The sequence below is a fragment of the Flavobacterium suzhouense genome, assembly GCF_042684765.1.
Lineage (GTDB): Bacteria > Bacteroidota > Bacteroidia > Flavobacteriales > Flavobacteriaceae > Flavobacterium > Flavobacterium suzhouense.
In genome coordinates this window covers 1-115,343 of the sequence record NZ_JBHUMD010000030.1, presented here as the reverse complement: position 1 = coordinate 115,343, position 115,343 = coordinate 1, and the positions used below count along the sequence as shown (strand labels likewise).

At 37.6% G+C, this 115,343-nt stretch carries 97 protein-coding genes, 3 tRNA genes and 1 pseudogene (1 of these 101 running past the window's edge); 52 read left to right on the top strand and 49 right to left on the bottom strand.

Annotation, left to right across the window (positions count from 1 at the left end):
• Positions 1-407: the final stretch of a molecular chaperone DnaK gene (gene dnaK / locus ACFSR3_RS16350; protein ID WP_379822519.1), read on the top strand. It extends 1,480 nt beyond the left edge of the window; only the last 407 of its 1,887 coding nucleotides appear in the window; the start codon falls outside the window, past its left edge; it ends in the stop codon at positions 405-407.
• A 236-nt stretch (positions 408-643) separates the two neighbouring features.
• On the opposite strand, the gene ACFSR3_RS16345 is transcribed toward dnaK, so the two are convergent.
• From ACFSR3_RS16345 to ACFSR3_RS16305, 9 genes are all read right to left on the bottom strand, one after another.
• A complete protein-coding gene (locus ACFSR3_RS16345; protein ID WP_379822517.1) occupies positions 644-1,891 on the bottom strand; it encodes a glycoside hydrolase family 5 protein in 1,248 nt (415 codons plus the stop codon).
• A gap of 101 nt (positions 1,892-1,992) precedes the next feature.
• Positions 1,993-2,577, bottom strand: a complete 585-nt coding sequence (locus tag ACFSR3_RS16340) for a carboxypeptidase-like regulatory domain-containing protein (protein ID WP_379822515.1) — start codon at positions 2,575-2,577, stop codon at positions 1,993-1,995.
• Positions 2,577-3,266, bottom strand: a complete 690-nt coding sequence (locus ACFSR3_RS16335) for a carboxypeptidase-like regulatory domain-containing protein (RefSeq protein ID WP_379822512.1) — start codon at positions 3,264-3,266, stop codon at positions 2,577-2,579. Before ACFSR3_RS16335 ends, ACFSR3_RS16340 begins: the two co-directional genes overlap by 1 nt.
• Positions 3,267-3,268: 2 nt before the next feature.
• Complete coding sequence (locus ACFSR3_RS16330; protein ID WP_379822511.1) at positions 3,269-3,901, bottom strand: carboxypeptidase-like regulatory domain-containing protein; 633 nt, start codon at positions 3,899-3,901, stop codon at positions 3,269-3,271.
• Positions 3,902-4,022: 121 nt separating this feature from the next.
• The gene (locus ACFSR3_RS16325) at positions 4,023-4,784 is read right to left on the bottom strand and encodes a C40 family peptidase (RefSeq protein WP_379822508.1); all 762 of its coding nucleotides are present in this window, start codon (positions 4,782-4,784) and stop codon (positions 4,023-4,025) included.
• A gap of 203 nt (positions 4,785-4,987) precedes the next feature.
• The gene (locus ACFSR3_RS16320; RefSeq protein ID WP_379822506.1) at positions 4,988-6,166 is read right to left on the bottom strand and encodes an acetyl-CoA C-acyltransferase; all 1,179 of its coding nucleotides are present in this window, start codon (positions 6,164-6,166) and stop codon (positions 4,988-4,990) included.
• A gap of 160 nt (positions 6,167-6,326) precedes the next feature.
• Positions 6,327-7,319: a UDP-3-O-(3-hydroxymyristoyl)glucosamine N-acyltransferase gene (gene lpxD / locus ACFSR3_RS16315; protein ID WP_379822504.1), complete on the bottom strand. Its 993-nt coding sequence runs from the start codon at positions 7,317-7,319 to the stop codon at positions 6,327-6,329.
• A gap of 263 nt (positions 7,320-7,582) precedes the next feature.
• Positions 7,583-8,002 (bottom strand): OsmC family protein, encoded by a 420-nt coding sequence (locus tag ACFSR3_RS16310; RefSeq protein WP_114757217.1) that lies wholly within the window; start codon positions 8,000-8,002, stop codon positions 7,583-7,585.
• A gap of 50 nt (positions 8,003-8,052) precedes the next feature.
• On the bottom strand, positions 8,053-9,078 hold the full coding sequence (locus ACFSR3_RS16305) for an alpha/beta hydrolase (RefSeq protein WP_379822501.1): 1,026 nt from the start codon (positions 9,076-9,078) through the stop codon (positions 8,053-8,055).
• 110 nt (positions 9,079-9,188) lie between these two features.
• On the opposite strand from ACFSR3_RS16305, the gene ACFSR3_RS16300 reads away from it, so the two are divergent.
• Positions 9,189-10,163 carry a hydrogen peroxide-inducible genes activator gene (locus ACFSR3_RS16300; RefSeq protein ID WP_379822500.1) on the top strand — a complete coding sequence of 325 codons (975 nt, stop codon included), beginning with the start codon at positions 9,189-9,191 and terminating at the stop codon, positions 10,161-10,163.
• Here the strand turns inward: ACFSR3_RS16300 and ACFSR3_RS16295 are convergent.
• The 7 genes from ACFSR3_RS16295 to ACFSR3_RS16265 all read right to left on the bottom strand — a co-directional run bounded on the left by ACFSR3_RS16295 (position 10,158) and on the right by ACFSR3_RS16265 (position 13,439).
• A complete protein-coding gene (locus tag ACFSR3_RS16295) occupies positions 10,158-11,108 on the bottom strand; it encodes an alpha/beta hydrolase (RefSeq protein ID WP_379822498.1) in 951 nt (316 codons plus the stop codon). The genes ACFSR3_RS16300 and ACFSR3_RS16295 overlap by 6 nt on opposite strands.
• Before the next feature lie 111 nt (positions 11,109-11,219).
• Positions 11,220-11,681 carry a MarR family winged helix-turn-helix transcriptional regulator gene (locus tag ACFSR3_RS16290; protein ID WP_379822496.1) on the bottom strand — a complete coding sequence of 154 codons (462 nt, stop codon included), beginning with the start codon at positions 11,679-11,681 and terminating at the stop codon, positions 11,220-11,222.
• Between the two features lie 136 nt (positions 11,682-11,817).
• Positions 11,818-12,177, bottom strand: coding sequence for a VOC family protein (locus tag ACFSR3_RS16285; RefSeq protein ID WP_379822494.1), 360 nt, complete (start codon positions 12,175-12,177; stop codon positions 11,818-11,820).
• A 255-nt stretch (positions 12,178-12,432) separates the two neighbouring features.
• Positions 12,433-12,506: transfer RNA gene (locus tag ACFSR3_RS16280), tRNA-Arg, on the bottom strand.
• Between the two features lie 31 nt (positions 12,507-12,537).
• Positions 12,538-12,612, bottom strand: a tRNA-Pro gene (locus ACFSR3_RS16275).
• Positions 12,613-12,619: 7 nt separating this feature from the next.
• Positions 12,620-12,703, bottom strand: a tRNA-Ser gene (locus tag ACFSR3_RS16270).
• Positions 12,704-12,866: 163 nt separating this feature from the next.
• Positions 12,867-13,439, bottom strand: coding sequence for a hypothetical protein (locus ACFSR3_RS16265; RefSeq protein ID WP_114757220.1), 573 nt, complete (start codon positions 13,437-13,439; stop codon positions 12,867-12,869).
• 134 nt (positions 13,440-13,573) lie between these two features.
• Between ACFSR3_RS16265 and ACFSR3_RS16260 the strand changes: the two genes are divergently transcribed.
• Positions 13,574-14,986, top strand: a complete 1,413-nt coding sequence (locus tag ACFSR3_RS16260) for a PQQ-dependent sugar dehydrogenase (RefSeq protein WP_379822492.1) — start codon at positions 13,574-13,576, stop codon at positions 14,984-14,986.
• Here the strand turns inward: ACFSR3_RS16260 and ACFSR3_RS16255 are convergent.
• The 6 genes from ACFSR3_RS16255 to tsaD all read right to left on the bottom strand — a co-directional run bounded on the left by ACFSR3_RS16255 (position 14,983) and on the right by tsaD (position 20,559).
• The gene (locus ACFSR3_RS16255) at positions 14,983-16,158 is read right to left on the bottom strand and encodes a THUMP-like domain-containing protein (protein WP_379822490.1); all 1,176 of its coding nucleotides are present in this window, start codon (positions 16,156-16,158) and stop codon (positions 14,983-14,985) included. The genes ACFSR3_RS16260 and ACFSR3_RS16255 overlap by 4 nt on opposite strands.
• A 2-nt stretch (positions 16,159-16,160) precedes the next feature.
• Positions 16,161-17,252, bottom strand: coding sequence for an AI-2E family transporter (locus ACFSR3_RS16250; protein ID WP_379822488.1), 1,092 nt, complete (start codon positions 17,250-17,252; stop codon positions 16,161-16,163).
• An 84-nt stretch (positions 17,253-17,336) separates the two neighbouring features.
• The gene (locus tag ACFSR3_RS16245; protein ID WP_114757224.1) at positions 17,337-17,975 is read right to left on the bottom strand and encodes a DUF4159 domain-containing protein; all 639 of its coding nucleotides are present in this window, start codon (positions 17,973-17,975) and stop codon (positions 17,337-17,339) included.
• A 255-nt stretch (positions 17,976-18,230) separates the two neighbouring features.
• Positions 18,231-18,590: a DUF2200 domain-containing protein gene (locus tag ACFSR3_RS16240; RefSeq protein WP_379822486.1), complete on the bottom strand. Its 360-nt coding sequence runs from the start codon at positions 18,588-18,590 to the stop codon at positions 18,231-18,233.
• A gap of 237 nt (positions 18,591-18,827) precedes the next feature.
• Positions 18,828-19,535, bottom strand: a complete 708-nt coding sequence (locus ACFSR3_RS16235; RefSeq protein WP_379822484.1) for a 16S rRNA (uracil(1498)-N(3))-methyltransferase — start codon at positions 19,533-19,535, stop codon at positions 18,828-18,830.
• A gap of 1 nt (position 19,536) precedes the next feature.
• Complete coding sequence (gene tsaD, locus ACFSR3_RS16230; protein WP_379822482.1) at positions 19,537-20,559, bottom strand: tRNA (adenosine(37)-N6)-threonylcarbamoyltransferase complex transferase subunit TsaD; 1,023 nt, start codon at positions 20,557-20,559, stop codon at positions 19,537-19,539.
• Positions 20,560-20,756: 197 nt separating this feature from the next.
• Here tsaD and ACFSR3_RS16225 point away from each other — a divergent pair, with 197 nt between their 5' ends.
• From ACFSR3_RS16225 to ACFSR3_RS16205, 5 genes are all read left to right on the top strand, one after another.
• Positions 20,757-25,196: a translocation/assembly module TamB domain-containing protein gene (locus tag ACFSR3_RS16225; protein WP_379822480.1), complete on the top strand. Its 4,440-nt coding sequence runs from the start codon at positions 20,757-20,759 to the stop codon at positions 25,194-25,196.
• Positions 25,197-25,404: 208 nt separating this feature from the next.
• Positions 25,405-26,391 carry a 6-phosphofructokinase gene (gene pfkA / locus ACFSR3_RS16220; RefSeq protein ID WP_114757229.1) on the top strand — a complete coding sequence of 329 codons (987 nt, stop codon included), beginning with the start codon at positions 25,405-25,407 and terminating at the stop codon, positions 26,389-26,391.
• Between the two features lie 47 nt (positions 26,392-26,438).
• Positions 26,439-27,440, top strand: a complete 1,002-nt coding sequence (gene gap / locus ACFSR3_RS16215) for a type I glyceraldehyde-3-phosphate dehydrogenase (RefSeq protein WP_379822478.1) — start codon at positions 26,439-26,441, stop codon at positions 27,438-27,440.
• 150 nt (positions 27,441-27,590) lie between these two features.
• A complete protein-coding gene (locus ACFSR3_RS16210; protein WP_379822476.1) occupies positions 27,591-28,442 on the top strand; it encodes an N-acetylglucosamine kinase in 852 nt (283 codons plus the stop codon).
• A 13-nt stretch (positions 28,443-28,455) separates the two neighbouring features.
• Positions 28,456-28,830, top strand: a complete 375-nt coding sequence (locus ACFSR3_RS16205; protein ID WP_114757232.1) for a methylglyoxal synthase — start codon at positions 28,456-28,458, stop codon at positions 28,828-28,830.
• Here the strand turns inward: ACFSR3_RS16205 and ACFSR3_RS16200 are convergent.
• Both ACFSR3_RS16200 and ACFSR3_RS16195 read right to left on the bottom strand, forming a co-directional pair.
• Positions 28,811-29,191, bottom strand: a complete 381-nt coding sequence (locus ACFSR3_RS16200; protein ID WP_379822474.1) for a RidA family protein — start codon at positions 29,189-29,191, stop codon at positions 28,811-28,813. The two genes, ACFSR3_RS16205 and ACFSR3_RS16200, sit on opposite strands and share 20 nt — an antisense overlap.
• A gap of 17 nt (positions 29,192-29,208) precedes the next feature.
• Positions 29,209-31,914, bottom strand: coding sequence for a putative LPS assembly protein LptD (locus ACFSR3_RS16195; protein ID WP_379822473.1), 2,706 nt, complete (start codon positions 31,912-31,914; stop codon positions 29,209-29,211).
• A 116-nt stretch (positions 31,915-32,030) separates the two neighbouring features.
• Between ACFSR3_RS16195 and ACFSR3_RS16190 the strand changes: the two genes are divergently transcribed.
• The 10 genes from ACFSR3_RS16190 (at position 32,031) to ACFSR3_RS16145 (ending at position 42,521) form a co-directional block, all read left to right on the top strand.
• On the top strand, positions 32,031-33,182 hold the full coding sequence (locus ACFSR3_RS16190) for an N-acetylmuramoyl-L-alanine amidase family protein (protein WP_379822471.1): 1,152 nt from the start codon (positions 32,031-32,033) through the stop codon (positions 33,180-33,182).
• 73 nt (positions 33,183-33,255) lie between these two features.
• Positions 33,256-34,215: an MlaD family protein gene (locus ACFSR3_RS16185; RefSeq protein WP_379822470.1), complete on the top strand. Its 960-nt coding sequence runs from the start codon at positions 33,256-33,258 to the stop codon at positions 34,213-34,215.
• A 32-nt stretch (positions 34,216-34,247) separates the two neighbouring features.
• Positions 34,248-35,579 (top strand): 4Fe-4S dicluster domain-containing protein, encoded by a 1,332-nt coding sequence (locus ACFSR3_RS16180; protein WP_379822468.1) that lies wholly within the window; start codon positions 34,248-34,250, stop codon positions 35,577-35,579.
• Positions 35,579-36,025: an LNS2 domain-containing protein gene (locus ACFSR3_RS16175; protein ID WP_379822467.1), complete on the top strand. Its 447-nt coding sequence runs from the start codon at positions 35,579-35,581 to the stop codon at positions 36,023-36,025. The genes ACFSR3_RS16180 and ACFSR3_RS16175 overlap by 1 nt, the downstream gene beginning before the upstream one ends.
• An 8-nt stretch (positions 36,026-36,033) precedes the next feature.
• Entirely contained in the window at positions 36,034-36,828 is a 795-nt protein-coding gene (locus ACFSR3_RS16170; RefSeq protein ID WP_379822465.1) for a (Fe-S)-binding protein, read from the top strand.
• 11 nt (positions 36,829-36,839) lie between these two features.
• Positions 36,840-37,322, top strand: a complete 483-nt coding sequence (locus ACFSR3_RS16165; protein ID WP_114757240.1) for an ABC transporter ATPase — start codon at positions 36,840-36,842, stop codon at positions 37,320-37,322.
• Between the two features lie 85 nt (positions 37,323-37,407).
• Positions 37,408-40,311, top strand: a complete 2,904-nt coding sequence (locus ACFSR3_RS16160) for a glycoside hydrolase family 3 N-terminal domain-containing protein (RefSeq protein WP_379822462.1) — start codon at positions 37,408-37,410, stop codon at positions 40,309-40,311.
• 28 nt (positions 40,312-40,339) lie between these two features.
• Entirely contained in the window at positions 40,340-40,795 is a 456-nt protein-coding gene (locus ACFSR3_RS16155; protein WP_379822460.1) for a DUF1801 domain-containing protein, read from the top strand.
• 92 nt (positions 40,796-40,887) lie between these two features.
• Positions 40,888-42,024: an N-acetyl-alpha-D-glucosaminyl L-malate synthase BshA gene (gene bshA / locus ACFSR3_RS16150; protein ID WP_114757243.1), complete on the top strand. Its 1,137-nt coding sequence runs from the start codon at positions 40,888-40,890 to the stop codon at positions 42,022-42,024.
• A gap of 68 nt (positions 42,025-42,092) precedes the next feature.
• Positions 42,093-42,521 carry a protease complex subunit PrcB family protein gene (locus ACFSR3_RS16145; protein ID WP_379822458.1) on the top strand — a complete coding sequence of 143 codons (429 nt, stop codon included), beginning with the start codon at positions 42,093-42,095 and terminating at the stop codon, positions 42,519-42,521.
• Between the two features lie 50 nt (positions 42,522-42,571).
• Here the strand turns inward: ACFSR3_RS16145 and ACFSR3_RS16140 are convergent, their stop codons facing one another.
• The 5 genes from ACFSR3_RS16140 to ACFSR3_RS16120 form a co-directional block, all read right to left on the bottom strand.
• Positions 42,572-43,183 carry a hypothetical protein gene (locus ACFSR3_RS16140; protein WP_379822457.1) on the bottom strand — a complete coding sequence of 204 codons (612 nt, stop codon included), beginning with the start codon at positions 43,181-43,183 and terminating at the stop codon, positions 42,572-42,574.
• 2 nt (positions 43,184-43,185) lie between these two features.
• Complete coding sequence (locus ACFSR3_RS16135) at positions 43,186-44,016, bottom strand: endonuclease/exonuclease/phosphatase family protein (protein WP_379822456.1); 831 nt, start codon at positions 44,014-44,016, stop codon at positions 43,186-43,188.
• A gap of 3 nt (positions 44,017-44,019) precedes the next feature.
• Positions 44,020-44,691 (bottom strand): ATP-binding cassette domain-containing protein, encoded by a 672-nt coding sequence (locus ACFSR3_RS16130; protein ID WP_379822454.1) that lies wholly within the window; start codon positions 44,689-44,691, stop codon positions 44,020-44,022.
• A 384-nt stretch (positions 44,692-45,075) separates the two neighbouring features.
• Positions 45,076-45,630, bottom strand: a complete 555-nt coding sequence (locus tag ACFSR3_RS16125) for a hypothetical protein (RefSeq protein ID WP_379822452.1) — start codon at positions 45,628-45,630, stop codon at positions 45,076-45,078.
• Positions 45,631-45,687: 57 nt separating this feature from the next.
• The gene (locus tag ACFSR3_RS16120; protein WP_379822449.1) at positions 45,688-46,947 is read right to left on the bottom strand and encodes a DEAD/DEAH box helicase; all 1,260 of its coding nucleotides are present in this window, start codon (positions 46,945-46,947) and stop codon (positions 45,688-45,690) included.
• 143 nt (positions 46,948-47,090) lie between these two features.
• On the opposite strand from ACFSR3_RS16120, the gene ACFSR3_RS16115 reads away from it, so the two are divergent.
• On the top strand, positions 47,091-47,972 hold the full coding sequence (locus ACFSR3_RS16115) for a cation diffusion facilitator family transporter (RefSeq protein ID WP_379822447.1): 882 nt from the start codon (positions 47,091-47,093) through the stop codon (positions 47,970-47,972).
• Positions 47,973-47,980: 8 nt separating this feature from the next.
• On the opposite strand, the gene ACFSR3_RS16110 is transcribed toward ACFSR3_RS16115, so the two are convergent.
• The gene (locus tag ACFSR3_RS16110) at positions 47,981-49,834 is read right to left on the bottom strand and encodes a WG repeat-containing protein (RefSeq protein WP_379822445.1); all 1,854 of its coding nucleotides are present in this window, start codon (positions 49,832-49,834) and stop codon (positions 47,981-47,983) included.
• 21 nt (positions 49,835-49,855) lie between these two features.
• Positions 49,856-50,890, bottom strand: coding sequence for a formimidoylglutamase (locus tag ACFSR3_RS16105; protein ID WP_379822443.1), 1,035 nt, complete (start codon positions 50,888-50,890; stop codon positions 49,856-49,858).
• 102 nt (positions 50,891-50,992) lie between these two features.
• Between ACFSR3_RS16105 and ACFSR3_RS16100 the strand changes: the two genes are divergently transcribed.
• Entirely contained in the window at positions 50,993-51,868 is an 876-nt protein-coding gene (locus tag ACFSR3_RS16100; RefSeq protein ID WP_379822442.1) for a hypothetical protein, read from the top strand.
• A gap of 357 nt (positions 51,869-52,225) precedes the next feature.
• Positions 52,226-53,590, top strand: coding sequence for a glycosyltransferase (locus ACFSR3_RS16095; protein WP_379822820.1), 1,365 nt, complete (start codon positions 52,226-52,228; stop codon positions 53,588-53,590).
• Positions 53,591-53,681: 91 nt separating this feature from the next.
• Here ACFSR3_RS16095 and hutI read toward each other — a convergent pair whose 3' ends face one another.
• Complete coding sequence (hutI, locus tag ACFSR3_RS16090) at positions 53,682-54,917, bottom strand: imidazolonepropionase (protein ID WP_379822440.1); 1,236 nt, start codon at positions 54,915-54,917, stop codon at positions 53,682-53,684.
• 71 nt (positions 54,918-54,988) lie between these two features.
• On the opposite strand from hutI, the gene corA reads away from it, so the two are divergent.
• Both corA and ACFSR3_RS16080 read left to right on the top strand, forming a co-directional pair.
• A complete protein-coding gene (corA, locus tag ACFSR3_RS16085; protein ID WP_379822438.1) occupies positions 54,989-56,071 on the top strand; it encodes a magnesium/cobalt transporter CorA in 1,083 nt (360 codons plus the stop codon).
• A gap of 1 nt (position 56,072) precedes the next feature.
• A complete protein-coding gene (locus tag ACFSR3_RS16080; RefSeq protein ID WP_379822436.1) occupies positions 56,073-56,765 on the top strand; it encodes a DUF1003 domain-containing protein in 693 nt (230 codons plus the stop codon).
• 1 nt (position 56,766) lies between these two features.
• Here ACFSR3_RS16080 and ACFSR3_RS16075 read toward each other — a convergent pair whose 3' ends face one another.
• The 3 genes from ACFSR3_RS16075 to fumC form a co-directional block, all read right to left on the bottom strand.
• Entirely contained in the window at positions 56,767-57,264 is a 498-nt protein-coding gene (locus ACFSR3_RS16075) for a GNAT family N-acetyltransferase (protein ID WP_379822435.1), read from the bottom strand.
• Positions 57,254-57,883, bottom strand: coding sequence for a hypothetical protein (locus tag ACFSR3_RS16070; protein WP_379822433.1), 630 nt, complete (start codon positions 57,881-57,883; stop codon positions 57,254-57,256). Before ACFSR3_RS16070 ends, ACFSR3_RS16075 begins: the two co-directional genes overlap by 11 nt.
• Before the next feature lie 81 nt (positions 57,884-57,964).
• A complete protein-coding gene (gene fumC, locus ACFSR3_RS16065) occupies positions 57,965-59,362 on the bottom strand; it encodes a class II fumarate hydratase (protein WP_379822431.1) in 1,398 nt (465 codons plus the stop codon).
• 218 nt (positions 59,363-59,580) lie between these two features.
• Between fumC and ACFSR3_RS16060 the strand changes: the two genes are divergently transcribed.
• On the top strand, positions 59,581-59,742 hold the full coding sequence (locus ACFSR3_RS16060; protein WP_199509052.1) for a hypothetical protein: 162 nt from the start codon (positions 59,581-59,583) through the stop codon (positions 59,740-59,742).
• 70 nt (positions 59,743-59,812) lie between these two features.
• Here ACFSR3_RS16060 and ACFSR3_RS16055 read toward each other — a convergent pair whose 3' ends face one another.
• The 7 genes from ACFSR3_RS16055 to ACFSR3_RS16025 all read right to left on the bottom strand — a co-directional run bounded on the left by ACFSR3_RS16055 (position 59,813) and on the right by ACFSR3_RS16025 (position 65,744).
• Positions 59,813-62,080 carry an ATP-binding protein gene (locus ACFSR3_RS16055; RefSeq protein WP_379822429.1) on the bottom strand — a complete coding sequence of 756 codons (2,268 nt, stop codon included), beginning with the start codon at positions 62,078-62,080 and terminating at the stop codon, positions 59,813-59,815.
• 7 nt (positions 62,081-62,087) lie between these two features.
• Positions 62,088-62,684 carry a biliverdin-producing heme oxygenase gene (locus tag ACFSR3_RS16050; protein WP_379822427.1) on the bottom strand — a complete coding sequence of 199 codons (597 nt, stop codon included), beginning with the start codon at positions 62,682-62,684 and terminating at the stop codon, positions 62,088-62,090.
• Positions 62,685-62,689: 5 nt separating this feature from the next.
• A complete protein-coding gene (locus tag ACFSR3_RS16045) occupies positions 62,690-63,121 on the bottom strand; it encodes a response regulator (protein WP_379822425.1) in 432 nt (143 codons plus the stop codon).
• A gap of 322 nt (positions 63,122-63,443) precedes the next feature.
• Positions 63,444-63,890, bottom strand: coding sequence for a response regulator (locus ACFSR3_RS16040; protein ID WP_379822423.1), 447 nt, complete (start codon positions 63,888-63,890; stop codon positions 63,444-63,446).
• A gap of 18 nt (positions 63,891-63,908) precedes the next feature.
• Positions 63,909-64,463 carry a helix-turn-helix domain-containing protein gene (locus ACFSR3_RS16035; protein ID WP_114757262.1) on the bottom strand — a complete coding sequence of 185 codons (555 nt, stop codon included), beginning with the start codon at positions 64,461-64,463 and terminating at the stop codon, positions 63,909-63,911.
• A 125-nt stretch (positions 64,464-64,588) separates the two neighbouring features.
• Entirely contained in the window at positions 64,589-64,972 is a 384-nt protein-coding gene (locus ACFSR3_RS16030; RefSeq protein ID WP_379822421.1) for a DUF3037 domain-containing protein, read from the bottom strand.
• Entirely contained in the window at positions 64,950-65,744 is a 795-nt protein-coding gene (locus ACFSR3_RS16025) for a HipA family kinase (protein WP_379822419.1), read from the bottom strand. The genes ACFSR3_RS16030 and ACFSR3_RS16025 overlap by 23 nt, the downstream gene beginning before the upstream one ends.
• 282 nt (positions 65,745-66,026) lie before the next feature.
• Here ACFSR3_RS16025 and ACFSR3_RS16020 point away from each other — a divergent pair, with 282 nt between their 5' ends.
• The 4 genes from ACFSR3_RS16020 to ACFSR3_RS16005 all read left to right on the top strand — a co-directional run bounded on the left by ACFSR3_RS16020 (position 66,027) and on the right by ACFSR3_RS16005 (position 70,995).
• Positions 66,027-68,003, top strand: coding sequence for an LTA synthase family protein (locus tag ACFSR3_RS16020; RefSeq protein WP_379822417.1), 1,977 nt, complete (start codon positions 66,027-66,029; stop codon positions 68,001-68,003).
• A 104-nt stretch (positions 68,004-68,107) separates the two neighbouring features.
• Positions 68,108-68,878 carry a phosphatase PAP2 family protein gene (locus tag ACFSR3_RS16015; RefSeq protein ID WP_379822416.1) on the top strand — a complete coding sequence of 257 codons (771 nt, stop codon included), beginning with the start codon at positions 68,108-68,110 and terminating at the stop codon, positions 68,876-68,878.
• Between the two features lie 61 nt (positions 68,879-68,939).
• Complete coding sequence (locus tag ACFSR3_RS16010) at positions 68,940-69,611, top strand: response regulator transcription factor (RefSeq protein ID WP_379822415.1); 672 nt, start codon at positions 68,940-68,942, stop codon at positions 69,609-69,611.
• The gene (locus tag ACFSR3_RS16005) at positions 69,598-70,995 is read left to right on the top strand and encodes a sensor histidine kinase (protein ID WP_379822413.1); all 1,398 of its coding nucleotides are present in this window, start codon (positions 69,598-69,600) and stop codon (positions 70,993-70,995) included. Before ACFSR3_RS16010 ends, ACFSR3_RS16005 begins: the two co-directional genes overlap by 14 nt.
• On the opposite strand, the gene ACFSR3_RS16000 is transcribed toward ACFSR3_RS16005, so the two are convergent.
• Positions 70,992-71,912 carry a LysR family transcriptional regulator gene (locus ACFSR3_RS16000; protein ID WP_379822411.1) on the bottom strand — a complete coding sequence of 307 codons (921 nt, stop codon included), beginning with the start codon at positions 71,910-71,912 and terminating at the stop codon, positions 70,992-70,994. The two genes, ACFSR3_RS16005 and ACFSR3_RS16000, sit on opposite strands and share 4 nt — an antisense overlap.
• Before the next feature lie 101 nt (positions 71,913-72,013).
• Here ACFSR3_RS16000 and ACFSR3_RS15995 point away from each other — a divergent pair, with 101 nt between their 5' ends.
• From ACFSR3_RS15995 to ACFSR3_RS15985, 3 genes are all read left to right on the top strand, one after another.
• On the top strand, positions 72,014-72,619 hold the full coding sequence (locus ACFSR3_RS15995; RefSeq protein WP_379822409.1) for an NAD(P)H-dependent oxidoreductase: 606 nt from the start codon (positions 72,014-72,016) through the stop codon (positions 72,617-72,619).
• Complete coding sequence (locus ACFSR3_RS15990; protein WP_379822408.1) at positions 72,609-72,896, top strand: putative quinol monooxygenase; 288 nt, start codon at positions 72,609-72,611, stop codon at positions 72,894-72,896. Before ACFSR3_RS15995 ends, ACFSR3_RS15990 begins: the two co-directional genes overlap by 11 nt.
• Positions 72,897-73,022: 126 nt before the next feature.
• Positions 73,023-73,547 (top strand): C40 family peptidase, encoded by a 525-nt coding sequence (locus ACFSR3_RS15985; protein ID WP_379822406.1) that lies wholly within the window; start codon positions 73,023-73,025, stop codon positions 73,545-73,547.
• Positions 73,548-73,621: 74 nt separating this feature from the next.
• Here ACFSR3_RS15985 and ACFSR3_RS15980 read toward each other — a convergent pair whose 3' ends face one another.
• Positions 73,622-75,202, bottom strand: a complete 1,581-nt coding sequence (locus ACFSR3_RS15980) for a L,D-transpeptidase family protein (protein WP_114757272.1) — start codon at positions 75,200-75,202, stop codon at positions 73,622-73,624.
• A gap of 193 nt (positions 75,203-75,395) precedes the next feature.
• On the opposite strand from ACFSR3_RS15980, the gene ACFSR3_RS15975 reads away from it, so the two are divergent.
• Both ACFSR3_RS15975 and trxA read left to right on the top strand, forming a co-directional pair.
• Entirely contained in the window at positions 75,396-76,808 is a 1,413-nt protein-coding gene (locus tag ACFSR3_RS15975) for an MBL fold metallo-hydrolase (RefSeq protein ID WP_379822405.1), read from the top strand.
• An 86-nt stretch (positions 76,809-76,894) separates the two neighbouring features.
• Positions 76,895-77,200, top strand: a complete 306-nt coding sequence (trxA, locus tag ACFSR3_RS15970) for a thioredoxin (RefSeq protein WP_379822404.1) — start codon at positions 76,895-76,897, stop codon at positions 77,198-77,200.
• An 82-nt stretch (positions 77,201-77,282) separates the two neighbouring features.
• On the opposite strand, the gene ACFSR3_RS15965 is transcribed toward trxA, so the two are convergent.
• Positions 77,283-78,347 carry an agmatine deiminase family protein gene (locus ACFSR3_RS15965; RefSeq protein ID WP_169520605.1) on the bottom strand — a complete coding sequence of 355 codons (1,065 nt, stop codon included), beginning with the start codon at positions 78,345-78,347 and terminating at the stop codon, positions 77,283-77,285.
• An 86-nt stretch (positions 78,348-78,433) separates the two neighbouring features.
• Complete coding sequence (locus ACFSR3_RS15960) at positions 78,434-79,309, bottom strand: carbon-nitrogen hydrolase (protein ID WP_379822403.1); 876 nt, start codon at positions 79,307-79,309, stop codon at positions 78,434-78,436.
• A gap of 284 nt (positions 79,310-79,593) precedes the next feature.
• Here ACFSR3_RS15960 and ACFSR3_RS15955 point away from each other — a divergent pair, with 284 nt between their 5' ends.
• The 3 genes from ACFSR3_RS15955 (at position 79,594) to ACFSR3_RS15945 (ending at position 82,282) form a co-directional block, all read left to right on the top strand.
• Positions 79,594-80,208 (top strand): hypothetical protein, encoded by a 615-nt coding sequence (locus tag ACFSR3_RS15955; protein WP_379822401.1) that lies wholly within the window; start codon positions 79,594-79,596, stop codon positions 80,206-80,208.
• Positions 80,209-80,841: 633 nt separating this feature from the next.
• Positions 80,842-81,612, top strand: a complete 771-nt coding sequence (locus ACFSR3_RS15950; RefSeq protein ID WP_379822400.1) for a sensor histidine kinase — start codon at positions 80,842-80,844, stop codon at positions 81,610-81,612.
• Between the two features lie 4 nt (positions 81,613-81,616).
• Positions 81,617-82,282, top strand: coding sequence for a response regulator transcription factor (locus ACFSR3_RS15945; protein WP_379822399.1), 666 nt, complete (start codon positions 81,617-81,619; stop codon positions 82,280-82,282).
• Between the two features lie 2 nt (positions 82,283-82,284).
• Here the strand turns inward: ACFSR3_RS15945 and trhA are convergent, their stop codons facing one another.
• The gene (trhA, locus tag ACFSR3_RS15940; protein ID WP_379822397.1) at positions 82,285-82,920 is read right to left on the bottom strand and encodes a PAQR family membrane homeostasis protein TrhA; all 636 of its coding nucleotides are present in this window, start codon (positions 82,918-82,920) and stop codon (positions 82,285-82,287) included.
• Between the two features lie 158 nt (positions 82,921-83,078).
• On the opposite strand from trhA, the gene ACFSR3_RS15935 reads away from it, so the two are divergent.
• From ACFSR3_RS15935 to ACFSR3_RS15920, 4 genes are read left to right on the top strand one after another with little or no spacing between them, the layout of a single operon-like run.
• Entirely contained in the window at positions 83,079-84,281 is a 1,203-nt protein-coding gene (locus ACFSR3_RS15935) for a glycoside hydrolase family 88 protein (protein WP_379822395.1), read from the top strand.
• Positions 84,281-85,180, top strand: a complete 900-nt coding sequence (locus tag ACFSR3_RS15930; protein WP_379822394.1) for an aldo/keto reductase — start codon at positions 84,281-84,283, stop codon at positions 85,178-85,180. The genes ACFSR3_RS15935 and ACFSR3_RS15930 overlap by 1 nt, the downstream gene beginning before the upstream one ends.
• 26 nt (positions 85,181-85,206) lie before the next feature.
• A complete protein-coding gene (locus tag ACFSR3_RS15925) occupies positions 85,207-86,808 on the top strand; it encodes a Na+/H+ antiporter (protein ID WP_379822392.1) in 1,602 nt (533 codons plus the stop codon).
• Between the two features lie 19 nt (positions 86,809-86,827).
• The gene (locus ACFSR3_RS15920; protein ID WP_379822390.1) at positions 86,828-87,295 is read left to right on the top strand and encodes a hypothetical protein; all 468 of its coding nucleotides are present in this window, start codon (positions 86,828-86,830) and stop codon (positions 87,293-87,295) included.
• On the opposite strand, the gene ACFSR3_RS15915 is transcribed toward ACFSR3_RS15920, so the two are convergent.
• On the bottom strand, positions 87,292-87,720 hold the full coding sequence (locus ACFSR3_RS15915) for a DoxX family membrane protein (RefSeq protein ID WP_379822389.1): 429 nt from the start codon (positions 87,718-87,720) through the stop codon (positions 87,292-87,294). The genes ACFSR3_RS15920 and ACFSR3_RS15915 overlap by 4 nt on opposite strands.
• A gap of 157 nt (positions 87,721-87,877) precedes the next feature.
• Here ACFSR3_RS15915 and ACFSR3_RS15910 point away from each other — a divergent pair, with 157 nt between their 5' ends.
• Entirely contained in the window at positions 87,878-88,996 is a 1,119-nt protein-coding gene (locus ACFSR3_RS15910) for a vWA domain-containing protein (RefSeq protein ID WP_379822388.1), read from the top strand.
• 20 nt (positions 88,997-89,016) lie between these two features.
• Entirely contained in the window at positions 89,017-90,483 is a 1,467-nt protein-coding gene (locus ACFSR3_RS15905) for a magnesium chelatase (protein WP_379822387.1), read from the top strand.
• A gap of 30 nt (positions 90,484-90,513) precedes the next feature.
• Here the strand turns inward: ACFSR3_RS15905 and ACFSR3_RS15900 are convergent, their stop codons facing one another.
• Positions 90,514-92,115: a DUF6377 domain-containing protein gene (locus ACFSR3_RS15900; protein WP_379822385.1), complete on the bottom strand. Its 1,602-nt coding sequence runs from the start codon at positions 92,113-92,115 to the stop codon at positions 90,514-90,516.
• Between the two features lie 459 nt (positions 92,116-92,574).
• Here ACFSR3_RS15900 and ACFSR3_RS15895 point away from each other — a divergent pair, with 459 nt between their 5' ends.
• The 10 genes and pseudogenes from ACFSR3_RS15895 to ACFSR3_RS15850 form a co-directional block, all read left to right on the top strand.
• On the top strand, positions 92,575-93,093 hold the full coding sequence (locus ACFSR3_RS15895) for a DUF5004 domain-containing protein (RefSeq protein WP_379822384.1): 519 nt from the start codon (positions 92,575-92,577) through the stop codon (positions 93,091-93,093).
• A 9-nt stretch (positions 93,094-93,102) separates the two neighbouring features.
• The gene (locus ACFSR3_RS15890) at positions 93,103-94,179 is read left to right on the top strand and encodes a hypothetical protein (protein ID WP_379822382.1); all 1,077 of its coding nucleotides are present in this window, start codon (positions 93,103-93,105) and stop codon (positions 94,177-94,179) included.
• Between the two features lie 24 nt (positions 94,180-94,203).
• Positions 94,204-97,131: a SusC/RagA family TonB-linked outer membrane protein gene (locus ACFSR3_RS15885; RefSeq protein WP_379822380.1), complete on the top strand. Its 2,928-nt coding sequence runs from the start codon at positions 94,204-94,206 to the stop codon at positions 97,129-97,131.
• Positions 97,132-97,160: 29 nt separating this feature from the next.
• Positions 97,161-98,663, top strand: coding sequence for a RagB/SusD family nutrient uptake outer membrane protein (locus tag ACFSR3_RS15880; RefSeq protein ID WP_379822378.1), 1,503 nt, complete (start codon positions 97,161-97,163; stop codon positions 98,661-98,663).
• Between the two features lie 74 nt (positions 98,664-98,737).
• Positions 98,738-99,979, top strand: coding sequence for a glycoside hydrolase family 71/99-like protein (locus ACFSR3_RS15875; protein WP_379822376.1), 1,242 nt, complete (start codon positions 98,738-98,740; stop codon positions 99,977-99,979).
• Positions 99,980-100,002: 23 nt separating this feature from the next.
• A complete protein-coding gene (locus ACFSR3_RS15870) occupies positions 100,003-102,018 on the top strand; it encodes a glycoside hydrolase family 97 protein (protein WP_379822374.1) in 2,016 nt (671 codons plus the stop codon).
• A gap of 238 nt (positions 102,019-102,256) precedes the next feature.
• Entirely contained in the window at positions 102,257-103,837 is a 1,581-nt protein-coding gene (locus tag ACFSR3_RS15865; RefSeq protein WP_379822372.1) for a helix-turn-helix domain-containing protein, read from the top strand.
• A 2-nt stretch (positions 103,838-103,839) separates the two neighbouring features.
• Complete coding sequence (locus ACFSR3_RS15860) at positions 103,840-105,000, top strand: tetratricopeptide repeat protein (protein WP_379822371.1); 1,161 nt, start codon at positions 103,840-103,842, stop codon at positions 104,998-105,000.
• A gap of 273 nt (positions 105,001-105,273) precedes the next feature.
• Entirely contained in the window at positions 105,274-113,118 is a 7,845-nt protein-coding gene (locus ACFSR3_RS15855; RefSeq protein ID WP_379822370.1) for a choice-of-anchor J domain-containing protein, read from the top strand.
• Positions 113,119-113,251: 133 nt separating this feature from the next.
• Positions 113,252-115,343, top strand: a pseudogene (locus ACFSR3_RS15850) (hypothetical protein); the annotation flags it as partial.

Below are 115,343 nucleotides of genomic sequence, written 5' to 3'. Positions count from 1 at the left end.
GTATCGAGGCTTCTTCAGGATTAACTCAGGAAGAAATCGACAGAATGCGTAAAGAAGCTGAAGCTAATGCAGATGCTGACAAAATCGCAAAAGAACGTGTTGAGAAACTGAACGAGGCTGACGCTATGATCTTCCAGACTGAGAAACAACTTACTGAGTTTGGTGATAAACTTTCTGATAGTAACAAACAAAACATCGAAGGTGCTCTTAACGAACTTAAGGTAGCTTACGAAAGCAAAGATGTTGATACTATCCAGCCGGCTCTTGACAAAATCAACGAAGCATGGAAAAATGCTTCTGAAGAGATGTACAAAGCTCAGGAAGGTGGTGCTGCACAAGGACAACCGGAAGCTGCACAAGCTGAAGGCGACAACGTTCAGGATGTAGACTTCGAAGAAGTGAAATAATTATTTAATACTGAGTTTTCAGTATTGAGTATTGAGAATAGAAAACGCCGCACAATGTGCGGCGTTTTTTGTTTATATCGGCATACTCTGTCATTCTGAGCGAAGTGAAACGGAGTCGAAGAATCTCAGTATTAAAAAGATGAACACTCCGCCCTTCGGACAACCCTCTGAAAAGGGGAAGTCGTTATAGATAAATTAGCAGATTTTGTGTAATTCGTGACTAACAAATCAACAAATCAGCGAATCGACGAATCAACCGTAAACCCTAATCCCTGTATATACCCTTTGTTCTGGAAATTGTTTTTATAGAGACAGTTTTTCAGGTAGCCGTTAAGTGCTTTCTGAACTTTAACCCTGTCCGGCATATTTTCTCTGATCTTTTCAAAAGAACTACGGTCACTTTCAGCATATTTGGTGATAAGTGCGTAGTCTTCCGGCTGCTCAAAATTCATGATACCTTTGGTGTTATCCATTTTTTTGTATGGCCAAAATGCCCAGTTGATTTTGTTAGCATCAAGAAGCTTGCGAAATTCCATAACCCATTCGTCGGTGTTCTCTCCGGTTTCGCCAATGTAGATAGGAACATTGTGTTTAGTACTAAAATCAAGGTATTTCTGTACCGATTCCTGATTGATGTCAAACCAATATTTATGGAATTCATATACCACGTTATCGTCCAGTATGCGCTCAAATACACCAAAGTCTCCGGCCCACATAGAACCATTCAGGTAAATGGAGTGCTTTTTGTCAACGGAACGGATATCCTTAACCATACGCTCATAAACCATAAAAAGCCTGTGGTTATAATCAGGTATCTCTTTAGCAAAATAATGCGCAAAAGGTTCGTTAATTACGTCATAGCCTAAGATGATAGGGTCGTCTTTGTAGCGTTTGGCAATCTTCATCCAGATAGCACTCATTTCGTCTTGAGCTGTTTTACTAAAATATAACCACGGATAACCATTACTATCGTCGATATTGTCGCCTGTTTGTCCGCCAGGAGCACAGTGCATATCAAGGAGAACATAAAGACCTTCAGCACGGCACCATTCGATCACACGGTCAAAGTATTCAAAGCCGGCATTCCGTTTACCCATGTACAGGTCATTGGTAAATAATTTATAATGAAACGGTAGGCGAACGTGGTTTGATCCGGTGCGTTTCAGGTATTTGATATCGTCTTGTGTGATGTAGTTGTCAAGATATTTGTCCCAGAATGCAGCCGTGCTGTCAGGGCCTATCATTTCCTGAAATAGCTGGTCAATTTGCCTTGGAGCTGCCACTTTACCGGTTTTGAACATATAGCCTTCGGGAACCAGCCAGTTGCCCAGGTTAGTACCTTTAAGGAGGATAGGTTTTCCGTTGGAATCAAGGATATCTTTTCCCTGTGTTTTTACAATTTTACCCTTTTTTTGGGCAGATGCATTTGTTCCTGCAAGGCACAAAGTAAGTACCAGCAGGAGAGAAGTGAGTTTGGTTCTCATTTAGCGTTGAATTTTGAATGTTTGTTGTTTTGGAACGCTAAAGATAACAAATAAGGGTAGAAATTTTTTTCAATACTTATTGGGAACAATATTTTAGGAACCTATATCCATATACGTGATTCGTCTTCAAGTATAATTTTGTAAAAACGTGGCATGGGTGCCTTTATATTTATAATGACACCTTTAAGTCCTACAAAACTGAATGAAATTTTATCCCTTTTGTCTATTGTTATGGTAAACTTTCCATCAAAATCAGTAATAAAACTTTGTTTATTTTTCTTCGCATGTATACTAACTCCAGGTATGGGCAAACCGATTTCATCACAAACAATACCAGTAATTGTTATGGGAAAATGTTTGATTTTTTTTTGTTGTTGTTTGTGTCTGACCTTATCAAACAAATAAAAGATTCTATTGTTTTGATATGGCTTTGTATAGTATTTTGTGTCAAATCCTTCGGCAGATATTTCAATGTAGTTGCCTGCGGCTTCAATAGAAAAGCCTCCCAGGCTGTCGGTAAATGTTTCTTTACCCGTAATCATATCTTTAATTTTTGCACCACTAATAATGGTGTTACTATAATCATTTATAACAATACCGGTTATGGTTGTGCTGTTTGATGATGATTGAGCCTGATTGTTTACTGCAAACAATATAAAAAGCAATATGAGTATAAATCTTTTCATTATCGGAATATATTACCTATTGAATGAAATACACGACCGAAGAAGGAGCGATCTTTTACATACACAACTTCGCCCAGAAGTTCAATATCATCAATGTCCATTGTGACGTTTATGATTTTACTATTCGTTACATTAATAGTTATAGGATTATATCCTATATAAGAGAAAGTAAGTCTGTCACCAAATTTTGAATAAATCGTATAGTGACCCTCCAAGTCCGTTTGAACACCCGTAGTAGTTCCTTCAATCAGAATGTTTACCCCTCCAAATGGTTTCTTATTTTCATCGAGTACAACACCTGTTATTGTTATAGTTTGAGGAGCTGCCACTTTTCCAACTTTTATATCGTCAGTTTCAGAAACATGCTGCTCAGTATTTACAGGTGTTTGTGCAGAAATGGTATGATTTCCTATCGTCAGGAAACTAACAACAGCAGCACTGGCCGCCATCCATATCGTAGATTTTTCTTTTGGTACTACCAAATCCCTGTCCAGTTGTGTTGCCCTGAACCTTCCGCATGCATTGTTGGTGTTTTTCAATACAGAAGCAATTTCCCTGTCCGATGAATTTGTGAAGTCAAATACTGTCTTTTGGCACGAAGTACAAAAACGATCGTTATCGGCAGGTGTCATGGCATCCCAATTTTCATGGCATGGGGTAGGTATCGATATTTGGATTGGCTTCTTCATAATTATCCCATTCCTCCCAATATCATTAGTAAAGGTTCAATTTTCTCAAGGGTAATGACTTCCATTTTTCCATCAAAAACAACTACCTGATTTATGTAACCTTCCTTTCTTATTCCGATTACATCACCAATATTCGCAATGATATTATAATAGCCTTTTTTATCGGTATATACATTAGTTTTCGTAGTTGTATTTACAACTTCGGCATTTTCCAAAGGTTTACCTTGTTGATCGGTAACTTTACCTTTTATCTTTTTAGGAGCAGATGTTTTTGGAACAGTTTGGTTATGATCAGGGCTTACTGTATGTGTAGTTGCTTTTTCAGATGTGGTCTGAGCTGAAACGGCATGTGTTCCCAAGCCTAAAAAGCTGATTACAGCTGCGCTTGCAGCAATCCATAGTGAACTTTTTTCCTGAGGGACTATAAGGTCACGATTCAACTGGTCAGCACGGAATCTCCCGCAGGCATTGGCATCCTTTTTATAGGCAGCGGCAATTTCCCTGTCGGATGCTTTACTAAAATCAATAACCGTCTTTTGGCAGGAAGCACAAAAACGGCCTTTATCGACAGGAATCATGGCATCCCAGTTTTCATGGCATGGCGTAGGGATGGATATCTGGATAGGTTTCTTCATATACTATAAGATGCAATAATTGATGTAAAGGTTGGAAACGTAACAAAAATATTTTTAAATATAAGAAAAATCCCCTCCTATATGAGTAGGAAGGGATTGATATATTTTACTATTATAATTCTTATATGATTTTCTTGATAACGCGCAGTTTGTGCGAATGCCTTTTAGTGTCGGTGTTGTAGATACCCAAATGGTCAAGACGGTCAATACGTACTTTACCGTGTGCGTGGATGATGTGATTGTCTTCCATAATGATACCTACGTGAATGATACGCCCTTCCTCATTATCAAAGAATGCCAGGTCGCCCGGTTCACTTTCTTCAATAAAGCTAAGGGCTTCGCCCTGAGTAGCCTGTTGAGAGGCATCACGTAATAATGAGTATCCATTCAGTTTGTATACCATCTGAGTAAAACCGGAACAATCTAAACCGAAAGGCGTTTTTCCTCCCCATAAATACGGAGCATTTAGGTACATAAATGCGGTTTGCAGCAAATGTTGTTTGCTTGTCACTCCCGATACTTTAAGCCCTTCAAACATATAGTTTTCGGTATTTATAGATGGGTGTTCAAGAAAAGTCAGCGACGCACCCATAGGTATCGATAGCAGTTGATTGTCGGGAGTAGTAAGATATTCAATCAGGTCACCGTTTAGTACTGCCGGGCTATTGCTCAGGGCTTCATAATCGGCCTGGCTTATTAGTCGGTACTGCTTATTATCAATCCAGCCGTTATAGCCGTCGTATGCAAGTTCAATGCGTGACCATTTTTCAGTCTGTTCCAGTATTTTAAAATGTTCGCCAAACAACACTTGTGTTGTTAATTCGCTTCTGTCGCTTGGTTCTAAACGTAGGGGCACAATGGCAAGGTTACATATACCGAACATCCTTCTTATTTGACTGTTTTTTAATTATTATTGATTATTGCTAATCGGGGTCTTACTTGAGTTTACAAATATAGTAGTTAATTCTGAAGCTTTTTTACAGAGTTTTGAACATTCTCTTTATAGGTGTATTTTTCTTTTGTTTCAAGACAACAGAACAATAAAAAAGGCAGCCTAAGCTGCCTTTTTATATGATAAATTAATGATTATGCTCTTTCGATTACGATAGCAGAAGCACCACCACCACCATTACATATAGCCGCAGCTCCTGTTTTAGCGTTGTTTTGCTCCAGTACATTTATAAGTGTAACAATAATTCTCGCACCTGAACATCCTAGAGGGTGACCCAATGATACAGCACCACCGTTTACGTTTACTTTATCAGCATCAAGACCAAGGATTTTTGAGTTTGCGATACCTACTACAGAGAATGCTTCGTTGAATTCGAAGAAGTCAACCTGATCTTTAGAGATACCCGCTTTGTCAAGTGCTTTAGGAAGCGCTTTGGCCGGAGCAGTAGTAAACCATTTTGGTTCCTGTTCAGCATCTGCATAACCTTTAATGTAGGCAAGAGGTTTAAGTCCAAGCTCGTTAGCTTTGTCTTCGCTCATAATAACAAGTGCAGCAGCACCGTCGTTAATTGTAGAAGCATTAGCAGCAGTAACAGTACCTTCTTTAGTGAAAGCAGCGTTAAGCGTAGGGATCCTGTCAAGTTTCACATTAGAGTACTCCTCATCTTTAGTAACCATGATAGGGTCACCTTTACGCTGAGGTACAGCTACAGGAACAATTTCGTTGTCAAATTTACCTGCGTTCCATGCATTAGCAGAACGTGTATATGATTCAATAGCGAAAGCATCCTGCTCTTCACGTGTAATTTTATATTCAGTAGCAGTAGCATCGGCGCAAACACCCATTGCAACATTGTCATAAACATCAGTAAGACCGTCTTTCTGCATTCCGTCAATCATTGTAGCAGGACCAAATTTAGCACCTGTTCTCATCTGAACATAATGAGGTATAAGGCTCATGTTTTCCATACCACCTGCAACAATTACATCTGCATCCCCAAGCTGAATTGCCTGAGCAGCCTGCATAACGGCTTTCATACCCGATGCACAAACTTTATTTACTGTAGTAGCGATAACTGAGTCTGGAAGACCTGCAAAACGTGAGGCTTGTCTTGCCGGAGCCTGTCCGACACCTGCCTGAACTACGTTACCCATTATTACTTCGTCTACGTGTTTAGGGTCTAAATTAATCTTATCAAGAGCTCCTTTAATGGCAGCAGCTCCAAGCTGAGAAGCCGTAACGGTTGATAATGCTCCCATGAAGCTACCTATTGGTGTACGTACAGCCGAAACGATTACTACTTTTTTATTCATGATGTATACTCTTTTGTTTGTTGAAGTTGCGAATTTAATGAATTATTGCTCAGATAAAAACAAAGTGTTTAAAAAATGTTGTAAAAAAGAGGTGTTTGTTGAATATACTTGATTCAATAATAAAACCCTGCACTTGGCAGGGTTTCGTTATTTAAAATTTTTATTTAGCTTCAGCCATACGCTTTAGTATTGCCCATTGTTTTAAGGCTGTTCTTGCTTCAACTGCGGGGTAACCAAGCATTACTTTGCCAGGATCCACATCGCCGGTTACACCGGATCCAGCTCCAATGGTAGCTCCGCTGCCAATTGTTGAGTGGTCTTTAATAGATGCGCTTCCGCCAATGATTACCCCATCACCAAGCGTTACAGATCCGGCAAGGCCGCTGTTTCCGGCCATGATACAGAATTTTCCAAGTACGCTGTTGTGCCCTATTTGTACAAGATTATCAATTTTGCAACCATCACCTACAATAGTAGAGCTGAATTTACCACGGTCAACACAAGCATTGGCGCCAATCTCTACGGCGTTACCAATAATTACATTGCCTATCTGAGGAATTTTGGCCAGTCCCTGCTGTGGACACGGTCTGAAACCGAATCCATCTGCTCCAATGGTCGCATTAGGGTGAATAATGGAATGTGAACCTATGTGGCAACGCTCTCTTACAACAGCTCCCGACCACAATACGGTTTTATTGCCAATGGTACATTCATCCAGTACTGTAACATTAGGATAAAGTATAGTATGGTTTCCGATTTTTACATTTGGACCTACATAACATCCGGCACCAATTTTTGTACCTTCTCCTATAACTGCTGTTTCGTGTACCACGGCAGTAGGATGTATCTCTACTTCAAAAGCTGGATGTGCAGGTGCAAAAAGTTCTAAAACTTTAGACATCGCTAAGTCTGCGTTATTAACTTTTATAAAAGCCCTGTTCTCTCCGGGTTCTATAGCTATATCTGAGTTTACTACGGCAACCGATGCTTTAGAATCGGTCCATAGTTTTTCATATTTTTTGTTTCCAATGAAGGAAATCTGATGTTCTTGTGCCAGCTCAAGCTGTTCGGGCGACAAAATCAGGTTGCTGGTAGAGCCCACTAATTCTCCATTCAGCAATTCGCTAATTTCTTTAACAGAATACGATTTCATAATGTATAGATATAATTGTTTGTTTGAAGATTGTTTAAAAATACATATTCTAAAATGTTAATTTTTTAACAACCGGTGTAAATATATAAATAAAATACTATGCAGTACTATAATCGTATCTTTTATATCATTATTATGGCTTTTTGTTATTAACTATAATACAAATGGTGTGCCAATAGATTTTTATTAGTTGATTTTGTGATTGTTAAAAATGAATAAGTCCTGCGAAAGGCAGGACTTATCTAAGTTGTGTTTGTTTGTGATTAACCTACTAAAGCGGCTGATAGTGTAATTTCGGCTTTTAATAATTTTGAGACAGGACAAATTTCTTTCGCTTTTTGAGCTGCTGTCTGAAAATCCTGTTCTGTTATGCCCGGAACACTTGCTTCCAGTTTCAGGTGTATTTTAGTTATAGTTCCATCTTCAAAAGTAACCTGCGCTTCGGTATCAAGGTTATCGGCTGTAAAACCGGCTTCGTTTAAAAGGAAGCTTAACTGCATGGTGTAGCAACCGGAGTGTGCTGCTGCGATAAGTTCTTCAGGGTTTGTACCTACACCGTCTGCAAAGCGGGTTTTGAATGATAATTGTGCGTTATTAAGAGTTGTACTTTCGGTAGAGATTTTACCTGTACCTTCCATTCCTGTACCTTTCCAGTTTGCGTTTGCTTTTCTTGTAAATTTCATGATATTAGTTTTTAAAAGTTGTTTAAATTATTTTCTTAATTGTGATAAAGTTATTTCAATTTTTCGGTTAAAGCATTAGTAGCCTGTTTAATTGCAGCTCTTGGTGCCGGAGTTTTTGTAATAGGGTTAAGCATTACAAAATCGTGTATTGTACCTATGTATCGTGTAGCGGTAACTTTAACGCCTGCTGCATTTAGTTTTTTTGCATATGCTTCGCCCTCATCACGAAGTACATCATTTTCAGCAGTGATTACCAAAGCTTCAGGAAGTCCTTTCAGTTGTTCGATGTCGGCACGGAGAGGAGACGCTGTTATTTGAGCGCGGTCTGCTTTGTTTGGAGCATACTGGTTCCAGAACCAAACCATAGCATTAAGGGTTAAAAAGTGTCCGTTGGCAAATTGCTGGTAAGATGCGGTATCGAATCCTGCATCTGTAACAGGATAGAACAGTAACTGAAAGTCAATTTGAGGGCCTTTGCGCTCTTTTGCCATCAGGGTTACTGCAATTGCCATGTTTCCACCTACGCTGTCACCACCTACGGCAAGTTTATTTGTGTTCAGGCCTATTGATGCACCGTTTTCTTTTATCCATTTGGTTGCTGCATAAGCTTCCTCGTTAGCCTGAGGATAACGGGCTTCGGGAGTAGGTGTGTAGTTAACGAATACTACTGCAATTTTAGCTCCTACTGCAAGTTCTCTTACTAATCTGTCATGAGTAAAAGAATCTCCAAGTATCCATCCGCCACCGTGAAAGTATACAAGAGCAGGTAATTTTTCTTTTACCCCTTTTGGTTTTGTGATTCGAATTGAAACTGTTCTGCCGTCCTGAGTAATTGTGCGGTCTTCAATATCTGCCGGTAGTTTTTCATAGTTTCCGGTTTGTGCATTTATAAGTACGTTTCTTGCGTCCTGAATAGAAAGTTCATATAGTTGCGGACCTGTACCGCTATGAACTGCTTTAAGAAATTCTCTTGTGTTTTTTTCGATGCTATAGCTTCCTGTTATAGATGGATCTGTTTGTGCTGTAGCGGCAGTTACTCCAAGTAATGCTATTGCTGATACGATTAAATTTTTCATTGTATAATAATTTAGGGTTATTGTTTCATTTTGATTGGACAAAGATATTTCAGGTATCGTATATAAAACAAATTAATAATTTTGTACTTTTATAAAATAAATTTATAATAATGACTATACAACAGCTACGCTATATTATTGCCCTTGACGAACATCGTCATTTTGCCAAAGCAGCAGAGGAATGCATGGTAACGCAACCCGGACTTACAATACAGCTAAAGAATCTGGAAGAGGAAATAGGTATAAAAATCTTTGACAGGACCAAGGTACCTTTAAAACCAACATTGCTTGGTAATGAGATTATAAACAGGGCTAAGCGTGTGCTGAATGAGGCTGAGGCAATCCGGAATTTTGTTGTGAACCAAAAGAATGATCTGGAAGGGGCAGTAACACTTGGAGTGATCAGTACGCTATCGCCTTATCTTATTCCGCAGTTTATTAAAGCAATGAAAGCGATAGTGCCTGATATGTATTTTAATATAAAAGAGGCGGGTACAGGTCAGTTGATTCATGGACTTCAGAATGGTGAGATCGATATTGCTTTGATGGCTACACCTACAGGAATGACGGGTTTAAAAGAGTATCCGGTTTTTGATGAACCCTTTGTAGCTTTTTTAAATGCAGGGCATCCATTAGCAGGACAGGAATACTATGAGCTGAATATGACGGATAAGCCAAATCTTCTTTTGCTGGAACATGAATATTGTTACAATGCCCAGATGCTTGATATTTGTGACATGACCGATGATAAGAGGAAAATAGACGGTCAATTTAATTATGATATAAATTCTATTGAAACACTTAAGAATCTTGTGCGCGCCGAACTGGGTTTTGCAATTATACCGCAGCTCTCTGTTGTGAACGAGAGGGAGGATACTTTGTTTAAACCATTTAAAGAGCCTGTTCCGGCAAGGGAAATTAGCCTTGTGACTTCTGATATTTTTTCACGTAAGTTATTGCTTGAAAAAATGAGTCATGCTATTTGGGATTGTCTGCCTGAATCAATAAAGGAAAATCACGGGTACAGGAAAATACGCTGGAATGACTCTCCTTATTTTATCAATAAAACAGCAGGTTTTTTATAATTTTTCCAAAAAGCTGCTTACAGCTGTTGTCCACTGCTGGTTGTAGTGGGTAAGATAATTTTCATGTCCTGCTAAAGGGAAAGTAACTAATTGTTTTTTACCTTTTATGTTTCCGAAAATGATATCTGTTTCTTCACTGCTAACGCGATTGTCTTTTTCACCATACATCAGTAATGCAGGGCAAGAGACCTTTTTAGCATACTCTTCGGGATTGAGATTAAAAGCCAAGAAACCGTTTTGGAGTCCGCCCCAAAATACCAGCATCCCTGCCATTGGGAATGTAGGTGCCTTCATAACTTTAAAACGGGCGCAAACTGTTTTATACATCGAGCCAAAAGGACATTCAATGAGTATTGATGCAGGAGAAATAGTATAGTCATTTAATGCTTTTAAAATAGCAACAGCTCCCATTGAAGTGCCAAAGAGGTGGATGTTCTTTTCGCCTGTTTTAAGAATATAATCGTAACATGATTTTACCTGCTGTGCTTCAAAATAGCCAATGGTGGTGGTATTTCCTTCAGATCCTCCTGATCCCATAAAGTCTACAAGAAGTGTGTTGTAGCCCATTGCAATAAATTTATCAGATTTATCGATCAGTTGCGATTTGTTGCCGCCATAACCATGAAAAAGTATTACGGTTCCTTTTGTATTTGGCTTAGTTATGCTCCAGCATTCTATTTCCTTGTTGCTTTTTATTCTTATGGTTTTGTAGGGTTGCGAAGGTTTTTTGGTATTGACAGGGCGGGGATTGTCTATTCCTAAAAATAAGACTCCTGCCTTTTGTGCAGCAGTAAGCGAGTTTGCATCTGTCTTTTTAGTGACTTTATTAGAGAAATGGGTGAGCTTATAAGAGTGGAAGAATGCAATTACATTCATTAAAATGAAAATAATGGCAATAAATCTTAAAAGTCTTTTGGTGAATTTTGAACTACTGTTTGTGGTCATAACATTTAAAAAAGTTTTGATTTAAGCTAAAATTCCCCCTTTTGTAAATGTAAAGAAAATATTGAATGTGTCTATAGAATAAAAAACCACTCTTAGTGAGTGGTCTTGCTTTTATTCGTTCTTATTTTTATCTATAAGTTTTGCCATATTAGCGTTGAATGTGGTCTGGGCTGTGCCTAATTCAGCGAAAAACTCATTATCGGCATTCACTGCTGCGGCTAAAGCTTTCTGTAACACTTTTTCACCCTCATTTGTAAGTCTGATAATCTTTGCACGGGTATCGGTAGGATGCTCGTGGCGTGTTATAAATTTTTTATCCTGGAGCGTACGCAGCACTTTAGATACCATCATTCTGTCGGCATTGCTTTGTCGGGCTATGTCAATCTGGGTGACTGAGTCGCTTTTTTTAGAAAGCCAGCCTAAAGCGGCCAGTAATGCAAGTTGTGTCTGTGTAAGGTCTAGCGGATCCAGTGCTTTTTTTTGCTTACGCTGCCAAAGCATGGCTAATTGCCCGAGCAGATACCCGGGACTGTCATTTGGGCTACTAAAATGAAAATTAATTTCTTCAGGCATAATCGTATTGCGGCATTTAGATAGATAATAACCAAAATCCGGTATCGGTTTTCAAAGTAAGTAAATCGGAATGGATAACCCAACTATGTTTAAGTAAAGATTTTGATTTTGTTTTACTGTAAAAAAACAGACTTTTTTATATAGCATTCAGAAAGGTAAGCTTGTAGCCGTCAAGATCTTTTACGTGGAATGCTCTGCCAAAAGGGGTATCGATTAAAGGTCCGGCAGTAGTTATGCCTTCAGCAATATATTTTTCTCTTAATTCGTCTACAGTTTCGTCAACAGCAAACCAGATGGCAACGCCAATACCAAGCTCTTTTTCTTCAAGAGGCTCAAGAGGTGTGCGGATAGCAAAACTTGCTTCTCCCTGATTGTATTTAAATACGCAGGCCTGAGGGTTGGTTGTTCCGATTTCAAAGCCTAATTTTTTCTCATAGAACTCTTTTGAAGCTTCCAGATTTTTTACTTGTAGCGATGCAAATGTTAATTGTCTCATCTTTTAAAATTTAATTGTTGTTGCAAATATAGTATATTCGACAACAATACTTGTGTGAGTTGATTTATTTTTTTAGTTTGAATTTTTTAAGTTGATTGAAATGTTGTTTAGAAATAGAAGGAGAGAAGAGAATAAGTTTTTAATCTTATTGAGGAAGACTTGTAAATGCTGTCTTGATATAATATTAACAATAGTTTTGATAATGGTTAAGGATATAAAACAAAAAAACCACTCGATTGAGTGGTTTTCTGTTTGTGATTGCGACAGGATTCGAACCTGTGACCGCCTGCTTAGAAGGCAGGTGCTCTATCCAGCTGAGCTACGCAACCCGAATCCTTCTGAATTCTCATTGTTTTTTTGTCGGGGTGGCAGGATTCGAACCTGCGACCTCCTGGTCCCAAACCAGGCGCGATGACCGGGCTACGCTACACCCCGAAAGAAGCGGAGAGACAGGGATTCGAACCCTGGCGACGTTTGCACGCCGACAGATTAGCAATCTGCTCCGTTACCACTCCGGCACCTCTCCTCTTTCAAAAAAGCTCAAAAGTTTTACCCTTTTTGCGGTTGCAAATGTAGTAGATGATTCTATTATCTGCAACTATTTTTAAAGGTTTTTTTGATTTTTTTGTAACGTTTACTTAAAGTCTTTAACAGTCAGTACTATAGTGAAAGTATTTTTTTTGAAAAAATTATCGGATACACTTCAGGTTATTGATAAAATAGGTGTCCGGACTATATTTTTCTTTCATGTTTTCACTGTTCAATTCTGATTTCACCGGGTAGTCTACGGTTTCAGTTGCATATTTTACCCTGATAAATGAGATTGAATTTTTTTCAAGTTCTTCAAGAGAACCTTTTGTAAAAAGGAAACTTCCTGTCAGTACTCTTATATTATTCTTTTCGTTATTGTCATAAATAAGGCCTGAGCACTGCTCTTCGGTAGCACTGATAAGTGTTATTATCTTCCCGTTGGTAAGCTGAATATATATTTTTGATGTCTTGTCTATGCAAAATACTTTTGGGAACTCCTTACTTTTTGCCAGTAACTGAAAGTTTAGTACCGGTACGCCTTCATTGTTTGACATTGAAAAGAACATAAACTGAGATGTACCTGCAAATACTTTTTCGTACATAAGGTAATCTTTTGTTGATTTTAGTTCTTTACCATCGCCATTACTAATAATAGTAAATTCGCAGTCTTTGTTTTGTGCCGTTGCAGCTAGGCCAAAACCCAATAAAGCCATTAATAAGAGTTTCTTCATTTTGATTTGAATGTAATTGGAGGCCAAATATAATCAAAATGAGAGTGGTTGTTACTTTTTGCTTAAAGGATTGTCATCTCATTTAAAAATGTAATAGCTTTGATATTCCATCATCTAAATCTAAAAATTGCCTTATGACCAAAACATTATTTGTGTTTCCGGTATTGCTTCTTTCGGGAGCGCTTTATTTCTGTACCAAAGAGAAAAAAGAATATACTCCTGTTAATGCAATTACTACTGAAAGAACACCTCAGGAAAATTACCAGAACTATTGCAGCGGTTGCCATGGCGAAAAAATGGATGCTTTTGTAGACCGTGGATGGAAACATGGTAATACACTTAATGATCTTGTAAAGGGGATTACAAAAGGCTATGAAGATGAGGGTATGCCTGCTTTTGAAAAAACATTCAGCAGGGCGGAGATAGAAGAGCTAGCCGATTATATACTGAACGGTATTAAAAACAGGGCTGCTTATGATTTTGAAACAGTTCCTAAAACAGGAATTTTTGAAAGCGAAAAACTAACAGTTAAACTCGATACGGTGGCTACAGGCCTTGCTGTTCCCTGGGGGATGGCTTTCCTGCCAGACGGCAGTCTGCTGGTTACTGAAAGAAGTGGCAAGCTTTATCAGGTAGAAGACAGAAAGAATTTAGAAATCAAAGGTGTTCCCGAAGTTCTTGCCAAGGGGCAGGGAGGATTACTCGATATTGTACTCGATCCTGAGTTTGTAAAAAACCGATTGGTATATTTTTCATATTCAAAACCAAAAGGTAATCTTGCAACTACTGCCGTAATGCAGGCGAAGCTTGAAGGGAACAGGCTTACTGGTCAAAAGGTGATTTTTGAAGCACTGCCTTATGCCTCAACTCATCATCATTATGGAAGCCGTCTGGTTTTTGATAGTAAAGGCTACCTGTTCATATCAGTAGGGGAAAGAGGAAATGAAAAGGAAAATCCTCAAAGTCTTGAAAATTCACTTGGCAAGATTCACAGAATAAAAACTGACGGTTCAATTCCTACAGATAATCCTTTTAAGGATAAGTCAGGCAAACCTACGTCGCTGTATTGTTATGGTAACCGTAATCCGCAGGGAATGGCGCTAAATCCGTTTACAGGCGAATTATGGGAAACAGAACACGGTCCGAGAGGAGGAGATGAGATAAATATAATAAAACCGTCTGCTAACTATGGTTGGCCGGTTACAAGTTATGGTATAAATTATAACGGAACTACAATTACCGATAAGACTACCGCACCTGGTATAGAGGAACCATTATTATACTGGCTGCCTTCGATAGCGCCTTCAGGTACAGCTTTTGTTACGGGAGACCGTTATAAACCATGGAAAGGAGCCTTACTGGTGGGATCTTTACGTTTTAAATACCTTAACCTTTGTTATCTTGACGGGTACAAAATCACAGGACAGGAAAAACTACTTAAAAACATTGGGCGCCTTCGTGATGTCCGCATGGGGCCCGATGGTTATATTTATGTAGCTGTCGAAGATAAAAAGGGTTCAGTATTCAGGCTGGTGCCTGTAAATTAAGCTTTAGAACACACTAAAACCACTTTTTCATTCTGATTGTTTGTGGTGAAGAAAGCATAAGTATCACCGCCGTCTTTGATTTTCCATTTTTTTCGGATGTCTTCAACCGAAAGAGGGAAGTTGCGTGTGGTAATATTCATTTTTTTACCTTCTAAAGGCTTCATTTCTGCTTTTTGGTACGCAATGATCTCGTCAATAACAAATCGTCTGCCTTCAAAGCTAATGAGTTGGTCGGAAGTATATAGTTGGGTGTGCCTGTGCAATTTGGTAATGTTGTAATGATGTGCCACGGCATCAAACGCTCCGGATTTCATTATGGCGGCATTAGGCTCGTAAAGGTATTTTTTAGGTGAAGAATATGGAGCTTCATCTGCAGGTTCATACGACGTCCTGAAAATATCTTCGCCATCTTTTACCAGATTGACGGCTATTAGTGTCGGAGTGCTTCTGAATCCTTTTTCAAGAACCCACAACAGTTCTTTTACTTCGTTGTTCAATGCGACAATGTGTATTTCTTTTACCGAATGCAATTCGCTTAAACCCGCACTTATATCTAATATTGGTGCAGTTTTAATAAGTATGTTGTGAGTGCGCTTAAGATATTTTTCGAGCAGATCAGGTACATTAGGCAGGCAATCTTTCAGCATAAAAACTTTCCCTTTAGCATCATTGCGTCGGGAAGGGTCAATGTATATCCAGTCCCAGTGTTTGTGTTCTATATCTAATGTTTGGGTACTGTCGCCCGGCATACATTCAATATTATCAGCCTTAAGGATTTCAAAATTATGTTTTGCGATTGACGAAAGGTGGATGTCCTGCTCGCAGTGCATAACTTGTTTTACTCTTTTAGAAAAGTAGTAATCGTCAACTCCAAAACCACCGGTCAGGTCAATAAGGCTTTCGCCTGAAACGAGCCCCGACTTATATCTGGCAGTAGCTTCTGATGAGGTTTGTTCCACCGATATTTTTGAAGGATAAATGATGTTGCCAGCTTCAAACCAGGTAGGAAGTTTGTCTTTTGCTTTTTCACGGGCAGCAACCTGTCCAATTATTTCGGTCCAGTCTGTATCCGGAAACGGATTTTTTTGCAGGGCAAGTGCAGTAACAGGTTTGCCGGTATTGTCTTTTATAAACTGCTGAATGTCTTGTTGTAATAATTTGTGTAAAAGCAAAACTATAAGTCTTTGGTAAGTATTTTAACAACCTGATTCTCGGGAAAAAACTCTTTGGCAACGACTTTAATAGTAGTGTATACAGGAATTGCTATAATCATCCCAAGTATGCCAAACAGAAATCCGCTGGCCAAAATTACTATAAATATTTCAAGCGGATGCGAATTTACACTGTTCGAAAATATAAGCGGTGACGTAATGTTGTTATCTATAAACTGGGCAACGCAATAGCCAATGAAAACATATAATGTTGTTGAAAGCATTTCTCCTTGAGATTCAGGCCCGATGTTGCCTAATAATGTAAGTATAATAACAAGAATTGATGAAATAAGCGGTCCAATGTAGGGGATGATGTTAAGTAATGCGGTAATAAAGGCAATTATAAAAGCATTTTCTACACCAAAAATAAGCAACACTATCAGGTAACATATAAACAGGCAGGCCATCTGAACTATAAGTCCGATGAAATAACGGCTAAGCATTTCGTTTGTTTTTCGAAAAGAGTTGATAATCTTTTCCTCGTGGGCATCAGGAAGCAGTTTTTTTACTGATTTCTTGAACAATTCCTTATCCTTAAGGAAAAAGAAAGTAATGAAGGTTACCGAAGCAAGTCCGATACCAAATCCGCTAACAATATTGATCAGGATATTGATAAAGTTAGGGATGAAATTAAGGTTTATATTTGACGCTAAGTCGGAGTGTTTAATTAGTTTATCGGTGTCTATATTAAAACCTGCAAGGTAATTTTTTATATGCAGGAACATATCGTTAAAATCCTTTTCCATCTGTTGGGTATCTAACAACGAAAGGTTTTGACCCTGCGATATAATAAGCGGAACGAATAGCATAATAAAACCGGCAAGTAACGCAATCATAAAAACTAAAACTGTAGCAACAGCAGGGGTATGACTGAATTTACATCTCTTTTTAAGAAAATCGACCATTGGAGAAGCGATAGTGCTTACTATCAGTGCGATAAACAGGTAAAGAAGTACTGTTTGTATTTTAAATAAAAAATATAATAAAAGGCAGCAGCCTAAAATAACAGCCAGTGCGCGCAATATTCCGTTAGCAATAGTTTTAGATGTCAGCATGTTGGTTTGTTTTATGCTACCGAATTTAAGAAAAAAATCAAAGCAATATTGTTTAAATAAGACTTTACGGTATAAAAAATGCCTTTAGTTATTAAAGGCATAGTTTACTATGTTGGCCCCCATTCTAAGGGCTTTTTCGCGCACATCTTTTGGGTCGTTATGTACTTCAGGATCTTCCCAACCATCACCAAGATCGGTTTCAACGGTATAGAGCACTACCAGTCTCCCTTCAACAAAAATTCCCCAGGCTTGTGGTGGCTTGTTATCGTGCTCATGTATCTTGGGGATACCCTGCGGAAAAGAGAAAGGGCCTTTGAAGATTTCGTGGCTCGCAGGTACAGCTACCAGTTCTTTGTCCGGAAATACCTTTACCAGTTCCTTTCGGATATACTTATCCATACCGTAGTTATCGTCAATGTGGAGGAAACCGCCCGAAGTAAGATAGTTTCTTAGGTTGATGACATCACTATCACTAAAAACCACGTTTCCGTGCCCTGTCATGTGGATGAAAGGATAAGAGAATATATCGGCACTTGATGGGTCTACTGTCGCAGTCTTGGGATTTATTTTGGTGCGGATGTTCTGGTTGCAGAATTTAGCAAGGTTAGGCAATGAAGTAGGGTTACCATACCAGTCGCCACCACCGGAGTATTTAAGTACTGCGATTTCCTGAGCACTAAGCAGGGCAGGAGCAAGCAGTAATGTATAAAGTAATTTTTTCATGAGTAATGATTGTGGTGTAAATATAGTTTTTCTTTTGTCTTGAAACAAAAGAAACAATCCCGATAGCTATCGGGACAAGGCTGAACTCCTTAGGCTAAAAATTATTTCATTAGGCTAAACCATCCGAACTCGCCTTTGGCTCAAACAGCGGATGCTTCTTGACGCCTCACTCATAATTTTCTTAACGCCACGGAGCCTAATACCTAAGCTTCACTCGGAAGTAATAGTAACTGAAAACTGAGACTGAACACTGATTTACTCCCTTAAAATCTTCTCCATCGCTTTTCCTTTGGCAAGCTCGTCAATCAATTTATCTAAATAGCGAATTTGCTGCATTAGTGGGTCTTGAATATCTTCAACGCGATAGCCGCAAATTACCCCGGTAATTTTTGAGGCATTTGGGTTTATTTTTGGGGCACTAGTGTAGAAATCCTCGAAATTGGTTTTCTTGTCAAGAATTTCCTGTAATGCATTTGCATCATAGCCTGTCAGCCAAAAGATAATTTCGTCTACTTCAGCTTTGGTGCGGCCTTTTTTCTCTGCTTTGGTAATGTAATGAGGATATACATTGGCAAATGACATTTTCAGGATTCTTTCGTAATTTTTATCTGTCATAATTTTTCCGTTTAATTTTTCTTTTGTCTTGAAACAAAAGAAACAAAAATTCAAGGCTCTGACTCCTTAGGCTAAAAATTATTGCGTTCGGCTAAACCATCCGAACTCGCCTTCGGCTCAAACAGCGGATGCTTCTTAACGCCTCACTTATAATTTTCATAACGCCACGGAGCCTAATGCCATAGCTTCCCTCGGATGTCTACGCAGTATACTGCAAACTGTGACTGCGACTAAAAACTATCCCTCGTTCACAAAAGCTACACTGTGTGTTGCTACAACAGCAGCAGTTTCGGTGCGTAAGCGAGTGTTACCCAAAGATACAGGAATATAATTACTTTGTAAAGCAAGGTTTATTTCTTTGGTTGAGAAATCGCCTTCAGGCCCTATGAGTATGGTTACTTCTTTTTTAGGCTCAAGCGCATTTTTCAGAAGGCGTTTTTCGGTTTCCTCGCAATGGGCTATAAACAGCTGTCCTTCCTGATGGGTATTCACAAATGCATTAAAGGCTACCGGCTCATTAAGGACTGGCATATAATACTGCAGGGATTGTTTCATGGCGCTCTGAATTATCTTCTCAAAACGGTCGCCTTTAAACACCGTTCTCTCACTATGTTCGCAAATGATAGGAGTTATTTTGGTAATACCTATTTCGGTTGCTTTTTCCAGAAACCATTCATAACGATCGTTCATTTTGGTGGGCGCAACAGCCAGATGTAGCGAGTAGGGTGCAGGTTCGTGGAATTCTTCAGCAATGATCTTTACCTCACATTTTTTCTCATTGGCAAAAATAACCTCTGAAGTAAAAAGATAACCTTTACCATTTGAGATGTGGATTTTATCGCCTTCTTTTTTACGAAGCACTTTTACAATATGCCTGCTTTCTTCCTTATCGAAAGTAAAGCTTGCGGTTCCGGGTTGTATGTCGGGATTGAAGAATAGCTGCATATTATAATTCAATTCTTGCTTTAGAAGTGACTGAAGCATCATTGAACTGATGTTCCAGGTATTTATGATATCCCACAATGCCTATCATTGCTGCATTGTCGGTAGTGTATTCAAACTTAGGGATAAAGGTTTTCCATCCGTATTTTTTCTCGGCTTCCTTAAGTGTGCCACGAATGCCGCTGTTAGCCGAAACCCCTCCGCCAATAGCAACCTGTTTTATACCTGTTTCCTTAACGGCCAGTTTTAGCTTATCCATTAGTATATTGATTATAGTATACTGGATTGAAGCGCAAATATCATTCATATTATCCTTTATGAAATCAGGATTTTCCGCTACATTTTTTTGAACAAAATAAAGTATCTGGGTTTTTAGTCCGCTAAAACTAAAATCGAGTCCCGGAACTTTTGGTTTTGTAAATGCATAGGCTTTTGGATTACCCTGCTGGGCATATTTATCAACCAATGGTCCGCCAGGATAGGGTAGTCCTAATATCTTCGCACTTTTGTCATAAGCTTCGCCCACAGCATCATCAGTGGTTTCGCCAATGACTTCCATGTCGAAAAAGCTGTTCACCTTTACAATTTGTGTATGTCCGCCACTAATAGTCATTGCCAGAAATGGGAAGTCGGGTTTGTCAAAGCCTTCTTCATCAATAAAATGTGCCAGTATATGCGCCTGCATATGGTTTACAGCAATAAGCGGAATGTCAAGTGCCAGTGCCATAGATTTTGCAAACGATGTGCCTACAAGTAGTGACCCCATAAGTCCAGGACCTTGTGTAAAGGCTACAGCGCTAAGTTGATCGCGGCTAATGTTAGCTTTTTTCAGGGCAACATCAATTACAGGTACAATATTTTGCTGGTGGGCACGTGAGGCAAGCTCCGGAACAACACCTCCATATTCCTCATGAATTGCCTGACGTGCAACAACATTAGAGAGTACTTTTGCGTTTTCAAGAACAGCAGCAGCCGTGTCGTCACACGAACTTTCTATCGATAAAATATATGTAGGTTTTTGCGGCATAATTTGAGGCACAAAATTTGGTATTATAAAAAAGGCTTAAAGCGAATTTAACAACGTTAAAAATTTCTATTTTTGTTGCTTATTAGCCATGGTAGCCAGCGTACAAATTTAAAACAAATAGCAGTATCAAAAAATTTAAAAAAATACTTATCAGAACGATAATCGGGATTATCGTATTTATACTGCTGTTAGGTATCATGCTTTCTTTACCATTCGTTCAAACAGCTATTGGTCATTATGCGACTGATAAGCTAAATAAAGACTTTGGTACAAACATAAGCGTCGAAAAGATTGCCATTTCTGTTTTTGGTGGCGTTAAGCTAAAAGGCGTACTTATTCTCGATCACCACAATGATACACTTGTTTCAGCTAACAGGGTCCAGACAAATATATTAAATGTAAGAGGGGTTCTGGACAGTAAGCTGCGATTTGGTGTTATCAGATCGGACAGGTTAAACTTTCACATGAAGACTTACAAAGGTGAGAAGACATCAAACCTTGATGTGTTTGTAAAATCCTTTGATAATGGTAAGCCGGGTAGCGGTAAATTCAGGCTGAGGACAGATGAACTTTATGTGACTAACGGAAGGTTCAGGCTGACTAATGAAAATGCTATTACACCCCGTGTGCTTGACTTTAAAAAGCTTAATGGTGAACTTGGCGATTTTTATATTAAAGGGAGCGATGTGTCTGCGGATATAAAAAAACTATCACTGCTTGACCACAGAAAGCTTTTTGTTGAAAATCTTAAGGCAAAATTCAGCTATACCAAAACAAATATAAAACTTGATAATCTGGAACTGGCTACATCAGAGTCAGCGCTAAAGGGGGCGGTTAAGCTTACTTATACCAGAGAAGACATGAAAGATTTTATCAATCGTGTCGATTTTGATTTTTTGATTGATAGGGCTACAGTGTCTTCCAATGAGCTGAATTATTTTTATAATGAGTTTGGCAAGAATCAAAAATTTTATCTTTCAACAAGACTTACGGGGCCATTAAACAATTTTGTACTTCATGATCTTAAATTATTAGATAAAAATAATTCAGAAATTATCGGTTCGGTAAATTTCAGGCATCTTTTTGATAAGGAAGGTCCCGGATTTTACATGAATGGTAATTTTGACAGGGTTTCTTCTAATTATAATAACCTTAAAAACATAATGCCGAGGATACTGGGTAAAAGCTTACCTGTTATTCTTGAAAAATTTGGCCGAATTGATTTGGTCGGTGATGTTGTGCTTACTAAAAAGGATCTTTCTACGAATATGTATGTTATGTCGGAACTTGGAGAGGCCACAGCAAATGTTTCGGTTAAGGATTATAATAAGCCTGATATAGCCACTTACCTGGGGACTATAGATCTTGAAGGTTTTAATGTAGGAGGTGTTATTGATAATAAAATGTTTGGCCTGGCTACACTTCATTTGGATGTAGATGGTCAGGGATTCAATAAACAATCATTAAATACTGCTGTTAAGGGCGATATTACCCAGTTTGTTATCAATAAATATAATTACAGGGATATTGATATTGATGGTAAATTTAAGTGGCCGTATTTTAATGGAACTGTAAATAGTAATGATCCTAATCTGAGGATGTCTTTTGACGGCTTGGTGGATATGAGTAAAAATCGTAACAATTACGATTTTGATATGCAGGTGGACTATGCCGATCTTCACTTGCTGAACTTCATGAAAAAAGACACATTATCTATCTTTAAAGGTAATGTTGTGGCTAATGCCAGTGGTAATAGCCTTAACACACTTGCGGGTAGGCTTCATGTTAATAATCTTTCTTACCAAAACAGCAAAGACAGCTATTTCTTTGAAGATTTTACCATTGATGCTTCTTATGATGAGAATAATGTGAGAACGGTTACCCTTGATTCAAAGGATATTATTGAAGGAAAGGTTTCGGGGCTTTATGATATTAAAGAAGTACCCAAACTGGTTGAGAATGCTTTAGGAAGCCTTTATACTAATTATTCTCCTTATAAAGTCAGGAAGGGGCAGTACCTGGATTTTAATTTTACGATTTATAATAAGATTGTTGAAGTTATTAATCCTGATATAATAGTAGGTGATAATACGGTACTGAAGGGACGTATTAATGCTGATAAGGGAGAATTTATAATGTCTTTCGATTCTCCGATAATTACGGCCTTTAACAACCAGTTTGAAAAAATAGAGATAGATGTAAACAACAGAAATCCGTTGTATAATGCTTATGTGAGTATGGATACCGTACGGATGAAGAATTACAAAATATCCGATTTTAAAGTAGTTAACGTAACCAAGAACGATACTCTTTACCTGCGCTCTGAGTTTAAGGGAGGAAGCAAAGCCAAAGATTATTTTAATCTTAACCTGTACCATACTATTGATGAGGACAATAAATCGGTTGTTGGATTTAAAAAATCAGAGATTGGGGTTAAGGATTATGTATGGTATATAAATGAAAATGACACTGAACAGAATAAAATTATTTTCAATAAAAAGCTTACTGATTTTACCATAGACAAATTGACGCTATCCCATAATGACCAAAAGGTTGAACTGGAAGGTATGCTGAAAGGGAAAGACTATAAGGATCTTAAGCTTGTTTTTAATGATGTAGACCTTAATAAGATAACCCCTTCGCTGGATAGCCTTAGTTTTGGAGGGAGGCTTAACGGTGAGGTTAGCCTGAAACAAAACAAACAGGAATTCCAGCCTGCGGCATCGGTTACTATTGATACACTTAAAGTTAATAAGTTTGATCTAGGAGATATGAAGCTTCAGGTAACAGGTGATAAATCGTTCAGGAAGTTTAATGTCAACTCTAACATAAGCAGGAACGGAGACGAAAACTTTAATGTACATGGTGCTGTTGAGATAGTAGACAAACAAACCCTTTTGTCGCTCGATGCTAATTTCGTTGATTTTGATATAAGTCCGTTACAGGTTTTCCTTAAATCGGTATTTAAAGAGATTAGAGGTAAGGCATCGGGTAGGGCTGCTATAGTTGGTAATGTAAAAAATCCCGAGATAAACGGAATACTTTACCTTAAAAAGGCAGGACTTAATGTAGGTTACCTAAATACCGATTACAACTTTGCGGATGGTGCGATGGTAACACTTTCCGAGAAGAAAATATCTCTTGCAAATATCGAACTTACTGATACTAAATACGGTACTAGAGGTATCCTGAGAGGTGATATTAAGCATAAGATGTTTAAAGACTGGGAGTTAGATGATGTCAGTGTAGAATCTCAAAGGATACTGGTGTTGGATACTCAGGATTCTGACGATGCCTTATATTATGGTACAGCATTCATTAAAGGAAAAGCAAGTATTGATGGCCCCATAAATGCTCTATATATTAAAGTTGATGCAAAATCGGAAGAAGGGACAGATATCAAGATTCCAATAAATAATGCGGGAGCTACAGGCAATAGCGCAGCATTTATTGATTTCCTCAGTCCTAAGGAGGAGCAAAACCGCAAAAAGGGTATAGTTGTAGAAGATAAAACTAAAACCTTTAAGGGGCTGGAGATGAAATTTGATCTGGATATCACTCCAGAGGCAAAACTGGAAGTTATTATTGATAAAAATACGGGACACAGTCTGACCTCGACAGGTGATGGTGGTTTACTGTTGGAGATTAATACACTTGGTAAGTTTAATATGACAGGTGACTATATTGTACGTAAAGGAACCTATAATTTTAAATACGGCGGCGTATTAGATAAGAAGTTTGATGTTAAACGTGGAGGAACCATTAACTGGGAAGGAGATCCGATGCGTGCCCGCCTGAACCTTGAAGCGGTATACGCCACCCGTGCAAATCCTGCGGTGTTGTTGGAGTCTTCTTCTTTCAACAGGAATATTCCTGTTGAGGTTGTAATTATACTTACGGGTAACCTTACAAATCCGGAGCCTGATTTCTTAATCAATTTCCCGGGTGTTAGTTCGGTGCTTAAATCAGATTTGGAGTATAAGCTAAGTGATATGACCGCAAGGCAGAACCAGGCGCTGTCATTACTTTCTACCGGAAGTTTTGTGAGTCCAAACAGCATGGATGCCGGTTCGGCAGTAGCAGGGAACTTATTTGAACGTGCAAGTAGTCTTTTGACTGATGTTTTCTCTGAAGATGGAGCCGATGATAAACTTAAGATAGGCTTTAACTATACCAATGGAGGAAAGAATCCGTATGTAGAGACTAACTCACAGGTTGGATTAACGCTTTCATCACAGATCAATGACAGGATTAGCGTAAACGGTCAGGTGGGGGTACCAATTGGAGGAGTGAATGAATCTCAGATTGTTGGTAATGTTGAGGCGCAAATCAGGCTGAATGATGATAATACATTTAAAGGAAGGGTATTCAATCGTGAGAACGATATAAATTTCCTTGGGGAAGGAATTAACTACACGCAGGGTATCGGACTTACTTATGAGCTTGATTTTGATACATTGCAGGAGCTATGGAGAAAGATTTTTGCGGGCGAACAGGATAAAGATCAGAATGTAAATAGCGATCAGCTTCCTGATTCCGATTTATCTCCTGAGTTCATGAAATTCATGGAGACTAGAAATAAGAAAAAAAAGAATACCGATGAAAAGGAACCCGAAAGGATTCCGGAAACCGAATAATTGATAATTTTAACGGTATAAAATTTTACTTTATAAAAAAAAGCAGGTATTTCAACGAGAAATTACCTGCTTTTTAAGTTTATTTAAGAGATATTTAAGAAAAACTTATTAACGAAAACGTTTGAAATCTTGCAGATTTAATAATGGAATGTAAAATCAAATAAATTATCCATATAAAATTATTAATTTTACAATCAAATACTAAAAAATGTCAGTTAATATAAAAAAAATAGGTGTGCTAACATCGGGAGGAGATTCTCCGGGAATGAATGCCGCCATCAGGGCCGTGGTTCGTACATGTGCCTTTCATAATATAGAATGTGCAGGTATTTACAGAGGTTACCAGGGAATGATTGAAGGAGACTTCAAAGAAATGGGTGCCCGTAGTGTTAATAATATAATCAACAAAGGAGGAACTATCCTTAAATCGGCAAGATCAATGGAGTTTATGACTCCGGAAGGCCGTAAAAAAGCTCACGAAAACTTAAAGAATAACGGAATTGATGCACTTGTTGTAATAGGTGGTAACGGTAGTTTTACCGGAGCGCTTTTATTCAATAGTGAGTTCAATTTCCCTGTAATAGGAATCCCGGGAACTATTGATAATGATATTTATGGTACTAGCCATACGTTAGGTTATGATACTGCTCTTAATACAGTGGTAGAAGTTATCGATAAGATCAGGGATACTGCGAGTTCGCATAACCGTCTTTTCTTCATAGAGGTTATGGGACGTGATGCCGGCCATATTGCTCTTAATGCAGGTATAGGTGCCGGTGCTGAAGAGATACTTATTCCTGAAGAGGATATGGGTCTTGACAGGCTTATCGATTCGTTACGTAAGAGTAAAGCTTCAGGTAAATCATCAAGTATTGTGGTTATCGCTGAAGGGGACAGGATTGGTAAAAATGCATTTGAGCTTAAAGAATATGTAGATGAGAACATGCCGGAATATGACGTGCGTGTATCTATATTAGGTCACATGCAACGTGGAGGTTCACCTTCATGTTTTGACAGGGTTCTTGCCAGCAGGCTTGGTGTTAAAGCGGTAGAAACATTGCTTGAAGGCCAGTCTAACTACATGGTAGGGCTTATTAAAGATGAGGTTACTCTTACGCCGCTAGAGCAGGCTGTTAAAGGGAAATCTCAAATTGACAAGGAATTAATACGTGTGTCTGACATCGTATCTATATAATTCACAACAACAAAAAACTATTCACAACAAAAAACATCTATTCACAAATGACAAAAGTTAAATTAGGAATTAACGGTTTCGGTCGTATAGGCCGTATCGTATTCCGTGAAACCTTCAACAGGGATAATGTTGAAGTAGTTGCAATCAATGACCTTCTTGATGTAGACCACCTGGCCTACCTTTTAAAATATGATTCAGTACACGGACGTTTTGCAGGAACTGTTGAGGTTAAAGACAATCAGCTTTATGTAAACGGAAAACACATCAGGGTAACTGCTGAAAAAGATCCTAAAACCCTTAAATGGGATGAGGTTGGTGTTGATGTAGTTGCAGAGTGTACAGGTATATTTACTACAGTTGAAACGGCTCAGCAACATATTACAGGTGGTGCTAAAAAAGTAATCATTTCTGCGCCATCAGCAGATGCTCCTATGTTTGTAATGGGGGTTAACCATGAAACAGCTACAGCTGCTGACAATGTGGTTTCTAATGCATCTTGTACTACTAACTGTCTTGCACCACTTGCTAAAGTGATCAACGACAACTTTGGTATCGTAGAAGGATTAATGACTACAGTTCACGCTACAACATCTACACAGATGACTGCTGATGGTCCTTCAAGAAAAGACTGGAGAGGCGGACGTGCTGCAAGCGTAAACATTATCCCGTCATCAACAGGTGCAGCAAAAGCAGTAGGAAAAGTAATTCCTGCTCTTAATGGAAAACTTACAGGTATGTCGTTCCGTGTTCCTACGGTTGACGTGTCAGTAGTTGATCTTACAGTGAAAGTTGCTAAAGAGACTTCTTATGAAGAAATCATGGCAGTTCTTAAGATAGAGTCTGAAGGTAGCCTTAAAGGTATCCTTGGATTTACTGAAGACGACGTAGTTTCTCAGGATTTCGTTTCAGACTCAAGAACAAGTATTATTGATGCTAAAGCCGGTATCGGACTTAACTCTACTTTCTTTAAGATTGTTTCCTGGTATGATAACGAGTATGGCTATTCAAGCAAACTTATCGATTTAGCGGTGCATATTGCATCTCTATAATATTTTATAACTTTGTCCCGCTTTTTAAGTAAAGCGGGGCTTTGTTTTTTATAGGCAACAACTTATGGTCAAATTAACCCAAATATAACACTGACGGGTTGTTTGCTAAACAAACAAGACAAAAACTTAACTCAAACTTACCCAAAAGAAATGAAATTATTAGTAGACAGTGGTGCTACAAAAGCAGATTGGATTGCACTTGATGAAGAGGGGAATAAGCTTTTTAACACCCAAACACTTGGCCTTAGCCCTGAAGTCATAAATAGGGAAGAGGCTTTAGAGCGTCTAGAAGCCCGTTTTGATATTTATAATAACAGGAATGAAGTAACAGCTCTTTATTTTTATGGAGCCGGCTGTGGTACTGACAGAATGAAGGTTTTTATGAAAGATATCTTTCAGGAGTTTTTTCCTAATGCGGAAATCACGGTAAAAGAAGATACTTATGCTGCTGCTTATGCAACAAATCCTAAAAACGAAAAGGCTATTGTATGTATTCTTGGTACCGGTTCTAACTGTAGCTATTTTGATGGTGAGGAGCTTATTCAAAAAGTTCAGTCACTAGGTTATATTGCTATGGATGACTGTAGTGGTAACCGTTTTGGACGCGATCTTATACGTGCTTATTATTTTAATAAGATGCCGGCAAACCTGGCAAAACAATTCGAATCAGAATATAACCTTGATCCGGACGTAATTAAGCATAACCTGTATAAAGAGCCAAATCCTAATGCATACCTTGCTACATTCGCAAAATTCCTTATCCAGCATAAAGATGATGCTTTTATAAAAGCTCTTATTGTTGATGCTATGCAGGTATTTGTAGATAACTATATTCTTCAGTTTGATGATGCTAAAGAAGTGCCTGTACACTTTATAGGTTCTATAGCCTTTTATCTGAAAGCAGAACTAAACGAAGTATTATCTAAAAACGGACTTAAACTTGGTAACGTATTAAGAAGGCCTATTGATGGTCTTATTGAATACCACGAACAAAATAAATAATATATAATATATAATGGAGATTGCTATTATCGCCCATGACGGTATGAAAGCCGAGATGGTTCAGTTCCTGAACAAGCATAAGGATATACTTGTAAGCGAGAATATTAAGCTTATAGCTACTGGAACAACCGGAAGCAAGGCTGAAAAGGCCGGTTTTAAAGTAAAGAAAATGCTTTCGGGACCATTGGGAGGTGATGCGCAGATTGCTGCAAGAGTAGCAGAAGGAAAGACTAAAATGGTGTTCTTTTTTAAAGACCCATTATCAAGCCATGCTCATGAAGCAGATATTAATATGCTGATTAGGGTTTGTGATGTGCACAGTGTGCCTATCGCCACAAACCCTGCCTCAGCTGAGTTATTTTTGATTGCTATAATGCAACAATCATAGAAATTTCCACGTTAACGTTTTTAGGCAGTTTTGCCACCTGAACCGTTTCTCTTGCAGGAGCGGTTTTTTCGTTAAAATAAGCGCCGTATACACCATTTATTTTCGCGAAATCATCCATGTTACTGATGAAGATAGTAGACTTGATTACATTTTCAAATGTTGTACCCGCAGCATCAAGTACCGCTTTCATATTTTCCATTACCTGCTTTGTTTCGGTTTCGATATCACCTGTTACAAGTTCACCTGTTTCCGGGTGAAGCGCGATTTGTCCTGAAGTATAAAGCATATTGCCTGCAACTACAGCCTGGCTGTATGGGCCGATAGGAGCCGGAGCTTTATCGGTAAAGATTATTTTTTTCATGATATATTGAATTATTTTTACTGTAACTGTCTGTCCGGTAACTGGCGTTTATCCCACTTAATGTCGCTAAGTACTGATGACTTGATGCCTATGAAAAAGCCCCAATAGGTATTTGTTCCTGTCGGTACCCAGTTAAAGTCCATTCTCCAGCTTAAAAGGTCTCTTTCAAAGCGAAGCTGCGTAAAGGTTACACCTTTTTGTACGAAGTCATAACCGGAAGAGAATCCCATTTTCCATCTTGGGGTGATATCAAAATTACCGGATAGCATTATGGAATTACCGGATATTTTGTTTTCCCTGTTATTGTTCTGATAGGTCAATGAGTAGGCAATCCTTAGATCCCAAGGGAGTTTTGCGTTAAAAAAGCCCCCTTTGGTTTTATCATCTTCTTTAGATAGATCTTCCTCATCTTCGTCGAACAAACTGGTGCGGCTGTCGTTAAGGTTTGTGGCGCGGCCAAAAAGGTCATCTTCACGGCCTCCGTTACGTGATGTCTGGCTGTCTTTGTTTTTGTTTCCGGCTTTATTATCCTCGCTGGTAATCGCATAGTTTAGTGTAACGTTGGCGCTTGTCATTCTGAAAAGACTACCGCCGTTATCAATGTTGAACATGTCAATTCTCCGTCCTTCGTTATTTATTGCATACGGGTCAAAGGTAGCAGCAACATTGATATTCATTTTCTCTTTTAAAAGAGTGGTTCCGGTAGAGACTCTCATAGGTGCCCATTTTAATGAATCGGCTGCCATATCGTAGCTTGTATTAAAGCTAAGGTTGTTTAGCAGCATCACTTTTTTAGGTTCAGCATCAGGATCGTTTTCGTCATCATTTCTTACCTTGGCTTCGATGGTGTTGTTAACGCCAATGCCTATGAGGTTTGAGTAGTTCCTGCCAGGAGCGCTGTACATACCGCTTTCAAACCTTGAATACTCTTTTTGCATCTTACCGGTCGCATCACTATCATAAGTGTCATAATATTTCTCAAAACTTGGAGTATAGGTGTAAGAGATATTTGGACGCATTACGTGGCGAATGGCCTGTATTTTTTTATTCTCACCAAAACTGTAGGTACCATAAATGGTTGTACCTATGCTCGAAGCAAAGTTGTATGTTCTGAATGAATCAAAACCTTTAAGGTTAATGATGGTGTCTTTTTTAATATCTGAATTATATTCTTTTCTGATGGTGTTTCCTACCCATGTTTCCTGATAGTTAGTGCTGGCGGAAACACTGAAATGCTTGAATACCTTAAAATTGGTGCTGATAGGTATATTGTGTTGCATTCCCAGTTTAGCATTTTCAAACATTTCTTTTTTAAAGAAAAGTGTATCGGTAGTTGCAATTCTGTTTTCGCCTTTTACATTATACTGAATGTTGATGTTTTTAATGATTCCTTTCTTTGGTCCGTCTCCGGGAGCAAAAGGGTATATCCTGTCTACACTCGCCTGAAGCGTAGGTAATGTCATATTGATTACCTGAGTGTTAGTATTCTGGTTATGCGTAGCCATCAGGGCAAAATTGACCTGAGGTACTGTCTGGAAAGTTTTGGAGTATGAAACCGATGAACTCAAAGTGTTGTTTAGTCGTGAGCCTATATTATCCATGCTTAGGGAGTTTTGGTAATACTTACTCGAGCCTAAATTTACACTTGCTGCGAATCTTGAATTAGGGTTTGCTTTTGCATCCTGGGTGTGCGACCACTGGATGTTGTAGTTTTTAGCGCGTTGGTAATTAGGTAGGCCTCTTTCTCCGTTTATGATGTTTTCATAACGAATATATACATTACCGCTGTACTTGTACCTGTTGGAATAACTGGACTGAAAACGAAGGCCATAACTACCGTTGGTGTAATAATCACCTGTAACCGCTAAATCGTAATAATCACTGAGTGCAAAGTAATATCCACCATTCTGAAGGAAATATCCCTGGTTATTGTTATTACCAAAGGTTGGGATTAAAAGACCTGATGTTGCCTTGTCGCTCATTGGAAAAAAAGCAAACGGAAGTGCCAGTGGTGTAGGAACGTCTGCGATATACATATTCGTAAAACCAACAACGACTTTTTTGCCCGGAACAAATTTGATCTTGTTCGTATAAAAGTAGTATTCTGGATCTTCTATGTTTTTAGAAGTGGTAAATCGCGCACCTTTAATATAGTAAACCGAATCGTTTTCCCTTTTTGTGATTTCTCCTTTTATCCTGAATTCGCCCTGATCGGAACGGGAGTTCCATATTCTGGCTTTTTTGGTTTTAGTGTTAAAATGAATTGAGTCAGCTTCAACAATATTGTTTCCCTGTTTAAAATAAGGATACTGGCTGTAATTTCCCAAAGAGTCTTTTATTCTTCCGGCAAAAATCTCATCGGTATCATATTTCATAATAATTTTGCCCGATTTGAGTTCAATATCTTTATAATGAAGTTCAGCTTTGTTATAAAGTTCGAGTTCTTTTTTTACCTGGTCTACCTTTTCGTAGTCTTCGGCATATCGTTTGATTATAGCATCAAGGCCGCTTTTCTTTTTTTTATTGGTGTCGTTAACAGTAACTTTAACTTCATCAATTCGAACTACGGTATCCAGCTCTTTTTTAGCAGGAGGAAGGGTAGTCTTCTGTTTTTCAGCAGGTACCGGAATACTTTTTGTGCCGGTTTCCTGTGCTGATAGTTTCAAGCTTCCTATTGTTAGGAAAATTGATAATAAAACGATATGAAATAAGTTTGTACGCAACGCTTTTAATACTATTTTTGTAAAAATGTGGCTTATTTTTGAAGTGTCAAACTTACGATAAATTTAGCAAAATTAACCACTAAATATAATTATAACAATACTAGCATAATATCTATATGACAATGAGAGGGGACGCGAAATTAAAACTTACTTTTTTTACATTTATTGCTTTTTGCAGCTTAGCTTTAGCACAAAACGGCTCTAAATTTAAGGTAGTTCTTGATCCGGGGCACGGCGGTAAGGATTTTGGTGCTATATATCATGATTTTATCGAAAAGAACATTGCGCTGAACGTAGCGTTAAAAGTGGGTAAGATATTAGAAAAAGATCAGTCTGTGGATGTTGTTTTTACCCGTAAAACCGATGTTTTTATTGAACTTGCTGAAAGGCCTGAAATAGCCAATAAAGCAAAAGCCAATGTGTTTGTGTCGATTCACTGTAATGGTGAAGCAAAAAAAGTGGCTTTTGGTACAGAAACATTCATTTTCGATAGTACAAAAAGTGCTTCCAACTTAGAGGTTGCTAAAAAAGAGAATGAGGTAATTAATCTTGAAAAAGATCACAAAGTAAAATATGCCGGTTTTAATCCTGATTCTCCTGAATCTATTGTAGGTATTACAATTCAGCAGGAAGCATACAGGGATCAGAGTATAGATCTTGCCAGCCGAATTGAAGAGAATTTTACTGATGATCTTAAAAGAAAGAAGAGAGGAGTAAAAAGGGCTCCGTTTTGGGTACTTCACAAAACAGCAATGCCAAGTATACTTATTGAGCTAGGGTTTTTATCTTACAAGCCGGAGGGTGAGTATCTGAATTCTGATGCGGGACAGGATGAACTTGCCGAGGCTATCGCTAAGGCTATTATTAGTTACAAAAGAGAATACTTTGGCGGAAGTGTAGCGGATAATAACTACAAAGAACCTGCTGAAAAACCAGAAAAAAATGAGGCTAAGCCTAAGACTGAAGATAAGCCGGTTAAGAATACTCCGGTAGCTGCAGAATCTTCAAACGAACCTATATTTAAGGTACAAATTGCTGCGAGTGGAAAAACACTTGAGTTAATTCCGTCTAACTTTAATGGGCTTAAAAATTTATCAAAAGATGCTTCTTCATCAGTAATTAAATATTACTATGGCGAGACTACAAGTTATAATGAGGCGAAAACACTATTGGCTGAAGCTAAGGCTAAAGGGTATACGTCGGCATTTATAGTTCCTTTTAAGGACGGGAAGAGAATAAAAATTGAGGAAGCTCTAAAGAAAAATTAGTAATAAACCTTTAGAGTATTATTCACATTTTTATAAAATTATTGTCCTACATTTGTTAAAAAATTATTCCATTTTGAAAGTATCAAGAGAAGTTAAGACCGCGGTATTAGTTATATCATCCGTATTATTGTTTATATGGGGATTTTATTTTTTAAGAGGTACCGATTTATTTAATTCATACAAAACATATTACGTTATATATGATAACGTAGAGGAGTTGTCTCCGTCGGCTCCGGTAACTCTAAACGGATTGGTAGTTGGTAAGATTAATGATATATCTTTTATCGATCAAACCAGCGGAAAGCTAAGGATAGAAATGCAGGTAAAAACTAATTTTCCTATTTCTACAACCAGCCAGGCAGTTCTTTATAAACCAAGTATTATAGGAGGCAAGCAGATTGCGATCATTCCTGATATGAAAAATAGTACACTTGCAGAGGATGGAGCTGAACTTAAAAGTGGTGAAAAGCCCGATATGCTATCTGAGGTTGGCGATAGGTTATCTCCGCTACAAGCAAAAGTTGAGTCAACAATTGTAACAGCTGACAGTCTTTTACATGGTTTTAAAAATGTGATGGATGTTAAGACTCAGGAGAATCTTCGCATAGCTATTGCTGAAATGAGTGCTACAATGAAGGAGTTCAGTGGTTCTGCACGTACTCTTAATGCTATGTTAGCAGGTAATAAAAATAACATAGATGCTACACTGAAGAACCTGAATCATACAACCGCTAATTTCTCAAAATTATCAGATTCAATTGATGCAGCGAATTTGGCACAAACTGTGAGAAATCTTGAAGGTTCGCTTGCTAAGGTGGATAACCTTATGAATGATGTGAATTCAGGAAAAGGTACTTTAGGTAAGCTTATGAAAGATGATGCAATGTATAATAATCTTAATGGGGCATCTAAAGAACTAAAGGAGCTTTTAGCAGATTTCAAACAGAATCCTAAACGTTATGTTCACTTCTCTGTTTTTGGTAAAAAAGGAACTCCTTATACCGAAACGGTAGTTAAAGAAGAAAAAAAATAAGCGTATTGATTTTATAGCAATCACTTTACTATATGAGTTACTTAGATAATATACTATTTGTTTTAATCCTTGCAGCAGGATTTGGTTACTTTGCTATTAATGTAAAAAAACTAATCCGCAATATTAAGCTTGGTCGCAACGTAGATCGCTTTGATAATCCGGGAGAACGTTGGAATAATATGGCAATGATTGCTCTTGGGCAGTCTAAAATGGTAAGAAAGCCTGTAATGGGTATATTACATATTATAGTATATGTTGGTTTTATACTTATCAATATTGAACTGCTTGAAATAATTGTTGATGGTATTGCGGGTACTCACAGAGTTTTTTCTTTTATGGGAGGCTTTTACAGTTTCCTTATCGGTACGTTTGAGCTTTTGGCTTTTGGTGTTATTGTATCTGTAGCCATATTTTGGATCAGAAGGAATATCATTAAGTTAAAAAGATTCATCCATAGCGATCTTAAAGGCTGGCCTAAAAGCGATGCTAACTATATTCTGTATTTCGAAACTGTTCTGATGATATTGTTCCTTACTATGAATGCTGCCGATGGGCATCTTCAGGCGGTGGGCGCGCATCATTATGTTCAGGCAGGATCTTTCCCTATATCAGGTTTCATTTCGCCTTTGTTTGACGGAATGTCTGAAGGAACAGTGATTCTTATTGAAAGAGCGGCATGGTGGATGCATATAGTTGGGATTTTAGTTTTCATGAACTACTTGTATTATTCTAAACACCTGCATATATTACTGGCTTTCCCTAATACTTATTTTGCTAACCTTAAACCTAAAGGTAAGTTTGTAAACCTGGAATCTGTTACGGCAGAAGTTAAATTGATGATGGATCCGAATGCTGATCCGTTTGCAGCGGCACCTCCTGCTGAGGAAGGGGCTGTTCCCGAGAAATTTGGAGCAAGCGATGTTCAGGATCTAAATTGGGTTCAGTTAATGAATGCTTACACATGTACTGAATGTGGCCGTTGTACAGAATCTTGTCCTGCGAATATTACAGGTAAAAAACTTTCACCTCGTAATATCATGATGAAAACCCGCGATAGGCTAGAGGAAGTAGGAAAGAACATTGATAAAAACAAAGGAACGTTTGTTGATGATGGCAAATCGTTGCTTAATGACTATATTACCCCTGAAGAGTTATGGGCATGTACAACTTGCAATGGTTGTGTTGAAGCCTGTCCGGTAAACATCGATCCGCTATCTATTATTATGGATATGAGAAGATACCTTGTTATGGAACAAAGTGCTGCTCCGGTAGAACTTAACGGGATGATGACTAATATTGAGAACAATGGAGCTCCATGGCAGTATAGCCAAATGGATAGGTTAAACTGGAAAGACGAAGCGTAATGAAAGCAGAAGACATCGACAAAAATTTACAGCAGGTTACTGAAAACGGGGAACATCTTAGCCCTGTTCTTCCTCCGGATATCAAAAATTACCTTATTGATATTGATGGTACTATTTGTGATGATATACCTAATGAAGAGCCGGAAAGAATGGTTACCGCTCAGGTATATCCGGATGCGCTTGAAACGCTTAACAGATGGTATGATGAAGGTCATATAATCTTTTTCTTTACATCGCGTACTGAAGCTCACAGGGAAGTAACCGAAACATGGCTTAAAGAACATGGTTTTAAATACCATGGTATGGTAATGGGTAAACCAAGAGGAGGAAACTACCACTGGATAGACAATCATCTTGTAAAAGCGACACGTTACAGAGGTAAGTTTACCGACCTTATAGATAAAGAAGTTACAATTCAGGTCTTTGACGATGGCAAAGACGAATAAATAATAGTATGACTGAGGATAATTTTACAGTACCGACTATGGCCGACATGATGGCCAGCGGCCAACAGCCTGAAGTTTTATTTTGGGTAGGCTGTTCGGGAAGCTTTGACGACAGGGCAAAAAAAATAACTAAAGCATTTGTTAGGATTCTTAACAGTGCCAAAGTACCTTTTGCTGTTTTAGGAACTGAAGAAAGCTGTACGGGAGATCCTGCTAAAAGAGCAGGAAACGAGTTTTTATTCCAGATGCAGGCAATGGCAAATATCGAGGTTCTTAATGCTTATGATGTTAAGAAGATTGTTACTGCTTGTCCGCACTGCTTTAATACCATAAAAAATGAGTATCCTGAACTTGGGGGTACTTATGAAGTGGTTCACCATACAGAATTCCTGAAATCATTATTGGATGATGGCAGGCTTACCATTGAAGGTGGCCAGTTTAAAGGTAAAAAGATTACGTTTCACGATCCTTGTTATCTGGGACGTGCCAATAATATTTATGAAGCACCACGTGACCTTATGGAAAAGCTGGATGCTGAATTAGTAGAGATGAAACGTTCTAAACTTAACGGTCTTTGCTGTGGTGCCGGTGGTGCACAGATGTTTAAAGAGCCGGAAAAAGGTAATAAAGACGTAAACGTTGAGAGAACAGAAGATGCTCTTGAAACACAGCCGGATATTATTGCAGCGGGTTGCCCGTTTTGTAACACGATGCTTACCGATGGTGTAAAAGCTAAGAACAGGGAGCATGATATTAAAGTGATGGATGTGGCAGAATTGATTGCCAATGCAAAAGATTTATAAGATAAGAGATTATGTACGTTCCGTTTGAAACCCTACCTGAAGAATCAAGAATATGGATATATCAGTCTAACAGAAAATTCTCTGATGAGGAAATTGCTGAAATAGAAGTATCACTCAAGGAATTCCTTGAAAGCTGGACTGCACATGGAGCAGGTCTTGAGGCTTCTTATCAAGTTAAATACAACAGGTTTATTATTATTGCCATAAATCAGAGTACACAAGCTGCTACAGGCTGTTCTATTGATGCCTCTGTGCAATTTATTCAGGCTCTGGAGCAGAAGTATGGCGTGGACCTGTTAGATAAGATGAATGTAACATTTAAGCTAGGCGAACATATTGCTTATAAGCCACTTATAGATTTTAAGAAAATGGCTAAGGAAAAAGCAGTATCTGCTAACACAATAGTTTTCAATAATCTTGTAAATACTGTTGGAGAATGGCAGGATTTTTGGGAGGTTCCTGCGGGAGAGAGTTGGCATAGCCGCTTTTTTTAAGATCAAATACACCATAATACTATATATAAATCATCATTAACTATTGGTAATGATGATTTGTTATTTTAAAAAACACAATTATTTAATGAGGCTTTTTGTAATAGTTTTCTTGTTTTCCATCCAATTGGTATCTGCACAGAACTCGAAAGTTTTTAGTGATTACAGCTCTGATGCTGAAAGAAAATGGGTAGACAGCATTTATACGCGTATGTCTTTTGAAGAAAGGGTTGGCCAGCTTTTTATGGTTGCTGCTTATTCTAATAAAGACGCATCTCATGAAAGAGGTGTAGAAAAGCTGATTACTGATTACAAAATTGGTGGACTTATCTTTTTTCAGGGAGGTCCTGTAAGACAGGCAAGACTAACAAACCGCTATCAGGAAAAATCCAAAGTGCCATTGTTCATAGGTATAGATGGAGAATGGGGATTGAGTATGAGACTTGATTCAACCTACCGCTATCCATGGAACATGACTCTTGGCAGTGTTCAGGATATGAAACTGATTGAAAAAATGGGGCAGCAAATGGCAAAACAGGCAAAAAGAATGGGTATCCATTTTAATTTTGCTCCTGTTCTGGATATTAATACAAATCCGTCAAACCCCATAATTGGTAACCGTTCTTTTGGTGAAGATAAGTTTATGGTTACGGAGAGAGCATCAGCTCTTATGAAAGGTATTCAAAGTGAAGGTGTATTTGCTACGGGAAAACACTTTCCGGGGCATGGTGACACGGCTACCGACTCACATCACGCTTTGCCTTTTCTTAATTTTACTAAAGAACGTTTGGATGATGTAGAATTTTACCCATATAAACGTTTATTTAGTGAAGGCCTTTCGAGTATAATGGTTGCTCACCTGAATGTGCCTAGTATAGAACCTATGCCTAATTATCCTACTTCGTTATCTTATAATGTGATTACTAACATTGTTCAGGGTGAACTTGGCTTTAAAGGACTGATTTTTACAGATGCACTTAATATGAAAGGTGCCAGTAGTTATATGCAACCTGGTGATATTGACCTTGAAGCGTTTTTGGCAGGGAATGATGTTTTGCTTTTTGCCGAAAATGTTCCTGTTGCGATTGAAAAGTTCCGTCAGGCTTATGCTGATAGCGTACTATCAGAAGAGCGCCTTCAATTATCGGTAAAAAAAATATTGGCATATAAATACAGAGGAGGTCTTAATCATTATAAGCCAATCGATCTGACGAATTTGTATAATGACCTGAATGGGCACGAATACGATGATCTGAACTATCAACTGTACGAAAATGCGGTTACAGTTCTAAAGAATGAAGAAGAGACTGTCCCGGTAATGGCTCTTGAGAATGAGAAAATTGCTTATGTTAAGTTAGGTGATGATGATGGTTCGAATTATCTGACAACACTTCAGAAATATGCTGAAGTTACCGAAGTTCAGGAAGATAGTCTCCATTTGCTTAGCGCTAAACTAAAAGATTTTACTATAGTTATTGTTGGCTATCATAAAGCTGACGGTGCCTGGAAAAAACACGATCTTTCAGCCAAAGAACTTACCTGGCTTGATACCATAGCAAAGAACAAGCGTGTAATATTTACCCATTTTGCCAAACCTTATTCACTAACCCCAATTAAGAGTTTTAAGAATATTAAAACGGTTATATTGGCATATCAAAACAATGCCATTGCACAGACTGTTGCTGCTGAAATTGTGTTTGGCGCATTAGGTTCTAAAGGGAAAATCCCTGTAAGCATAGCTTCAACATTTAAGTTAAATGATGGTGTGTTTACTAAAACTACAAACAGACTTGGTTTTACCACACCTGAAAATGTAGCGATGAGTTCGGCTAAACTGAGTAAAATTGATATGATAGCACAACGTGCCATCAATGAGAAAATGACGCCGGGCCTTCAGGTTCTGGTTGCTCGAAAAGGCAAGGTTATCTATCAGAAATCTTTTGGTTATCATACCTATGTTAATGATGTAAAAGTAAAAAACTCTGATATTTATGACGTTGCTTCATTAACCAAAATATTGGCAACATTACCTAACGTCATGCAGTTGTATGATACAGGAAAGGTCAAACTTGATACTCAGTTAGGTGATATGCTGCCTGTTTTTGCGGATACGGATAAAAAGCATATCACATTAAAAGACATGCTGTTGCATCAGGCACGTTTTCAGCCGTGGATGCCATTTTATCAGCAGACACTTGATAGTAATAAGAAACCCGATTCGTTGCTTTACAGAAACTTTTACAGCCCAGAATTTCCTAATCAGGTTACAGAAAACCTGTTCCTGATAAAAGGTTATCAGGATACTATTGTTAAGCGAATTGCCGATAGTAAGCTGTTGAAGAAAAAGGAATACAAGTACAGTGATTTTTCATTCATTCTGTTGAAAGAATATCTGGAGCGTAAAACAGGTAAGTCTTTGGATGATTTAGCGTATAAAAACTTTTATAAGCCGCTTGGAGCTGCTTCAACTTCATACAATCCATTGCGTAGATGGGATATGTGTAATATTCCGCCAACGGAAATTGACAACTACTTCCGTTACACAGAGATTCAGGGGTATGTTCATGATATGGCAGCGGCGATGGAAGACGGAGTTGCAGGACATGCAGGATTATTCTCTAATTCGATGGATGTTGCCAAGATTATGCAGATGTATCTTCAGAAAGGAAATTATGGAGGTAAACAGTATTTTTCTGCTCATACTTTTGATACCTTTAATACCTGCTATAATTGTAAGGAAGGTAACAGGAGAGGGCTTGGCTTTGATAAGCCACAGCTTGAGAAATCAGGACCTACATGCGGATGTGTTTCTAAAGCGAGTTTTGGGCATACCGGATTTACAGGTACTATGACATGGGCTGATCCTGAGACTGAGATTGTTTATGTTTTCCTTTCTAATCGTACCTATCCGGAGGCAGGTGAAAACAGGCTTTCTAAAGAGAACATTAGGGAGGATATACAGAAAGCTATTGAGGATGCAATTATTGAGTAAGTTTATCAGACAAACAAAAATATAAGTTATGCAATACTTTGTTGATACCGCTGACCAATACATGGACGCTATACCTGAAGACAGGAAAGCACCAATGATGAAGCTACGCAAGGCTATTACAGATAATTTGCCAGAGGGATTTAGTGAAGGCGTTTCTTATGGTATGTTAGGATGGGCAGTTCCTCATTCTTTATATCCCGCGGGTTACCATTGTGATCCTAAACAGGCACTTCCTTTTTTGGCAATAGCTTCTCAAAAGAATTTTATTGCTTTTTATCATATGGGAATTTATGCTGATAAAGAACTACATGACTGGTTTGTGGCTGAATTTCCTAAACACAGTAAATACAAGCTGGATATGGGCAAAAGTTGTATTCGCTTTAAAAAGCCGGATGCAATCCCTTTTGAATTAATTGCTGAATTGGTTGGTAAAATGACACCACAGCAATGGATTGAGCTTTATGAAAACAATTTAAAGCGTTAATTTTTTGACAGATAACGATTACGTTAATTTCCATAGAAAACGGGGCTTTGCCCTGTTTTTTTGTTTAAATTCGTCTCTTTATTAGACACTTTATGAAAATCGCAATAGTATGTTATCCCACGTTTGGCGGTAGCGGTGTGGTAGCCACTGAGCTTGGTCTGGAACTCGCACGCAGGGGACACGAAATACACTTTATAACGTATAGTCAACCGGTAAGGCTGGCACTTTTAAATCCTAATATCCATTACCACGAGGTGCACGTTCCTGAATATCCTCTTTTCCATTATCAGCCTTATGAACTGGCATTGTCCAGTAAGCTTGTAGACATGGTTAAATTGTATGGTATAGAACTTTTACATGTACATTATGCCATTCCTCATGCCTATGCAGGCTATATGGCTAAAAAGATGCTGAAAGAACAGGGAATTAAAATTCCGATGGTAACAACGCTTCACGGTACGGATATTACGCTTGTTGGAAATCACCCATTTTACAAACCTGCTGTAAGTTTCAGTATCAACCATTCAGATATTGTGACCTCAGTATCACAGGATCTTAAAGATGATACGTACAGACTATTTGATATTAAAAGGGAAATAGAAGTTATTCCTAACTTTATTGAAATAGATAAGAATCGTATAGATACTACGTCAGAATGCCATCGTTCGCTTATGGCTACAGAAACCCAGAAGATCGTTACACATATTAGCAACTTCAGAAAGGTAAAGCGCATTCCGGATGTCATTAAAATATTTAATGAGATACAGAAGAAAATGCCGGCCAAACTAATGATGGTAGGCGATGGACCTGAAAAAGCTCCGGCTGAAGCGCTTTGTGAAGAATTAGGTATAAGCGACAAGGTTATTTTCTTTGGGAACAGCCACGAGATAAGCAAGATATTATGTTTCTCGGATTTATTCCTGTTACCATCAGAAACAGAGAGTTTTGGACTTGCAGCACTTGAAGCAATGGCTAGTGGGGTTCCTGTAATATCGAGTAATACAGGAGGTCTTCCGGAAGTTAATAAAGAGGGGGTTTCCGGTTATCTTGGGAATGTTGGGGACGTTGACTATATGGCTGAAAAAGCCATCGAGATACTTTCTGATGATGCAAAATTATTTGAGTTCAAATCGAATGCACTTAAGGTTTCACAGGAGTTTGATGTACAGCAGATTGTACCAATGTATGAAAAGGTTTACCGCAAAGCTTTGAAGATGCATGCCAAGTAAGAAAAACTCACATTATTAAAAATGGCATAAAAAATGTAATGGTGTAATAAATCATTAAATCAAATCTTATGAAAAAAGTAATTACGTTTTGCCTAATGCTTATGCTGCTTTCAAGCTGCAGTTTTAAAATTGTAAATAATATTCAGGTCGATGCGGCTGTTGTTTTCGAAATACTTAAGCAGGATGCTTATGGTGGTCGTGATGCCAAATCGAATGTGGTTATAAAATCTCACGACGAACTTTTAGCACTTTATAAAGAATTGGGCTGGAGTAATGTACCTACCGTTGATTTCTCTCAAAATAATGTGGTAGCAATTTTTATGGGGCAAAAGAACACTGGAGGATACAGTGTTGGTGTACGTAAAGTAACGATTGAAGATAATACCGCAATTATAAATACTACAGAGACCAAACCGGAAGGTATGGCTACTATGGCGCTTACAGCACCATATTGTATAGTAGTAGTTGCTAAGACTGATAAGGTAGTGGTAGAGTAATAATTTCTATCTTCAAATAATATAAAAGCCCCTATAAGGGGCTTTATTTTTTAAATGTGTTTTCTAAATGTTGTTCTTGCTGAATCCCATTTGATTGTATGGTAATCGTATGGGATTTTTCTTTTCTTATGGTTTAATACTTCACTTTCTTCCTGTGTAATTCGTCTTATCACTCTATTTGTTTCATTATTGAAACGATGGAATGCTCTTAAAAAATCTTGAGAATCGAAAGTATCTTTTTCAGCACCTACAGTGATAAATTTCAAATTGTCTGGAATAGTATCAGTAAGTACTTTTCTTTTTATAAATTTTTCTACTTCAGTCGATGGAATTTTAAATAATAGCTCAGGATTCAAATTAATAAATTTGGCAGGATAACTATCTTCTGTTAATCCAGTACCACAGCCTGAATGCATTGGTTCGTTGTGATGATAGTAATACAAACTCCCAACTGAATCTACAAGAAAGTTATGAATTGAATAATGTTGATCTATAGCTGGTGGAAGAGGTATATCTTCAGGATTTTGTTCCTTTTTCTGTTGTTCTCTAAGGGCTTCAAATGTAAAAAATATAGATGGTTCTTTTTTTCCTTCATCGTCTAAGAAATCCTTTCTACAGGAAACCACGGCTATTAAACTGAATAAAATAAAAAACCTTTTCATAACTATTTCACCGTAAGTTCCACATATACAGGAAAATGATCTGAAGGATAGCGGTTGTACTTAACGTCTACTAAAGTCTCATATTTATTGACTGTAATGGTTTTAGGGACGAATACATAGTCAATTCGGACTTTAGGTTTTTCTTTCATATTAAAGCCATTAAATGTAGCTACCGAACCCGAAGTTTCTTCTGCTACAATCCTGCAGTCATTCAATTGTGTTGTTATTAGCTTAATGGGCTCACTGTCGGGCTCAAGGTTGAAATCTCCCGTAAGAGCAAATGGAAAGTTATTTGTATTCACGGCTTTGATCTTATCGAGAATAAGCCTAGCACTGTTTTGGCGTGCTGTATTCCCTATATGATCAAAATGGGTATTGAAGACCCATATTTTTTGTTTTGTTTTCAGGTTTTCAAACAATCCATAAGTACAAACCCTTTTACAGGCTGCATCCCAGCCCATAGATACTTTGTCCGGAGTAGATGACAACCAAAATGTAGATTGTTCAATAACCTTGTACTTTGAGGTATTATAAAATATCGCTGAAAATTCACCTTCGCGCTTGCCATCATCCCTGCCTACACCAATATATTTATAGTTTTTAAGGTTTTCATTAAGATAATCCATCTGTTGCGGTAAAGCCTCCTGAACCCCCATAAAGTCGGGATTCTTTTGCAACACCTGACTGGCGAGCATTTCTTTACGATTGTCCCAGCGGTTTTCGACATCGCTTGCTACATCAAGCCTGATGTTATAGGACATGACCGTGATATCCTGAGCGTTTATATTGGTAAAAGTTAATATGATTAAAGAGAGAATGAAAAGTTTTTTCATGGCTTAATAATTTGAAGCGGGAAGATAACCATTTCCGATAAGGTCATCAATAGAATTAACAGTAATTAGACGTCCGTTTCGCAGTAAAAGACAATTGTTCGCAGTTTCAAGGATATCATCATAATAATGATCGGTCATAATGATGCCTTTCGTTGTTTTCAGGCTTAGTAGTTTCTCTTTTATTTTTTCTCTGTATAACGGTTCAACCATAGACAAAGGCTCATCAAGCATAAGAAAAGGGTGGGGCAGTGTGCTGATAAGCATCAGTTCAAAATAACGTAGTTCACCCATAGAAAGGTTTCCAGCTTTGGTATTTGCCATGCGGGCTATAAGAGGATCATACAATATTTTATCCTGCTTGTCACCTTCTTTAAAATACAAAGGAGCAATATCCCTTACTTTAAGACTTTTTGGAAGGAATGATTCCTGGGGGAGATAAGCGATCTTCTGTTGAGGGATAATTTCTTCCGGTGATATATTTTTGCCATCTATTGATACTCGTATCTTATCAGCTTTCAATGTACCGAACAGTATTTTTAACAAAGTTGATTTTCCTGTGCCATTACGGCCAAGAATACCAATTATATCTCCGGTTTTGCATTCAAAAGCAATATAGTCTAGAACTGACTTGCTTTTAAAATTCTTAGCTAATTCGCTAATGGTTAGTGTATGCATAATTAGCCAATTAGAAATAATGTTAAACCAATAATAAGTATAGGGATGTTGACTAAAAAAGTATTTTGTGCCAATTTTCTTCGTGTGTAACCCAAGTTATGGTAAAAGTAATATTGGTTCTTATAATAATAATTGAAATAGAGTATACCAACACCTGTTCCAAAAGAGCCATAAATCAAAATCAGCCAGATAAAATCTAATTTAATGGCAGCAAATATGGTGCTGAAAGCAAGATTTGCTATTGATGTGATGCGGTAATAGAGCCAAAAAGCCTTTGTGTTCGGGTGTTTCATTTTACCAATGTACAATTACATTCTTAATAAACGTAAGGTTTACCTGTAAAATTATGAGGCATAAAAAATGCCGGGTTAACCGGCATGTTAATTATAGAGTTTGTGAGGTGAGTCCGAAAAACCTGAACTCTCCGTGAACTTTTACGAACTGGAAAGCGTGACTTGATCCCGGATGGCCCTTTGATAATTCGTTTGGTTTATATGTTGGAACCCATACTTCATATACCTTAAGGTCTTTAGAATCAGAACCGTCTTTAATAAAAGATGGTTTGAATCCTTTTAAAATCATACTATTGAAAGCATATCCTCTGCTCGTTAGTGCCTTATAAACCGGTGATAGTTTAAAATCTTCAGCAACAGTAATATAAAATACATCTGAAGGAACATAATGCATAATATCGCCCTGTTCGCCACTACCCGGACATTCAGCACAGTCTAACTTTACCAGCGCTATACTATCAAAAGTCATTTTATCTTTATTCTCTAATGCTTTTATAAAAGCTACAAAAGTTTTATCAAGCTCATCCCATTCGGTTGTTTTTTTGACAGGAGTTGGTTTTGTTGCAGCGGGTTTTGCTACGGGCTTTTTTTTCTGGGCAAAGCCGGGAGTTGCAATAAGTATAAAAGCTATGATAAGGTATTTCATGGTTATCTTTTTTCTGCTGCGAATATAACTAAACTAATAACGCAAAAAACGCCGGTATTAATACCAGCGTCTTTTATTTTTTTTAGAAGCCTCAGACTTCCTTGATTTATTTTGTCCTCCCTGTTGCTTGTTTTTGTTTCGCAGATCAGGTTTTTTAGAAGTGTCCGATTTGGTTTCCTCGGCATAAGGATAAGGATGTCCTTCAATTACTTTAAGCTTGATTCGGATAAGCTTTTCGATATCCTTGAGATAAGGAAGCTCGTCTTTACCGCAGAAAGATATGGCAAGGCCTTCATTTCCGGCTCTACCCGTACGTCCTATACGGTGTACATAGGTTTCAGGAATATTCGGGAGATCAAAGTTAATTACATACGGAAGGCTCTCAATATCAATACCACGGGCAGCAATATCGGTAGCGACAAGAACAGGAATTTCTTTATTCTTAAAAGCATCCAGTATTCGTTGTCTTGCGCTTTGTGATTTGTCGCCATGAATGGCTCCTGCTTCAACTCCGTTCTTTTTTAGGGCTTTCACCACATTGTCAGCACCGTGCTTAGTACGGGTAAATACCAATACATTGCTCAGGCTCTCATTGCGGATAAGATGGTAAAGCAACTTACGTTTGTCACCTTTATCTACAAAATATATTTGCTGTTTAACCCTCTCGGCTGTAGATGACACCGGAGTTACCGAAACATATTTAGGATTGGTCAGGAAACTGTCTGCCAGCTCACGAATTGCCAAAGGCATGGTTGCCGAGAATAATAATGTCTGTCTGTTATCGGGTGTAAGCTTGATAATTTTCTTCACATCATTGATAAAGCCCATATCCAGCATCTGATCGGCTTCGTCAAGGACTAGTGTATGTAGGTGGTCAAGATTTACAAACCCCTGCTTGTGAAGATCTAATAACCTTCCGGGAGTAGCAATGAGAACATCAACCCCTTTTTTAAGCTGATCGGTTTGTGATATCTGGTTAACGCCACCAAAAATAGTAAGCTGGCGGATGTTTGTATATTTTCCGTAGGTATCAAAACTTTCACCTATTTGTATAGCAAGCTCTCGGGTAGGCGTAATTATCAGGGCACGGATGTGCTTTACCTTCTTAATCGAACCTACAATAGGGTGTATTGCATTGATGATAGGTATAGCAAAAGCCGCTGTTTTTCCCGTACCTGTTTGTGCACAGCCTACAAGGTCAGTGCCTTCAAGAATAATAGGAATGGCTTGTTCCTGGATAGGAGTAGGATTTTTATAACCTTCTTCTGCCAGGGCCTGTTGTATATTTCGAATTAAATTTAGTTCGTCGAATGTCATGTATATGATGTTTAGTTCTTTGCAGAAACTGCGAAGACGTTGCAAAGATAGGTTAAAAAAAATTAGCGTATGTTTAGGGTATACCGGCATATAAAGCCGTAATTTTACAATCTCAAATTTACCCTCTATCATATACAGCAGTTATGCCAAAAACTGAAAATAAAGCACTCAAATCTACATTTATTGGGATAATAGTCAGTGGAATACTGGCAATTTTAAAAGCTTTGGGCGGTATTTTTGGTAATTCCTATGCTCTTATTGCAGACGCTATAGAATCTACCGCTGATATATTTACTTCTACAATGCTGTGGCTCGGACTCAAATGGGCCTCAAAACCTGCCGATGAAGATCATCCTTACGGTCATGGTAAGGCAGAAGCTCTTATCGCGATTGGCATAGCTCTGGCACTTACTATAGCGGCTTTTGTAATAGGGAAGGAGAGTGTACATAATATAATGACACCGCATAAATCGCCTAAAGCCTATACACTTATTATTTTACTGATTGTTATTGTCACAAAGGAGATTCTTTACCGTTATGTAAAGAAAGTAGGTGTTGGGATAAACAGTGAGGCTGTTAAGGCTGATGCTTTTCACCACAGGAGTGATGCTATTACCTCACTTGCAGCTTTTATAGGTATTACTATTTCTCTGATAGGAGGTAAGGGCTACGAAGCGGCAGATGATTATGCAGCTTTGTTTGCTGGCGTTATTATCCTTATCAATGTCTATCAGATAGCAAGGCCGGCAATAGGTGAGTTGCTCGACGAAGATTTAGATCCTTCTTTAAATGAAAGAGTCAGGGAGCTGGCTTCAGAGGTTGAAGGCGTTACCCATGTACAAAAATGCCATACGCGTAAGATGGGAGTGCTTAACCACGCCGATTTACATATATGGGTTGATGGAGAACTATCAGTAACTGAAGGACATACTATTTCACATGCTGTTAAAGATCATATACAACATACTCTGCCGCAATTCATAGAAATCATGATTCATATTGAACCTGATGGGCATCATGATTGATTTTTAGTTTATTCGCTGTAGGGATCCATTAATCCGTTTGGAGAATAGGTAAGTTTATTAAAGAATTGAGCCGGATTGATATTTCCATCAATTACATTGCTGTATACAATTTTTTCCTTTTTGTTTTCAAAATAGCTTAATACTGCCCTGATTTTGGTTTTATATGTTCCATCATATAAAGGCATTGTAAAATCCCAATATTCGCCCGATTCTAAATATACATTGTGATAACTATTACCGCACCAGCTTTTAGGAGTATATTCAATATCTCTCCAGTTGCCATTATTATCCTGGGCCTGTAATATAATCTCAAGTCTGCTGTCACTTGCGTTTATGGTTGCTTTTTTTCCACTTGTATTAGCAAGATAAACTTTACATCCATTAAATTCCTCTTCAAAAACTGCTTTTTCTTCAGGAGAGATGACAAGCGATAATTGCTTTTTCGGAAAATTTTTTGAGCCTATTTTCTTGGGCATATTATCAGATCTGCCCCATCCATTATGTTTTTCCGTTTTTGAATAGGCATAGAAATATCCCCTCAACATATAATCTATGTTTAAAGATCTGACAGTTTGTTTTGTTGTATCTATGTCTTTTTCTTGCCATATAACACCTCCCTCTTTGTTTATGTAGGTAAGTTTGTCATTAATGAATGTCATAAGCAAACCATCAATAAAACCATTAGTATCAAAAAAGTCAACTATAGGTTTCAGGATTATCTCATCCTTGAGGTTGCATATACCATAGTGTGCATTGTCATCAGCGTCATATTCACGGAAAAAGACATATTCATCTAAAACACCGCAATCATGTATTTCGTTAAATCTCGGTTTTATAACATAAACGCCGTTAGTATCTATAACTCCCCACTTATAATTAAGTGCCTGAACAACCGCATAATCTCCAACAAAAACATTATTCTCATATTCTCCGGCTATATTTTTAAATACGCTATCCCCCAGAACTTCAAATTTTTCGTTGATTAGTTTGTAATTTCTGTCATAACTAATAAAGGCTCTATTGTTTGAAAAACTTTCAAATGAATTTTTATCAGGATCACTGAAAATTAATTTTCCTGTCGCATTTAAGTATCCCCGGTCAAATTTAGCATCCTTAGGTTTTTCCGTAAAACTATAGTCATAAACGGCTATATATCCATTGTTAAATTTACCTCTAAGGCTGCTATATTCATTATGATATTTAAATAATACTTTGCCTTTAGTGTCAATCACGGCACTTTTGTATTGTTCATCAGAACTAACTACAGCATAGCCATCATCTGAAAAAGATTCAATTTCAGAATAAATTCCAGGTTGAACAATAGTATTTCCCAAAGAGTCGATCAAACAATAATTATTATCCATAGTGGTGGCTATTGATACACCCTTTCTGAATTCGCCGATTGAACTATAAATAGTGTCAGTAAGAAGCTTTTTATCTTTTAAAGAGTATAATCCTCTTTTACGAGTTTTTGTACTTACTATAGCTGTATGATCTGATAATATACTTATAGAATGGAAAACATCAGGCAGTGCTTTTTCTCCTTTTTTATTGATTATTTCTCTTTTACCATTTTTATAAACTAAAGCAAAATCTTTATAAAAATAAGAGGCATAGTCATATTGCGGTTGAATTATATATTTACCATTTGTATCTATAAAACCATAAAGACCATTTTCTCTCACGGCGGCTACACCATCTGAAAAATTTCCTCCATTAATGTAAACAGGTTGGATAACAATTTCTCCTTTAGTGTTAATATATCCAATCTTATTGTTTTCCGTTATACGAAAACGGGCATCTGATTGGGCAAAAAATAATGCCGTTGTAAATAATGCAAAAAATGAGGCTATAATTTTCATCGGCAGTAAAGGGTTTAGTTTTTAAAAATCGTTTTTCGCTTTCATAAAATCAGTTACCAGATAGGCAATAAGCTTTCCGGTAAGATGGTTGTTTTTTTCATTATCAAGGTCGGGAGCACCTTCGCACAAATGCAGGTAGGTTGCATTTTTATGCTGTCCGAAATAATGAATGAACTGACGTACTTTTTCTACGCTGAATCCGCTCGGAGTAATAGCACTGCTTGCAATGTTAGGTAATGCATCCAGGTCGATTTCAATACCATACGGATCATCTTCTATAAAGCCAAGTGCATGAGCCATCTCTTCAGAGAAACTTTTTTCTTTTCGCACGCTTATTTGCTCATAGGTATTGAATTTAATACGGTCGTAATGTTTCTTTATGTTTTCCATTACAGCTTTAGAGGTGTAGTTCTCATGTAACCCGAAAATGAAATATTTTTTAAGGAAACCTTCTTCAAAAGCATAGGAAAAACCATTACCGCTATGGCGTCCTTCAAGTTGTCTGAAATCGGTGTGGGCATCAAAGTTAATGGCACTTACGGGTTTACCTTTGGCCAGAGCTGTTCCTTTAATATTACCATAGGCATTGTTGTGACCTCCACCAATTATAATCGGAATCTTACCTGCTGCTATGATCTGGCAAACCACATGGGCAACATCCTTATCAATTTTATCTACCAGTTCAGATAGTTGTTTACGCCCCTCTGCACTGGTAGCATCTATTGATGCTGCTTCTTCCATAATTGCGGAAACATCAATTTTTCCTAATATGATAAGATTACTCCCTTTGGCATATTTATTATGCTGAAGATTTACAATGCTTTTGATAGCCGATTCCCACGCTGAAGCAGTACCCGGACGCCCAAAGTTAGCACGTACACCTACATCTTCAGGAATACCTATCATAACATACTCAGCTTCACTCGATTTAAGAAATTCAGTTATGCTTATTCCGTTAGGAACAGTAATTATCCTTTCGCCGAATTTAATCTCCCCGCTTCGGTGTGCTGTGTATTTTGTAAGGTCGTTAACAGTGAATCTTATTATGTTTTCCATGATGTTTTTGTTGGATTCAAAAATACTATATTCCGCTAATTTTTCGTTAAAATCATAGTGGCAAATTAAAATTAATATAAATTTGGAAAAAATATTTTAACAATGGAAAATCAAAAAAGTAATTCAAGCTTAAAGGCAATTATAGTAATATTGGCAATATTACTAGTGGGAAGTCTTGCTTACATGTACAAAATGAGTACGGACAGCGAGACTACAGAAAAAACATTACTATCTGAAAAAGAACAGCTTATTCATGACCTTGAAGAAAAGAAGGCTAGTTATGATGCTGCTATCGCAGAAAACTCTTCATTAAAAGGAGATCTTGAGGCAGAACGTGCAAAAATTGAAGAACTTCTTGCTGAAGTTAAAAAGTCTAAAGGAGATGCTGCTTCTTTAGCACGTTACAAAAATCAGTACATCAAACTTAAACGTGATTACGATGCTCTGATTGCTGAAAACAATTCATTAAAAGATCAGAATGCTAGACTAACTACTCAGCGTGATAGTACTGCAACTGCGCTTGGAGAGTCTAAAAGGTACAATGATACACTTGTAGGACAAAACGAAAAACTTTCTAGAACGGTTGAAAAAGCAGCGAAGCTTCAGCTTCTTAACCTTCACATTCAGCCTTACAAAGAAAGAAGCTCAGGTAAACTGGTTCAGACGGATAAAGCAAGTAGAGTTGATGTAATAAGGGTTAGCTTTACAATTGCTGCAAACGAAGTGGCTCAGGCAGGTAACAAAGTATACTATGTACAGGTTATCGATCCTAAAAACAATGTAATTGGTGAAAAAGCTACTGAAGCTTTTGGTGACCAGTCACTTACTTACAGCTTTATTACTAATGCTGTTTATGAAAACAAAACTATGGAAGTTAAAGAAACAATTTCAGGAAAAGATTTTGCTAAAGGACTTTATACTGTAAATGTGTTTGATAAAGGCCAGTTGGTTGGTAACACGACATTCAACCTTAGATAATAAGGTGAAAAAAAATACTTATTGAAAGAGCTGCCTCAAAAGGGCAGCTCTTTTTTTATGGCCAGTTAGATGTGTTCTTGAATCCCCAGTTCCAAAAGTGTAGAAAAGTGTGGAAAGTGTAGAAAAATCGGACAAATGAATTAAAATATTTTTTGTTTAATTCATTGATTTACAGTGGTTTTTGTGTAAAGGTATAATGTTTGGTATTAGATTATTCAAAAATTGTGAATAGAAGGGGCTCATGCCCCTGAATTCATCCCCAAAAAAACGCCTATAATGCTAAATTACACACAAACTACTGCCTCATTTCCACTTGGGGAAATGAAAGAAAAAGAACCTGCTGAAAAATCGCAGAAAATGAATATCATAAAACAGTTGAAGGCACAACGCCGTAAACAACGATTTGTAATGTCCGGAACATTTTTCCTGCTGACAGGAGCTATTATAGCTGTCTTTTTTCTGAAAGATGAATTCGAACAATTAAATCTGGACAGGTTATCAACAAATTGGGGTTTAGCCTTATTATTACTTACCGGTGTATTATTCCTGTTCCAGACTTGCTTTTTCATTTATAATATAATACTCTATTTTAGATATAAGCTCATTAAATCGGTTTCTGACGACCTGTTGCCGGTATGTACTGTAATTGTGCCTGCTTATAATGAGGGAAGATTGGTTTTTGATACTTTGGTTAGCCTTGCCAAAAGCAATTACCCTGAGGCTAAACTTGAAATAATGGCTATAGATGATGGCAGTAAAGATGATACATGGCAATGGATGCAACGTGCCAAAGCGGAACTGGGAGACAGGATATCGATTTGTCAGCAACCAGAAAACAGAGGTAAGCGTCACGCGTTGTACCGTGGTTTTCAATCGGGAAGGGGTGATGTTTTTGTGACGGTAGACAGCGATTCTGTAGTAATGAACGACACCCTGCGCAATTTGGTGAGTCCTTTTGTTACTAATAAGAATTGTGGCGCAGTTGCAGGAAACGTTCGTGTACTGAATAATAAGAAAGCCATTATCCCTAAAATGCTTAATGTTAGTTTTGCCATGAGCTTTGAGTTTATGCGATCTGCCGAAAGTGCTTTGGGATCAGTAATGTGTACGCCGGGTGCACTGGCTGCCTACAGAAGAGATGCTGTATTTAACTGCCTTGAAGAATGGATAGACCAGAGTTTTATGGGACAACCATCAAACATAGGTGAAGATCGAGCAATGACCAATATGATACTTAAACAGGGACATCATGTAGTGTTTCAGAAAAATGCTGTTGTATTTACAAATGTTCCTGAAAAACTTAACGGATTATCTAAAATGTTCATACGATGGGGAAGGAGTAACATTAGGGAGAACATAATGATGTCAAAATTTATATTTGCTAAGTTTCGCGAGGGAAGCAGGATTGGGGCAAGACTTTTATTCATCAATCAACTTATAAGAATCGTAATGGCCTATCCGCTGATATTGCTAATGCTCTTATTTGTTGTAACACATCCTTTACTTTTCTTGAGTTCTACTTTAGTAGGTATTTTAGTATTCTCAAGTTTTTCGGTACTTTTTTATTCTAAAAAACACAATGTTAAAGGCGCTTTTTGGGCATATTCTTATAGTATACTTTACACGTTTTGTTTGTTTTGGATAACGCCTTATGCTATTGCTACTATGGGACGCAGTGGATGGCTTACAAGAGAATTGGTACAGGAAAAAAGTATTACATAAACTATACACTTTTATAAAGAACAAGGGCTTACTCAAAATGAGTAAGCCCTTTGTTTATTAACCTTAACCGGATTATTAAGGAGTATACGGATTATATTGTTTTACCTTCTATGATTACGGTTTCGATTAGATTGCTGCCAAAGGCATACGGTAACTGATAATAAGAAGTTACCGGTTTTGTAATGATAAGATTAGCTCTTTTACCAATGGTAATACTACCATGTGTATCGCTTAATCCCATTGCGTAGGCTCCGTTGATGGTCGCGGCATTGATAGCTTCCTCAGGAGTCATTTTCATTTTTATGCAGGCAGTGGCTACTACAAGGTTCATATTGCCTGACGGTGTAGTGCCCGGATTAAAATCTGTCGCCAGTGCTAATGGTAATCCTGCTTCAAGCATTTTACGGGCAGGGGTATATGGGATACTGATAAAGAACGAACACGTAGGCAGTGCTACCGGCATAGTATTACTATTTTTCAGGACTTCAATATCTTCGTCAGTAACAATTTCAAGATGATCTACACTTAGTGCATCATGCTTTACACAGGCTTCAATTCCGTTTATGGCTGTAAACTGGTTTACGTGAATCTTGGCGGGCATACCATATTTTTTACCTGCTTCCATAATACGTTCAGTTTCTTCAATCGAGAAATATCCGGTTTCAAGAAAAGCATCAATATAATCGGCAAGTTTTTCTTCAGCTATTTTAGGTAGCATTTCGTTTACTATAAGATCGATATAGCCACTGTGGTTCTCTTTATATTCAGCAGGGAAAGCATGCGCCCCTAAAAAAGTAGCTTTTATGGCTATCGGATATTCTTCTTTCAGGCGTTTTATTACCCTAAGCATCTTTAGCTCACCTTCAACGGTAAGTCCGTAACCTGATTTTATCTCAACAGCACCGGTTCCCTGTTGCATAACTTCCTCAAGGCGGTGTTTCGACTGCTCATAAATATCATCTTCGCTGGTTTCGTTCAGTTTTTTTGCTGAGTTTAATATACCTCCGCCACGATTGAAAATTTCTTCATAGCTAAGACCATTAATACGGTCTACGAACTCAAGAACACGATTACCTGCATACACTATATGGGTATGGCTGTCGCACCAGGCTGGTAAAACTGCTTTTCCTTTGGCATCTATTACGGTATAACCTAAAGTATCCGGACAGTTTTCCATCGTTCCAAAGCCGGCTATCAGATTGTTTTCAATAGCAAGCCAGGCATTGTTAAGTAACGGCAGTTCAGCCATTTCTTTTCCAGATACTTTTGCTATTCCTGCCTCACGAACCTGAAGTAATTCTTTGATATTTGTAATAAGGGTCTTCATCAATTAAACTTTTTGTAAAAATAGAATGGATTTTAAAAAACTCCTATATTTATAATAAGAAATGCAATATTGTGAAGAGAATAAAATATAGTAAAGTACGCAGGGTGCAACCCTATAATTTTGAATACACTGGCGAGCATACTACCGACCCGGTAGAGATGCAGCTTTTTGTTTTTGATGAAGAAGGGTATGAAGAATATAAAAACGTAGGACTTGAACGTGTTTTTTCAGAATGTAAGGATGAACTTCAGATAAATGATACGAAGTGGCTTAATGTGCATGGCTTACACGATGTAGAGCTTATTCAGAAAATTACGAGTTTTTTTAATGTAGAGCCCTATGTTGTGGGAGATATCATCAATACTTCACGACGTACCCGTATTGAAGAATTTGGCGATGTTCTGTTCTTTAGCGTTAAATCGGTTTTACCTGAAGAAGATAACGGAGCGATAAAAACCGAACAGATAAGCTTTTTGCTGAAAGACAATGTAATCGTTTCATTCCAGGAAAAGAAAAATGATTATTTCTCTCATATCAGAGAGCGTATAAGGACTGGAAGCGGATTAGTCAGGAAAAAGAAGAATGATTACTTATTGTATCTCATGCTGGATGCGATTATGGAAAATTTCTTCGTGACAATCGAGCGTTTTGAAGATAAGGTAGAGGCATTACATGACGGAAAGATAAGCGGAGGAGAAAATTTTATTACTGGGATTGAAAAAAGCCGAGATGAACTCAATTATATTAAAAGATCTATCAATCCGTTACGTGACGCTTTGTATAACCTCAAAAGCGCTAAAGACGAAGATGATGAGTATGAAACCATAAGGAAGTCTACACATGTATTTTTTGCACGCCTGCATCAAAAATGCCTTGAGATGCTGGATCAAATCGATTATGACCTTACTTCTCTTGATAGCGCCTCAAACTTTCATTTTTCTGCACAAAGCCAACGAATGAACCAGATCATGAAGACGCTTACCATATTCTCTGTTATCTTTATGCCTCTCACCTTTATAGTTGGGGTATATGGTATGAACTTTGACAATATGCCTGAGTTACGTACGGAAAACGGATATTTTTGGGTATGGGGTATAATGGTATTTACTACTATTTGCATGGTTATTTATTTTAAAAAGAAAGACTGGTTTTAATATGAAATTTATAAGCGATATATCCGGAAAAGAATTTCCAAACAAAGAAAAAGTACCTGCAAAACTCGTCCGTCAGCCTATACTTGACGAAATAAAAAAAGACGCGCCAAACTTTGATGATAGCTGCAGTCTCTCGATAGAAGAGCTTAATCATTACAGGTCGAGGTATATAGCCGATTTTCTCAGGAAAGAGGTAGGCGAGCTCTCAGAAATGGAAACAAGGGTGATAGACTCGCTTAAAAATGATAAGTTATTGTCTGATAATCCGGATGATAGCGATAGTAATATTACTTTTGGTCAGCGTGTTGCCGATAAAGTAGCTTCCTTTGGAGGAAGCTGGACTTTTATTATGCTCTTTGTTGGTTTCCTGTTGGGGTGGATAGGCTTGAATGTTTTTATACTGCTTAATAAAGGTTTTGATCCTTATCCGTTCATTTTGCTTAATCTTATTCTTTCGTGTGTAGCTGCATTACAGGCTCCCGTTATTATGATGAGCCAGAACCGCCAAAACGAAAAAGACCGCGAGAAGGCGCAGAATGATTATATGGTAAACCTGAAGTCGGAGCTTGAGATACGTATGTTGCACGAAAAAATAGACCACCTGATAATGCATCAGGAGCAGTCGCTTATTGAGATACAGCAAATACAAATCGATATGATGAATGATATTTTAGCGAGGGTAGAGAAGAAGTAGTTTACTCCAGTATCAGCTGCATAAAAGTAACGTCGAGCCAGCGGCCAAATTTGAATCCTGCTTCCTTAAGGAATCCTGTTTCCTTAAACCCGAATTGCTTATGAAATTCGATACTCGATTTATTATCAGCATCAATAACTCCTATCATGGAGTGAATGCCTTCTGCTTTTGCGATAGCAATTAAATCGGCCATTAAGATTTTGCCAATACCTTTTCCCTGAAAATTATCGGAAACATATACCGAATGCTCTACAGTAAACTGATAACCTTTTTTAGGCTTAAACATTCCGTAAGCGGCATAGCCGGCTACTTTATTGTCGTATTCTGCTACAATTACTTTAAACCCGTCCTGTTGTCTTTCAGTAAACCAAACCTGCATATCATCCATTGATTTAGACTCGTAATCATATACCGCAGTACTATGCAGTATGTTATGGTTTATGATTTCCAGTATGGCAGGAAGGTCTTTTGTTTCGGCAGGTCGAGTGTTAGTTTGCATAGTTTTTCTTTAATTCGTTTATTCCGGCATAGACTTCATCTGGTCCGTATTCGCCAAAATAAGTATAGTATTTTCCGTTTGGTAAAATTACGGCGCAATTTCCGGAGTTGAAATGATAAGGGAAAAATGTTTTCTCGATAAAGCCAGATTTGTCATGATACCAGTTAATTTCATTTGCATGATGATAATTTAAATTGTCATCATATTTATAAATCCAGAATTGGCTAATGTTCCCCATCTTTTTTAATTTCTTTGGATAGCTTTTGCTGTAAATGTTCCATTGATATTTTCCTTCATTTGGTAGTACTGTATCAAGACCAGAGTAATAATTGATAACGATTATCTGATGATTGAAATCCGATGCTGAGAGATTAAGATATTTTCTTAATTGGATATACTTTTCGGAAGATAATGTGTCAATTTTCTTTCTAATGAAAAGCTTATTGATCGTAACACCATTTTTCTCCACTGAACCTCTCACATTTATGGTATGATCCGTTCTTTTTAGAAATTCAGATTTTGTGATTGCTGTTGAATCTATATCAAAATATAATTCTTCTTTTGATTGGGCATTACAAGTGATTATAGCAAAGAAGAAATAGAAAAGCAGCTGTTTCATAGTAAGTTGGGTTGTTATACGCTAATATAAAAAAAACCTGCATGAAAATCATGCAGGCTTAGTATTTAGAGGAATCGATTATTATTTAAGAGATCCAACCATGTCTTCCGGTTTAACCCAGGCATCAAAATCTTCAGGGGTTACATAACCTAAACGTACCGCCTCATCTTTCAGGGTAGTTCCGTTTTTGTGGGCTGTCTGAGCGATCTCAGCAGCTTTGTAGTAACCAATCTTAGTATTAAGTGCAGTAACAAGCATCAGTGAGTTGTCTACAAGTTCTTTGATACGTTTGTAGTTTGGCTCGATACCTTGTGCGCAGTGCTCGTCGAAAGATACACATGCATCACCAAGAAGTGTAGCCGACTGAAGGAAGTTAGCAGCCATTAACGGTTTAAATACGTTTAACTCATAGTGGCCTTGCGTACCACCGATAGTAATAGCGACGTCGTTACCCATAACCTGAGCACATACCATTGTAAGTGCCTCACACTGTGTAGGGTTCACTTTGCCGGGCATGATAGATGATCCAGGCTCATTTTCAGGGATAAGGATTTCTCCAATTCCTGAACGCGGACCTGAAGCAAGCATACGGATATCGTTAGCAATTTTATTTAGGGAAACAGCAAGTTGCTTAAGCGCTCCGTGAGTTTCAATAATAGCATCGTGAGCTGCAAGAGCTTCGAATTTGTTTTCAGCAGTTACAAAAGGATGTCCTGTAAATTTAGCGATGTACTCTGCTACTTTTACATCATATCCTTCAGGAGTGTTAAGACCTGTACCTACAGCAGTACCACCAAGAGCAACTTCGGCAAGGTGAGCAAGGGTGTTTTTAACAGCTTTAAGTCCGTAGTTAAGTTGTGCCACATAACCAGAAAGCTCCTGACCTAAAGTTAGGGGAGTAGCATCCATTAAGTGTGTACGGCCAATTTTTACCACATTCATATATTCCTGTGATTTAGCCTTAAGTGTATCACGTAGTTTTTCAACTCCCGGGATAGTAACTTCTACAACAGCTTTGTAAGCCGCAATGTGCATACCTGTTGGGTAGGTATCGTTTGATGATTGCGATTTGTTTACATCGTCGTTAGCTTTTAGTACAGGCTCACCTTCGCCAATTTTACCACCTGCAAGAACCTGAGCTCTGTTAGCAATAACTTCGTTAAGATTCATGTTACTTTGCGTTCCAGAACCTGTCTGCCATATTACAAGAGGAAACTCACTGTCAAGTTTACCGGCAAGAATCTCGTCGCAAACCTGTCCGATTGCATCACGCTTTTCAGCGGAAAGTACGCCAAGATCGTGGTTAGCATAAGCAGCTGCTTTTTTAAGGTAAGCAAAACCTTCTATGATTTCTTTCGGCATAGAACCTGAAGGTCCTATTTTAAAATTGTTTCTTGAACGTTCAGTTTGAGCACCCCAGTATTTATCTGCAGGTACTTTTACTTCACCCATGGTGTCTTTTTCAATCCTGTATTCCATTTTCAGAATGTTTTATTGTTGTATTTGTTCGTTGTTAGGTAAAAGCTTTGTAATTGTCTATATATGTGAATGGCAATTATAAAGCCTGCCAAAAATAAGCATTATAAGCAGGTTTAAAAAATGATTTTCCAAATAATTTATATTGATTTTAGCTTACAGGTGTTGGTTAAAATAAATATTCGTCCTATATTTGGGGCTGAATTCAAACAATCAGAAAAATGGAATTTACACAATATTTAGGTTTCTTAGCTTTTCTTACTATCATCTCAATCGGTTTTTGGTTAATGATGTTCCTTGTTCCTTTTGTACTTTACTGGGTAACAGGTGGTGCTATTGAACTTGTTAAAGAAAGAAATGCTCAGAAAAAAGATAAAGAGTAATCCTTATTTTTTTCCAATATAAAAAAGCCCTGATACATAATCAGGGCTTTTTTATTTGGGGTCGTAATGTTTAGTTTTTTATAGGAAAATACATACTGATAGTTGTCCCTTCTCCTAAGGTGCTCACAGCCGTTATGTATCCCTGGTGGTTTTGCATTATCTTTTTACAAAGGGCAAGGCCAACTCCGGAGCCCTTATATTCAGTTGCAGCATGAAGCTTGGTGAAAATATTAAAAATAGATTCTGAAAACTGGGGCTCAAAACCAATGCCATTATCACTAAAGTGAATTACATTGTAAAATCCTGTGTCTTTCCCATTATACGTCATTGGCACAGGGCTTACGGTAATATTTATCTCCGGATTTCTGTCTTCTGCGGTATATTTTACTGAATTGCTTATCAGATTTGAAAACAACTGTTTTATGAGGAAAGGGATTCCTTTAACTACGGGAAGCTCTTCATAATTAATAACAGTTGACTTTTCGTTTATCGTTTCACTGATTTCTTCTTTAAGTTCCTTAACAACCTTATTTAGGTCTACATCTTCAAAAGCGTCGTCAGCGTGCTTTAGTCTTGTGTATTTCAGAATGTCTATAAGTAACGTTTGCATTCTTCCTGCAGAAGCATTCATCCTTAATATAGCGTCATGAACATTTTCCGGTATTTCAGTTTCTTTACTTAGTATTCTGGAAGAGATGATTTGTATTTTTCTAAGCGGTTCCTGAAGATCGTGTGTGCTTATCCAGTTAATGTTTTCCAGCTCCGAATTTGTTTCTTTCAGAAGCTCACTCAGTTTGCGGTATTTTTCTTCTTCCTGCGTAATTATCAGTAGGTTGATTTGTCGCTGAAGACTGTTTGCATAGGTAGCAGCCGTCGCAATTTCAGGTTGTAACCATGGTTTGCTTGTACAGCTTACGGTTTCTTTCCACAGCTTAAAGGAGTTGCGAGGTGAAAGTCCGTTTTTGTCTTTTACAATAGCTTTGTTTGGGTCTCCTGCCCAGTTTACTTCTGTTTTAGTTTCCGGCCTGAACCAAAGGATACAGTTATTGCTGTCCATATCCAGTGAATGATAAATAAGACCGGATGTCTGGCCGCACATATCAAGTTTGTTTGGCAGGTAGTCTACAAGCTTATCTGTATAAAACGAACCGTTATTAGTATATGTGGCAAGCCAATTGGCCATATCCTGTATTTCATCATCGGTTGGTGTAATTCCATTTTTATAAATACCACCATTAAATACAATGGCTACACCAGCTGCGTTGCAAAGCTGAAGTATACCATCTTTTTTTACAAGATCATTAAATTTACCCTCATCTTTACCCGTAAGCGAAAAGGTATTTATTTTCTTTAGCTCTTCATTAGTCTTTCGTGATACCTCATATTCTTCATTAGACTGTCTAAGGTCAATCTGAGAAGTAATAAAATGTCCTTGTAATTGAGCTGCCAGTCTAATTTCCGGAGTGAGGTTCTTAGGAGAGTAATGATGGCAGGCAATCAGACCCCATAATTTCTTTTTATATATAAGAGATATTGTTAATGTTGCTCCAACCCCCATATTGTGTAGGTACTGAACATGTATGGGTGAAGTGCTTCGAAGGATTGAAAGACTAAGGTCGAGATTCTTATCCCGAGTATCATCAATTGTATATATAGGTACAGGAGTATAGTTGATGTCTGTGATAAGCCTCAACAGATTCTTCATATACAGTTCCCTTGCCTGAGGCGGAATATCTGTATGAGGATAATGCAGTCCTAAAAAAGGTTCAAGATCATCTCTTACGCTTTCAGCAAATACTTCGCCGTTATAATCTTTGTCAAAGCGATATATCATTACCCTGTCATATCCTGTAATCTCACGTGTACCGTTAGCTACAAGCTGACAAAGTTCTTTAAGTGTATGGGTGTCGTGCATATAAAGCAGGAACTGGGATGTCTGGTCATATACCTCACTAATATTACGATCCTGGATATTTACCGGTTCTGCTTCTATAATATATATACTCCCACTTTTGTGTACTGTACACTGAAAAGTCTTGTCTTCTATAGCTAGCCTATACAAAGTAGATGAAAGCATCTGATCGTTACTGATATAATTCTTTAGGCTGTTAAAAGAATCTGTACCAAAAAAGTCCTCAAATTTTTTATCTAGTAGCTCTTTATAAGGTATGCCAATATATTCTTCGCAGTTGGCACTGCAAAAGTCAATGTTAAAAGTATCTTCCTTAAGACCAATTAAAAAGCCGTGAGGCTGGATACTACCCGGAATGTGAATAGGTTCCTGTTCACAATTGGTAAGATTAACAATATTACGGTTTACAATATCCTTTATCTTCATAAATTATCTAAACACTTTTGCTAAAGTGGTTGCTTATAGCGTTAAAGGCATAATCGGCACCGGCAATAATTTCGTCACCGGCATTTGTCTCTGCTTCATATTGGGTTAGCTGTGCTAAAAAGTTTTTCCAGTAGCTACCGGTTTGTCCACCATATCCGCCAAAGTAGGCAGCCCCATTTTCTATATCATGTCCAAGGGCTGCATTAATATTTTTAAGTATAACCCTTCCGCCTAACGATGAACCTTCAATTACATAAAAAATACCCATTGCAAAAGCTTTCGAAGGGTTTTTAAGCGAATCGCTTAGAGGATTTACCACATCTTTCTTGGCTAACCCAAGCGTTTTTAAATCATCTTCGAGCAAATGTGCTTTATTCCTTTCATCTAAATCAATAACAATATCTTTAAGAGCCGGGAATATATTTTCCTCAGCATCTTTTACCACATCATGCATGAGATCCAGGTATAATGCATATTCAGTATTTGTTACCTTAGGATTCATTATGGATGAAGATATTGGTAAAGCTTCAAGGTTTGTGTGCGATTGTGAGGTTGCTTTACGCAAATTCTCAAGAAAAATAGCTGAATTTTCGAGGGTATTCATAAATATTAAAAGAAAGTGTAGACAAAATTATTTTTGGTGGGCGTAAAATTACTCCAGTTTATTTTTATGGTATGTTCTATGGATTTTTTTAGCTCATTAAACATACCCGACTTAGGGACATAAAAACTTGCTCCTAATTCCCGGCTTTGTTGTATTATCTCGCTATCATCAGACGTTGAGAGCATTATTACCGGTATCTCATTGTTAGACTCCCTGATCTTCTTAAGTGTTTCCAAACCATTAAGGCCGGGCATATTTATATCAAGAAAAATCATATATGGGGTAGGAGGCGGATTGTCAAGCGCATCAAGAAGTTGCTGACCGTTTTTTTGCGTTACAACAGTATAATTGATATTGATGGAGTCTATAATTTCAGTAAAAAACTCCAAATCATCTTCATCGTCATCTGTATAAAATATGGTGAATTCGCTTTTCATAATTCAGTTTTTTAAATTAAAAATGAGTGAAGGTGACAAACAAATATAGGTATTAAAATATCCAATATTGATGATTTTGTGAAAATAATGGCAATATTTATTATTTTGTTTTAAGTTGGAAAATTCTTGTTTTAAACTGTAACATGAATTGTAAAATAATATAAATTTTGTTACTGCCACGTATACTAATTTTGTAAAGAATCAAATAGTGTATATGACTATTAGACTCTTTGGAATAATTTATACATTATTTTAAACACACAAAAAAGGTACCGAGCTGGGGGGCAGGTACCTTTTTTATTTGATTATATCTTTGAATATATTAAAGGCTTAATATAAAACTGTCTTTATTTAAACCATCTGTAATATACTGCCAGTTGATATGAACAACATCGCTCAATATCTTTTTAAGCATATTAAAATCATTTGGTTTTTTGATATATACATTGGCTCCTGATACAAAAGTATCCTCGATATCCTGTTCAGATGAAGATGTAGAGTATATTGCTACCGATATTTTTTTCAGGCGCTCGTTAGCCCTTATTTCTTTCAGGCATTCAATACCCGATTTTCTTGGCATGTTAAGGTCAAGGAAAATGATGTCCGGTAATGGGTTTTCGTTGTCATAGAGATGATTCATCAGTTGTTCACCATCATTAAAGGCAGATATCCTGTAGTTTATTTTTACCTCTTCAAAGGCTTCCTTAAAAAAAAGACGATCATCTTCATCATCATCGGCCAGCATTATGTGCAGTGTTGTCGGTCGCATTAATTTATTTTACGTGATTTAAGCTTCAGTGTAACGTTTCTGTTTCATAATTTTTTGAAACGCGGTAGGAGTTACTCCAGTAATATTCTTGAATTGCTGTGATAAATAGGCAACGCTGCTGTAGTTCATCATGAATGAAATTTCGGTAAGAGACAAATTCTCTGTTAACAGTAATTGTTTAACCCTTTCTATCTTGTGCAAAATAATGAAATTTTCGATTGATATAAAAGTTACCTCAGAAAATACCTGAGATAATGTTCTATAGCTCTCACCCAGTTTTTCTGATAGGTAAGACGATATTTTTAACGATTGTACACCTTTGTCGGCATACAACATTTCAATAATAGCATTCTTTATTTTCTGAACCAGTATGCTCTTCTGGTTGTCAACAATCTCAATACCAAATTCTTTTAAGGATTCTATGAGCTTGTTATAAGTTTCCATGGGTATGTTTTCTTTAAATTTTACATATCCCGGTTCGGTAACTTTGCAATCTATATTAAATTTATCCAGCTGTTGCTGCAGCAGGACTTTACACATCATGTCTATGTTATATTTTATGTAAAGTTCCATGTAGTGCCCTCCTTAAAGTAAGTAAAAATAAAATATTTTTTTAACATTTTATAGCTAATGTATCAAATTGTAAATCTTATGTTTTTAATTGTAAGAAGTAACTTTAATTTTCGTTGTCACTCAAACTACAAAACATAATCTTCATATAGTTTTTGTGCCCTGAATTCCAGGTCATCACATAATCCGGGATGTGGTCTTGACGTTTGTATGACTGAACTTCTAACAGCAGTAAGCCATCTAAAGCGTTCCGGGACCTCAAGCCGTGCAATTGGGCCTCCGTCATTGGCTCCTTCACCAATTTTCTGGAAAGACTCAAGATTACGACGAATCTGGTCTACGTCAGCATCGGGGGTAAGCATTGTTATTTTGGCTTCATCTACGGTAAATAAAACCCTGATGAAGCGTTTTCGTTTACAGAAAACTACAATTCCTGCATTAATGAATTCTTCGCGTTCAACCCTTGGCACAACACGAATTACAGCATACTCATATAAGTGCTTTTCTTGCATCGTTGGCCTGTTTTACAAATATTGATGAATTCTCTAATCGTGTCATTAGGAAGGTTGTATAAACGTCCCTGATTTCTTCGGGTGACTTTTCAAGTTCTTCCCACTGTAGCCATTCGTCAGGAATAAGATTTACAATTCCGCGAATTTTCTCCGGTGTAAGTATAGCTTTATACTCAGCATCGGTTTCTTCAAGTAATGATGCCTGTGGCAATAATACATGGTCTTTTATTAGAGCAAATGCGCTCTTTGCATGCCCCACTGGATCACTGAATGAGTGATGGAAATAAAAGCTTGCACCATGATCTATAAGCCACAGCTCTTTATGCCATATAAGCATATTCGTATTACGGAATGTCCTGTCAACATTGGTAATGTAGGCATCTAACCAAACGATTTGCGAAGCTGTTTTTGCATCAACAGCTGTAACGACCGGATCAAAATTTATGGCTCCCGACAGGTAATGCAGTGCCAGGTTCAGTCCTTGGGAAAACTGTAGCAGGTCCTGTATTTCTTCATCGGCTTCGGTTCGGCCAAAGGCTTCGTCTAAGTTGGCAAAAACAAGTTCGGGAACAGGTAACCCCAACGTTCGGGCAATCTCTCCTCCAAGCAGTTCGGCAATAAGTGCTTTTGTGCCATGCCCGGCACCTTTAAATTTAAGAACATACTTAAATTCGTCGTCTGCTTCGGCTAAAGCAGGCAACGAGCCCCCTTCACGAAGAGGGGTAAGATATCGCGTAACATTAACCGTACGCAGATGTGGTGCATTCTCCATATACTACTGGCTTTTCAGCTTTAATTGAAGTGTAAAGATACCGTTTTTTAACTAATCAGATTTGGCAGTTTTGTACCAAAAAAGGGATTTTGTAAAGTTGTTTTTTTTGATTTTAAAAACATAATATTCAGTTGTTTGTTTTTGTGTTGATGTTGATTTGTAAGTAATTACTTTTGTTTTTAGTACTTCTATTATTTCATTCTTAAGATTCGCTTAAGAGAGAATTGATGACTCAATTTTCAAATTTATCAGCCGTTATTTTGTAATCACAAAGTAGCGATTATGAAAATTAAGGGATCATTTAAAACACAGTTTCATCTTTCAAAAAGACTTAGTTTGTTATTCAATTTTGTAAAGGTCTTTTTGCTTCTGTCTTTATTATTAAGGGGTGTATTTTATTTTTGGCAGGCTGCAGATGTTTCATGGAATCCGTTAAATATTCTCATGACATTGGGTACCGGCTTGTTTTTTGATTTAGGAACCTGCAGTTTTATTGTTTTGCCATCAATTCTTTATCTGTTTATCATGCCGAACAGATTTATAGGTTCAGAAGTAGATAAAGCCTTAGTGTATATCTTCTTTAACCTTACGGTATTTATATTGATGTTTACTTTCCTGGCAGAACTTACTTTTTGGGAAGAATTCAGGACACGCTTTAACTTTATTGCTGTTGACTATCTTATATATACTCACGAGGTTATAAGTAATATAAAAGAATCATATCCGCTTCCATTACTTATAGGGATAGTGGTTTTAGCCACGGCGGTTGTGTTTTATATATTTCATAAAAGATTAGTTTTTAAAAATACATTTTCGGAAGGCATATCACTCAGGCAAAGGGTAACTGTGATTATGATTGGGATTACAGTAATGTTCTTTTTTATTAGTTTTATTAAGAACACCGATGCCGAGTGGTCTTCCAACCGTTACAACAATGAAATTTCTAAAGCGGGTATATATTCATTCTTTGCTGAGTTTAGAAATAACCGAATGGATTATGCCGATTTTTATACTACGATAAATGAAAAGAATGCTTTCTCTTTGGTCAGACATAATGTTGCTGAGAAAAATGCTCATTTTGACGGAAGTGGCTACGCTATAAAAAGAGAGCTGGACGCTCAGGGAATCCCTGAAAAGCCAAATGTTGTCTTTATCCTTATGGAGAGTATGAGCGCTTCATTTATGAAAGAGTTCGGTAATAAAAAGAACATTACACCAAATATGGACAATCTGGCGCAAAACAGTATTTTATTTTCTAATCTATATGCCACCGGAACCCGAACTGTAAGAGGGATGGAAGCTGTAACCCTATGTATACCTCCTACACCGGGGCAGAGTATAGTAAAGCGTCCCGATAATCACGATTTGTTTACTGTTTCAACAGTATTTAAAGACCATGGATATGATAATAGCTTTTTTTATGGTGGTGATGGTTATTTTGATAACATGAACAGCTATTTTGGAGGTAATGGGTTTACTATTTATGACAGGGGCAGAGGTAGCGTACTGAATGATAATATTAAAGCGAAACGAAATAATATTAAAGACAGCGAAGTAACATTTGAAAATGCCTGGGGTATATGCGACGAGGATATCTATAAAAAAATGATATCGGTTGCCGATGAGTACTATAAACAGGGTAAACCGTTTTTTAACTTTGTAATGACTACGTCAAATCACAGGCCATATACATATCCGGAAGGAAGGATAAATATACCATCAGGTAAGAATCGTGACGGTGCTGTAAAATATGCTGACTTTGCTTTAGGTAAAATGCTTAGGGAAGCACAAACCAAACCGTGGTTTAAAAATACAGTATTTGTTTTCGTTGCTGATCATTGTGCAAGCAGTGCCGGTAAAGACGAGATTGATGTGGCTAACTATCATATACCTGCCATTATCTACAACTTATCTGGGGCCGAGAATCGAAAGATAGAAAAGCAATGCTCTCAGATTGATATTTTTCCAACTTTATTTTCCCTGATGCATTGGGATTATGAGTCAAATTTCTTTGGTAAAGATGTGCTTCAGCCTGATTTTACTGAAAGAGCTCTTATGGGTACTTATCGAAAACTGACCCTAATGAAAAAGAATGAAGTAATGATATTGTCGGACCAGAAAAAGCAAAATTTTTATAGCTATTCAATAAAAGACAATAGTTTGAAGACTAAAAATATTGATACCGGATTTTTAGATGAAGCTATTTCCTGGTACCAAACGGCAGATTATATGTTTAGCCATAAACTATTAAAAGAGTAAGTGTTTTTAAAGTGTATTATTAATTTAAAAAAGATAGGAATATGAAATAAAACTCCGCAGCGTATGCCACGAGGGCATAGTAATAACCCCCATACTATATTATTATGAAAGCGAAGTTTTTATTTATGATGGTGCTTTTCGCGCCGGTGCTTAGAGCTCAGGTAGTAAACGATTCAATAGCTGCTGATACAACTTCAGCCTCAGGCTATTACAAATTTAATTATAAACAACTTATAATTCCCACTGTGCTTGTGGGTTATGGAGTTATTGGCTTAGAGAGCCATACTCTTATAGGGCTTAACAAACAGTTGCGTGATGAGGTTAAAGAAGATATAGATGAAAAGATAACAATAGACGATTTTTCGCAGTACGCCCCTATGGCTTCAGTTTATGCTTTAAATGCTATGGGTGTGCAGGGGAAAAACAATTTTAAAGATCGCACTATTGTTATGGCGACATCTTATCTGATAATGAGCGGTACGGTTTTAGGGGTAAAATCGCTTACTAAGGTCGAACGCCCTGATGGCAGCTCTAATAATTCCTTTCCATCAGGACATACGGCTACTGCTTTTGCAGGTGCCGAATTTTTATGGCAGGAGTATAAAGACAAGTCTATATGGTATGGTGTAGTAGGATATGCCGTAGCCACAGGTACCGGCTTATTCAGGATATATAACAACAGGCATTGGCTTACCGATGTGGCAGCAGGTGCAGGTATAGGTATATTAAGCACTAAAATTGCCTACTGGATACAGTCCTATACCAGCAAATTGTTTATGGGAAAAGACAGTGGTAAAGAACAAAAATATACAACAGCGATTGCACCGTTCTATAACGGTAACCAGCTGGGATGTTCGATAGCTATTCAGTTTTAAAAAAACATTTACAAGAGTTTGTAACTTAGGTAAAATCTATAACTTTATTAAAAATTAGGAGATGGACATTCTGGTTGTTGAAGACGAGAAAGGTATTTATGATTTTCTGAAGCAGGGACTTGAAGAGGAGGGGTATACTGTAACTATAGAATCTTCGGGAGATAGCGGACTCGTTATGGCGTTAAAAAAACATTTTGATGTGATATTACTGGATTGGATGCTACCAAAGATCTCCGGTCTGGAAATATGTAAAACGATTAGGAAATCTAATAAGTCCACGCCTATTATTTTTCTTACGGCTAAAGATACAGTGCAGGAAACTATAACGGGCTTGCAGGCAGGTGCTAATGATTATATCAAAAAACCTTTTAGTTTCGAAGAATTGCTGGAACGCATAAAAGTTCAGCTTCGTAATATTGTAGAAGAAAAGCCGCAGTATTCGGTAGGGCCAATTACTTTACGAACGGATACATATCAGGTGTTTTATAATGATACCGAAGTTGTGCTGACGCAAAAGGAATTTGCATTACTCGAATTTTTATTAAAGAATAAGGGAACTGTATGTACAAGAACTGAAATCATTAAGAATGTATGGAACATACATTTTAATTATGATACCGGTGTTATAGATGTGTTTATTAATGGTATCCGTAAAAAACTGGGACTTACAAAAGAAGAGAATTACATTAAAGCCATACGTGGTGTAGGATATATAGCCAATGAGATCGATTAAAACTCCTGTATCTATAAAAAACAGGATTGCACTGTTTAACCTTGTAACTACGGCATTGCTGATACTTGTTGTATTTACAATTATATACAGGATTGTGTCTTTTTCAGTAAATGAGGATATTAATAAAGAATTACAGGCTGAAATTAACCTTCATACTTCATATGTTGAAAATCAGGACGAATTCGTTGGCCTTGTTGATAAGGAAGAATGGGATGAAAGCGAGCATAAGGAAATTGTAATAAATCCGGTTTTTTTACAGGCTTTTGACGCTCAGGGTAATTCTGTAGAAAAATCTCCCAATCTAAAAGGAGAAAACTTAAAGTTTTATAAAAATAAAAATTCCAAATTTTATAAAGATACCCAAGTAACAGGTTTGTCGATACGCCAGGTACAGGCGCCATTGTTTTTTAAAGGTAAACTTAAAGGCTATGTAATCATTGCTATGTCTATCGAGCAACCACATAAGGTACTGGATAATTTATTGTTCGTTCTGTTATTAGCTTATCCCATAGTTTTATTAGTACTTTTTTTTATTACCAGAATCGTTGCAGGGCAAACCATGAAACCGGCACTTGATATTATTGCTACTACCAAAAGTATAACGGATAATAACTTTAACGAAAGGGTAAAGCTTCCTAAAAAAAGAGATGAACTTTACGTGCTTTCTTTGGCAATTAATGGGTTGTTGGATAAAATTGAAAGTGCTATAGTCAGAGAGAAACAATTTACATCTGATGCTTCACACGAACTTCGTACGCCACTTGCAGTTATAAAAGGTACGCTTGAAGTACTGGTAAGAAAACCACGTACTACCGAAGAATATAATGAAAAGATAAACTATTGTGTAGGTGAGGTAAACAGGCTAAATCATATGGTCGATCAGCTTTTGCTTATGGCAAGGTTTGAAGACCAAAAACTTGCTGCTAAGTTACAAACCGTGGTATTGGATGAGGTTTTACTTCAGGCATTAGAGCGTTATTCTCCAAAAATTGAAGTAAGAAACCTTACTGTTGATTTTGATTTTACCGAGCATTTTGAAGTGGTGTCCGATGCAGGAATGACAGGGCTTATAATTGAAAATATACTCTCTAATGCGATTAAATATTCTCATGATGGAGGAAATATAGCAATTGAACTCTTTAATGATAATAAGAATGTGATTTGCCGTATAACAGACAAAGGCATTGGTATTGCTGCAAATGATCTCGGCAAGATATACGGACAATTTTATCGCTCTGAGGCATTGGAGCATGCAAGTGTAAAAGGTACCGGCCTTGGTTTGTCTATTGTAAAAAGGTTATGCGATATACTCAATATTGGTCTCAATATAGAAAGTAATAAAAACGAAGGAACTTCAGTTACTCTTTCTTTTGAAAAGAATTAAGATTTATTGAGCATCTCCGCTAATACAGTTTCATCCCTGAAAATCTTTTTAATTACTTCTATTTCATCTGCATACATAGTTTTCTTTCGTGTAGCAAAGTGGAGTGTATTGGTAAGTTTGGGTTCTCCTTCCCAGATAAGCTGAATCTGTCCGTTTTCAATTTCACGATGGCACAAAAAGTCCGGGATTACGGCAAGGCCAATACCGCCCGACAGGCAACGCACAATCGAATTTAGGTTAGGAACTATATAATTAGGCCTGAAGTCAGGATACTTATTAAAGTTCAGTTGCCAGAAACGTCGAAGGTGTTCCATGTCACCGGTAGTTCCATACCATTTTTGCTGTTTTAGCCATGTTTCAAGAACATTGCGGTCATTTTGCGCGACTATGGCAGTAAGAGCTTCCTTGTCAACTTCATTGCCGCCAACAAGTACAATAGTCTCTTTACTGAAAGCCTCATAATCTACATCTTTACTAACTACCATCTGAGGTGTAATAATTAGGTCGAGTATGCCTTTCTCAAGGTTTTCTACCATTTCAGGATATTCCCCAAACTGAATGATAACATTAAAGGGCAAGGTAGCAATGTATGGTTCCAGCGTAATCTGAAAAGTCTCAAAGCACATACCTACACTAATGGTTGGTGTATGTTTCTCTGTACTACGCTGAAAATTCTTTTCTGCTTCTTCCAGTTTAGTGAGCGCATCGTTAATGAAGTTATACAGTGCTTTGCCACGCTCGGTAGGCACCATACGGCGGCCTTTACGGTCAAAAAGCCTGTATCCGGTATAATTTTCCAGTGAACTTAAATGCAGACTTACTCCGGGTTGAGAGATAAATAGCTCCTGTGCCGCTCCGGTTAGTGTTCCTGTTTTATAAACTGCCTTAAATGTCCTGTACCATTCTAAATTAACCATAACTAAACTATTATAATTATAATGCAAATGTATAAATTATCTTATTTTTATAATACTATACGTCGCAGTAAATTTGTATCGTTAAACATAAGATATAAATCATGACTAAAATATTCATCATTAACGGAGGCCAAAACTTTGGTCATTCAGGCGGTAAGTTCAACGATACGGTTACTGCCAAAACATTAGATTTTTTTACAAAAAGTGAAGGTTTTGAAGTAAAGGTAACTAACATAAGCGAGGGATATGATCCTGCCGAGGAGGTTGCAAAATATGTATGGGCAGATGTAATAGTATACCATACACCTATATGGTGGTTCCAATTACCGCACGATTTTAAAAAATACATAGATGTAGTTTTTACCGAAGGCCATGCTAATGGTATTTACAATAGTGACGGGCGTTCGTCGGCAAATCCTGCTATTAATTATGGTACGGGAGGAACTTTGCACGGGCGTAAATATATGGTAACAACATCATGGAATGCGCCTGTGGAAGCATTTACTTTACCAGGAGAATTTTTTAATGAAACCAGTGTAGATAAGGGTATTTTGTTTGGTTTTCACCGTATGAATGCTTTTACCGGTTTGGAACCTTTGCCATCACACCATTTTCATGATGTAATGAAAAACCCTGATATGGAAGCGTTTTTAGGAGACTATGAGAATCATCTTGAAAACATTTTTATTAAAGAATATGCAAATTAATATAACCGCAATAATAAAGGCTTTGCCTGAAAAAGCTGAAGAAATGAAAGCTTTGCTGCTAAAACTGGTAGAAGGCTCTACAAAAGAAGCTGCGTGTATACAGTATGATCTGCATCAGTCTGCTGAAGAACCAAACGTTTTTATTTTCCATGAAATATGGAGGGATGCTGATAGTCTTGCTGAACATACCCAAACCCAACATTTTTTGAAATTTGTCAATGATTCATCACCATTATTGGCTGAACCATTAACGGTTTATAAAACCAATAGGGTTTAAATTGTTTAAGTGAGTAAAAAAGCCGCTTGTCCTTAGACAGCGGCTTTTTTGTTTTAGAAAGGTTAATTAACTTTTTAATACGCTCTAATGGTTTGATTTTTGAAATTTGTAACAATAATAAATGTCATGAAAATGCAGAAAACATCTTTATTGTATATACTTCCGCTTTCTTTTATGTTTTGTAAAAAGGAGGTGACAGCAACAAAGCAGGAGCAAAGAACCGCCGTTGATACTATAAGTATAGCTCAATCATCGGAACGTGAGGAAGTAATTGCCTATGCCAAAAAATATCTTGGAACAAAATATTGTTATGCCGGAGGTAGCCCGGAAAGTGGTTTTGATTGTTCAGGCTTTGTAAATTTTGTATTCAAGCATTTTGATATTGACTTACCCAGAAGTTCATCGGGATTTGCATCTATTGGCAGATCTCTCAAACCTGAAGAATTTCAGGTAGGGGATGTGTTAGTATTTTATGGCTATAAAGACAGGAATTCGGTAGGGCATGTAGGTATCATCTGTGAAGCTAATGGAATGAAATCAAAATTCATTCATTCGTCATCGGGTAAGGAAATGGCAGTTATGATTAGTGAGCTGGGATCGGATATGTACACTAAACGATTCTACAGATGCATAGATCCTTTTAAGATGTAATGAAAAAAAAATTGAAAGATTTAAAATTCGGGATGAATCTTAAATCTTTCAATTTTTTAAATTTTCAATATGGATTATTTTGCAGCATACAGCAATCCTGCTAATCTCTCATCTCGTTTATAGATGTCTTCAAAGAACGCTACATTACCGTTCTCATCAGCCCAGGCGGTAAAGTAAGCAATGTATACCGGTATTTTCTTTTTAAGTACATAAGTACTTTCTTTAGAAGCATTCATTTTAGCGTCTACCTGAGCTTCGGTCCAATTACCATCTTCTTTTGTGATCATTACGGCAAGTTCTCGGGCTTTTTCTACACGTACACAACCATGGCTGAATGCCCTGTCATCCTGATTAAAAAGGCTCTTAGCAGGAGTATCGTGAAGGTAAATATTATTGCTGTTTGGGAACATGAATTTTACTTTACCTAAGGAGTTTTGTCCTCCCGGTTTTTGACGTACACGTCCCTGATACCATTCCATATTATGTTTAGCCAGGTAATTAGGATCTTTAGCAATGCCCGGTTTAATCTCTTTGTTTAATATACTGGTTGGCACATTCCAGTAAGGGGCAAAATTAAGGTAGCTCATCATACCGCTAAATACTACTGTTTTATTCAGTTCTTTACCTACAACAACCTTTGATGTAAATACAGGTTTTCCTTTTTTGAAATATACCAATCGGTATGATGGTATGTTTACGGCAATAACTTCAGGCGCTTTGTCCATATCGGGAGATATCCATCGGCAACGCTCCATATTTATAGATATGGTTTTTATAAGCTGGTTTAAAGGAACATTCATTTCCCGTACTATGGCAGGGCCAATTTTTCCGTCGAAAACACGGTTGTGTTTATCTTCATACGCTTTTAGTCCTTCGTATAATTCACTGTCGTAAACAGCTTTTCCATTGTCGTTTTTCATGTAGCCTTCCAGTGTAAGGCGTTTGCGTATTTGTACCACTGCCGCAGCAGAATCTCCCTGTTTAAGTGATTTTACTCCCTCATCTAGAGCGATAGTACCCCAGCTTCCTTTTTTCTCTATTTCACGGTATTTTTTAAGTCCTTTGCGAAGGCTGTAGTACTGGCTTAATAGTTCAGATTCGTCCTGTTTTATTAGTTTAGGATCGAGCATGAGGCTATCCAGATAAGCTACATAATCTACCTTTTGTCTTGGCAGATACCAGCCAACTTCCTGTCTTTTATCCGTATCGAGACCTTCAAGCACATTTTTAGCATAGTAAAAATACATAGAGCTTATAAGCAGTTCGCTATCCGTATCCGGTTTGCTTTGCGGATTATCGAATATAGCATTCAACTCTTCTTTATAAGGGATTTTTAATTCAAGCCCTTCATTATCGAGCTGGTTTACCCTGTTATGTATTACATCGGCAAACTCAATAAGTCCTCCTTTATCCTGCCATACATAATGATGGTGTTTTGAATATAACTGCCTTACTTCTTTCTCAAACTGTTTAAAGTCGGGATGTTTTTGAAAAAAAGCAGCAAATTTTGTTGTGTCTAATGGTATCGTAGGATCTTCATGGTCATGCACTTCGGTATTGTCTGACACATCATCTCCATCTTTTTTCTTGTTACAGGAAAAAGTAAGGAATGTAACTCCTAAGATTACGGCTAAGATTGAATTCACTTTTTTCATGGCGTTTTATGTTTAGAATAAAAGTAAGAAATATTTTGTTATAAAAAAGAGGCTGCAAAGGGCTTTCGGTAGGTTTAACTAACAATTGTGATAAACCCTTAAGAGATTACAAAATGATTTTCGGGAACCTGACATTTATCATAAAACATGTCTTTCAAGGTTGGTAATTTTACTCTGTTAAATCTAATTAACTATGAAAATAGAACAGATATATACAGGATGTCTTTCACATGCGGCCTATTATGTAGTGAGTAATGGTGAAGCTGCAATTTTTGATCCCCTGAGAGAAGTACAGCCTTATCTTGACAGGGCTGAAGATGATAATGCGGTTATAAAATATGTTTTCGAAACGCATTTTCATGCAGATTTTGTTAGCGGTCATCTTGACCTTAAAGCAAAGACAGGTGCTCAGATTGTTTTTGGTCCTAATGCCAAACCTTCCTATGATGCATTGATTGCAAAAGACGGACAGGAATTTAAGCTTGGCAAGTGTATCATCAAAGCATTGCATACTCCGGGGCATACTATGGAAAGCACTACTTATCTTCTGATTGATGAAAACGGTAATGAGCACGGTATAATAACAGGTGACACGCTTTTTATTGGTGATGTTGGCCGTCCGGATCTTGCCCAACATGTAGTTGCCGAACTGACTCAGGATAAACTGGCAAGGCATTTATACCATTCTTTAAGGGAAAAAATAATGCCATTATCTGATGCGCTAATTGTATATCCTAATCATGGGGCAGGGAGTGCCTGTGGAAAAATGATGAGTAAGGAAACTACAGATACCCTGGGCAATCAGAAAAAAACGAATTATGCTTTGCGAAGTGACATGACTGAAGATGAGTTCGTAAAAGAACTGCTCAATGGTCTTGCTATACCGCCGGCTTATTTTCCTAAAAATGTATTGCTTAATATACAGGGGCCTGATAGCCTTGATGCCGTTTTAACTAAAGCTAAAAAAGCGCTTTCTGCTGATGAATTTGAAGAAATTGCCAACAGTACGGGTGCATTGATACTCGATACCCGGGAAGCCTCAGTATTTGCCAAAGGTTTTATTCCTTTTAGTATAAATATAGGACTGCAGGGCAGTTTTGCGACGTGGGTTGGAGAAATTGTAACCGATATTAATCAAAAGATCTTACTAATTACCGATGAAGGCAAAGAAGAGGAAGCGATGATACGGCTTTCGAGAGTGGGGTATGATAATACCATAGGTTATCTGAAAGGCGGATTTGATGCCTGGCAACAGTCAGGTAAAAAAGTTAATACCATAAAAAGGATTTCCGCAGAAGATTTTGGAAGGTACTATGCCGGATCACCTTATGTGATAGATGTCAGGAAAAAAAGCGAATTCGATACCCAGCATATAGTAGGAGCGGTGAACATACCATTAAATACGCTATATCATCATTTGGCAAAAATCTCGTTTTATATGCCTTTTGTCATTTACTGTGCAGGTGGTTACCGTAGTATGATCGCTGCCTCTATTCTAGATGGTTTAGGGTACAAAAACTTTATGGATGTTGAAGGAGGATTTTCTGAACTAACCAAAACAAAAGTTCCCGTTACCGAATACTTGTGTCCAACGACTTTATTATAACTAATTATTAACGTAGTGCTGGCCCTGCAGTCTTAGGATGAGCGGGGCTTTTTTTGTATTTTTGAGTTACACTAAAGTTTATTGATATGGAAAGCTTCAATGCACTTATAAATAGCCCTGAACCTGTACTTGTCGATTTTTTTGCTACCTGGTGCGGACCTTGCCAAATGCTGGCGCCTATACTTAAAGAAGTAAAAGATACCCTTGGCGACCGTATTAAGATAATAAAGGTAGATGTTGATAAAAATCAGGCATTAATGGCTAACCCACAATTTCAGGTAAAAGGCGTGCCTACGCTAATGCTGTTCAAAAATGGTAAAATGCTGTGGAGGCAGAGTGGAGTAGTGCCTAAGGAAGAATTGATTAAAGTTATTTCAGATTTCAGAGTTTAGATTTCAGATTGCTGCTCCAATGTAAAAATTGTCTTTTACAAGTATTGGAATTAATCTGAAATCTAAAATCCTAAATCTAAAATTAAACAGGTTCCTGCTGGCTTAGGCAATGGAAACTGCCCAGTCCCCAGATCAGGTCTGTTGAATCAATGCCGATAACCTCACGGTCTTTAAAGCATGATTGTATAATATCTAAAGCTTTGGTATCGTTTACGCTGTCCTGGAAGGTAGGAACGATAATACTTTTATTAGCAATATAAAAGTTAGCATACGATGCCGGAAGCCTTTGGTCTTCATAAATAACCGCTTTTGGCATAGGAAGCTCAATTACGTTAAGCTGCTTGCCATCCTGAAGTCGCATTTTGTGAAGACTGTGAAGGTTCTCCTGAAGCAGTTCGTAGTTGTCGTCGTTTTTATTTTCCTCAACAACCGTTACTACTGTATCTTCATTTACAAAACGGGTAATATCATCTATATGGCCATCGGTATCATCACCTACGATGCCATCGCCTAACCAAAGGATATGGTCAACACCATAATATTCTGAAAGGTATTCTTCAATTTGTTTCTGGTTCAGGTGTGGGTTACGGTTTTCGTTAAGCAAACAGGCAGTAGTAGTCATAAGTGTACCCTTACCGTTAAATTCAACACTTCCGCCTTCCATCACAATACCCGGATGAAACACCTTTAAGCCTAATGCTTCACCAATGCGTGTTGGGATAACATCATCTAGGTCGTATGGAGGATATTTGTCTCCCCATGCATTATAACCCCAGTCAACAATAGCTTTTTCACCCGTTTGTTTGTTTACCACAAAAGCAGGACCGTGGTCACGACACCATGCATCGTTGGTAGGATGCAGGTAAAAGCTTATTTCATTTAGCCTTGCTCCCGGAACCGTAGGTGCAAATTTTTCAATCTCTGTCAGCGCAAACTGTTGCATTGCTGCATCGGCAACATTAATGCATACTTTTTGGTGACGCGATACCTGAAGGATAAACTCGCAATATGGTTTATAAATAGTATGCAGCTTACCCGGCCATGAAGCCTCTTTATGAGGCCATGAAAGCCATAGTGCGCGTTGTTCAGCAAACTCAGCAGGAAAAGAAAAACCCAGCTGTTTTGGAGTTGGTGTATTAAAAGTCATCAATGTCAGTAGTTATAAATATCCGTAAACAATTATTCAGGAGCCGGGAGAATCCGAAACCCGAAACTCAGAACCCGAAACAGGTTCTATTCCCCGTCCAGGTAACGTTTTGTTATTGGCTGATAGCTGTCAATTCTTCTGTCACGAAGGAAAGGCCAGTGTGTACGGTAATGATCTGTTTTTTTAGTATCGATTTCTACTACAGTAGTTTCTTCGTTTTCATGAGAACCTAGATACATTAGTTTACCCTGAGGATTGGCAACAAAACTACCTCCCCAGAATTTCATGGCACCGTCCTGTTCAAAGCCTACACGGTTTACGCTTACTACGTGTACGCCATTGGCAACTGCATGCGAACGCTGAATGATCTGCCATGCATCGTACTGTTCTTTGTTAGTGTCTTCGTCCTGGTCTGTAGCCCAACCGATAGCAGTAGGGTAAAACATGATTTCTGCACCCATAAGTGCCGTAATACGGCTAGCTTCCGGATACCACTGATCCCAACAGATAAGGATTCCTATCTTAGCATATTTAGTCTGGAATACTTTATAGCCCAGGTCGCCAGGGGTAAAGTAGAATTTCTCATAAAATGCCGGATCGTCCGGAATGTGCATTTTACGGTATTTACCCAGGTAAGTACCATCGGCATCGATAACAGCAGTTGTGTTGTGGTATAGGCCTTCTGCACGTTTCTCGAACAGAGAAGCAATAATAACAACATTAAGCTCCTTAGCAATTGGACTAAGCGCCTCAGTGCTTGGACCCGGAATAGCTTCGGCAAGCTTAAAGTTCTCATAATCCTCTACATCACAAAAATACAGTGAAGTGAACAGCTCCTGAAGGCAAATGATCTGTGCGCCATCGGCAGCAGCTTTACGAATTTCCCTTATGGCTTTATCAATATTAGGCTGCTTGTCTTTAACGCAGCTCATCTGTACTAATCCTACTTTTACTTTACTCATGGCATTACATAAAAATTGAAGTGCAAATTTACGTAAAAAGTTTGGTTTTTTAAGGATGGAGCTGTTAGGGTTAGGTTAAAGTGATTTTTGTTGTGATTTTACTTTTTGTTAATGATATATAGGCTTAAATGTTAAAATTATTAAGAAAAATTTTATATTTTAGCTATTATATGTTTAAGGGTTAAAATCTTAATCAAATAGGGTTTTACCTAGTTCGTTAAGGATGTATAATTTCCAAATTTGAAAAGCCAAAAAAGAAGTAATCAATTAAAACTTTTATCAATATGAAACGAATTTTATTTTTAGTGGGAATCACGGCTACCCTATTTGTAGGATGTAAGAAAGAAAAGGATGAACCGAAGTCTAAGCCGCCAGTTCAGACTTCCTTAGAGACCGATTGTTCATTTTTCTCTGTGTTAGAGAGTATGACACCTGCCGAACGTGTAAACTGGTTAAAAGACAAGGAAACGGATATTTGTGAAAGTAATGATTATTTAGAATGTATAGGGGAAAGCCACCAATTAGATTCATTACACATTTCAATAGTCGAAAGTCAAATGGCAACTGCAAAAATTAAAACTTTTACATTACGTGAAATTTTAAATGAACAGGAATGTAGCTATAGTAAATATATAGCCTTTCATGTTGATTCTACTGGTGATATTAGTATAGATACTAATTCAGATTTTGATACAAACTATAGTTGTTATTCGCGTCCCTTATTTTATGGACTTCAGAAAAAACATAATTTGACGACTGCAACTGAATTCAAATTTTTTGAAGTTGATTTTGGCGGATCAATTGGAAAAACGGTTGTTTTTAAAATTGAAAATATAACGAATGCTTATTTTGATTATTCTCGATGGCCAACACTTATACCTGCAAAAAATCCACTATAAGATAAATGGAATTTTTAAATTATTTTAAGCCAATAAGTTTGTGTGTTTTAATTACATTCACAGTTATTTTACGCTTAAATTTAAATAAAATTGAAAATAAGTATTTATTTTCAATAATCATAGTTTGCCTTACTACAGAAATAAGTACTTATATTTTGGCTTTAAAAAATATGAGTATTGAACTAACATATAACCTTAGTTTTTTAATACATAATGGTTTATGGATAGTAGTTATTTCTCAACATTTTTTCAAAAAGAAAGCTGTAAGCCTAATACTTACAGTCTTTCTTTTATTAAGTAGCTTTCTATTATATATAGAAGGTTTTTACAATTTTAATTTTAATATATTTATTTTAGGAGCATTTATATATATATCAATTTTTATATATGAAAGCTTCTATCAATTGAAGAAAGAAAATTTCAAATTATTTAAATCAAATAACTATCTTTTACTATTTTCACCAGTGCTTTTTTTCTTTGGCTTGAGCTTTGTATTTGGATTTAAAAGCAAAGCTTTGGCAGATACAATTGTATTCGGTAACATTAGCCTTTATAATTTTATTATTTACTTCGTAAACATCATCTACTATACCCTTATAAACATCTATATTTACAGAGAAAGGAAATTTAAACATGCTTGATAATATTGCTTTTGGTATCGTTATAAGTGTACTGTTTGTTAGTTTAATAGTACTTTTTTGCGTGCTTATCATTAAGTTGTATATCCATAAAATAAAGAGTTATACTAAGCTCATCTACGAGAAAGACCTCAATTTCCAAAAAACGCTTAATGCGACAATTATGGAAACCCAGGAGCAGGTACTCAATAACATTTCGCAGGATCTGCACGACGATGCAGGGCAGCAGCTTACTTATATCAATTTTGTTGTTGAAAATCTTAAATACGATAACCCAGAACTTAACGAAGCACTTAACCCTTTAAGCCAGTCTATCGGAACTTTGTCTAAGTCGATACGTAGCATTAGCCATTCGCTTAACAGTCAGCTATTGGTGCAGGAAAGCCTTGTGAAAGCGATAGAGGCAGAGGTAGAGCGTCTTAAAAGCAACACTAAGTTGCAGGTTAACCTTATTTTGAGCGGTAGTCGCAAAAAATCTTTTGAAAGCGATGTAAAGATCGTTATCTACCGTATTTTTCAGGAGGTTATCAATAATGCACTGAAGCATTCCGGTGCATCGGTTGTGGATATCACGTTGAAAACAGAACCTTGCTTTGAACTTACTGTTGCTGATAACGGTAAAGGATTCATACCGGATAGCATTAATGATAGTAAATCAGGTTTAGGGCTTAAAAATATTGTAAAACGTGCCGAAATCATTAACTTTAAGGTCAAACTGGATTCGGCCCCTGGTGAGGGAACACATATAATCATTTCTGAAAAATAAGCCTATGGACAAAATTACTATTGGTATTGTTGACGATCATAAAATTGTAAGGCAGGGCCTAAGGGAACTCCTCGAGAAAATAAGTAATTATAAGGTTGTTGCTGAATTTGAAAACGGAAACGATTTTTTGAATGCTTTACCTATTGAGGATAAACCTAATCTTTTTATCATAGACTATTCTATGCCCGGACTGAATGGTGTAGAGGTGCTAAAAGTGCTGGAAGAAAAAGATGAGGAATATAAGGTGCTCTTGCTTACCCAACATTTTGATGAACAGATTATTGATGCTGCTTATCATCATGGGGCAAGAGGGTTTTTACATAAAAACTGTACTGCTCAGGACTTGAAATTCGCAATAGATAATATTGCAACTGTTGGTTACAACAATGTTGTTGAGATCCTTAAGCGTGTCAGGAAATATGATCCTTTTGCTAATACTGAGCCTAAGAGTGGGATAAAACTTACTGAAAGGGAGTATGATTTCCTGAGATTGGTTTGTGATGAAAAAGAGTATACTTACGAGCAAATGGCCGATATAATGAGTGTATCTGTAAAATCAATCGAAGCTTATCGTACTGCGCTTTTTGAGAAATACAACATTAAGTCTAAAGTAGGACTGGTACTGTTTTCATACAAGCACAAGCTTACTCCTCCATTTGCAGAGAAATAGTGTTAAGGGATAAGATAAAAGAAGATCCCGAAGAAGTGCAGGGCACTGCCTCCCAATACAAACAAATGCCAGATGGTATGGTTGTAGGGAATCTTTTCTTTTGCAAAAAAGTAAATCCCTATAGTATAACACAGTCCGCCTCCCAATAAGTAATAAAGAGCACCTGCTGCTACATTTTCTATCAGTGGTTTTATGGCTATAATTATGAGCCATCCCATTAATGCATAAAGAATGAGTGATAGTTTTTCAGATTTTCGCAATGGCGAAAATTTAAAGATGAATCCGGCAATGGCAAATGCCCATATAAACCCAAAGATGCACCATCCCCATATACCTTTCAGTCCTAACAGGGCTACTGGGGTATAGGTTCCTGCAATGAGTATGTATATGCATAAATGGTCGATACGCTGAAAAATGCGTTTCCATTTTAGTTTATACATGGCATGATATATTGTAGAAGCTGAATATAAAAGCACCAGGCTAATGCCAAATACAAGGGCAGCGGCAAGATCAGTTTTTGTTCCTCTGAAAGCAGCAAATCCTGCCAGTAGTATCAGGGCAGCTACAGATAGTAAAGCACCGGCACCGTGGGTAATAACGTTCCAGAATTCTTCCTGCTTTCTATTCTTTTTTGACATGTCTTAATAATAAGACTACAAAGGTAATGGTTCGCCTTTTTTACACATAATATCCAATTGCTAATATTTTGTTATAATCTAATAGCAAAAAGTATAGCTGTAGAAATTAATGTTTTATATTTTTGGGTATTAATCACCCAAAGCACCAATTAATATCCATGAAAATACGCTTACTGTTTTTAAGTTTCCTATTCATAACAACACTTTTTGTAAATGCACAGACTCTTAAAAAAGATATTGTAAGTCTCGACCTGAAAACACAGCTTGAATATTGCAAGGTACATACACTAAATACACTTACGGCACTTCCAAATGACGGGAAGTCGTTGCCACGAAGCATTCCGGCTAAAAGCAAAGAGTGGAACTATGTTGATTATAAGGACTGGACTAGCGGTTTCTGGCCGGGTCAGTTATGGTACGTTTATGAAACCAGTCATGATAAAAAGATATTGGCTGCTGCCGAAAAATATACAAACTATTTACTGCCGTTAACCAACACTAAAGCTGCCGACCACGATTTAGGGTTTCAGGTGTTTAATAGTTTTGGTAATGCTTATCAGCTAACGGGTAAAAAGGAATACAAGGAAGCTGTGCTCAGGGCTGCCGATACGCTTGCTACATTATTCAATGCGAAGGTTGGTACGATACAATCGTGGCCTCATGCTAAGTATGGCGGACATAATACCATTATAGATAATATGATGAACCTTGAAATGTTATTTTGGGCATCAAAACACGGAGGTAACAAAAAGCTATATGATATTGCTGTAAAACATGCCGAAACTACCATGCAAAATCATTTCAGGCCTGATTGTTCGGCATATCATGTTGTGGTTTATGACCCTGAAACGGGTCAAAAAATAAAAGGAGTTACAGCACAGGGATTGTCTGACGATAGTATGTGGGCGAGGGGACAGGCATGGGCTATTTATGGCTTTACGATGGTGTACAGGGAAACTGGCGACCGTAAATTCCGTGATTTTGCTCATAAGTTGGCAAGAGTTTATCTCGACAGGCTTCCAAAAGATATGATTCCTTATTGGGATTTTAATGATACAGACCCACAGGCACCAAGGGATGCTTCGGCAGCAGCTATTACGGCTTCGGCATTACTCGAACTGGCTACTTTTACCAAAGACAGTAAGCTGAAAAGGGAATATGAAGAAAAGGCCATGAAGATGATAACGGAGTTAACGAACCATTATCAGAGCCGCTATGAGAACAATGCATTGTTGCTGCATTCTACAGGGCACAAACCCGCCGGAAGCGAAATAGATTGTTCAATGATCTATGCTGATTATTACTATATGGAATGCCTGGCAAGGCTTGAAAAATTAATGTGGGTTAAGCGATTTTTTTAATGATGAAGTACAATACAATTCATAAAACAGGATTTAAGGTAAGCGATATAAGTTTTGGCTGTATGTCGCTTAAAAGCGATGGAACAGAGAACGATGCTATAATCAATAAGGCTATTGACGGAGGTATTAATCTTTTTGATACTGCCGACCTGTATGAGAAAGGAGAGAACGAAAGGCTTTTAGGAAATGCTCTCAAAGGAAAGCGTAAAGATGTTTTTATCTCAACAAAAGTAGGCAATCAATGGAGGAAAGATGGTAGTGGCTGGGACTGGAATCCGCGTAAGGAATACATTCTGAACGCTGTGGATGATAGCCTGAAAAGATTACAAACGGATTATATCGATCTTTATCTGTTGCATGGCGGTACAATGGACGACCCTATGGATGAATCCATTGAGACTTTTGAACGTTTGGTTGATATGGGCAAGATCAGAAGTTATGGTTTGTCGTCCATACGCCCTAATGTAATTAGAGAATTTGTGAAAAGGTCAAACATTGCAGCTGTAATGACCCAATACAGTTATCTTGACCGCAGGCCCGAAGAAGAAACTTTAGACCTATTGCTTAATAAAAATATTGGTGTTTTAGCCCGTGGCAGTATGGCCTCGGGGCTGTTGGTTGATAAACCTGCTTCGGATTACCTGAATCTTAAAGCTGCTGAGGTAGAAAAAATAGTAAATGAACTGAAAAATAACCTGCCGGAGGGCAGAACGTTACAGGAAACAGTTATGCGATATGTCAACGGTCATCCGGCAGTAACAACAGCTGTTGCGGGTATTCGTACACTAAAACAGCTTGAAGATGCTATTAATACGGCCAATACCTTACCTTTGATGGAAGAAGAACGTCAGCATTTACAGGCTTTATGGGCAGGTAATACGTATTCTGAACACCGATAACACTAAAAAGAAAGTCAGCTTCCCATATGGAAAACGTTGCTATTATAATTATGATGTTGTTTGGTATTGCCTTTTTAGGAATACTAAGTAATAAATACAATTTTCCTTTTCCCATAGTTTTAGTGTTATGCGGAATTATAATTAGTATAGTTCCCGGACTTCCGGTAATTGCGCTGAGTCCTGAAATTGTATTTGTAATATTCTTACCGCCATTGCTGTACCATGCCTCCTGGCATACAAGCTGGCATGACTTTAAGGGAGCTATTCGCCCCATAAGCCTTGCGGCTATTGGTTTGGTATTCTTTACTACATTGGCTGTAGCTGTTGTAGCGCATGAACTGATAGATGATATCAGTTGGCCAATAGCCTTTCTGATAGGTGCCATTGTTTCGCCTCCGGATGCTGTAGCTGCTACATCAATTACAAAAGGATTAGGACTTAATCCCAGATTGCTCACCATACTTGATGGGGAAAGCCTCGTAAATGATGCCAGTGGTCTTGTGGCTTACAAATATGCACTTGCAGCCGTTGCAGCAGGTAATTTCGTACTATGGGAAGCCGGTATTAACTTCCTTGTGGTGGCGGGCGCAGGTGTTGCGATTGGTCTGGCATTGGGGTATGCAATGTATCTTATTCATAAAAAGTTTGTTTGTGACCCGATCATAGAAGTGACGTTTACCTTCCTGACACCATTTGCATCCTATCTTATTGCGGAACATTTCCATTATTCAGGGGTGCTTGCGGTGGTGTCAACAGGCTTATACCTTTCTTATAGGGCGGGAGAGATATTCTCACACCAGAGCCGTATTATGGCAGTTACCGTTTGGGATGTGGTTGCGTATATTCTTAACGGATTGATATTTATCCTTATCGGACTCCAGTTGCGCCAGATCATGGATGGGATAGGAGAATATTCTATGACGTCACTATTGCTGTGGGGTGGCGCAATAAGCTTTGTGGTTATTATAGTACGTTTTTTATGGGTAATACCTGCAGCTATGCTTCCAAGGGTATTAAGTAAAAGAATACGAGATAACGAAGAATTCGACAGCCGCAATCTGGTGGTATTCGGATGGGCGGGTATGCGTGGTGTGGTATCTATGGCTGCGGCACTTGCTATACCGCTGACATTTAAAAATGGCGATCCTTTTCCTCATCGTAGTCTTATCATTTATCTTGTATTTTGTGTTATTGTATCTACGCTGGTATTGCTGGGACTAACATTGCCCTGGGTTATTAAGAAATTAAAAATTCAGCCCTATTCTATGTATGCGGAAGAATATGAAGTGCGCAATAATATCGTATCTCATGCTATTACCCATATAGAAGATAACTATTCGCTATTACAAGATGAATTACTGAATAATATTAAGAGCAAGTATGAGGTAAAATATAACCGACTGCAAAAGACTGAGCTTCCGGCACATTTTTTTGGTAACGGAGAAGTTTTGGCAACCAATATTTTTAACGAATATACCCAACTGCAGATAGATGTACTTAACGTAGAACGCAAAAAGATAGATGAACTGCATCGTCAGGGTAAGGCAAGTGAAGAGATACTTCGTAAGATTGAACGTGAACTCGACCTTGAAGAAACAAGGCTTAATATGGAGATGTATGAGGGGTAGTATATAAAAGAGTAAGACAATGGAGATAGAATATTTAAAGGAATTACAGAAAAATCCTTATAGATCTGGAAAGCTAGATTTAAATAATGAGCCTATTCCTGAATCAGAAATTATACACCTTGAACAATTATACAATCAGGGGAAAACTTTTCCAAAAGCATTGCGAGAATTATTGCATTTAGCTGGAAATTTTTGCTACGTCCTGGATTATGGAGTTAATGAATCTCAAGAAGAATTGCAGGAATATGTTCGTGAGAAACTAGACTTTCGGAATAAAATAATTTCAAGACCTTTTTTTGTTATTGATATATATAATGTAGGAACTCAATGCTTATTTGTTTACCTTGATGAAGGTAACAATCCTCCAGTCTATGAAGGTTTTTACAGTGATAAGACATCTGAATGGATTCGTTTAATTTCATATAGTCTTTCTAAATATATTGATACTCTTTTGGTAGAGGTAAAAGAAGGTAAAAATCCTTTTTAATTATTTAACTTATCATCCAAACTCCATTTGTAGTTTTCTATAGCCGAAAGCAAAAACGCAGCAGCACTGCATACAAATACTGAATAGTTAAATGGAGACCTATATCCGGCAAAGAACAGCATACTTAAAGCAAAAGTAAGGGTTAAGAAACCGCTGCCTATGGCTGCATATTTTGTTTTGTAACCGATGATAAGCTGTATGCCGAAAACTACTTCGGCTACAGAAGCAATACCTCCCAATACATTGGCAACTGTTCTGCTCAGATAGGGCATAAGAGAATTGGTGTAATCTACAAAATTACTCCAGTTACCCCAGCCTACATTTGGTTCTCCGGGAAGGCCAAGCATTCCAAGACGATCCATTACCGGAAGTATGAAACCAATGCCTAAGGCAAGGCGTAAATAAAGCTGAAATGAATTTTTCATAATTGACAGGTATTTGTTATGAGGCAAAGTTGAGTTTTTGCTGTTTCAAAAAACTTAATCCAGATTAAGAAATGATGTATACAATTGGTCATTTTTAACTAAAATTTGTCTGCTGTTTTTGCTGAGCCAATTCAATAATGTGATAATTTTATAGGCTATGGAAGCAAATAACAAAAAAGGCTTCATATTCAGGCAATATGAGGCTCCCTATGTGTCTCCGTTTGATAAACTCTTTGAGATCTTTACCGAACTTATTACCTATACTTCAGGCGACCTTGATGAAGCCCTGGACTGGCTGCGACAGCTGGACAAAGAATATAAGCTTACCGACGAAAATTATACCATAGACGACTTTATTGAAGACCTTAAAAAGAAAGGTTATATAAAAGACGAAACTAAGGACGATGGTTCGGGCGGATTAAAGATCACAGCAAAGACTGAAAGGTCTATCAGACAGCAGGCACTAAACCAGATTTTTGGGAACCTGAACAAAAGCGGATCCGGGAATCATAAAACCAAGCATGCCGGTAGTGGCGATGAGCATACCGGAGAATTCAGGGAATATCATTTTGGCGACGGCCTCGATAGGATTGCCCTGACCGAAAGCCTAAAGAATGCACAGGTAAATAACGGTGTGGATAGCTTTATGCTTACAGAGAACGATCTTATTGTTGAGGATTCTCATCATAAAGCGCAAATGAGTACCGTGTTGATGATAGACATCAGCCACAGTATGATATTGTATGGGGAAGACCGCATCACTCCTGCCAAAAAGGTTGCTATGGCACTTGCTGAGCTCATCACGACCCGATATCCTAAGGATACATTGGATATACTCGTTTTTGGTAACGATGCATGGCCTATTGCCATTAAAGATTTGCCATATCTTCAGGTTGGACCTTTCCATACCAATACGGTTGCCGGGCTTCAGTTGGCTATGGATATGCTGCGCAGAAAACGTAATACCAACAAGCAGATATTTATGATTACTGATGGTAAGCCAAGCTGTATCAAGGAGAAGGATGGAAGCTACTATATGAACAGTAACGGGCTTGATGAGTATATAGTAGACCAATGCTATAATATGGCAGCTCAGGCACGAAAACTGCATATACCTATAACCACATTTATGATAGCTAACGACCCTTACTTACAGCGATTTGTAAACCATTTTACAGCAGCCAATCAGGGTAAGGCATTCTATACAGGTTTGAAGGGACTTGGTGAGATGATCTTTGAAGATTATGAGACCAACAGGAAAAAAAGAATCAAATAAGAATTTACAGAAAAGGAAAGATGAATACAGAAAAGATAAAAACACTTGGTGACTTAAAAAAAGCCGGGTATAAGAGCATTAGCATTAAGGACGAACTTAGGAATAACCTCAGAACCAAAATAAGCAAAGGCCAAACTGTTTTTGAAGGGGTATGGGGTTTTGAAAATACCGTAATACCCGAACTGGAACGCGCTATTTTATCACGCCATAACATTAATCTGTTAGGGCTACGAGGCCAGGCAAAGACCAGATTGGCAAGACTAATGGTTAACCTGCTTGATGAATACATTCCGTTTGTGGAGGGTTCTGAGATAAATGACGATCCGCTTAACCCAATTTCACGCTATGCAAAATCACTTATTGAAGAAAAAGGTGATGATACACCAATAAGCTGGCTGCACCGAAGCGAACGCTTTTATGAAAAGCTGGCAACGCCGGATGTAACGGTTGCCGATCTGATTGGGGATATTGACCCTATCAAAGCGGCTAATCTGAAACTATCGTATGCTGACGATCGTGTTATCCATTTTGGGATGATACCACGTGCGAACCGTTGCATCTTTGTTATTAACGAGTTGCCCGATCTTCAGGCGAGGATTCAGGTGGCATTATTCAATATTCTTCAGGAAGGAGATATCCAGATTCGTGGTTTTAAAGTGCGTATGAATCTTGATCTGCAATTTATATTTACGGCTAACCCCGAAGATTATACCAACAGGGGAAGCATAGTAACGCCGCTTAAGGACCGTATCGGTTCTCAGATACTGACACACTATCCTGAAACCGTTAAGATAGCAAGGACAATCACCGAGCAGGAGGCAAATCTGGACGGACGCCAGAGTGAGTTTATACACGTACCTTCATTAGCAAAAGACCTGTTGGAGCAGATTAGCTTTGAAGCCCGCGAAAGCGAATTTATCGATTATAAAAGTGGAGTGAGTGCAAGGATGAGTATTACTGCATTTGAGAACCTGCTTAGTACTGCCGAGAGAAGAGCATTACGTTCGGGTGATGATAAGACATCAGTTCGTCTTTCTGATTTTATGGGAGTTATTCCGGCAATAACAGGAAAAGTAGAGTTGGTATATGAAGGAGAACAGGAGGGAGCTGCTGTTGTAGCAGAACACCTGATTAGCGAAGCGGTGAAAACATTATTCCCTGATTTCTTCCCTAAGATAGAGAAGCTTGAAAAGCAAAATGAGAAAGGTCCTTACCAGGAAGTTATAGACTGGTTCTTTAACGAGAGTGGTTTTGAGCTTCCGGACGATGCGTCGGATAAGGACTATAAAAAACTGCTGGATTCAATTATCCCCTTAAAGCAAGTAGTACAGAAGTACCAGCCGAATGCTGCTAAAGAAGATCAGTATTTCTTAAAAGAATTCATCCTTTGGGGCTTATCAGAGTTCAAAAAACTAAGTAAGGACAGATATACGGAAGGATATCAGTTTAAGGATCTTTACGGAAGTTATATCAGCAAAAACCTTTAATAGAAAAAGCCGGCTACTAGCCGGCTTTTTTTAAATGGTCTCAATAGCCATTATTTTTTCTTCAAATACTTCTTTATAGTCAGATTTACTCTTTATCCTTGTTTTATAGGTATAAATAGTGGATACTGAAAGTTCAAGGAATTCGGCCACCTGATTGCTGTCCTGTATTCCCAAACGGTATAATGCATAAATACGAAGCTCAGTATTCAGTAATTCGCCTTTTTTAACGATTGTCCTGTTGTCCGGAGGGAAAAGAGCATTGAAATCAGAAATGAATGAAGGGAAAAGCCTAAGGAAGATCTCATCGAACTGATGGAAAAGACTTTCTCTTTCCTTTTTAATGTTGTAGCCTTTAAGACTGGTTAATACTTCATCGGTCTTTTTTGAGATTATCTTTTGGATAGTACTTTTTTGTAAATGATCCAGTTTATTGATGAAATCGGATGTTGCCCGAATAAAATAGGCAATATATTCTTCTTTAATTGTGTTAGCCTCGCTCAGGCTTTTATTCATTTGCTGAAGCTTTTCAAAAGATTCTGCCATTGCTTTTCTTGAGGCATTACGTTCTTTAAGCTGTTTGAATATAATAATAAGGAAAAGGATGATTATGAGTGCAAGAACCGTTAGTAGTATAACGATCTTTTCTAATAAGTCATTTTTATCGTTTACCTTATTAAGTTGTGCTTTTTCAATAATTGGCAGTATGGTCGATATCTCAATCTTGCGATGTCTTGCATCATAAAAGGTCGCATCGTCCATAGCAAGGTTAATATAATGATTAGCCTTTTCAAGATAGCCTTTCTTGAAAAGTTCGTTTGCCAGGTTACGCAGCGCTACCGTTTCTTTAGTTGCATTCTTAACGTCGGCGATAGCGGCAAGAGCAAGATAGTAAATGGCTTTATCATTATCTCCTTTTTCAGAATAGATATATCCGAGTGATGAGGTGGCTATGCCATAATATTCGCGTGGTAATTTATAATTATTTACCCAGTAACTAAAGGCCTCTTCAGTACCCTTCCAGTCCTGTTGCTTTAGTCTTTTAAGACTTTCTGCAGCCCAGTAATCATTAGTGTTTTTTTCTACAAGAGATATAGCTTTTTCTAACAGCAGGTTTCCTTTTTGAATGTAGTTTATATTATAACGCTGATCTTTAGTGTAATCGGCAAGATCATAATATGCACGGGCCTTTACTGAGTAATAATCATATTGGCTTTTGGCATCCAGGCCTCCCAATTCAACACTGTTAAGGGTGTCAATGGCTTCTTTGAAGAGCCCTGAAGACAGAAGCACAAATCCTTCCTTTATCTTGGTTTTTGAAAGCAGCTGAGTGTCTTTTAAGATATGCGCCCTTGCCTTTGCCGATTCAATATAATAATAAGCGGAGTCATATTTGAAGGATTTATATTCTTCAAACAACTTCATGTAGTCGTGATACAGATTAAGATTGTCTTTACTTAAGGTGTATTTATGAACGTCCCTTTTTAATTGTCTTATGCGTTCATATTTCTGTTTTATGAATACTTCTTTTTTTAGAAGGGCATGATCGAGACTGTCTAAGATAGGGTCAATATCTTTTGCAGAAACTGAAAAAGTAAATAGTAGAGTGAGTAAAAAGTAAACTTTTTTGTGCATTTTATAGATAGGGTGTTTTTGGACTAATGGAAAAAACAGCTTCAAAAAAATCAAATCTGTTTTTGAGTTTTCTATTTCGTTAATTACCTGAATTACCAAATATTTACGTAAATCAAGGTCTTTTTTTTAACAGAATTATTTTAGCTGTTAAATATACCGTAAAAACTTTAAATTCCTTAAAAAAATAGTAGTATATATGATATATGTAAAAAAATAACCCGATAAATTTTACATATTGTCATTTATTTAATGATTAAATAGGCTGTTTTTATCTAAATTATATCTTGATTTTTTTAAAGATGACTGTTTTTTAATTGTCTGTTAAACAGTTATTTAATCTTAATTATAACGATATAGTATCTTGATTTTAGCTGAATGTTTTTTTTTAGATGCTTTTAACGAGTAGCTTCGTTCTATTCTTTTAAAGAACAATTTAACCTAACAAAAAACAACAAATTTATGAGATGTAAAATTATCTATCTGCTAGCTATGATTAGCTTGTTGGCCGTTGGTTGCAACGAAGCTGATGATGGCCACCATGTGGATCCCATCACCCTTAATGAAAAGATTCAGGGAGAATGGGGATTAATGAATCTTAAGATGGTTGATGAAGTTGCTAAAGCAGCAAAAACAGAGCCATCGGAACAGGATTTAAGTACATTGTTTAATTATGACAATTTCAGAATTAAATTTAATGTAGACGAAAACAACCAGCCAACAACTTATGAAGTGACTGGGAATGTACCACCTTTGTTTGCCTTAAACGGATACTGGTCATTAAGCAGTGATTTTCAGCAGGCAAATGGCGAAGCGGTGAGAATATATTTATATAGTGATGCTGAAAAAACAATGAAAACGGATGAGCTAAGGTTAGCTTCAGTACCGGGAAGCAATGAAGAAATGGAACTGCATCTTGTGAGGGTTTCAGGAGGTATTGCTTTTGTTTCTTATAAGTTCAAACTAAACGCAATTAATTAATAAGTAAAAATGAAAAGATTTATACATATACTATTACTTGCCTTTATAATGGTTCCGAACTTTATACAGGCACAGGAAAATGCCGGAGCACCAACTAAGATTTGGTCGTACCCGGTAATATATAAGTACGACGAAGAAGTAACCTGGTTTTTTGATCTTTCAGCTACAACGTTTGCGGAAACTGAGGACCTTTATTTATGGATATGGTCTCCTTCAGAGCCGGATGCAGGTAACTGGGAAAATTCATCAGATTTTGCAAAGCTTCATTATGAAGGAAATAAAGTTTGGAGTTTTACACTTACTCCAACTGTTTATTTCTCTAAAAGTGCTGAAGATATCGCTGCAAGTGCCGGTTTTTGGTTTAGACTAAAAGACAAGACCGGTACTAAGCAGTCTGATGTTTCAAATGTTGCTTACACTCCGTTTGCAGATTTCGCTACTTCAAATGAACTTATCAGGGCTTATCCGCCTGCACCTACATTGACTGGAGGACTAAGCATACTTTTTAATGCTAATCTTCAGCCCGGATTTGAAGATGCAACAAGTGTTCATTTTCACAGTGGACTTAATAACTGGGATTTAAAAGTTGAATATCAGGCATGGTTACCTGAAATAGTAGAAAAAACCCAACTTAAGAATCTTGGAGGAGGTATTTACAAGATGGACCTTATTCCTTCTGTTTACTACAACGCTCCGGATGGCTATGTAATGGAAAATCTTGTTTTTCTTATGGTTAAAGATGATTGGGCAGGTACTACACCGGATCAGGTAATAAACGCTGCTGAATACATTCCGCCACCGCCACCTAAATTTATGTTCTTCCCTACACAAATTAGTAAAAGAGACTTTTTAGGGATAATAAGAACTAACAATGAATCGAACGTTAATAAGCTTATTTATACTATTACTGCTGCAGATGTAGTAATTACCGGAGAATTCTCAGGGGGTGTAAGTGAAATTAAAGGTTTTGTTGATCTGGTTACAAAACTTCAGAATGTAAATGTGACAGAAATACATGTTAATGTTGTAGACAACAACGGCAGGGTAATTACTGATACTAACATACCACTAAAACCGCTGGACTAATAAGCTAATCAAAAACCAATTCTAATGAACAGTACAAATACAAATACTGTCCAGCATAAATACTGGGCTAAAACATCATTGGTACTTATAATTTTTATGCTTTTTCTTTCTGTAGGTGCATTTGCACAGGGGAAAAGACTAGTTACGGGTATCATATATGATAATACTAATGTGCCGCTGCCGGGAGTTAACGTTCTTGAGGCCGGAACAACTAATGCAGTAGCTACCGATGCAGATGGAAAATTTGTTATTGAAGCAAATGTTGGAAGCACGCTGGTAATATCTTCTGTTGGGTTTGCTTCGCAAAATGTAGTTGTTGATGCTTCTGCATCAACACTTGACATTCATTTAGTAGAAGATGCTATTATGCTTCAGGGAGTTGAGGTAGTTTCAATAGGTTATGGTACCATGAAAAAATCTGATCTTACAGGTGCAATATCTACAGTAAAAGGGGAAGATCTTGTAAAAGGTGTTATTACTTCTACCGAACAGGCTTTACAAGGTAAAGTTGCGGGTCTTACTGTATCACAAAGTACAGGTGATCCAAGTAGCGGCGCTACTTTAAGATTAAGGGGTGGAACTTCGCTAACAGCAAGTAATAATCCCTTAATTGTTGTAGATGGTGTGGCCGGTGTTGATATAAACATTGTTCAGCCTTCAGATATCAAATCGGTTGATGTACTTAAGGATGCTTCTGCGACGGCTATTTATGGTTCGAGAGGAGCTAATGGTGTAATCATCATTACTACTAAAAGTGGTACTAAAGGAACAAGCTTTGTTTATAGCGGATATACCGGTATAAGCCAGGCATCAAATAACCTTGATTTACTTTCAGCAGATCAGTGGAGAGGATATGTAAGAGAGAACAATCTTGCTGATGCTGTAGATTATGGTGGAAACACTAACTGGCAAAAAGAGCTGCAACAAACAGCCTTTACACAATCGCACACCATAAGTATCTCTTCAGGTACTGAAATGAGTGGTTTTCGTTCTTCACTATTATACCTGAATAATGAGGGTGTAATAAAAACTACAGGACTTGAGCGTTTAAGTGCTAATGTTTCAGGATATCAGTACTCTGCAAATAAAGCTCTGAAATTTGATACAGGTATTTTTGCTAATATCGATAAATGGCATCCGCTTGACTACAGGATTTTTGAAAGAGCTTTCAACCTGAATCCTACAATTCCTGTAAGAGATGCTAATGGCAACTACACTGAAGTAGGTGGAACACTTAACGAAAACCCTGTTGAGATTATGAACAACAGAACTGCTGACAGTGAAAGACACAGGGTGCTAGGTTACTTTAAAACTGAAGCTAAATTTTTAAATGATTTTACCGCTACAGTTAACCTTTCTTTGGAGCACAATGCTACACAGGGTGATACATACAAGCCCAGCTATGCAGTTATGGAAGGAAGAACAGAGAACGGATATGCACAAAAAACATACGGAGAGTATACTAATGCTCAGATAGAAGCTTACCTAACTTATGCCAGAACTTTTGGAAAGCATAATGTTAACGCTACCGGTGGTTATTCTTACTACAACAATATTTACAAAGGTTTTGGAGCTCAGAGAAGTGGTTTTGTTACCGATCTTTTCAGCTATAATAATTTAGGTGCCGGTTACAACTATCGTTTAGGAGATGTTTATTCTTATAAAGGAGAGTCTGATCTTGTTTCATTCTACGGAAGGGCTAACTACTCTTTTGACAGCAAGTATATGATTACCGGTACAGTAAGAAGGGATGGTTCAAGCCGTTTTGGTGCAAACAACAAATGGGGTACTTTCCCATCAGTGTCTGCGGCATGGAGAATTACTGGAGAAGAATTTATGCAGTCTTCAGGAAACTGGCTGACAAACTTAAAAATTAGGGGAGGTTATGGAGTTACAGGTAACCAGGACGGTATTGGTGAGTATAAATCGCTTTCTATTCTTGGTGTTGGACGTGATAGCTATTACGATCCTGCTACAGGAAATTGGAGCCTTGCTTACTCTCCTGTGCAAAACCCTAACCCGGATCTTAAATGGGAGTCTACAAAACAAACCAACATAGGTGTTGATTTCAGTTTATTCAACAGAATTACCGGTACATTCGAATGGTATAACAAAGAAACAAACGATCTTTTATATACGTATCAGGTACCGCAGCCTCCTTATTTAGTAGGTACAATGCTTGCCAATGTTGGAGACCTTTCGAACAAAGGTATCGAGCTAACGCTGAATGCAAACATTATTCAGAAAGAGAACTTTACCTGGGATGCCAACTTTAATTTTGCTAAAAACAAGCAGAAAATTGAAAGACTTTCTAACCAGACCTATAAAACGGATGTTATTTACAGCGGTTCTTTACACGGACTTTCAGGAATGTCTAACCAATTCTCTCAAATCATTAAAGAGGGTTACCCTGTTGGAACTTTCTGGGGGCCTAAGAGCGAAGGGCTTGATGAAAACGGAAACATAATTGTAGGAGACGAAGACCAGGAAATTGGTAATGCGCAGCCTGATTTTAGTTTAGGTTTAGGAATGAACTTCACGTATAAAGACTTTGATTTTGGCTTTACAGGATATGGAATGTTTGGTCAGGATGTACTTAACGCAACAGATATGATGCTTAATGATCCTAACAGACTTCCGTCATACAATGTAACTGACGATTACCTTACAAGTGGTATCAAATCTTCACCACAGTATTCAAGCTATTGGATTGAAGATGGTTCATTCTTCAGATTACAAACTGTTACTTTAGGTTATACTGTACCAATGAAATCGACCTCTAAACTAAGATTATATGTTACAGGACAAAATCTTGCAGTATTTACTAATTACAAAGGAGTAGATCCTGAAGTTAATTTCAGCGGACTTGATAATCCGGGAATTGACAGGTTTAACAACTATCCAAGACCAAGAACAATCACTTTTGGATTGAACTTTACGCTTGCCAACTAACAGAATAGATAAACTATAAAATATATCAAATGAAAGTCAAAATAATAGCAGCGGTATTTTTTAGCTCGCTCTTTACTTTATCTTGTACCAATCTTGATGAAGAACTGTATGACAGAATACCCGATGACGAATTTGGAAAGACTCCAACAGAAATTGAAGCGCTTGTTGGTGGTGCATATTCTTCACTGAGAGGTTTTAGTGATGCGATTTCAAACTCGTTTCCGGGAAGTGAATATGTATTTTTCCTTAACGAGGTTGCTTCAGACGAAGCAGTAATACCTACAAGGGGAACTGACTGGTATGACGGAGGCCGTTATCAGCAATTACAGCGCCACCAATGGGATCCTGAAAATGGAGCGATACTATCTGCGTGGAGGTATTGTTATGCAGGTATTGCCAAAGTAAATGCTATCATATATCAGGTAGATAAAGCTGGGTTAACAGATGAGGCTAAAGCTCCTATTTATGCCGAACTAAAATCGATAAGGGCATATTACTATTATATGCTGTTGGATATGTTTGGAAACGTGCCAATCGTGACCAACTTTGAAGATACCGGACTTCCTTCAAACTCTAGCCGTCAGGAAGTATATAACTTTGTTGAATCGGAATTACTGAATGCATTACCATATCTTAAATCAAACGTGGTATATTCTAAGTTCACTAAAAATGTTGCTTATGCTTTATTGGCAAGATTATATCTTAACTCTGAAGCTTTTGTTGGAACAGCACGTTGGCAGGACTGTATTAATATGTGTCAGAATATATCAGGTTATACATTAACACCTGATTATTTTGCAAGTTTCCTTACGAATAACCAAACATCTCCGGAAATTATTTTTGCAATTCCTTATGACCAAAAAGCAGGAACTGTAGGTAACTATATGAACTCAATGAGCTGTCATTATCTGCATAGATTTACTATTTCGGCAACGGGAGATTACCCTTGGAGCGCAAATGGGATGAGTGCAGAACCGGGAGTTTATTCTTCTTTTGAAGATGTTGATAAGAGAAAGAAAGCAATGCTGGAGGGTGATCAGATAAACCTTGCAACAGGATCTGTTCTTCTTATGGATAGTGGTTTACCACTTACTTACACAGAGGATATTGTTGACTTTACAAACGCGAAACAAAACGAAGGTGTAAGACTTGCTAAATATGAAATGAAAGCAGGTGAACAATGGGAGCGTGACCATGATTTGGTTGTAATCCGTTACGCTGAAATTTTAATGATGCAGGCGGAATGTTATGTTCGACTTGGTCAGCCTGGACTTGCTGCTCCGTTTGTACAGCAAATTACGGACCGTGCCGGTACAGAAATGCCTGCAACGATAGATCTAAACTTTATTGATAAGGAACTTCTTCGTGAGTTTATTTTTGAAGGAAGAAGAAGAACTGATAATATCAGATTTGGAACTTATTTCCAACCATGGTGGGAAAAAGGAACTACACCTGAATACAGAGGTATTTTCCCAATTCCTAAAGCGGTGATGGATACCAATGCCAACCTTGTACAAAATACAGGTTATTAGATTTTTTAAATGCCGCTCTTCTGTGTTTGGGTTAGTCACAGAAGGGCTGGCATTTTTCCATATACAAAACATCTATGAAAAAATACACAACATTTTTACTTGTCGGTTTTATGAGCATTACCGTAGCATTAAGCTGCAGTAAGGACGATAAGCCTGGCGATACAGCACCAACTGAGAATTTAGATCCGGTTGCTGTTTCCAAAACGAACGATACTAAAATATATATGCATTACATGCCTTGGTTTGAAACCAAAGAAAGTAGTGCAGACCAGCAGTGGGGTTATCACTGGAAAATGGGGAATAAAAACCCCGATATAATTGATGCTAACGGAAGAAGAGAGATTGCATCTCATTATTATCCTCTAATTGGGCCATATCACTCGGGGGATGCAGCAGTAATAGAAAACCACTTGTTAATGATGAAATATGCAGGAATTGATGGTGTTCTTATTGACTGGTATGGTACTTATAATTTAAATGATTACAGGATCAACAAAGAAAATGCCGAGCAGCTTATAGCAATGCTTGATAAAGTTGGACTGGAATATGCAATAGTTTATGAAGACAGGTTTTTAACCAATATTGTTGATGCAGGGCTTGCACCTACGATAGTTAGTGCTGCTAAGACCGATTTCAGCTATTTGCAGAATAACTATTTTAACGACGCTAATTATATAAAAATCAACGATAAACCTTTGTTGTTGTGCTTTGGGCCAATAACGCTTACACAGCCTTCAGATTGGACTAATGCTTTGAGCGGATTTAACCCGAAGCCTACTTTTTTAACCTTATGGTATGAATCGGCTGATGCCGGGGATAATGCTTCGGGCGAATATTCATGGGTTTACCAGGATAATTCTCATATAAGTAATTTTTATGCTAACAGGATGCCAACTCTGGGAGTAGCTATTGGTAGCGCTTATCCGGGGTTTAACGATTATTATCAGCAGGGAGGTGGCGGAGATGCTATTGGCTGGACGATAGATCATAACAATGGAGCTACGCTTGATGCTACATTATCTATGGCTCAAAACGCTAATGTTGATTATCTTCAGTTGATAACATGGAACGATTTCGGCGAAGGTACCATGATAGAGCCTACTGTTGAGTTTGGTTATACTTATGTAGAAAAAATCAAGGCCTTTGCGGGTGTACAAAACGCAAATGTTGGATTTAGCGAAATCAGTAAACTTTATAATCTTAGAAAACAATACAAAGGAAATTCAGTTGTTCAGAACAAGCTGAATAAAGCTTTTGGTTATTTTGTTTCAATGCAGCCTGATAAAGCAGTACAAATATTAAACGAAATAGAATAGTTATAATTAACTAAAATTAAATAATGAAAAATACAATTTATAAGTATTGCCTGGCAGCCTTTGTCTTTGTCTCGTTGTCGTGTAATGCCCAAAAAAAATATACGGTAAAATCACCGGGTAAAACGAATGAACTGGTTTTTAGCCTGACTAAATCAGGACAGCCTCAATATAGTTTTTCTGCAAATGGAAAATCGGTAATCGAACCATCTTTAATGGGGTTTGAATTTCAGGAATTGAGCAAAATGACTGAAGGTTTTAAGGTTGTTACTACCGAAGAACATTCTGTTAATCAAACTTGGGAGCAGCCCTGGGGAGAATTTAAAAAAGTAAAAGACAACCACAATGAACTTATTGTTCACCTGAAAGAAGAAAAGGGTGATCAAAGGCTGGTTGATGTTATTTTCAGGGTTTTTGATGATGGGGTTGGATTCAGGTATCATTTTCCTAAACAGCCTAAGCTTGGGAAGGTTAAGATAGCTAACGAGGTAACCCAGTTTACTTTTGCAGATGACAATGATGTTTGGTGGATACCTGTACACCGTGAGAACAGCTACTATGAGAGCTTTTACAGAAAAACAGCCATGAGTAAAACCGATACTATTAATACTCCGGCTACTTTTGAAATGAAAAATAAGCTTTATGTTGCTATTCATGAGGCAGATCTTACTGATTTTGCTTCAATGACATTGCTTAAAACCAAAGGCAATCAGTATAAAAGCGAACTTGTGCCTTGGGCAGATGGGGTAAAGGTATATGCTGAAACTCCATTTAATACGCCATGGAGAACAATTATGGTAGGAACTAAACCGGGAGATTTAGTAACCTCCACACTTACGCTTAATCTAAATGAACCATCAAAAATTAAGGATACGTCATGGATAGAGCCATCAAAATATATTGGTGTATGGTGGGGAATCCATTTAGATCATTATACATGGGGGCAGGGAGCAAAGCATGGTGCAACTACAAAAATTACGAAGGATTACATAGACTTTGCTGCAAAACATAAGCTTGATGGTGTTCTTGTGGAAGGATGGAATTATGGCTGGGACGGGGACTGGACGGCTGATGGAAGTACATTTAGTTTTTTAAAGCCATATCCGGATTTTGATATAGAAGAGATTACCCGTTATGGAGCTTCTAAAAATGTACGCCTAATAGGCCACCATGAAACCGCAGGTGCTACAAAGCATTATGAAAGCCAGATGGAAGAGGCTTTTAAAATGTATAACAGGTATGGTGTGAATTGCGTTAAAACAGGATACGTTAACAAGTACCTTGACAAAAAGGAATGGCACGATAGCCAGTATGGAGTGCGTCATTACAGGAAAGTAATTGAGACTGCGGCTAAATACCACATTATGATAGATAATCACGAGCCTGTAAAAGGTACTGGATTACAACGTACCTACCCGAACCTGATGGCTCAGGAAGGTGGTAGAGGTCAGGAATATGATGCATGGTCGGCTGATGGAGGAAATACTCCCGAGCATACTACTATTATGCCTTTTACCAGAATGCTGGCAGGTCCAATGGACTTTACTCCGGGAACCTTTGATTTTAGTTACAAAACACCGTCAGGAGCAAAAGTACAGTCTACGGTTGCTAAACAGCTTGCTCTATATGTTATCATGTTCAGCCCATTGCAAATGGCTTCTGATTTACCTGAAAACTATGAAGGTAAACCGGAATTTGAATTTATTAAGCAGGTACCTTGTATTTGGTCGGAAACTAAAGTGCCGGATGCTAAAATTGGTGATTATGTAGTTATGGCGCGTAAAGACTGGAAAGGTAACGACTGGTATGTGGGAGCTATAACGAATAAAGATAGCCGAAAATTAACTCTGGCTTTAGACTTTTTAGAGCCAGGTAAAACTTACATGGCTGAAATATATGCAGATGGTGCAGGAGCTGATTACAAATCGAATCCTTATCCTGTGAGTATTAGTTCTAAAAAAGTTGACAGTAAAACAGCTTTAGAACTGAATCTTGCTGCAGGTGGCGGTACGGCTGTAAAATTCAAGCAGATCGCTAATTAAGAATTGGGTAAATGACTTTCTTATGAAAATTGTTTAATGTTTGTAATAACGGGGCTTTTAGCCCCGTTATTCGTTTATGAAGTTAAATGAAATCAAAAATCTTTGAAATTTGATATTTGTTTCACAATTTGAATGCTGCAATAATGTTTTAATTTTAAGAATTCAATTTTAATTGTAGTTATCTTTGTGAAAAGAATATTAGTTTTTTGACTTTTATTTGATTGCCCCAATTCGATATATGAAGAAACTCTATCTAAGGCTTATTAAAGGGCCTATAAATATATTTCACTGTTTTTTTATGATGCTATTTGGCATTCAGGCTTTTTCGCAGGAAAGTACTGAAGAAAGGCTATTGCTCATAAAAGCCAATGAACTGGTTTTTTCTGATCCGGATGAAACGATTAAAATAGCAAACCATTTACTTAAAAAAGATTTTTCAGAAAGTAATAAAGCACTACTAAATCTTTTGCTTGCAAATAGTTATAAGGCAAAGGGCGATCTTCAAAAATCAACTACTTATATTTTTGAGGCCGGCAGCAATAAAAAAATAAGTGATTCTCTTACTATTGAAGTTGATTTTGTTAAAGCTGACTTATGCCGTAAACTTCAGTTATATGGCCAGATGGAAATATATCTGAATGATGTTTCCGAAAGACTCTCAAGTATAAATAATAATGATTATATACGCTCGGTTAGTGTAAGAAGTGAGTTGGAAAGAGCAGAAGCTTTATTGCTTCAAAAGAATTACAATGCTTCGTTGAAGTTAATTGACAAAGCAGAATCTGATAATAAAAATATTACTGATGCTTACAGCTGTAGCGCTAATTTGATGCTTATAAAAGGTACTGTTTTAAATTATTTAGGCAGAGCTACTGAAAGCGGGAGTTATTTTAAACAGGCATTTGATTTTTATAAAAAACAACGAAAGCCAAATACTGTTTTCGAGATTAAGGTTTTATTGGGGACCGGTCAGATGTATTTTGCCCAAAAAGAATACAAAAAGGCATTAGATGTACAACTCCTTGCTTTACAAAAGATTGAAAGGCTTAACAATCCGCTTCTAAAAGAAATTGTAACCTATCAGCTTGCAGAGTGTTGTCTCGCAATGGATCATAAAATTGATCATCAAAAATATTTTAGCAGTTTTCTTACTATTAATGATCTAAACATTAATATGGAAAATGAAGCTGTTAATACCATATACAGCCTTTTAAACAAAGAGCAGGATATTACTTTTACGCAGGAAGAATCCAGACTAAAATTTATTACTTATGCAGGCCTTATATTGATTTTGTCACTTGCTTTGGCTGGTGTTGTGATTTACAGGATAAACAGGTCTAAAAGAAGACAGCTAAAGGAAATAATAGGATATCTTGAAGTGAGTAATAAATTGCTGATTCAATCAGATTCAGGTAAGAAGGAGGTTAATAAAAGAATTACTATTTCTACAGAAACTGAGAATGTTATCCTGGCCAAACTGAAAAAATTTGAAGCATCAACGAAGTATATAAATAAAGATATGTCGTTGGCCACGTTAGCGGCACAACTTGATGTAAATACAAAATACCTTTCGGAGATAATTAATAAGCATTACAATGATAATTTTAATGCTTATATCAATAAGTTAAGGATAAATTACATCATTGAAAAGCTGAAGAATGAACCTGAATATCTAAATTATAAGATAAGTTATCTTGCAGAGGAATCGGGTTTTTCCTCACATAGTAGTTTTGCTACTGTATTCAAAACGATTACGGGAATAGCTCCAACTGTTTTTATAGATTTGATTGGTAAGGAAGTCACAGAGAAAAAAGCATAAATATGTCACAAACAGGTTACAGAAAAATTGTAATAATGATGTTTACCCTATTGGGTACTTTACATGCTTTCTCTCAAAGGAGTCCTGAAACCGACAGTTTATTTGCCAAAGCTAAAATGAATATTTATGAAAAGCCTGAGTATGTTATTAAACTGGGTGATTCATTGTATAATAGCAAAGAAAGTTCTCTTGCAGAAAAAATAGAAGCTCTTTTATTGATTTCTGACGCCTATTCTTCTAAAAGAGATTACGAGAAATCGTTACAATATTTTAAAATAGCAAATGAACTCCTAAAAAAAAGTAATAATACAGATTTACAGATTATTGTATTGAGCAGAAATGCAGTGCGTTACCAGCAAATGAAAGTATATGATAAGGCAATAGAATGCCTTGACGAATGTGATAAACTTTTGTTGCTAAAGTATGATGATAAAAAATTTAACCTTACAAGAGGTAATAATTATGCCGTAAGGGGAATGATCTATAAAGAGCAGTTGAATTGTGATATTGCAATAGGTTATTTTGATAAAGCAATAGAAAAATTTAAAAGTTTTTCTGAGCTCTCAACGTATCCTAATATGAGTATAACATACTATAATAAAGGTAATTGTTATATTGCTCTGGAAGATTATGGCAAGGCAATCGAGAATTTTGATGAGGCGGTAAAATATGCAGACCATGTAAACGCTAAAAGTTTAAAAGCTTTTGCGCTTAAAGGGCTCGCAGAAGTTTATAATAATCAGGGAAATCATCAAAAAGCCATAGAGGTGCTTCTGGAAGCTTCCGAGATATCTAAAAATGTTGGTGATCTTATATTGAACAGAGGGATTTATATTAATCTGGCTAATAATTACAAACAGGTTGGTAATTGGATAGAATACCAAAAATACAATCAGTTATTTTTAAAGAATCAGGGATTAATACGCTCTTCTGAAAGAGAATCTACCGGCGATGCTATTGAAGAATTTACAACACTTAATAGAGAAAGATTGAGTGCAATGCAGATAAGGTATAATATCATGATTGGGCTTGAAATTTTATTATTTTTCTTTTTGTCTTACCTGCTTTTCTCGTATCTCAAACGAAATAGAAAATCATCTGAAACTCTAAAACTAGAGGTTAAAAGAATTAAGGATACCCTAAGAAAACAATCTTTAAACTGAGATTTTTTATAAGAAAAATTCGATTCATTCAAAGAGTCATTTTTTTAGTTTCCATTTAGTTTTAACAATTATTTTGATTTATGTCTTGCTTTTTTGGCGTTTTGTCTGATTGCATTATGATAATGTTTTTTGTTTTGTAAAGTGCTTGTTATTAATTATTTGTAACTTTATTATGGTTTTGAAATTACCGAATTGCAAAAGCATATTATTAGTATATTAAGAATATTATAGCAAGATTTGTTTTAGCTAAACTAACAAAAACGTTATTAAACTATGAATCAAAAACTATTTGAATCACCACCTGATTTTTTTTCAGGTGTAAGTCGTTTTTGGAATTCAGGCAAAACTTTCAGATGCTTATTACTGATTATTTGTTTGGGTTTCATTTCAACTTCAGGATTTGCACAGCTTGCTACACAAAATTTTGACAGTGGCATGCCGGCAACATGGGCGCAAACCAACAACGGTGTTGGCACAACTCCATGGACTATTTCTACTGATGGTTACTTAGGCAGTGCTGGTGCTGCTTTTATCGATCCATCTGCGGAAAATATTGGCAATGGTAATACTGCCAGGTATTTTCTTGTAACTCCTCAGATTACAGTGCCCACCAATGGTGAGCTGCGATTTTTTACAAAACAATCCAGCACAACTGATTTTGGGAATGTTTATGAGGTGAGGGTGTCTACTGCGAGCCAGACAGACATCAGCAGTTTTACCACGGTACTTGCTTCGTATACGGAAGCGCAATTGAGTAATGGTAACACTTACGAAGAAAAAGTGGTAACCATTCCCGGAAGTATTGCTCCTGGGCTTAATATTTATGTAGCATTTGTTTTAGTAAACAATCAAAATGCTGCAACTCCAAACGCTGATACATGGTTTATAGATAATGTGAGCCTGCAAACAGCTCAGGTCTGTGATGCGGTTGTAGCCAGTACAATATCGGCGACAGCGGTAACAAACGCGTCAGCTACAATAAACTGGACACATCCTACAGCTACACAATTTCAAATAATTGTTCAGCCATCAGCTGTACCCGCACCCGGCGCTTCATCGATTGGTATCCCTGTAACAGGAACAACCTATTCAGCGGGACCATTAACAGCAAGTACAAATTATGTTGCTTATATCAAAACGATATGCTCGCAGTCTGTTAGTGGATGGACGGCATATAATTTTAGTACGTTTGCAACGGGATCTTCTTGTGCATATCCTATAATAGTGCCTGCCACAGGTGCCCCTTATACATATTCAGGAAACCTGAATACATTTCAAAACAGTACTGTTAGTTATACTACACAGGGCTCAAACTGCCTTTCGCCGGCAATTACTCAAAATTATCTGAATGGGGCTAAGGCATTTTTTTCGTATACAGCTCCTCAAAACGGTATTTTAAATGTTAGCAATGTTTCAACCGGGCCTAATAATATTTGGGCTGTTATGGTATATGAAGGTTGTGCTAATGTAGGGGTTTCTTGTCTTGGCGGGACTAATGGTTCTGCAGCTAATGTAACTAAAACCATTCCTAACATTTATGTTGAGGCAGGTAAAACGTATCTTGTAGTGATGTCTTCTCAATTGACACCAACTGCGAGTATGGCATTTACGTTAAAGATTAATACCGCTCCGTGTGCACCTCCTTCTTTATTTACGTTTAAAGATTTACAGCAAACCAGTGTTAAGTTCTCATGGGATAATGTAGGTAATTTATCTACGGTATGGGAATACAGGGTTCAGACGGCGGGTTCTGCTGCGCCAACAGGAGCTTCGACAGGTACACCAACAACTACAAACATTGATAATCTTATTAATACAGGTTTAGCAGCAGGTACATCATATGATTTGTATGTTCGTTCGGTATGTGGCGGAACTCCGGGAGCTTGGAGTACTGCATACAAATTCACTACGCAATGTACAATGTTCCCTACACCATATTCACAGAATTTTACAGGAACATCAGCAACGGTACCGGCAGCATGCTGGACAGCTATAGATGTAAATAATGATGGTTTGATATGGACTTACCTTTCGTCTTATGCTACTATTGCAGTAAATAGTAACCAAAATTACAATAATGATTATTTTGTTACTCCTCAGGTAAATTTTACGGGTGTCCAGAAAAGGTTACGATATAAGCATCAGGCTGTAAATGGTAATGTAAAATATTCTATTAAAATCTCTACGACAGGGGTAGGAGTAGATAACTTTACAACTGTACTTATGCCGGAAACGTCTTTTGCTTCAATGACGGCATTTCAAGAAAGAATTATAAATATTCCTACATCAATAACAGGCCCTGTTAATATTGCCTTTATTGTAACTCCGGGCACAGGAAATACTGCGACAAGGATTTCTATTGACGATGTATTTATTGAAGATAAACCTGCTTGTCCTGATCCGTTAACTCCAACAGTAAGCAATGTTACCACTACTACGGCACAATTAGCCTGGGTAGCAGGTGATACTGAGACGCAATGGGAAGTGGCTATTCAGCCGGCTGGTTCAGGTGTTCCTACAGTTGATGGAATATTAGTAAATTCTAATCCCTACACAGCTACTGTAAATCCATCTACTGCTTATGAATATTATGTACGTGCATACTGTTCTTCTACTCAAAAAAGTAACTGGATAGGTCCTGTAACATTCAATACATTATGTACGGTATTTAATGTTCCTTTTGTAGAGAATTTCAATAATGGAGATGCTGCAAATTCTCATAAATTCTGCTGGACTATTACCGATGTTAATGGAGGCTCTACTTTTACAATGGGAGCAACAGAGGCACAGTTGATTAGACCTGCATTCAATGCCCCTACGTCTTATAATGACTGGCTTATAACACCTGCAATTAATGTTATAGGCACAAAAGAGCTTAAGTTTAAATATAAATCGGTAACCAGCGTATTCCATTCTACACCAAGGAATGGACTGGAAATCTTAATGTCTACCACGGATACTAATCCTTCAAGTTTTACTGTTATTTCTGCATTGACAGAAACTACGAATGTTGATTATGTAGAGAAAACCCTTTATATTAATGCCAACGGGCCGGTGTATATTGCATTCAGGGTACCACCAAGTTATGTGGTTACACCTCCGGGTACCGCCAATTTATATATTGATGATGTGAGGGTAGATGAAGCTCCTGCTTGTCCTGATCCATCAACAATTGTTGTTTCTAACATTACAACTAACAATGCTCATTTTACATGGACTAAAGGTTTTATTGAAACACAATGGCAGATAGCGGTACAACCGCAAGGTTCCGGAATACCTTCTACAGGTACAATGGTTACTACTGATCCGGAATTTACAACTCCGGCAAATTTACTTCCTGACACTCAGTATGAAGTTTATCTAAGAGCATATTGTAACAGTACTGACCAAAGTAACTGGATAGGTCCTGTTACGTTTAAAACATTATGTATGCCTATAGCAGCTCCGTTTATAGAGACATTTAACCCTGACTCAACAACAGAGCAATGCTGGTTAATACGCAACGATAATACAGATGCTTACAAATGGGGAACGAATTCAACTACAAATCCTTATGAAGGTGCTCATGCAGCAGCAGTATTTACAGGAACTAACGGTGATAATAACGACTGGTTAATTTCTCCGACAATTACTATTACCGCCGGGCAGCGCCTTAAATATTACTATAGGGTAAATGATTCATTTTTTAGTGATGATCTTGAAGTAATGTTGTCAACTACCGGAGTAGAGCCGGCAAATTTTACAACAATGCTCTATACAACTGATAATGATGCACCGCTTACAAATACAGAATGGAAAGAGAAGATTATCAATCTTCCTGCCGGAGTAACGGGTAATATCAATATTGCATGGCATATACCTCAAAAACCGGCAAATCCATGGAATTATAGAGGTCAGATTGTTGTAATTGACAAAGTTGTAATAGAAAACATTCCGGTGTGTTCACAACCTACAAATCTAACAATACAAAATCTTACTGATACACAGGTACAATTAAAATGGGATGCTACAGGTACTGAAACCTCTTGGGATGTTTATGTTCAGCCTTCGGGGCTTGCTGCTCCGGTAGGAGATGGTAACCCGGCTTACCTTACAACAGTTACAGCAAATCCATATACCAAATCAGGATTAACCGCTGCAACTATGTATGATTACTACGTAAGAGCTGCTTGTGCAACAGAAGACAGCCCTTGGGTTGGCCCTCTTACCTTTACAACGCTTTGTCCTATTGATACAGCATGTGAATATACTTTCACCTTAGGGAATGTTAATGCAGGTGGTATTTCAGGAGAGATACAGCTTATTCAAAATGGTGTGGTAACACAGTCATTTACATTATCAAGTTCATCTCCGGCGGGTGCATCTCAAACTTATACAGCTTTTCTATGCGATGGTGTTGAGTATTCATTATTATGGGATGCTATTGGTACGGTACAGTCTCAGTATGCGGGTGCTTATCTAACCATTATGCAGGGTACTACAACAATTTGGACAAGCACTAACCTGTCTCAGTCAATGAATGATGTTGTATATACAGGATTTGCTTCTTGCAGCCCTGTTACATGTCCTAATCCAACAGCATTGACTGTTAACGATGGTGTGCTTTCATGGACAGCTGGAGGTACAGAAACTCAATGGGAAGTTTTTATACAACCACTTAACAATGGTACATTACCACAGTCAGGTACACTTGTAACAACAAATTCTTATACTCCATTGGCTTCTGACTTTAATGTACCTGAAAATGGTAGTTATGAATTCTTTGTAAGAGCCGTTTGTGGTACTGCAGATAAGAGTTTCTGGTCAGGTCCTAAGAAGTTTGTAAGAAATGATTCTGCTGCAAAAGCTGTAACTGTTCCGGTTAATACAGGAGATGTTTGCGAAGTTTCTTCAGCTAATGCTACTTTCTATGGAGCTACTCCTTCGACAGATCCAATGACGTGTACAGGTGTTAACCACGGAGATATTTGGTATCAGTTTCAGGCTACATCAACAGCTCATATAGTGGAGCTTAATAATTTCTCGGGTGATTATTATATCTCTACAGGGAATCCTCAGCAGCCATATATTACAATGACATTATATCATGTAAATGGTTCTGTTATGGAAGAAATGGCTTGTAGTAATGTAAATACAATAACTGCAGCCTATTCTGCGGCGACTATTGTGGGTGATACTTATAAAGTAAGACTTACTTTAAACAACAATGGAATTGATAATTCGGTTCCTGTTGCAAACACCAGGGCTTATACATTTGATGTGTGTGTTAAAACTCCTGCTGATCCTTGTGCAATAGGTCTTGCTAATAGTAGTTTTGAAACTCCGGAGGTAGGATTTGGAGTAGGTAGTATGTATAGGGAGCAGGTTGTTCCGGGATGGCGAAATAAAATTGCAGGTACTGATGCTTTATATCATTCTATTTATTTTCAGGATGCTTCTGCAACATCAGGTGTAACCCCTTATGAGGGAGGACAACTTACACAATTGTTGGCAAATTCATCAAATGTTTATGATCCTGCTGATATGGTAAATATTGAAGGTATGTACCAGGATTTCAATACTTCTGAAATCACACAGCTTACTTATAGCTATGCTCAGGCGGCAAGAAGCCAAAACAATGCGGTTCAGATGTTCATGGGGCCTACAGCCGGTCCATTTGTGTTACTTGAAGATAATCCAAGTACTTCAGGATGGACAGTACATACAGGTGTTTATGATATACCTGTTGGTCAGACAACGACAAGAATTATGTTCAGAGCCAAAAATAATGGTATTGGAAACGTACTTGATGCAGTAAGTATTAAGGCTAACAATGAAATACTTACACAGCCTCATTCACTTGCTTGTGGTATTAATGATACTTCAGTAAGTGCACGTGGAGTAGGGCAGTGGATAGCCGATGAGAATAACCCTTCGGAAGTTGTGTTTGGTACACCAAATGCTGCTACAACTACAATTTCAGGTTTTGTTCTTTCAGGTGATTATACATTCACATGGAAAACACGTTACTGTGAAGAGACCATCGTGATAAACAAAGTGGCTAATGACGAAATTCCTGCAGTTACTACTCCGGTAGAATATTGTATTGATGCTGTAGCGACTCCTCTTACTGCTACTGAACTTACGGGCTATACACTTGCCTGGTATGATGTTGCTGCAGGAGGAACTGCACTTGCAACAGCTCCAACACCTAATACAACGACTGTGGGCACTACTTCTTATTATGTTGCTTATGTAGACGTTACAGGATGTGAAGGGGTAAGGGCACAGATTGATGTAAACGTGAATAATAAGACTAACCCGGTGGTTGGATTTACTTATGATGCTACAACTTATTGCTCAATTGCCGCTGATCCGGTAATTACACTTGATGCTGATTTTGCTCAAAATGGAACATTTACTGCTACGCCTGCAGGACTTTCTATAGATGCAATTACAGGAGCAATTGATCTTTCAGGAAGTACTGCCGGTACTTATAATGTGACTTATGATGTGGCTGCTGTTGATTGTATCAACCCGGGAACAAATAGTGTTACAATAACTATAAATGAAGCATTTACACCGGTTGTTGATTTTACATATCCAAACAATGTATGTCTTAACAATGTTGCTGCATTACTGCCGGTAACTGCTACAGGCTTTACTGCAGTAGGAACATTTGCTTCAACAACACTTGCTGTCGATGCTTTAACAGGTGAAATAGATTTATCTACTGCTACAGCAGGAACACACGATGTTACTTATACTATATTAGAAGACCTTAGTCTTTCGGGGTGTGCTAATGGAGGTACTTCAACATTCCAGATTACACTTGTTCAGCCTACAGTTCCGGTAACAGGGTTTACTTATGCGACAGAGTATTGTATTGCCGAAACGAATCCTACACCTACATTAGATACTAACTTCTATGTAGGAGGTTCATTCAGTGCAACTGGAGGTTTATTTATTGACCCGCTTACGGGAGAGATAGATTTGACATCTGCAGTAGCAGGTAGTTATGATGTGACATATACTGTTTTAGAAGCTGACTGTGTTGAAGCAGGAAGTACTACTGTTACTATTGTAATTAATGCTTTAGCTTCGCCTGTGGTAATATTTAGTTATGAAAATCCTGCATGTATCAACTCTGGAAATGAATTAGTGCCAGTTCTTGCTGATTCGTTTACAATAGGTGGGGTATTCAGTTCAACAACTGTTTCAGTAGATGCAACAACTGGTGTAATAGATCTTACTACGGCAACGCCGGGAATGCATGATATTCTTTACATATTACCTGTAGATGCAGTTTTATGTACTGATGGAGGAACGTTTACAACTTCAGTCGAACTTGTTCAGGGAATAGTACCTGTAACAGCGTTTACTTATGAGGATGTATATTGTTTTGAAAGTAGCAATACGCTGCCGGAACTAGGAGCAGGCTTTACTACAGGAGGAATATTTAGTTCGACATCAGGTTTGATACTTGATCCTTCAACAGGAGAAATTGATGTTGTAAACAGTAATCCTGGAACTTATGTGATAACATATACTGTAAATGCTAACCAGGCTACATGTAATACAGGAGGAAGTGGCTCAGCAACAGTTATTGTAGCTGGTAATCTTGAAGCAACGGTATCGCAAGAATGCAGAAACAATAATACATGGTTGTCAGTCGTTCCTGTTAATGCTTCTTTTGACCCTTCAACAGTAAATTATACCTGGAAAAACGAAAATGGGGCAACTGTAAGTAATAATGCAGAGTTTAATGTAACTGAATATGCAGTTATGGAATCTTTAGAAGTACCATTGAATTTTACGGTTACAGTAAGTTCTGGAGATTGCTCTAATGAGGTTGGCTATACAGTTGTAAGTATTATGTGCGAAATACCACGAGGAATATCTCCAAACGGTGACGGACTTAATGATAATCTAAACCTGTCAGGTTTTGGAGTGAAGACAATTTCAATCTTTAATAGATATGGTAAAAAAGTATTTGATTATGGATCAGGTTATTTAAACCAATGGCATGGTCAGGATACTAATAATAATGAACTACCGGATGGAACTTATTTCTACAGTATTGAAAAAACTGATGGAAGTAGCTCAACCGGCTGGATTTACATAAACAGGCAAAATTAGGTAGCTTGATTACATCAATTATCCCGCCTGTTTATTATGGGCGGGTAATTGTAAAATCCAAAAAATAAACTGCGAAAAAATTAGGTAGTCTCTTAAGACTGCCTAATTTTGCCGCTTTAATTAAAAATGCTAAATGAATAAGATTTTTGCTTTAGGTTTGCTCTTGCTGAGTTGCTTTGTTGCAATAGGTCAGAACCAGCCAAATGATTGTGCCGACGCAATTACTATTTGTGGAAATGGAAGTTTTTCTTCTAATGCTACCGGCCCCGGAGATACTCAGGAAATTTCTTCTTGCGGAGGCTTTGAGAGTAACTCAATTTGGTTGAAAGTTAACATTGTACAGACAGGTACATTAGGTTTCGATTTGATACCTGATGACCCCTCATTGGTTGTAGATTATGACTTTTGGGTGTTCCCTGCTAATGCAGTTTGTGGATCGTTAGGTAGTCCAATACGTTGTTGTACTACTAATCCTCTTGCGGCGGGTCTTTCTAACAATCATACAGGGATGTATGGTTCAACTACAATTACACAATCAGGTCCCGGAGCTAATGGGAATGGTTATGTTCGTTGGTTAAATGTAACTGCCGGGCAAAGTTATTATATAGCAATTGACAGACCTTCCGGAAGTGGAGGTTTTCAGATAAACTGGACAGGTACAGCTACTACCGGTACAGGTGCTTTTCCTACACCTCCAACAGCTAATGATCTTGGAGAAGTAAGAACATGCAGTACAACTCCAAACATTGGAATTTTTGATTTAGGGGCTTTAAGACCACAAATCAATGCTGACCAGGTAAATAATACAATTACATTCCATGCGACTAATGCAGATGCTGTCGATGGTGTGTCGCCTTTAGGAAATATTATTTCTAATACGTCAAACCCTCAACAGATTTTTGCAAGAGTAGTAAACAATTCAAGTGGATGTTTTACTGTTACCGATTTTACTTTGGTGGTTTATCCGGTTCCTAATGTTACTGTTTCAGCGTCCCAGTCAGTAGTTTGCCCGGGACAAAGTTTTAATATAACATTTAGTGGTACTCCTAATGCAAATTTCCATTATTCTATAAATGGAGGAAGTCCTCAGTCTGCGATATTAAATGCAGGTGGAAACTTTGTTCTTCCTCAGACCATATCTGCAAATACAACATATTCGTTAATTGATGCGAGTATTGTAAATTCAAGTGGAGTTGTAGTCTGTAGCCAGACATTAAATGGTTCTGTTACGGTTAATCTTAGCACACCTCTTACAGTTGGAGCTTCGACCAATTCTCCTATTTGTGCAAACCAGGACGGGATAATAGTATTAAATGGTTCAGCTAATGCTTCTGTTCAATATACAATACAAGGGAACCCGGCAACGCAGAATGTAGTTTTGGATGCTACAGGAGGAGCTACAATTACGCTTCCTTCACTTACTTCCAATACCAATTACACAATTATAAGTGTAACTGATCCTAATGCGCCATTTTGTGTTTTTCCTATAAATTTCCAGGATACAATCAATGTTAGTCCAATACCTCAGGTAACAGCTCCACAACCTATGGAAGTATGTGCACCCGGATTTGGAATTTTTGACCTTGATAGCAATAATGCAGCTATTTCAGGAGGCAATACCGGATATACGATTACATATCATTTTACTCAGGCTGATGCTCAAAATGATACAGCTAGTTTAACTTCGCCTTATCAAAGTATTTCTGCAAACCAAACAGTTTATGTTAGGGTAGAATCTGCTTCAAATGGAGGATGTGTTAGTTATACGACTCTTAATCTTGTAACAAGTCAGTCACCAACAGTTTCCCCTGCTACCCCGTTAGAGGAGTGCGCAGACAACTTTGACGGCTATGCGTATTTTGATCTTACCCCGGCAGGAGTAGAGATATTAAACGGCCAGAGCGGTCTTACGATCACCTACCACAGCACGCAGGCAGCCGCAGAGTTTGGTGTAAACCCTATTACGGATCCTACGAACTACCACAGTATACTGGGTACAGTCTATGCGAGTGTGGTACAGACAGGCACCACGACCAACTGCCGTTCTGTAGTACCGATCCAGCTGATCGTACACCCACGCCCTGCTATCCCGGTTATGACATCATATGAGTTATGTGATGACGATACCGATGGCCTTCAGGTATTTGATCTAACCAGCAAAGACCTTGAGGCAACGGGAGGAGACACAACATTAACTACAGAATACTACCTTAATTCAACCGATG

Bases quoted from the DNA above. Each gene is read 5' to 3' on its own strand.
- ACFSR3_RS16250 (WP_379822488.1), bottom strand. From the start codon at position 17,252: ATGCTGACATCTAAAACTATTGCTAACGGAATATTGCGCGCACTGGCT.
- ACFSR3_RS16165 (WP_114757240.1), top strand. From the start codon at position 36,840: ATGTACGTTCCGTTTGAAACCCTACCTGAAGAATCAAGAATATGGATA.
- trhA (WP_379822397.1), bottom strand. From the start codon at position 82,920: ATGTCAAAAAAGAATAGAAAGCAGGAAGAATTCTGGAACGTTATTACC.
- ACFSR3_RS15990 (WP_379822408.1), top strand. From the start codon at position 72,609: ATGCAAATTAATATAACCGCAATAATAAAGGCTTTGCCTGAAAAAGCT.
- ACFSR3_RS15955 (WP_379822401.1), top strand. From the start codon at position 79,594: ATGAAACGAATTTTATTTTTAGTGGGAATCACGGCTACCCTATTTGTA.
- ACFSR3_RS16180 (WP_379822468.1), top strand. From the start codon at position 34,248: ATGAGTTACTTAGATAATATACTATTTGTTTTAATCCTTGCAGCAGGA.
- ACFSR3_RS16210 (WP_379822476.1), top strand. From the start codon at position 27,591: ATGAAATTATTAGTAGACAGTGGTGCTACAAAAGCAGATTGGATTGCA.
- ACFSR3_RS16060 (WP_199509052.1), top strand. From the start codon at position 59,581: ATGGAATTTACACAATATTTAGGTTTCTTAGCTTTTCTTACTATCATC.
- ACFSR3_RS15920 (WP_379822390.1), top strand. From the start codon at position 86,828: ATGGAGATAGAATATTTAAAGGAATTACAGAAAAATCCTTATAGATCT.
- ACFSR3_RS16240 (WP_379822486.1), bottom strand. From the start codon at position 18,590: ATGACAGATAAAAATTACGAAAGAATCCTGAAAATGTCATTTGCCAAT.
- ACFSR3_RS16025 (WP_379822419.1), bottom strand. From the start codon at position 65,744: ATGGAGAATGCACCACATCTGCGTACGGTTAATGTTACGCGATATCTT.
- ACFSR3_RS16120 (WP_379822449.1), bottom strand. From the start codon at position 46,947: ATGACATTCGACGAACTAAATTTAATTCGAAATATACAACAGGCCCTG.
- ACFSR3_RS16205 (WP_114757232.1), top strand. From the start codon at position 28,456: ATGGAGATTGCTATTATCGCCCATGACGGTATGAAAGCCGAGATGGTT.
- ACFSR3_RS16080 (WP_379822436.1), top strand. From the start codon at position 56,073: ATGAAATTTATAAGCGATATATCCGGAAAAGAATTTCCAAACAAAGAA.
- ACFSR3_RS15985 (WP_379822406.1), top strand. From the start codon at position 73,023: ATGAAAATGCAGAAAACATCTTTATTGTATATACTTCCGCTTTCTTTT.
- ACFSR3_RS16135 (WP_379822456.1), bottom strand. From the start codon at position 44,016: ATGAAAAAACTTTTCATTCTCTCTTTAATCATATTAACTTTTACCAAT.
- ACFSR3_RS16200 (WP_379822474.1), bottom strand. From the start codon at position 29,191: ATGAAAAAAATAATCTTTACCGATAAAGCTCCGGCTCCTATCGGCCCA.
- ACFSR3_RS16160 (WP_379822462.1), top strand. From the start codon at position 37,408: ATGAGGCTTTTTGTAATAGTTTTCTTGTTTTCCATCCAATTGGTATCT.
- ACFSR3_RS16140 (WP_379822457.1), bottom strand. From the start codon at position 43,183: ATGAAAAGGTTTTTTATTTTATTCAGTTTAATAGCCGTGGTTTCCTGT.
- ACFSR3_RS16100 (WP_379822442.1), top strand. From the start codon at position 50,993: ATGGAAAATCAAAAAAGTAATTCAAGCTTAAAGGCAATTATAGTAATA.
- ACFSR3_RS16300 (WP_379822500.1), top strand. From the start codon at position 9,189: ATGACTATACAACAGCTACGCTATATTATTGCCCTTGACGAACATCGT.
- ACFSR3_RS16330 (WP_379822511.1), bottom strand. From the start codon at position 3,901: ATGAAGAAACCTATCCAGATATCCATCCCTACGCCATGCCATGAAAAC.
- ACFSR3_RS16290 (WP_379822496.1), bottom strand. From the start codon at position 11,681: ATGCCTGAAGAAATTAATTTTCATTTTAGTAGCCCAAATGACAGTCCC.
- ACFSR3_RS15855 (WP_379822370.1), top strand. From the start codon at position 105,274: ATGAATCAAAAACTATTTGAATCACCACCTGATTTTTTTTCAGGTGTA.
- ACFSR3_RS15860 (WP_379822371.1), top strand. From the start codon at position 103,840: ATGTCACAAACAGGTTACAGAAAAATTGTAATAATGATGTTTACCCTA.
- ACFSR3_RS16310 (WP_114757217.1), bottom strand. From the start codon at position 8,002: ATGAAATTTACAAGAAAAGCAAACGCAAACTGGAAAGGTACAGGAATG.
- ACFSR3_RS15930 (WP_379822394.1), top strand. From the start codon at position 84,281: ATGATGAAGTACAATACAATTCATAAAACAGGATTTAAGGTAAGCGAT.
- fumC (WP_379822431.1), bottom strand. From the start codon at position 59,362: ATGGAATACAGGATTGAAAAAGACACCATGGGTGAAGTAAAAGTACCT.
- ACFSR3_RS16295 (WP_379822498.1), bottom strand. From the start codon at position 11,108: ATGACCACAAACAGTAGTTCAAAATTCACCAAAAGACTTTTAAGATTT.
- ACFSR3_RS16190 (WP_379822471.1), top strand. From the start codon at position 32,031: ATGACAATGAGAGGGGACGCGAAATTAAAACTTACTTTTTTTACATTT.
- ACFSR3_RS16345 (WP_379822517.1), bottom strand. From the start codon at position 1,891: ATGAGAACCAAACTCACTTCTCTCCTGCTGGTACTTACTTTGTGCCTT.
- hutI (WP_379822440.1), bottom strand. From the start codon at position 54,917: ATGAAGACCCTTATTACAAATATCAAAGAATTACTTCAGGTTCGTGAG.
- ACFSR3_RS16105 (WP_379822443.1), bottom strand. From the start codon at position 50,890: ATGGAAAACATAATAAGATTCACTGTTAACGACCTTACAAAATACACA.
- ACFSR3_RS16145 (WP_379822458.1), top strand. From the start codon at position 42,093: ATGAAAAAAGTAATTACGTTTTGCCTAATGCTTATGCTGCTTTCAAGC.
- ACFSR3_RS16115 (WP_379822447.1), top strand. From the start codon at position 47,091: ATGCCAAAAACTGAAAATAAAGCACTCAAATCTACATTTATTGGGATA.
- ACFSR3_RS16260 (WP_379822492.1), top strand. From the start codon at position 13,574: ATGACCAAAACATTATTTGTGTTTCCGGTATTGCTTCTTTCGGGAGCG.
- ACFSR3_RS15885 (WP_379822380.1), top strand. From the start codon at position 94,204: ATGAACAGTACAAATACAAATACTGTCCAGCATAAATACTGGGCTAAA.
- gap (WP_379822478.1), top strand. From the start codon at position 26,439: ATGACAAAAGTTAAATTAGGAATTAACGGTTTCGGTCGTATAGGCCGT.
- ACFSR3_RS16325 (WP_379822508.1), bottom strand. From the start codon at position 4,784: ATGTTCGGTATATGTAACCTTGCCATTGTGCCCCTACGTTTAGAACCA.
- ACFSR3_RS15995 (WP_379822409.1), top strand. From the start codon at position 72,014: ATGACTAAAATATTCATCATTAACGGAGGCCAAAACTTTGGTCATTCA.
- ACFSR3_RS15900 (WP_379822385.1), bottom strand. From the start codon at position 92,115: ATGCACAAAAAAGTTTACTTTTTACTCACTCTACTATTTACTTTTTCA.
- ACFSR3_RS16110 (WP_379822445.1), bottom strand. From the start codon at position 49,834: ATGAAAATTATAGCCTCATTTTTTGCATTATTTACAACGGCATTATTT.
- ACFSR3_RS16005 (WP_379822413.1), top strand. From the start codon at position 69,598: ATGAGATCGATTAAAACTCCTGTATCTATAAAAAACAGGATTGCACTG.
- ACFSR3_RS15870 (WP_379822374.1), top strand. From the start codon at position 100,003: ATGAAAAATACAATTTATAAGTATTGCCTGGCAGCCTTTGTCTTTGTC.
- ACFSR3_RS16000 (WP_379822411.1), bottom strand. From the start codon at position 71,912: ATGGTTAATTTAGAATGGTACAGGACATTTAAGGCAGTTTATAAAACA.
- ACFSR3_RS16285 (WP_379822494.1), bottom strand. From the start codon at position 12,177: ATGAGACAATTAACATTTGCATCGCTACAAGTAAAAAATCTGGAAGCT.
- ACFSR3_RS16130 (WP_379822454.1), bottom strand. From the start codon at position 44,691: ATGCATACACTAACCATTAGCGAATTAGCTAAGAATTTTAAAAGCAAG.
- ACFSR3_RS16225 (WP_379822480.1), top strand. From the start codon at position 20,757: ATGCTTTCTTTACCATTCGTTCAAACAGCTATTGGTCATTATGCGACT.
- ACFSR3_RS15895 (WP_379822384.1), top strand. From the start codon at position 92,575: ATGAGATGTAAAATTATCTATCTGCTAGCTATGATTAGCTTGTTGGCC.
- trxA (WP_379822404.1), top strand. From the start codon at position 76,895: ATGGAAAGCTTCAATGCACTTATAAATAGCCCTGAACCTGTACTTGTC.
- ACFSR3_RS15945 (WP_379822399.1), top strand. From the start codon at position 81,617: ATGGACAAAATTACTATTGGTATTGTTGACGATCATAAAATTGTAAGG.
- ACFSR3_RS16170 (WP_379822465.1), top strand. From the start codon at position 36,034: ATGACTGAGGATAATTTTACAGTACCGACTATGGCCGACATGATGGCC.
- bshA (WP_114757243.1), top strand. From the start codon at position 40,888: ATGAAAATCGCAATAGTATGTTATCCCACGTTTGGCGGTAGCGGTGTG.
- ACFSR3_RS15875 (WP_379822376.1), top strand. From the start codon at position 98,738: ATGAAAAAATACACAACATTTTTACTTGTCGGTTTTATGAGCATTACC.
- ACFSR3_RS15865 (WP_379822372.1), top strand. From the start codon at position 102,257: ATGAAGAAACTCTATCTAAGGCTTATTAAAGGGCCTATAAATATATTT.
- pfkA (WP_114757229.1), top strand. From the start codon at position 25,405: ATGTCAGTTAATATAAAAAAAATAGGTGTGCTAACATCGGGAGGAGAT.
- ACFSR3_RS15950 (WP_379822400.1), top strand. From the start codon at position 80,842: ATGCTTGATAATATTGCTTTTGGTATCGTTATAAGTGTACTGTTTGTT.
- ACFSR3_RS16305 (WP_379822501.1), bottom strand. From the start codon at position 9,078: ATGAAAAATTTAATCGTATCAGCAATAGCATTACTTGGAGTAACTGCC.
- ACFSR3_RS16095 (WP_379822820.1), top strand. From the start codon at position 52,226: ATGAATATCATAAAACAGTTGAAGGCACAACGCCGTAAACAACGATTT.
- ACFSR3_RS15965 (WP_169520605.1), bottom strand. From the start codon at position 78,347: ATGACTTTTAATACACCAACTCCAAAACAGCTGGGTTTTTCTTTTCCT.
- ACFSR3_RS15975 (WP_379822405.1), top strand. From the start codon at position 75,396: ATGAAAATAGAACAGATATATACAGGATGTCTTTCACATGCGGCCTAT.
- ACFSR3_RS15890 (WP_379822382.1), top strand. From the start codon at position 93,103: ATGAAAAGATTTATACATATACTATTACTTGCCTTTATAATGGTTCCG.
- ACFSR3_RS16040 (WP_379822423.1), bottom strand. From the start codon at position 63,890: ATGCGACCGACAACACTGCACATAATGCTGGCCGATGATGATGAAGAT.
- ACFSR3_RS16045 (WP_379822425.1), bottom strand. From the start codon at position 63,121: ATGAAAAGCGAATTCACCATATTTTATACAGATGACGATGAAGATGAT.
- ACFSR3_RS16010 (WP_379822415.1), top strand. From the start codon at position 68,940: ATGGACATTCTGGTTGTTGAAGACGAGAAAGGTATTTATGATTTTCTG.
- ACFSR3_RS16015 (WP_379822416.1), top strand. From the start codon at position 68,108: ATGAAAGCGAAGTTTTTATTTATGATGGTGCTTTTCGCGCCGGTGCTT.
- ACFSR3_RS16335 (WP_379822512.1), bottom strand. From the start codon at position 3,266: ATGAAGAAGCCAATCCAAATATCGATACCTACCCCATGCCATGAAAAT.
- ACFSR3_RS16035 (WP_114757262.1), bottom strand. From the start codon at position 64,463: ATGGAACTTTACATAAAATATAACATAGACATGATGTGTAAAGTCCTG.
- ACFSR3_RS16075 (WP_379822435.1), bottom strand. From the start codon at position 57,264: ATGCAAACTAACACTCGACCTGCCGAAACAAAAGACCTTCCTGCCATA.
- ACFSR3_RS16235 (WP_379822484.1), bottom strand. From the start codon at position 19,535: ATGCAGCTATTCTTCAATCCCGACATACAACCCGGAACCGCAAGCTTT.
- ACFSR3_RS16320 (WP_379822506.1), bottom strand. From the start codon at position 6,166: ATGAATAAAAAAGTAGTAATCGTTTCGGCTGTACGTACACCAATAGGT.
- ACFSR3_RS16265 (WP_114757220.1), bottom strand. From the start codon at position 13,439: ATGAAGAAACTCTTATTAATGGCTTTATTGGGTTTTGGCCTAGCTGCA.
- lpxD (WP_379822504.1), bottom strand. From the start codon at position 7,319: ATGAAATCGTATTCTGTTAAAGAAATTAGCGAATTGCTGAATGGAGAA.
- ACFSR3_RS16070 (WP_379822433.1), bottom strand. From the start codon at position 57,883: ATGAAACAGCTGCTTTTCTATTTCTTCTTTGCTATAATCACTTGTAAT.
- ACFSR3_RS16175 (WP_379822467.1), top strand. From the start codon at position 35,579: ATGAAAGCAGAAGACATCGACAAAAATTTACAGCAGGTTACTGAAAAC.
- ACFSR3_RS16030 (WP_379822421.1), bottom strand. From the start codon at position 64,972: ATGCAAGAAAAGCACTTATATGAGTATGCTGTAATTCGTGTTGTGCCA.
- ACFSR3_RS16155 (WP_379822460.1), top strand. From the start codon at position 40,340: ATGCAATACTTTGTTGATACCGCTGACCAATACATGGACGCTATACCT.
- ACFSR3_RS16050 (WP_379822427.1), bottom strand. From the start codon at position 62,684: ATGAATACCCTCGAAAATTCAGCTATTTTTCTTGAGAATTTGCGTAAA.
- ACFSR3_RS15915 (WP_379822389.1), bottom strand. From the start codon at position 87,720: ATGAAAAATTCATTTCAGCTTTATTTACGCCTTGCCTTAGGCATTGGT.
- ACFSR3_RS15960 (WP_379822403.1), bottom strand. From the start codon at position 79,309: ATGAGTAAAGTAAAAGTAGGATTAGTACAGATGAGCTGCGTTAAAGAC.
- ACFSR3_RS16245 (WP_114757224.1), bottom strand. From the start codon at position 17,975: ATGAAAAAATTACTTTATACATTACTGCTTGCTCCTGCCCTGCTTAGT.
- ACFSR3_RS15925 (WP_379822392.1), top strand. From the start codon at position 85,207: ATGGAAAACGTTGCTATTATAATTATGATGTTGTTTGGTATTGCCTTT.
- ACFSR3_RS15935 (WP_379822395.1), top strand. From the start codon at position 83,079: ATGAAAATACGCTTACTGTTTTTAAGTTTCCTATTCATAACAACACTT.
- ACFSR3_RS16125 (WP_379822452.1), bottom strand. From the start codon at position 45,630: ATGAAATACCTTATCATAGCTTTTATACTTATTGCAACTCCCGGCTTT.
- ACFSR3_RS16340 (WP_379822515.1), bottom strand. From the start codon at position 2,577: ATGAAAAGATTTATACTCATATTGCTTTTTATATTGTTTGCAGTAAAC.
- ACFSR3_RS16020 (WP_379822417.1), top strand. From the start codon at position 66,027: ATGAAAATTAAGGGATCATTTAAAACACAGTTTCATCTTTCAAAAAGA.
- tsaD (WP_379822482.1), bottom strand. From the start codon at position 20,559: ATGCCGCAAAAACCTACATATATTTTATCGATAGAAAGTTCGTGTGAC.
- ACFSR3_RS15910 (WP_379822388.1), top strand. From the start codon at position 87,878: ATGGAAGCAAATAACAAAAAAGGCTTCATATTCAGGCAATATGAGGCT.
- ACFSR3_RS16055 (WP_379822429.1), bottom strand. From the start codon at position 62,080: ATGAAGATAAAGGATATTGTAAACCGTAATATTGTTAATCTTACCAAT.
- ACFSR3_RS15880 (WP_379822378.1), top strand. From the start codon at position 97,161: ATGAAAGTCAAAATAATAGCAGCGGTATTTTTTAGCTCGCTCTTTACT.
- ACFSR3_RS15980 (WP_114757272.1), bottom strand. From the start codon at position 75,202: ATGAAAAAAGTGAATTCAATCTTAGCCGTAATCTTAGGAGTTACATTC.
- ACFSR3_RS15905 (WP_379822387.1), top strand. From the start codon at position 89,017: ATGAATACAGAAAAGATAAAAACACTTGGTGACTTAAAAAAAGCCGGG.